Raw genomic sequence first — 115,343 nt, forward strand, 5'->3', positions numbered from 1 at the left:
CAGCAGTTCGCGGTGTACCGCCACGGCGGCTTCGCTGGATTCGAGGTCAAGCAAGTGGCCCGTATGTTCAGCCACGGCAAAGCTGCTGCGGCCTACGTAGTGCTTGAACAGCTGCGCGTCGGCGGCGGGGGTGTACTCGTCCAGGGCGCCGTTGAGGAAGTGCACCGGTGTTTCAATCTGCCGCAGCGCCGGCAGGTAATTGCCATCGCCCAGCGCCAGCACCTGGTGGATATGAAAGCGCGCCTGGCGGTATTCGGTGGTGGCCATATTCGACAAATGCCGATGGTTGTTGCGCTTGAGCCGGGGCGACAAGTATTTGCCAACGGTCTCATTGAGCAAGTGGCCGACGGCGGACTTGTCATCCGCCTCGATCAGCACGCGCACGCGCTCCACATAGTCGAGCATCGCCTGGTTGAGGTTGGGCGCCAGGGCCATCACCACCGAGCTTTCGATGGAGGGCGGGTTGTGGGCCAGGGTCAGCAGCGTGGAGATACCGCCCCACGAAGCCGACACCAGGTGGTTGACCTGGAAGCGCTCCACCAGGGCGCGCAGGATCTGTACCTCGTCGTCCTTGGTCACCAGGTCCAGGTCAGCGTTGTGCTCGCGGGAATAGCCCGAGAACGGCAAGTCGAACAGCAGCACATTGAAGTGCTCGGCCAGGCATTTGCTGGTGCGGGCGAAGGAGCGCGTGGTGGACAGCGCGCCGTTGACCATCAGTACCGTTTTGCGTTGCGGGTCGTGACCGAGTTGTTCGACGTGGACGTTGTAGTGCTTGAACAGCTTGTGCAGGACGAAACTTCCCTGATTCATCGCGATACTTCCTAGCGGCTGGCGGTCTGCCGTTAACCGTTATAGCGAGGTTTTTTATGGGCGACAACAGGCTGTATGCAAGGTGGGAATGGGCGGTAGGACAAGGGGAATCCAGGCGTCTGAAATCAACACCGAACCCCTGTGGGAGCGGCGGTGCGACGATTCGACTTGCCCGCGATGGCAATCTATCAGTCAAGGCATGCGTTAACTGACCCACCGCTATCGCGGGCAAGCCCGCTCCCACAAGAGAGCAGTTGTGTCTATAAAGTCAGGGTCAGGCGTTTTACCAGGGCGCCCGGCAACAGATTCGACGCGGTATTACGCTGCCCGTAAGTACTGGCCGACAGCAGCAATTCCCGATCAGCGGTCAGCGCCTCCAACTGCGAACCGAGCAGGCTGTAGACGCTGTCATCAAAGCGCATGGTGCTGACCGGCGCCTTTATCTCGCCGTCTTCCACCCAGAACGTGGCGAAGCGTGTCATGCCGGTCAGGCGCGCCGCCGGCAGGTCGGAGTAGTTCAGGTACCACAGGTTGCTGATGTATAACCCGGTGCCCAACTGCTTGAGGATATCGGCCTGGGCCAGAGTACCTGCGGCCATTTGCAGCGCGCTGGGGGACTCGTCGCTGCTCGCGCCGTTGGTGCTCAATCCGTATTCGGCGGCGCTGCGCGAGTTGATCAACCGGCCTTCAGCCTTGCCTGCATTGATCAGCGTGACGTCACCGCGCGGGTAACCTTCGCTGGAGAACGCCTGGCTCAGGGAGCCGCTGACCTGTTCGTCGACCTTCACCAGCGGGCTCAGGGACTGTTCACCGGCGTACAGTTTTTGCAGCGAACTGCCTTTGCTGGCGATGGCCTGGGCGGAAAACCCGCCCCAGGTGATGATGCTGATAATTTCTTCCAGCGCCGCCGGGGCCAGGTAGGCGCGGTACTGACCGGGCGCAAGGGCGTGCAGCGGGCGGCCCAGGAATTCAAGTTGCTCGCGGGCCTGCTGGAAGCGCCGGGCGAACTCGGCGCTGTTCCAGGTGTGCCCGGCGTAGCTGGCCTTGACCGCTTCGCCATTGGCATGGAACAGGCTGAAATCGAAGTTGAAGCTGTTGGCCTGGTGCCAGCCGAAGGCGCCGTTTGAACTGGCAAAGCCACGGCTGATGGGGCCGGCGGCGTAAATGCCCACAAGGTCGACGCCGTCCGCGGCCTGGCTGATGTCATCCAGCACCTGGGCCAGTTCCGGCAGCGGCCGGGCCTGTTCATTGTGGCTTTGCCAGGCGTTGTGGTTCAGCAGCAGGTAGGGATCCGGGGGCAGCAACGGCAAGGTTTCGCGCAGCTGTTGCAGGCCATTGGCGAGGCGCTGACGGTCCAGCTCCGGCTCACCTGCCAGGGTGATGGCGAGGTCGGCATGGCGGCCGTCGTTGATCAGCTTGAAGTTCAGGCTGGCTTGCTGCACTTGCCCGGCCTGGCGCACCTTGGCGTGGTTGAAACGCACGAACTCGGACGCTTCCGCCGCGTAGCCCAAGTGAAACTGCTCCTTGTCGGTGATGGCCTGCTTGAGCCACTGCACCAGTGCCTTGAAATCATCCATCAGGCATCTCCCCCGAATACGTCGACATCACTGAACACACAGGCCGGCGACGCATGGCCGACACGGATCACCTGGTTGGGCTCGCCCTTGCCGCAGTTAGGCGTGCCCAACACCTGGAAGGTGCTGGCGTCGCCGACGGCGCTGAGCTTGCGCCAGAATTGTGCGGAAATCGCCCGGTAGTTGGGGTTTTTCACCACGCCCTTGAGTTCGCCGTTTTCGATCAACTGGCCCCATTCGCAGCCGAACTGGAACTTGTTGCGCGCATCGTCGATGGACCACGAACGGTTGGTCGACATCAGCACGCCGTGTTCGATGCCACCGATCAGCTCGGCCAGGGATTTGTCGCCGGCCTCGATATTCAGGTTGGCCATGCGGTCGATGGGCGCGCGGTTCCAACTGCTGGCGCGGCTGTTGGCCACGCCTTGCATGCCCGCGCGAAATTGCGACAGCGCTCCGCCCAGCGGCCTGAGCAGCAACCCTTCACGAATCAGGAACTGTTTGCTGGCGCGGCTGCCGTCGTCGTCATGGCTGTAGCTGGCTAGCTGTTCGGGGATGTCCGGGTCGAAGGTCACGTTGAGCAGCTCGGAGCCGTATTGCAGGTGGCCGAAGTCGCTGGCCTTCACAAAGCTGGTGCCGGCGTAGTTGCGCTCGTCACCGAGGATGCGGTCCAGCTCCAGCGGATGGCCGATGGACTCATGGATTTGCAGGATCATCTGGTCGGGCATCAACAACAGGTCGCGCGGACCCTGGGGCGTGTTCGGCGCCAGCAGCAATTGCAGGGCTTCGTCGGCGATGCGCGGCGCGGCGCCGACCAGGCCGAAGCGGCTGATCACGCCCAGCCCGCCTTGCTGGCCGAAGTTGGTGCCGCCGAAGGTGCGCGTCTGGCTGTCGTTGCCATCGAAGGCCGTGACGTTAACGCCCGGGAACACAAAACGCTGGGCCTGGCGCAGTTCGGCGCCGGCACTGTTGAGGTAGATCTGCTCGACGTGGGTCAGGCCCAGGCTGACTTCCCAGTTCACCAGGCGCTCGTCCCTGGGGACGGCGGCGGATTCGTCGCCGAGCAGCTGGTAGCAGTCACTCAGGGACGGGAAGGGCTGGTCGAGGTCGGGTGACAGGTAGTCGGCCACATCGCTGGAGACGTGCTGGTCGCGCAGGTCGAGCAGGGCGTGGGGCAGGATCTGCCGGGCTTGCCGTTCGGCGCGCTCAAGGGCGGCTTGCAGGCCAGGCAGGGAAATATCGTTGGTCGCGGCGTAAGCCTCCACGCCATTGAGACGCACGGTGAGCATGGCGCCCTCGTCGTGGTTCAGGTGCGGTGGTTCGGCAACGTTCTTGCGTACGGCCAGGTATTGGCCGGATTCGCGGACGTAGCGCAGCGAGAAGAATTCGGCGTGGGTGCGCAGGGCACTGAAGTGCTGTTTGAGTGTGGCGTGGTGATCGAACATGGGGCCTTCCTTGTGGGCGGCTCAGCGCGGGGCAGGCAACAGAGTAGGCCTGGGCTGGGAGCTGATCAAGGAAGGTTTGTGGTGTTTGTTCGGGCCTCATCGCGGGCAAGCCCGGCTCCCACAGGGGAATGCATTCCGATGTGGGAGCTGGCTTGCCTGCGATACAGGCGCCGCGGTGTATCAGTTACTGCGCAGCAGGCCCCACTTCACGCAGCGGCTTGCCCCGCACCGGCGCATCGCCCGCCACGTAGTAGTCGGCGGTGCTGCGCGGCAGTGGCTTGCGGCCACGGATCTTGTCGGCGATTTTCTCGGCGATCATGATCGTCGGCGCGTTCAGGTTGCCGGTGGTGATGATCGGCATGATCGAGGCATCCACCACGCGCAGGCCTTGCATGCCATGCACGCGGCCTTCGCCATCCACCACCGCCATCTCGTCGGTGCCCATCTTGCAGGAGCAGGACGGGTGGAACGCGGTTTCGGCGTGCTCGCGGATGAACTGGTCGAGCTGCTCATCGGTTTGCACTTCGATGCCGGGGCTGATTTCGCGGCCACGGTAAGGGTCCAGCGCAGGCTGCTGCATGATTTCACGGGTCAGGCGGATGCCGTCGCGGAACTCTTGCCAGTCCTGCTCGGTGGCCATGTAATTGAAGAGGATGCTCGGGTAGTCCCGTGGGTTCTTCGATTTCAACTGCACGCGGCCACGGCTCGGCGAACGCATGGAGCCCATGTGCGCCTGGAAACCGTGTTCTTTCACACCGTTGCTGCCGTTGTAGTTAATCGCTACCGGCAGGAAGTGGTACTGGATGTTCGGCCATTCGAATTCCGGGCGCGAACGGATAAAACCGCCCGCTTCGAACTGGTTGCTGGCGCCGATGCCGGTGCCGTTGAACAGCCATTCGGCACCAATCGCAGGCTGGTTGTACCAGAGCAGCGAAGGGTATAGCGACACTGGTTGAGTGCACGCATATTGCAGGTACAGCTCAAGGTGATCCTGCAGGTTTTCACCGACGCCAGGCAGGTCGTGGACCACCGGGATGTCGAGGCTTTCCAGCAGTTTCGCCGGACCGACGCCGGAACGTTGCAGCAATTGCGGCGAGGCAATGGCGCCGCTGCACACCAGCACTTCTTTACGGGCGCGGGCTTCAACACGCTCCTCGGCGGCGCCGATCAGGTAACGCACGCCAACGGCACGCTTGCCTTCGAACAGTACTTTGTCGGTGAGGGCGTGGGTGACGATGGTCAGGGTAGAACGCTTTTTAGCCGTGTCCAGGTAACCGCGTGCGGTGCTGGCGCGACGGCCGTTCGGCGTGACGGTACGGTCCATCGGGCCGAAGCCTTCCTGCTGGTAACCGTTCAAATCTTCCGTGCGCGGGTAACCGGCTTGCACGCCGGCTTCGACCATGGCGTGGAACAGCGGGTTGTTGCCGGCCTTGGGCGTGGTCACGCTGACCGGGCCATCGCCGCCGTGCCAGTCGTTGGGGCCGATATCGCGGGTTTCGGCTTTACGGAAATACGGCAGGCAGTCCAGGTAGGTCCAGTCTTCCAGGCCCGGCAGTTTCGACCAGTTGTCGTAGTCCATGGCGTTGCCGCGGATGTAGCACATGCCGTTGATCAGCGAAGAACCGCCCAGGCCCTTGCCGCGACCACATTCCATGCGGCGGCCGTCCATGTGTGGCTCCGGATCGGTTTCGTAGGCCCAGTTGTAGCGGCGGCCTTGCAGCGGGAAGGCCAGGGCGGCCGGCATCTGGGTACGGAAGTCCAGGCGGTAGTCGGGGCCGCCGGCTTCCAGCAGCAAAACGGTGACGCCTTCGTCTTCGGTCAGACGGGTCGCCAGGGTGTTACCGGCAGAGCCGGCACCCACAATGATGTAATCGTATTCTTGGGACATTGAATGCACCCTCTTTGGATTGGGTCAGGTCGGGCCTCATCGCGGGCAAGCCCGCTCCCACAGGGGAACGCATTCCAAATGTGGGAGCGGGCTTGCCTGCGATGGCGGCCTCGCAGGCACTACAAAACTCGGGGTTAGAACACCGAGGCGTAGTCGCCCAGCTCGACCTGTACCGATTTGATGCGGGTGAAGTTGTTCAGCGAGCTGATGCCGTTCTCACGGCCAACACCGGATTGCTTGTAGCCGCCGACCGGCATCTTGGCGTCGGACTCGCCCCAGGCGTTGATCCAGCAGATACCCGCTTCCAACTGATGAATCACGCGGTGGGCGCGGTTCAGGTCCTTGGTGACCAGGCCGGCCGCCAGGCCGAAGTCGGTGTCGTTGGCGCGGCGGATCACTTCTTCTTCGGTTTCATAGGTGAGGATGCTCATCACCGGGCCGAAGATTTCTTCACGCACGATCACCATGTCATCGATGCAGTCGGTGAACACCGTCGGGGCCACGTAGGCGCCTTTGGCCAGTTCGCCGTCGGTCAGGCGGTCGCCGCCGCACAGCAGGCGCGCGCCTTGCTCTTTGCCTTTGGCGATGTAGCCCAGCACGCTTTCCATGTGGGCGAAGCTCACCAGCGGGCCGAAGTTGGTGGTGTCGTCTTGCGGGTCGCCCACACGGATGCGCGCAACACGTTCAAGGATCTTGGCTTCGAACGCCGCCTGCAGGTGCTTGGGCACGAACACGCGAGTGCCGTTGGTGCAGACCTGGCCGGAGCTGTAGAAGTTGGCCATCATCGCTATGTCGGCCGCACGGTCCAGGTCGGCGTCTTCGAACACGATCAGCGGCGACTTGCCGCCCAGTTCCATGGTCACTTCCTTGAGCGACGAGCTGGACGCGCTGGCCATGACTTTCTTGCCGGTGTCGGTGCCGCCGGTGAACGAGACTTTCTCGATGCGCGGGTGCTCGGTCAGCCAGGTGCCGACTTCACGGCCGCTGCCGGTCAGTACGTTGAACACACCCGCTGGAACGCCGGCTTCGGTGTAGATCTCGGCCAGTTTCAGGGTGGTCAGCGAAGTGACTTCGCTCGGCTTGAAGATCATCGCGTTACCCGCGGCCAGGGCCGGTGCGGACTTCCACAGGGCGATCTGGATCGGGTAGTTCCACGCGCCGATACCGGCGACCACGCCCAGCGGCTCGCGGCGGGTGTAGACGAACGACGTGTCGCGCAGCGGGATCTGCTCGCCCTCAATGGCCGGCACCAGGCCTGCGTAATACTCCAGCACGTCAGCGCCGGTGACGATGTCGACGTACTTGGTTTCGGAGAAGGATTTACCGGTGTCCAGGGTTTCCAGGGCAGCCAGTTCGTCGTTGCGCTCACGCAGGATGTCGACGGCGCGACGCAGGATGCGCGAGCGCTCCATGGCGGTCATGGCGGCCCAGATTTTCTGGCCTTTCTCGGCGCTGGCCACGGCGCGCTCAACGTCTTCCTTCGTTGCGCGTTGCACTTGGGCGAGAACTTCACCGTTAGCCGGGTTGATGGCTTCGAAGGTGGCATCGCTGCCAGCGTCGCTGTAGCCGCCGTCAATGTAGAGTTTTTGCAGTTCGAAACGGGCCATAAAGTCCTCGCAAGTGCATAAGTGGTTGGCGCGGTTCGGGAGTTGAGCGGTTATCGGTGCTCTAACTCACCTGCTTGGCCAATTGGAAATCCATGTATTCGTGCGCAATGCGTTGCGCCTGCTCCGTGTCGAAAGCGTCTCCCGACAGGGCACCGCGCAACCACAAACCGTCGATCAGGGCCGCCAGCCCTCGGGCCGCGCTGCGTGCTTCGGGCAATGGCAGCGCACGGCGGAACTGGCAGCACAGGTTGGAATACAGACGCTGATCGTTGATCCGCTGCAACCTGTGCAAAGACGGGTGGTGCATGCTGGAGGCCCAGAAGGCCAACCAGGTTTTCATTGCCGGGCCGTTGACCTGGCTGGCGTCGAAGTTGCCGGCGACGATCACCTGGAGGTGGGCGCGCGGGCTGTCATCCTTCAACGCTTGCCGACGGGCGTGGATGTTTTCCATCAGCACGCTCATCAAGTACTGCATCGTCGCCGCGATCAGGCCGTTCTTGTCCCGAAAGTAGTGACTGATGATGCCGTTCGAGACGCCGGCCAAACGGGCGATCAGCGCAATGCTGGCATCTCCCATTCCGACTTGATCGATGGCCGTCATCGTGGCTTCGATCAATTGCTGGCGGCGTATGGGTTGCATACCGACCTTGGGCATGTAGCACCTCTCCTTAGGCCTGCCGACGGGCGATCACGTCCATCGGCTTGAAGGCCAGTCTATTTTGTTTTGATTGAACGTTCAATCAACAAAGAATAAGCTCTGCGACAAATGGTCGCTGCCTACAGATATTTCCTACCTGAGAGCCGCGACCGCTGACACCTGCGAAAACCCCTGAAACAGGCCGTATCAGGGCCTGGGCACCGCTTCGGCGAGGCCAGGGATTTTCGGGGTGTCTTTATAACACCCGTCCGTCGACTGCCGAAAAATCGATGTCCTGGGTTAACCGTTGCCTTGTGTTTCTCTCTCGCACTGCCCGGAGCATCTGCGCCATGAGTTCTGCCTCTCTTATAAAGACCCCGCCAGAAAAGGTACGGGTCAACGGTTGGGTGTTCTACACCTCCACCGCATTGATTCTGTTGTTGACCGCCATCCTGATCATCGCCCCGCAGGAGGCCGGGCGCATGCTCGGCGTCGCCCAGGCCTGGCTGTCGAAAAGCTTCGGCTGGTACTACATGGTGGTCATCGCCGCCTACCTCGTCTTCGTGGTCGGCCTGGCGTTTTCGTCCTACGGCAAATTGAAACTGGGCAGCAAGGACGACACCCCGGACTTCAGCTACGGCGCCTGGGCCGGGATGCTGTTCTCGTCGGGCATCGGCATTTCGCTGCTGTACTTCGGCGCCTCCGAGCCCCTGGACCACTACTTCAACCCGCCCGAAGGCGCGGCCGCCAGCAATGGCGCCGCACGCCAGGCGCTGCAGTTGACCTTCCTGCATTGGGGCCTGCATGGCTGGGCGATCTATGCCCTGGTCGGCCTGGCCGTGGCGTACTTTGCGTACCGCCATAACCAGCCGCTGGCCTTGCGTTCGGCGCTGTACCCGCTGGTGGGCGAGCGTTGGGTGAAAGGCGCGGCCGGCCATGCGGTGGATGGCTTCGGTATGTTCGTGACCCTGCTGGGCCTGGTGACCAACCTGGGGATCGGCTCGATGCAGGTCTCGTCCGGGCTGGAAAACCTGTTCGGCATGCAGCACAGCAACACCAACCTGCTGATCGTGATCATCGTGATGAGCACCGTGGCGACCATCGCGGCGGTGTCGGGCGTGGAGAACGGCATCCGCCGCCTGTCCAACCTCAACATTGTGCTGTTCAGCGGCTTGCTGATCTTCGTTCTGCTGTTCGGCCCGACCCTGCATTTGCTCAACGGCCTGGTGCAGAACACCGGTGACTACCTCAATGGCATCATCCTGAAAACCTTCGACCTCTATGTGTACGAAGGCGACGCCGACAAGACCGAGCGCTGGATGGGCCTGTGGACCCTGTTCTACTGGGCCTGGTGGATTTCCTGGGCGCCCTTCGTGGGCATGTTCATCGCGCGTATTTCCCGTGGGCGGACCGTGCGCGAACTGGTGGCGGGCGTGTTGCTGATCCCGCTGGGCTTTACCCTGGCGTGGCTGTCGATTTTCGGTAACTCGGCCCTGGACCTGGTGTTGAACCACGGCGCGGTGGAGCTGGGCAAGACCGCCCTGGAACAGCCGTCCATGGCCATCTACCAACTGCTGGAATATTACCCAGCGTCGAAAATCGTCATTGGCGTGTCGATCTTCGTGGGCTTCGTGCTGTTCCTGACGCCTGCGGATTCCGGCGCAGTGATGATGGCCAACCTTTCCTGCAAAGGCGGCAACGTGGACGAAGATGCCCCGCATTGGCTGCGGATCTTCTGGTCGGCAGTGATTACCCTGGTGACCATCGGCTTGCTGTTCGCCGGTAACTTCGAAGCCATGCAGACCATGGTGGTGCTGGCGGGGCTGCCATTCTCGGTAGTGCTGGTGCTGTTTATGTTCGGTTTGCACAAGGCGATGCGCCAGGACATGGCGATCGAACAGGAGCAGGCGCAATTGGCTGAGCGCGGCCGCCGTGGTTTCAGCGAGCGCTTGACCGCGCTGGACCTGCAACCGAGCCAGGGCACCGTGCAGCGTTTCATGGACAAGCACGTCACGCCGGCGCTGGAAGAAGCCGCGTCTGCGTTGCGTGAGCAGGGGTTGCACGTGCAGACCTTGCTCGGCAAATCCAAGCGCTGCATCGGTGTACGGATCGAGAGGGAGGAGGGTAACCCGTTTGTCTACGAAGTGAGCCTGGATGCCTACTCGTCGGCGCCGAGCGACCTGCCCGAAGAAGAACGTACGCGCTACTACCGTGCCGAGGTCTACCTGCACAACGGTGCTCAGGAATACGACCTGATGGGCTTCACTCAGGAGCAGATCACGCGGGATGTGCTCGATCAGTTTGAAAGCCATCGGCAGCTCCTTGGCCGGGTTTATAGCTAGTCACTTCAGATCGTTCCCACGCTCCGCGTGGGAACGCATCCTGTGACGCTCCGCGTCAGGACTTCACAGCGGACGCGGAGCGTCCAAGGCGGCATTCCCACGCGGAGCGTGGGAACGATCAAGTGTTGTATCAGCCCAGGTTCTTGCCTAGCAAGGCATGGTACAGCTCGCTGTCCCCCAGGATTCCCACCACCTGGTTGTTGTCATGCAACACCAGCTTGTTGCCGGTCTGGTAGCGGATCTGCAACGCATCGCGCATGCCGATATTGGAGTCCACCAGCGTCGGCACCCGGCCCAGACCTTCCACCGCTTGCCCCGGTGCCCAGTTCTGCAGGTTCATCGCCACGCCGTTCTGGCGTGCGCCCTTGATGGTGTTGCCTTCGGCCAGGTCCAGCCACGAATCGCCGCCCGGGTCCAGGCACACCGAGCCGTTCACGCGCGTGCAGTTGTCCAGGGTTCGCATCAGGCTGCGGCCGCACAGTACGTTCAGCGGGTTGGTATGGGCGACGAAGGTGCGCACATAGTCGTCCGCCGGGTTCAGCACGATTTCTTCCGGCACGCTGTACTGGATGATCTTGCCGTCTTTCATGATCGCGATACGGCTGCCGAGTTTCAGCGCCTCATCGAGGTCATGGCTCACGAACACGATGGTCTTGCTCAGCTTGCGCTGCAGCTCCAGCAGTTCATCCTGCAGGCCCTGGCGAATCAGCGGGTCAAGGGCGGAGAAGGGTTCGTCCATCAGCAGGATGTCGGCGTCCATCGCCAGCGCGCGGGCCAGGCCGACGCGCTGCTGCATGCCGCCGGAGAGTTCGTCCGGCTTCTTGTTGCGCCATTGGGTCAGGCCCACCAGCTCGAGCTTTTCATCCACCAGCTTGCGCCGGTCTTTTTCCGGGCGGCCCTGCATTTCCAGGCCAAAGCTGATGTTTTCGCGCACCGTCAGCCAAGGCATCAGGGCAAACTTCTGGAACACCATGGCGATACGCTTGGTGCGCATCATTTTCAGCTCGGCCGGCGTGCAGGACGCGATGTCGATCTGGCGGCCTTCATGCTCCACGAACAACTGGCCACGGCTGACGGTATTGAGGCCGTTGATGCAGCGCAGCAAGCTGGATTTGCCGGAGCCCGAGAGGCCCATCAGCACGCAGATCTCGCCTTTCTCGACGTCCAGGCTGGCTTTTTCCACACCGACGATCTGGCCGGTCTTTTTCAGGATTTCATTGCGGCTCATGCCCTGGTCCAGCAGCTTGAGCGCTTCGCGTGGGTCTTTGGAGAAGATCACGTCGACATTGTCGAATCGGATAATGCTCATGCATCACCCCCTACTTTAGCGTCGGGTTGTTTGCAGATGCGGTCGAGCATGATGGCCAGCAGCACGATCGCCAGGCCGGCTTCAAAGCCCAGGGCGATGTCGGCGGTGTTGAGTGCGTTGACCACCGGTTTGCCGAGGCCGTCCGCGCCCACCAGGGCCGCGATCACCACCATCGACAACGACAGCATGATGCATTGGGTAATGCCGGCGGCAATGCTCGGCATGGCGTGAGGCAGTTCAATGCGCGAGAGCAACTGACGGCGCGAGCAGCCAAAGGCCTTGCCGGCGTCCATCAACTCTTGCGGAACATCGCGGATACCCAGGTAGGTCAGGCGGATCGGCGCGGCAATCGCGAACACCACCGTGGAAATCAGCCCGGGCACCACACCCAGCCCGAAGAGGGTCAGGGTAGGGATGAGGTAGACGAAGGTCGGTACGGTCTGCATCAGGTCGAGCACCGGCCGCATCATGGTGTAGAACATCGGTTTGTGCGCGGCAACAATGCCCAGCGGCACGCCGATGACCACGCAGACCAGGGTGGCGAACAGCACCTGCGCCAGGGTCTCCATGGTTTCCTGCCAGTACCCGAGGTTAAGGATGAGCAGGAAGGAGGCGATGACAAAAACAGTCAGTCCCCATTTACGTTGGATGAAGTGAGCCAGCAGCGCAATCAGACCGATCAATGCCAGCGGATTGAACCAGGTCAGCGCAAACGTCACGCCGTGGATCATCGTTTCCAGTGTCGATGCGATTGCATCGAAGTAGTTGGCACCGTTCTGGGTCAACCATTCGACGAAGGCAGCGATGTACTGGCCTAGTGGGATTTTCTGTTCAGTCAGCATGGTAGTGAATGTCCACATGCGAAGGGGAATACATCCCGGGGCAGCGCACCGCCCCGGGGTCAGCGGGGTTTACTTGGCGAGGTAAGCCTTGACGGCTTCCAGGCCTGGTTTGCCATCGACGGTGGTGACACCGGCGAGCCAGGTGTCGAGCACTTGCGGGTTCTTCTTCAGCCACGCCTTGGCGGCGGCGTCGGGTTTCATCTTGTCGTCCAGCACATTACCCATCAGGGTGCTTTCCATGTTCAGGGTGAACGACAGGTTCTTCAGCAGTTGGCCAACGTTGCTGCATTCCTGGGTATAGCCCTTGCGGGTGTTGGTGTAGATGGTGGCCTGGCCGTAGTTGGGGCCGAACGAATCGTCACCCCCGGTCAGGTATTTCATCTTGAAGCGGGTGTTCATCGGGTGCGGTTCCCAGCCGAGGAACACGATGGCCTGGTCGCGCTTGGTGGCGCGCTCGACCTGGGAAAGCATGCCGGCTTCGCTGGACTCGACCACTTTGAAACCAGCGGTCTTGAGGCCGAAGGCGTCTTTGTCGATCAGCGTCTGGATGGTGCGGTTGCCATCGTTGCCCGGTTCGATGCCGTAGATCTTGCCGCCCAGCTCATCCTTGAATTTGGCGATGTCGGCGAAGTCCTTCAAGCCTTTGTCGTACAGCGCCTGCGGGACCGCCAGGGTGTATTTGGCGTTCTCCAGGTTGGCGCGCACGGTTTCCACGGTGCCGGCATCACGGTACTGCTTGATGTCGTTTTCCATGGTCGGCATCCAGTTGCCGAGGAAGACGTCCATGTTCTTGCCGTCGGCCAGCGACTTGTAGGTCACCGGTACCGAAATCATCGTGGTGCGCGGCTTGTAGCCCAGGCCCTTGAGGACTTCGCTGGTGGTCGCGGTAGTGACGGTGATGTCGGTCCAGCCGACATCGGAGAAGTTGACGGTCTTGCACTGTTCCGGTTCTGCGGCGTGCGCCATGACTGGCAGACTCAGCATGGCGGCCAACAACAACGAGGGTGAACCTTTCATCGGGGTAGACTCCTGTGTTTTTTCTGGCGGCCTTCGCCGCGCTTTATAAGGGTTGCGGTTGGAGCGTGCGAGGAAGCGAATGGCACGGTGCCTTGCAAACGAGTCGAGACTGATCATGTACCAGTGAAAATCTGACGCCTACAGGGGGCGTCGTATCCAGTACAGGGATGGTCGTATCCAGTGTCGGTGACGTCGCTTACAGATTTTTCCTCAGGCAAAACGTAGGAGCGAGCTTGCTCGCGAAGGTCGTCAACGATAACGCAGCGCTGTCAGGAGGTCCGCGTTGCCGATACGCTTTTCGCGAGCAAGCTCGCTCCTACAGTGACCAAGCCGTTCTCGCACGCAAGCGACGCTCGTGAGCATGGTTGCGTCGGTGTGAGACGCCGTGACGGCGGGGAAAAGCCGGATGATGCCGCCATCTGGGCGATCTGAGCGTAGCACCTCGTTCAAGCCTGGCCGTGCTTATCGAGGAGTTCTACCGCAATGGCTATCAGCGTTTTCGACCTGTTCAAGATCGGCATCGGGCCTTCGAGTTCTCACACCGTCGGCCCCATGCGCGCCGCGGCGTTGTTCGTTCAAGCATTGCGTGAACGCGAACTGTTGGAACAGGTTCGGCGCGTCGAAGTTCAGCTGTACGGCTCTTTGTCGGCCACCGGCATCGGCCACGGCAGCGACACCGCCACCGTCATGGGCCTGATGGGCGAGTGGCCGGACGCGATTGACCCGTCGCAGATCGGCGTGCGCATCCACACCCTGCGTGAGACCGATACCTTGCTGCTGGACGGGCGTTTGCCGGTGCCTTTCGTCTGGGCCCGGGACATGCGCCTGCTCGACGAAAACCTGCCGTTCCATCCAAACGCCATGACCCTGGTGGTGTGGGGTGATGAGGGCGAGTTGCACCGCGACACCTACTATTCGGTGGGTGGTGGTTTTGTGGTGGACGAAGCCCAGGCCCGGAGCGGCGTGGCGGATATGGACCGCACCGAGTTGCCTTACGATTTTTCCAGCGCGGTGGAATTGTTACAGCTGTGCAAGACCCACAACCTGCGTGTGGCCGAGTTGATGCTGGCCAACGAAAAGGTCTGGCGCTCCGAGGAAGACATCCGCAGCGGGCTGATGAAGCTCTGGCGCGCCATGCAGGCGTGTGTCGAGCAGGGCCTCAAGCACGAAGGCATCCTGCCAGGCGGCCTGAATGTGCGCCGTCGCGCGGCCAAGTTGCACCGCAGCCTGCAGGAACTGGGCAAGCCGAATGTGATCGGCTCGACCTTGAGCGCCATGGAGTGGGTGAACCTCTTCGCCCTGGCGGTCAACGAAGAGAACGCCGCCGGCGGACGCATGGTCACCGCTCCCACCAATGGCGCGGCGGGGATTATTCCGGCGGTGTTGCACTACTTCATGAAATTCAGCGAGGACGTTACCGAGGCCAACGTGGTCGACTACCTGCTCAGTGCGGCGGCGGTGGGGATTCTGTGCAAGAAGAACGCGTCGATCTCCGGTGCCGAAGTCGGTTGCCAGGGCGAGGTGGGTTCCGCGTGCGCCATGGCGGCGGCCGGACTGGCCGAAATCCTCGGTGCCACGCCAGAGCAACTGTGCAACGCCGCCGAGATCGGCCTGGAGCACAACCTCGGCCTGACCTGCGACCCGGTCGGCGGGCTGGTGCAGGTGCCGTGCATCGAGCGCAATGCGATTGCGGCGGTGAAGGCGATCAATGCCGCCCAGATGGCCTTGCGGGGTGACGGCCAGCACTTTATCTCGCTGGACCGGGTGATCCGCACCATGCGCGATACCGGCGCGGATATGCATGACAAGTACAAAGAGACGTCGCGAGGTGGGTTGGCTGTCAGCGCGGTAGAGTGCTGACCTGATCCCTCTCTGTAGGAGCGAGCTTGCTCGCGAAGAACCCGAGAGCGCCGCGTTCATCCAGAATGCCAGCGTCATCGTTAACGACCTTCGCGAGCAAGCTCGCTCCTACATTGAACATCTCCCGCCCAGCACGCCACCTTTTAGCGCGTCGCAAATAGATAAGTAGGTTGCGAACGATTACCCGCCTGACCTCCCGTCCCCCGCGCCTGCGGTGACAGACTTTTCCCACACCCTCAAAGCCCCTTCCCACAAGTGCTACCGATCTGCTCACACCTCTCGGGCAGGCCCGTTCCTACGGACAATTCCGGCCATATCCCTACCTCCGGCACGGGCTTGTTTAGACGCGTCATGAGGTCGTTTTTAGGATTTATTGGATGGCCATTCAAATTCAGGCACGGCATTTGCTCTATCAATTCAAAGCCTCTCGCCTTGCTGTAGCGAGAGCGCAATAACAAGAGCCTCGCCTGAGGCCATCACCCGCTTTGTGTGAGGAGATACTGCGATGACGTCGTCCAACGCCGGGGCCCAACCCCAGAACCGTGCGCCTCAATCCATCGGCTTTTTGCTGCTGGACAATTTCACGCTGATTTCCCTGGCGTCGGCAGTCGAACCGCTGCGCATGGCCAACCAGCTTTCCGGCCGCGAGCTGTATCGTTGGACGACCCTAAGCGTCGACGGCAACCAGGTGTGGGCCAGCGACGGCCTGCAAATCACCCCCGATGCGGCCATGCAAAAAGCCCCGGCCCTGGACACGGTGATCGTGTGCGGCGGCGTCGGTATTCAGCGTACCGTGACTCGCGAGCATGTGTCGTGGCTGCAAAGCCAGGCGCGCCAGTCCCGTCGCCTGGGTGCGGTGTGCACCGGCAGTTGGGCCCTGGCCTGCGCCGGTCTGCTCGATGGCTTTGATTGCAGCGTGCACTGGGAATGCCTGGCCTCGATGCAGGAAGCCTTCCCCCGCGTGGCCATGAGCACACGCCTGTTCACCCTCGACCGCAACCGCTTCACCAGCTCCGGCGGCACCGCCCCGCTGGACATGATGCTGCACTTGATCAGCCGCGATCACGGCCGTGAACTGTCGGCCGCTATCTCCGAAATGTTTGTGTACGAACGTATCCGCAACGAACAGGACCACCAGCGTGTGCCGCTCAAGCATATGCTGGGCACCAACCAGCCGAAGCTGCAGGAAATCGTCGCGCTGATGGAAGCCAACCTGGAAGAGCCGATCGACCTGGATGAGCTGGCGGTGTATGTCGCCGTGTCCCGCCGCCAGTTGGAGCGCTTGTTCCAGAAATACCTGCACTGCTCGCCGTCGCGCTACTACCTCAAGCTGCGCCTGATCCGCGCACGGCAGTTGCTCAAGCAAACGCCAATGTCGATCATCGAGGTGGCGTCGGTGTGTGGCTTCGTGTCCACCCCGCACTTCTCCAAGTGCTACCGCGAATACTTCGGCATTCCGCCACGGGATGAGCGTGTTGGCTCCAATACCACGCAGCAGGTGGCAATGATGCCGATTCCGCAGGCGCTGGTGTTGTCACCGTTGTCGGGGCCGATGTCGGCGTTGAGCCAGGCGCGCAATGAGTCGACTTTTGCCAGCGTAAGGCTCTAAATCCGACGCAGCTCACTGTAGGAGCGAGCTTGCTCGCGAAAAACTCAAGACCACTGGGGGTGTCAGAGGCCCCGCGTTATCGTTGACGATTTTCGCGAGCAAGCTCGCTCCTACAGGAATGGTGTTTGTCAGGCGCCGGAGTTCTGCTTGAACTGCATCAAAGCCGGCAACAACTGCTTATCGATCGCCTGCCGCACCGCCGGCAAAATAGTCGCGCTGCCGGTGTACATCTGCTCAACCATGCCCTTGAGCGCCTTGGCCCGCGCCGCGCTCAAGCCGCGCACTGCACACTCGCAAGCCTGTTCGGCGGTGGCACCGCTGGACACCTCGAAACCCAGTGAGCGCAACTGGCTAAGCAGGTCGTCCTGGTCAATCAAATCCGCGTGCATCATGACGTTTAATCCTGGTGAGTGGAGCGGGGTTTGACCTTGATTCTGGTAGCCGCTCAAACAGTCGGCAAGGGCAGAATGCGCCCATGCCTCGGATGGCTATGAACGTGTCGTTTTCGAGCCATTTGCCCGCTGCGGTAACCGGCACACTGAACCCAGGCACACAGCTTGACGGTTTGGTCACCCTCGAGATGTACCGCTCACACAAGGCACTTGCGCCCCGATCCAGTCACGGCTGGTCGGGGCTTTTTTGTTGGCCGGGCAAACCGATGACGCGGCCGAGGAGGGCGGGCCTGGGCAGTTCGCCTTGTGCCGCGATGAGGGTCGAGAGCCGCGCCTGCGTAGCCTCGCTGAACGGCGTAGAACGCGGCCCGGCGAGGTCGACGTGCAGCAACATCTGTTCGTTGCCGGCCAACGCCTTTTCATCACCGACTAAATGCAGGCTGTGATAAAGATGCAGGCGCTTGGAATCAAAGGCGATCAGTTGGGTGTGCACCTCGACGTCGGCACCGAGCTTCACTTCGTGCAGGTAGTTCAGGTGCAGTTCCAGGGTGAACAGTGAATGGCCGCTGGCTTCGCGGTTTTCGCTGTCCAGGCCAAGCCTGTCCATCAGCGCATCGGTGGCGTAGCTGAAGATCAACAGGTAGAACGCATCGCGCAGATGGCCGTTGTAGTCGACCCAGTCGGGTTGGATCTTGGTGGTGTAGGTGGTGAGTGCGGGCATGGCCGGGATTCCAGATCAGTGCGCGGTCAACTGTGGGAGCTGGCTTGCCTGCGATGGCGATGCAAGATTCACCACCGCTATCGCAGGCAAGCCAGCTCCCACAGGGTTATTCAGCGAAGCTCATACCGTGTTTGGCTTTAGTCACCTTCACAGCCTCAAGCACCGCCAGCAGGCAATCATCACGATAGCGCTCCAGCGCCGAAATGCTGTGCTTGCCCAACTGCTCGCTGGTGCCCTCCACCACATCATCAATCAACTTGTCGGTCAGCTCCGGCGCCGGCAAATACGTCCACGGCAGCTGTAGCGCCGGGCCGAACTGGGCCATGAAATGTCGCATCCCGGCATCGCCCCCTGCCAGGGTGTAGGTCAGGAAGGTGCCCATGAACGACCAACGCAGGCCTGCGCCAAAGCGGATCGCGTCATCGATCTCCCCGGTGGTCGCCACGCCATCGTTGACCAAGTGCAAGGCCTCGCGCCACAGCGCTTCCAACAAGCGGTCGGCGATAAAACCGGGGACTTCCTTGCGCACATGCAGCGGGCGCATGCCCAGGGATTGATACACCTTGATCGCCGCCTGGATCGCCTCCGGCGCGGTGTGTTGGCCGCCGACGACTTCCACCAGCGGCAAAAGGTAAACCGGGTTGAATGGGTGACCGACCACGCAGCGTTCCGGGTGGGTCGAGCCCTCATAGAACTCGCTCGGCAACAGGCCCGAGGTACTCGAGCCAATCAGCGCATTGGGCTTGGCCGCGGCGCTGATCTTGCCGTGCAGTTGCAGTTTCAGCTCCAGGCGTTCCGGGGCGCTTTCCTGGATGAAGTCGGCGTCTTTCACACACTCCTCAATGGTTGCGACAAAGCGCAAGCGGTCCTGTGAGGCACCCGTTGCAAGGCCTTGTTTCTCCAGGGCGCCCCAGGCATTGGCGACGCGTTTGCGCAATGCGGCTTCGGCCCCGGGCGCCGGGTCCCAGGCGACCACATCCAGGCCATGGGCCAGTGCGCGGGACACCCAGCCGCTGCCGATGACACCGCTGCCGAGGGCGGCGAAGGTTTTGATTTCGGTGATAAAGCTCATTGGCGACGTTCCTGAATAATGTGATGAACCCCTGTGGGAGCGGGCTTGCTCGCGAATGCGGTGTGTCAGTTAGTGCATTCGGTGACTGGCACACCGCATTCGCGAGCAAGCCCGCTCCCACAGTTTTGATCCGGTTTCGGCAGTGGATCAGCCGCGCTTGGTCAATCCCATCTTCACGCGGCCCTCCGCCGGCGTCATGACCCTCGCGCCCAGGCGGCTGAGGATTTCACTGGCGCGCTCCACCAACTGACCATTAGTGGCGAGCACGCCCTTGTCCAGCCACAGGTTGTCTTCCAGGCCAACCCGCACGTTGCCGCCCAGCAGCACGGCTTGCGCCGCCATCGGCATTTGCATGCGGCCGATGCCGAAGCCGGCCCACACAGCGCCGGCGGGCAGGTTGTCGACCATGGCTTTCATGGTGGTGGTGTCGGCCGGCGCCCCCCAGGGGATGCCCAGGCACAGCTGGAACAGCGGGTCGTCCAGCAGGCCTTCCTTGATCATCTGCTTGGCGAACCACAGGTGGCCGGTGTCGAAAATTTCCAGCTCGGCCTTTACGCCCAGTTCCTGGATGCGCTTGGCGCCAGCCCGCAGTTGTGCCGGGGTGGACACGTAAATGGTGTCGCCATCGCCGAAGTTCAGCGTGCCGCAATCCAGGGTGCAGATTTCCGGCAGCAGCGCCTCCACGTGGGCCAGGCGCGTCAGCGGGCCGACCAGATCGGTGTTGGGGCCGAACGCCATCGGGTTCTCGCCGCCACCGATCTCCAGGTCGCCGCCCATGCCGGCGGTCAGGTTGACGATGATGTCGATGTCCGCTTCGCGGATGCGCTCCATCACCTCGCGGTACAGGGCCACGTCGCGGCTGAACTTGCCGGTTTCGGGGTCACGCACATGGCAATGCACCACCGTGGCGCCGGCCTTGGCGGCTTCCACCGCGGCGGCGGCGATTTGTTTGGGCGTGACCGGCACGTGCGGGCTTCGGCTGGTCGTGTCGCCAGCACCGGTGAGTGCGCAGGTGATGATGACGTCGTGGTTCATGGGGCGGTTCCTTACGGGCATGATTCAAGGGCGTGGCGATGCCGTTCGCAGCCGGTCGGGGCTGCGAAGCGGTGATTTAAATAAAGTTATTTGCTGGTCAGTTGGATATTTGCCGCAGCCGGCTTGCCATCGAAGGTGGTCACGCCGTCCAGCCAGCGCGCCTGGTCCTGCGGGTGATCCTTGAGCCACTGCTTGGCCGACTCGATAGGATCCTTGTGATCCAGCAAGGGCTGCATCATTCGGCTCTCGTCGGCGGCGGTGAAGGTGAGATTGGTCAGCAATTTGTGCACGTTGGGGCATTGTGCTGCGTAGGTCGGCGCGGTGACCGTCCACACGCTTGCCTTGCCCTCGTTCGGGCCCAGGGCGTCTTCGCTGCCGGTGAGGTAGGTCATGGCGACGTTGACGTTCATCGGGTGCGGCGCCCAGCCGAAGAACACCACCGGCTCCTTGCGCCGAACCGCACGGTCGACCGCGGAGAGCATGGCGGCTTCACTGGACTCCACCAGCTGGAATTTGCCCAGGCCGAACTGGTTCTTGGCGATCATCGCCTTGATCTGGGTGTTGGCGCCCGAGCCTGGCTCGATGCCGTAGATTTTGCCTCCCAGTTCTTTTTCGAATTTGGCGATATCCGCGAAGGTTTTCAGGCCCTTGTCCGCCAGGTAAGTCGGCACGGCAAGGGTCGCGCGGGCGTCTTCCAGGCTGGGCTTGTCGAGGACTTTGACTTGCTTGGCGTCGACGAACGGCGTGATGGTCTGGGTCATCAGCGGGTTCCAGTAGCCCAGGAACAGGTCCAGGCGCTGATCGCGAATGCCGGCAAAGATGATTTGCTGGGAGGCGCTGGTCTGTTTGGTCTTGTAGCCGAGGCCGTCGAGCAGCACCTGGGCCATGGCACTGGTGGCGATCACGTCGGTCCAGTTCACCACGCCCAGGCGTACGTTCTGGCATGAAGCGGCATCCGCTGCCATGACGTGGGTGCTCAAAATAGCGCTGACGCTGAGTGCAAGCACGCTGCGGCTGATCAGTCGGTTCATGGTGGATCCCTCGGCAGGTCGTTATTGTGGGGGCCGGCGTCTTTGTGCGCCGTGGGATCACGTTACGCAGCTTGGGGAGCGGTAAAGCGCACGGCGGCGACCCGCTCTTGCACTGCAGCGACCTGCCCCCTTGAATCCGCCCATGAACGGGAGTATCACAGTGCCACGCTGGCCGTCCGACGAGAGCGCCACCATGTCCCAGGATTACTATTTCTTGCTGATGCCGGGGTTCTCTGCCATCGGCTTTATCTCCGCGCTGGAGCCGCTGCGGGTGGCCAACCGGTTTCGTGGCGAGCTGTACCGCTGGCATGTCCTGAGCGCCGATGGCGGCGCGGTGCTGGCGAGCAATGGCATGTCGGTCAACGCCGACGCCGCGCTGGAACCGCTGAAAAAGGGCGCGACGCTGATGGTGGTCGCCGGCTTCGAACCGCTGCAGTTCGCCACCCCCGCGTTGGAACACTGGCTGCGCCGCCTCGACCACGACGGCGTGACCCTCGGCGCCATCGACACCGGTGCCTGCGTGCTGGCTGAGGCGGGCCTGCTCGATGGCCACCGACTGACCCTGCACTGGGAAGCCATCGACGCCTTCAAGGAGTCGTATCCACACCTGAGCGTGACCCAGGAACTGTTCGAGATCGACCGCCGCCGTATCACCTGCGCCGGCGGCACCGCCTCCATCGACCTGATGCTCGACCTCATCGCCCAGGCCCACGGCCCGGAGTTGGCGATCCAGGTCTCCGAACAGTTCGTGCTCGGCCGCATCCGCCCGCGCAAAGACCACCAGCGCATGCAGATCGCCACGCGCTACGGCATCAACAACAAGAAGCTGGTGCAGGTGATCGGCGAGATGGAACAGCACACCGAGCCGCCGCTGAGCACATTGGCCCTGGCCGACGCGATCAAGGTGACGCGCCGCCAATTGGAACGCCTGTTTCGCCTGCATCTTAACGACACGCCGAGCAACTTCTACCTCGGCCTGCGCCTGGAAAAAGCCCGGCAGTTATTGCGCCAGAGCGACATGAGCGTGCTGGAGGTGAGTATTGCGTGCGGGTTTGAGTCGCCGTCGTATTTCACCCGAAGTTACCGGGCCAGGTTTGCGAAGTGTCCGAGGGAGGATCGGCGACGGGAGGTGGTTTGATCAGTTTTTAGCCAATTATAGTGCCGACTATAATTTATAGTCGTTTCCATAATTGGGTATAAATCTCAGTTTCACGGATTGGCGATTGCACGGTCACCGCAACGCTTTTGTGGAAATGCAGATCAAATGTGGGAGCTGGCTTGCCTGCGATTCTCCCTGTAGTGAGCGGGCTTGCCCCGCGCCGGGCTGCGAAGCGGCCCCAAACCCGGCACCTGCGTTCTACCTGAAGCTCGGCGATGCCTCTATAGGGGCGGCTTCGCCACCCAGCGCGGGCGGTGCGACGATTCGACAAGCCCGCTCACTACATGTGAGCGGGCTTATTTTTTTACCAGCGCCGAACACGCCGCCTTGAACGCCTCATGCTGATACTTGTTCAGCGTCGCCGGCAGATCAAAGCTGTACTTCTTGTTCTGCGCATTGATGGTTTGCGGCGACAGCAGCGTAACCTCAACACCCTCCAGCAACTGAAACACACCTTCAATCTTGAACGTGGTCGGGCCGCCGGCGAATTCGCCTTTCTTGCTGCGCTTCTTGATCGCGATACGGGTGATGGCGTTTGCCTGCACAAACGCCTTCACCTGAGCCGCGAAGGCTTTGACGTTGGCCGCTTCGTCATCGTCTTCCAGCGCGATTTTCTTGGTGGCCAGGGCGATGTGGGTCAGCACCTGGTTGTCCAGGGAGGCAACGGCGATGATAGCTTCGCTGCCTTTGATTTCAATGCCGCAGATAGTCATAAGGTCGTCTTGGAAAAATAGATGAAGCAGAAGGGTATCAGGGTTGACGCAGGTGTGGGCCGTCGGTCGGGAAAGGCCTGAACCTGTTATTTATGACAGTAGACCGCACTCTCGTGCGCTCTTAGATTTCCTTCAGGAACCAATCGTTGGTTCCCGTTGTTACATGGCTTTTCAATAAGGGAGTTATGCAATGAACGTTCGCAAGGAAATCCGCGCGCTGTCCGCAAGTGAGCAGTTGGTGTTTATCCAAACGTTATTGGCAATGAAGAAAAGCGGCACTTACGATAAGTACGTTCATTGGCACCATGAGGTCATGATACCTACGGTCTATCCAAATGAGCCCCAGGATCCCAACTATCGTAACGGTGCCCACAGAGGGCCCGCGTTCTTGCCGTGGCATCGAGAAATGTTGATGCAGTTCGAGGCAGACCTTCAGGCCATCACGCCAGGTATCACACTGCCTTACTGGAACTGGACGCTGGACGCGGCTGCCCCTGAAAGCTCGCCGGTGTGGGGCCAGGGTTTCCTGGGTGGAGATGGTGACCCGGCCGATCAGTTTCGGGTCCAGGACGGCGTTTTTGCCCACAAATATGGGAATTGGCCGGTGTCTTCCTACCCGGGCGAAGGCTTGCCCGGGCCAGGGTTGAAACGCCAGTTCGGGCAAGAGACCAGCTCGTTGCCGACTGAAAGCGATTTGCAAATGGCTATGAACGAAGCGTTGTATGACGAGCCGAACTACAACTCGGCGCCTTTCACTCGCGGGTTCAGGAATCGGCTGGAAGGCTGGATCACCCAGCGCGGTGACCCGAATGTCAAAACGCCCGGCTCGCAGTTGCATAACCGCGTACATTTGTGGGTGGGGGGCAACATGTTGCCCATGACCTCGCCTGATGATCCGGTTTTTTTCCTGCATCACTGCTTCGTAGACAAGATTTGGGCGGACTGGCAGGCGCAGAAGATGCTGGATGAGCCGGACCTCGCCCCGCATTACTGTCCGATGCAGGATGGTCCGCCGAGCCACAACTTTAACGATGTACTCAAACCCTGGGCCCGGCGTATCAGTGACATGATGGATATCGCGGCGTTAGGCTACAGCTACGCGCCAAGCCAACCCTTGACGAAGAGTTCGTTCAAGTCGCCTTTCGCGGCGTGACATCTGCCTGCCGCTCCTGCCATAGGGCCGCGGGAGCGTTCTTACTCCTGTCCGATCGACTCTAAAAACTCCGACCGCTCATCACTCATCCGCGCCAGACAATCATTCTGCGCAATCGCGTAGGCCTTGGTTCCGGTCACCGCCGGGAAGGTGTCCACCGCGCAATCGGCGTCGCGCAGTTTTTCCCACTTCTGCTGGGCATCCTTCAGACGAGCGGTAATGTCCGCCAGTTTGGTTTTGTCGCTGCCATAGATCGAGGCCATGCGCTCCAGCAGGCCCTGGTAGTTATCTTTGAGCAGTTGTTCTGCGGTGGTCTTGTTGTAGGAGGCGCATTCCAGGGTTTGCTTGTCGTTTTCGATGCCGTCGCACGGCGTGCTGTCGGTGTCTTCGGCTGCGTGGGCGCCGGTTGCGATGAGTGCCAAAACCAGGAAAATCGATTTCATTGCGCCGTCTCATATCAGGTGATGCGGGAATTCTGGCTCAAGCGTACGACAAAGAACAGCCGCCAGTCAGACCTCTCTTAGCAGCCTTTGTCGCGGATTGACGCTTTCGGCAATTCCCCTGTCGTTTTTGCACCCGGCTCTGTCGGCCCCTGGGCATATGCTGGCCCCAAAGCGCCGGCAGACGATTCGGCGCATGAATCGCCAAAATAAGGGGACGCCTGATGAGCCCAGCCGAGTTGCACGCCGACAGCATCGTTATCGACGGGCTGATTATTGCCAAGTGGAACCGCGACCTGTTCGAGGATATGCGCAAAGGTGGCCTCACCGCCGCCAACTGCACGGTGTCGGTGTGGGAAGGGTTCCAGGCCACCATCAACAATATCGTGGCCAGCCAGACCCTGATCCGCGAGAACAGCGACCTGGTGATTCCGGTAAAAACCACCGCGGACATCCGCAAGGCCAAGGAACAAGGCAAGACCGGCATCATCTTCGGCTTTCAGAACGCCCATGCCTTCGAAGACCAGCTCGGCTATGTCGAGATCTTCAAGCAGCTCGGCGTTGGCGTGGTACAGATGTGCTACAACACCCAGAACCTGGTGGGTACCGGCTGCTACGAGCGCGACGGCGGCCTGTCGGGCTTCGGGCGTGAGATCGTCGCCGAGATGAACCGCGTCGGCATCATGTGCGACCTGTCTCACGTGGGCTCTAAAACCAGCGAAGAAGTCATCCTCGAATCGAAAAAGCCGGTGTGCTACTCCCACTGCCTGCCGTCCGGGCTCAAGGAGCACCCGCGCAACAAGTCCGATGAAGAACTCAAGTTCATTGCCGACCACGGCGGTTTTGTCGGCGTGACCATGTTCGCGCCGTTCCTGGCCAAGGGCATCGACTCGACCATCGACGACTACGCCGAAGCCATCGAATACACCATGAACATCGTCGGCGAAGACGCCATTGGCATCGGTACCGATTTCACCCAGGGCCATGGCCAGGATTTCTTTGAAATGCTGACCCATGACAAGGGCTACGCGCGCCGCCTTACCAGCTTCGGCAAGATCATCAACCCGCTGGGCATCCGCACCGTGGGCGAGTTTCCCAACCTCACCGAAACCCTGCTCAAGCGCGGCCACCCCGAGCGTGTGGTGCGCAAGATCATGGGCGAAAACTGGGTCAACGTCTTGAAGGACGTCTGGGGCGAATAAGCCAGACACCCACCGGCACTACCACAACGAATTTTTCTGGAGTTAAGTTTCCATGGCCAAGATCGCCCCGCAATTGCCTATCGAAGTCGACAGCGAAACCGGTGTCTGGACCTCCGACGCCCTGCCGATGCTGTACGTGCCACGCCATTTCTTCGTCAATAACCATATGGGCATCGAAGAAGTCCTGGGCGCCGACGCCTACGCCGAGATCCTCTACAAAGCCGGCTACAAGTCCGCCTGGCACTGGTGTGAAAAAGAAGCCGAATGCCACGGCCTGGAAGGCGTCGCGGTGTTCGAGCATTACATGAAGCGCTTGTCGCAACGCGGCTGGGGCCTGTTCAAGATCCAGGACATCGACCTCGATAAAGGCACCGCCAGCGTCAAGCTCGAACACTCGGCGTTCGTCTATGTGTACGGCAAGGTCGGGCGCAAAGTGGACTACATGTTCACCGGCTGGTTTGCCGGCGCCATGGATCAGATTCTTGAAGCCCGTGGCAGCAAGATCCGCACCGTCGCCGAACAAGTCTACGGAGGCTCCGAAGAGGGCCACGATGACGGCTTGTTCACCGTCAAGCCGTTGTAAGCCGAGGACCGTGCCATGGCTTTCGAAGCAATGTTTGCGCCGATCCAGATCGGCAAGCTGACCATCCGCAACCGCGTGCTCAGTACCGCCCACGCCGAGGTGTATGCCACCGACGGCGGGATGACCACCGACCGCTATGTGAAGTACTACGAAGAGAAAGCCAAGGGCGGTATCGGCCTGGCGATCTGTGGCGGCTCCTCCGTGGTGGCCATCGACAGCCCGCAGGAGTGGTGGAGCTCGGTGAACCTGTCCACCGACCGTATCATCCCGCACTTCCAGAACCTGGCCGACGCCATGCATAAGCATGGCGCCAAGATCATGATCCAGATTACCCACATGGGCCGTCGCTCGCGCTGGGACGGTTTCAACTGGCCAACCCTGATGTCGCCCTCCGGCGTGCGTGAGCCGGTGCACCGCGCCACCTGCAAGACCATCGAGCCGGAAGAGATCTGGCGCGTGATCGGCAACTACGCCCAGGCCGCGCGCCGTGCCAAGGCCGGTGGCCTGGACGGTGTGGAACTGTCCGCCGTGCACCAGCATATGATCGACCAGTTCTGGAGCCCAAGGGTCAACAAGCGTACCGATGAATGGGGCGGCACCTTCGAAGGCCGCATGAAGTTCGGCCTGGAAGTGCTCAAGGCCGTGCGCGCCGAGGTCGGCGACGACTTCTGCGTGGGCATGCGCCTGTGCGGTGACGAGTTCCACCCGGACGGCCTGTCCCACGAGGACATGAAGCAGATCGCCAAGTATTACGACGACACCGGCATGCTCGACTTCATTGGCGTGGTCGGCTCGGGTTGCGATACGCACAACACCTTGGCCAACGTTATCCCGAACATGAGTTACCCGCCGGAGCCGTTCCTGCACCTCGCCGCCGGGATCAAGGAGGTAGTCAAGGTTCCGGTGCTGCACGCGCAGAACATCAAGGACCCGAACCAGGCCACGCGCATCCTGGAAGGCGGCTATGTGGACATGGTCGGCATGACCCGTGCGCACATCGCCGACCCGCACCTGATCGCCAAGATCAAGATGGGCCAGATCGACCAGATCAAGCAGTGCGTCGGCGCCAACTATTGCATCGACCGTCAGTACCAAGGCCTGGATGTACTGTGCATCCAGAACGCCGCGACGTCCCGTGAATACATGGGCGTGCCGCACATCATCGAGAAGTCCACCGGGCCCAAGCGCAAAGTCGTGGTGGTGGGGGCAGGTCCCGCCGGGATGGAGGCTGCGCGTGTGGCCGCCGAACGCGGTCACGAGGTGACGCTGTTCGAGAAGAAAGAATTTATCGGCGGGCAGATCACCACGGCGTCGAAAGCGCCGCAGCGCGACCAGATCGCCGGCATCACCCGCTGGTTCCAGTTGGAACTGGCGCGCTTGAAAGTCGACCTGCGCCTGGGCGTTGCGGCCGACGCCGAAACCATCCTCGACCTGCGCCCGGACGTAGTCGTACTGGCGGTGGGCGGCCATCCGTTCATCGAGCAGAACGAACACTGGGGCGCGGCCGAAGGTTTGGTGGTCAGCAGCTGGGACGTGCTCGACGGCAAAGTCGCACCGGGCAAGAACGTGCTGGTGTACGACACCATCTGTGAATTCACCGGCATGTCGGTGGCGGACTTCCTGGCCGACAAAGGCTGCCAGGTGGAAATCGTCACCGACGACATCAAGCCGGGCGTGGCCATCGGCGGTACGTCGTTCCCGACCTACTACCGCAGCATGTACCCCAAGGAAGTGATCATGACCGGCGACATGATGCTGGAAAAGGTCTACCGCGAGGGCGACAAGCTGGTGGCGGTGCTGGAGAACGAATACACCGGCGCCAAGGAAGAGCGGGTGGTGGACCAGGTGGTGGTGGAGAACGGCGTGCGTCCGGACGAAGAGATCTACTACGCCCTCAAGCCAGGCTCGCGCAACAAGGGCCAGATCGACGTCGAAGCGTTGTTCGCGATCAAGCCACAGCCGTGCCTGAGCGAGTCGGGTGAGGGGTACTTGCTGTTCCGCATCGGCGACTGTGTGGCCCAGCGTAATACCCACGCTGCGATCTATGACGCCCTGCGCCTTTGCAAGGATTTCTGACGCACCTGATCGTTCCCACGCTCCGCGTGGGAATGCCGCCCTGGACGCTCCGCGTCCGCTCTTAAGATCGTGACGCAGAGCGTCACAGGATGCATTCCCACGCAGAGCGTGGGAACGATCATAGTGGGAGCTTCACCATGTTGAATACCGTGCTTCCCATCCTTCTGTTTGCCGCCCTGGGCCTTGCGGTTCTTGGCGCGCTGCGGCGTGTCGCCATGTGGCGCCGTGGCCGCGCGTCGAAAGTCGACCTGCTCGGTGGCCTGCTGGCCATGCCCAAGCGCTACATGGTCGACCTGCACCATGTGGTCGCCCGCGACAAATACATCGCCAACACCCACGTCGCTACCGCGTTGGGCTTCGTGCTGTCGGCGCTGCTGGCGATCCTGGTGCATGGTTTCGGCCTGCAGAACCGTATCCTCGGCTACGCGCTGCTGCTGGCCTCGACATTGATGTTTGTCGGCGCCATCTTCATGTACCTGCGCCGCCGCCACCCGCCTTCGCGTCTGTCCAAAGGCCCGTGGATGCGCCTGCCGAAAAGCCTGATGGCGTTCTCGGTGAGTTTCTTCCTTGTCACACTGCCGGTGGCCGGGATTCTTCCCGCCGAATTCGGCGGCTGGCTGCTCGCCGCGCTGCTCGGCGTGGGCGTGCTGTGGGGCGTGTCCGAAATGTTCTTCGGCATGACCTGGGGCGGCCCGATGAAGCACGCCTTCGCCGGTGCCCTGCACCTGGCCTGGCACCGTCGCGCCGAACGTTTTGGTGGCGGCCGCTCCACCGGTTTGAAACCGCTGGACCTCAGCGACAAGACCGCGCCATTGGGCGTGGAAAAACCCAAGGACTTCACCTGGAACCAGTTGCTCGGCTTCGATGCCTGCGTGCAGTGCGGCAAGTGCGAAGCCGCCTGCCCGGCGTTCGCCGCCGGCCAGCCGCTGAACCCGAAAAAGCTGATCCAGGACATGGTGGTCGGCCTGGCCGGCGGCACCGATGCCAAATTCGCCGGCAGCCCGTATCCCGGCAAACCTATCGGCGAACACGGCGGCAACCCGCACCAGCCGATCGTCAACGGCCTGGTGGACGCCGAGACCCTGTGGTCCTGCACCACCTGCCGCGCCTGCGTGGAAGAGTGCCCGATGATGATTGAGCACGTGGATGCCATCGTCGACATGCGCCGCCACCTCACCCTGGAAAAAGGCGCCACGCCGAACAAGGGCGCCGAAGTCCTCGAAAACCTGATCGCCACCGACAACCCTGGCGGCTTCGCCCCGGGCGGTCGCCTGAACTGGGCGGCGGACCTGAACCTGCCGTTGCTCAGTGAAAAGGGCAACTGCGAGGTGCTGTTCTGGGTCGGCGACGGCGCCTTCGACATGCGCAACCAGCGCACCCTGCGCGCGTTCGTCAAAGTGCTCAAAGCCGCCGGCGTGGACTTCGCCGTGCTCGGCCTGGAAGAGCGCGACAGCGGCGACGTGGCCCGGCGTCTGGGTGATGAAGCGACGTTCCAACTGCTCGCCTCGCGCAATATCCAGACGTTGGCCAAGTACAGCTTCAAGCGCATCGTCACCTGCGACCCGCACAGCTTCCATGTATTGAAAAATGAGTACGGCGCCTTCAACGGCAACTACGTCGTGCAGCACCACAGCACCTTCATGGCCGAGCTGATCGGCGACGGCGCGCTGAACCTGGGCCAGCACAAAGGCACCAGCGTGACCTATCACGACCCGTGCTACCTGGGCCGCTATAACGGTGAATACGAGGCGCCGCGCCAAGTGCTGCGCGCGTTGGGCATCGAGGTCAAGGAGATGCAACGCTCGGGCTTCCGTTCGCGCTGCTGCGGCGGCGGCGGCGGAGCGCCGATCACTGACATTCCCGGCAAGCAACGTATCCCGGACATGCGCATGGACGACATCCGCGAAACCGGCGCCGAGCTGGTGGCCGTGGGCTGCCCGCAGTGCACCGCGATGCTCGAAGGCGTGGTCGAACCGCGTCCGCTGATCAAGGACATCGCCGAGCTGGTGGCCGACGCGTTGCTGGAAGACGCCGCACCCGCCAAAGCTCCCCCTAAACGTGAACTTGCGCAGGTGCACATATGAGCGACATTATCCGCCGCGACCCACGGGCCGAATGGATCGCCCGTAACCGCCTGCACCCGTTGCACGCGGCGATGCAGCCGGTGCAACACAGTTGGATGGGGCCTAACGGCGTCATCCGCAAGAATGTGCATGGCATGGGGTTTATCGGCCCCAATGGAATCAAGCGCATCGACCGCAGCGGCGCCCAGCAGGGCGGCGCCGCCAAACGCACGGCGGCTGTGGAGGTGCAACTGCCGCTGCATCAGGTCCCGACCCCGGCGTTCTACATCAATGTGGTGCCGGACATGGTCGGCGGTCGCTTGAGCAGCCACGACCGCGATTTGCTCGGCCTGGCCCGGCAACTGGCCGGCAACGACGGCGCGGTGCTGGCCGTGGTGTTTGGTGACCACAAGGAAACGGCCTTTGCCACCGCCGGTGTGGATCGCCTGCTGGTGCTGGAAGGCCGTGAATTCGACGGTTATTCACCGGAGCAGCGCGTGCAGGGTTTGCGCGCTGTGGATAACCAGTTCAACCCGCGTCACTGGTTGCTGCCGGACAGCCGCAGCGGGGGCGGCGAACTGGGCCGGCGCTTTGCCGCCAGCCTCAAGGAACGCCCGGCCACACGGGTGTGGCAGATCAAAGGTAATGAGTGCATCGGCCGTGCCGGTGCTGGCCAGGAAGACCTGGCTCGACCCTTGGCGCGCCTGATCCTGGCCGGCGTCGAGTGCGCCGAGCCGGTCAGCGAGTCACGGCATGAAGCGTTGCCGGTGGAGTTACCCACAGCCCTGGCGCGCAGCCTGCCGCGTATCGAAGACCTCGGCGCGGTGGCCGTGGACCCGGCGGCGATTCCGATGGCCGAGGCCGAATTCATTTTCTCCGGCGGCAATGGCGTGAAGGACTGGGCGCTTTTCCACCAGGCCGCCGCCGCCTTGGGCGCCACCGAAGGTGCCTCGCGGGTCGCCGTGGACGATGGCTTCATGGCACGTGATCGCCAAGTCGGCGCCAGCGGCACCTGGGTCACGGCGCGGGTGTACGTGGCGGTGGGCATTTCCGGGGCGATCCAGCACCTGCAGGGCATCGGTGCCTGCGACAAGGTGGTGGCGATCAACCTGGACCCTGGCTGCGACATGATCAAACGTGCCGACCTGTCGGTGATCGGCGAAAGCGCCGCGATACTGCAAGCCTTGATCGACGCGGTCGAGGTCTACCGCAACGGCGCCAAGCGCGATGCGGCTTAAGGAGTTGGTCATGACGACAAATGTAATCAGCCTGGTGTCCATCGGCGCCCACCCCACCTCAGGGCGCCCGCGCCGTGCGGAGCAGGATGCGCGTGCCGTGGAGCTGGGGCTGCAATTGGCTGGGGATAAGTTGCAAGTGTTGCACGCCGGCAACATCGCCGAGCCGACCCTGCGCAGCTACCTGGGCATGGGCTTGCCACAGTTGCACGTGTTGGAACAACCGGCGGGCAGCGATGCGTTGCCGGTGCTCAGCGAGTACCTGCGCGACGCCGGCGCCCAGGTGGTGCTTGCCGGCAGCCAGGCCGAGACCGGTGAAGGTTCGGGCATGTTGCCGTTTCTGCTGGCCGAGCAATTGGGCTGGCCGCTGATTGTCGGGCTGGCGCAGGTGGAGTCCATCGACGCCGGCGTGGCCCATGTGCTGCAAGCGTTGCCGCGCGGTCAACGGCGGCGCTTGAAGGTGCGTTTGCCGTTTCTGGCGACGGTGGATAACGCCGCGCCCAAGCCGCGGCAAAGCGCCTACGGCCCGGCGCAGCGCGGCGAACTGGCGGCCCATGAAGTCGAGGTCGAACAGGACGAGTTATTCACAGGCGCCGTGCTGCAACCGGCCAAACCGCGGCCCAAGCGTCTCAAAGTGATCAAGGCCAAGAGCGGTGCTGATCGAATGAAAGCCGCGACGGCCAAGGCCAGTGGGGGTGGGGGGCAGGTGCTCAAGGGCGTCAGTCCAGAGGCCGGCGCCGAGGCCATCCTCAAGTTGTTAATAGAAGAGGGTGTCGTACGCTAATCCTTTGTGGGAGCTGGCTTGCCTGCGATGGCAGTGTGTCAGGCGCCACATGAGCTGACTGTTCCACTGCTATCGCAGGCAAGCCAGCTCCCACATTGGGATTGCAGTGTTTGTGAGATTACCCACAATCCCTGTTGACCCGTCTGTGGATAACCTGTTCGCGGTTGTCCACAACCCCTGTAAATCAAGCCCTACAGCCTTCTGTACGAAAAACAACCAAGCTAACTGGCGGTTTTTCCTTGGGTTTTTCCCTGCTCCTGTTCATTTCTCCAAGCAGAGTTGCCCCCATACTCTGTTGGCGCTTCTGTGGATAAGGTGTTCGCTACCGGCTGCAGCCCTTATGAATCAAGGCTTTTACGCAATTGATCAAAATTTAACCGATTTGAGCTTTTGGCCGCGTTAAATCCCTGTAAACCACGATTTATGAAGGTTTCAGGTGGTTTTCCACAGCGGTGCGTGAGTTGCCCCCAAAGTCTGTTGGCGGTTCTGTGGATAAGGTGTTCGCGTACCGCTACAGGGCACGTATAACGTGACCTTCACCGCTTTGATCAATAATTAACCAAAGGCCTGTTAAAACCGGGAAACTGAATAAGTCACGGATTTTCTTGATTTAATTTCAGGCGGGGAGCGCACTTGCCCACAATTGCTGTGGGTGGCTCTGTGGATAAGTTGTTGGGTAAAGGCTGGAAGGCAGGCGGGCATTGGGCTGGCAGGCGGTTGGATATTTTTTGTACAGCGCAAGATACTGTAGGAGCGAGCTTGCTCGCGAAGAACTTGAGAGCGCTGCGTTAAACCTGGCACGCTGCGTTATCGTTGACGTTCTTCGCGAGCAAGCTCGCTCCTACAGTGGGTGGTGATTACTCGTGTGCGGCCACGCCCTTGAGGTACGGCGCCGGCGCCGCGCCGAGGTTGTTGAGCATGCGCTCGCTGTACCAGTCCACGAAGTTCACCACGCCGAACTCATAGGTCTGGGAATACGGGCCAGGCTGATAGGCGGTGGAGTTGATGCCGCGCTGGTTCTCTTCGGCCAGGCGACGGTCCTGGTCGTTGGTGGCGTCCCACACCTGGCGCATGCGCTCCACGTCGTAGTCCACGCCTTCCACGGCATCCTTGTGCACGATCCACTTGGTGGTGACCATGGTTTCCTGGGCGCTGATCGGCCACACGGTGAACACGATGATGTGGTCGCCCATGCAGTGGTTCCACGAGTGCGGCAGGTGCAGGATGCGCATCGAGCCCAGGTCCGGGTTCTTGATGCGGCCCATGAGTTTGGCGCAGCCCTGTTTGCCGTCCAGGGTCATCGACACGGTGCCCTTGAGCAGCGGCATACGCACGATGCGGTTACGCAGGCCGAAGCTGGCGTGGGCGTAAGGGATTTTTTCGGCATCCCACGCAGCGGCCGAAGCGGCAACGTGGTCCTTGAACGCCTGGTCGGCGCGTGGGTCGGTGACGTCGTCCCATTCCAGCAGGGTTTTGAGCAGTTCCGGGTGCGAGGCGTTGCAGTGGTAGCACTCGCGGTTGTTTTCCAGTACCAGCTTCCAGTTGGCTTTCTCGAACAAGGTGGTCTGGATCGCCACCTTGGTATTCTCCATGTCGTACGGTTCCATGTAGTGGTTGAGCGTCGACAGGAAGTCATCGATGGCCGGCGGGTTCTCGGCCAGGCTGATGAAGATGTAGCCGCCGGCGGTCTTCACATTCACCGGCTTGAGGCCGTACTGCTTCATGTCGAAGTCGGCGCCCATCTCGGTGCCGGCGAACAGCAGGCGCCCGTCCAGCTCGTAGGTCCACTGGTGATAGTGGCAAACAAGCTTGGCAACCTTGCCCTTGTCGCTGGTGCACAAGCGCGAGCCACGGTGGCGGCACACGTTGTGAAACGCATGCACCACGCCTTCGGCGCCACGGATGACGATGATCGGGTTCTTGCCCACTTGCAGGGTCAGGTAGTTGCCCTTGGTGGGGATCTCGCAGGTCATGCCGGCGATCAACCACTCTTTCTGGAAGATCTCCTGCATGTCGATATCAAACAGCCGCTCATCAGAGTAGAACGGCTGTGGCAGCGAAAAAGTACGCTCGCGCTCGTGCAGCATCTGCGCGGTGGCCTTGCGTGCGGGTTCCAGCGGATCGCCCAAGCTTAAGGTTGCGGTGACGTCCATCGTGTGTGTCCTCATGGCCATTCTGTGTGGCCGGCGAATAGTGGCTGATCAGGTTTGCAGCAAGGCGTAAAGAAAGCGTCGTTGTTGGAAGCGAGTGTGGGCCCGGCGTTGCGTGGAACCTTATCCATGGGCGACATGGCCCAATCTGATCCCGACGCGCAAGCCCCTGTTATTGGGGGCTGGTCGCGGTAAGTATGTGAATGTCGCAGATAGGTAAGTGGACGGTTCTCGCGTTACGCAGAATCGCCACCATAAGGCCGACGTCGGCGGTGGAGAACAACATGTCCAATAGTTTCCTGAATCCGGTAACCACCCAGACCTGGGCCAATGGCCGGCACATCGTCCGTTGCGTCAAAGTCATCCAGGAAACCTGGGACGTGCGCACCTTCTGCTTCATGGCCGACCAGCCGATCCTGTTCTTTTTCAAGCCGGGGCAATTCGTCACCCTGGAGCTGGAAATCGAAGGCCAGCCGATCATGCGTTCCTACACCATTTCCAGCTCGCCGTCGGTGCCGTACAGCTTTTCGGTGACCATCAAGCGCGTGCCGGGCGGCCGCGTTTCCAACTGGCTGCATGACACGCTGCACGAAGGCCAGGAGCTGGCGGTGCACGGGCCGGTCGGGCTGTTCAATGCCATCGACTTCCCAAGCCCCAAGGTGCTGTACCTGAGCGGCGGCGTCGGCATCACGCCGGTGATGTCCATGGCGCGCTGGTTCTACGACACCAACGCCAATGTCGACATGACGTTTGTGCACAGCGCGCGCTCGCCCAAAGACATCATCTACCACCGCGAACTGGAGCACATGGCGTCGCGGATCGACAACTTCAGCCTGCACCTGATCTGCGAGAAACACGGCCTGGGCGAACCTTGGGCGGGTTATCGCGGCTATCTGAACCACAAGATGCTGGAACTGATGGTGCCGGACTTCCTTGAGCGCGAAGTGTTCTGCTGCGGCCCCACGCCCTACATGAGCGCTGTGAAGCGCCTGCTCGAAGCTGCCGGTTTCGACATGGCGCGTTACCACGAGGAGTCCTTTGGCGCCACGCCACCGGAAGCCCGTGCGGATGCGGTGGAGCAAGCCGAACAAGCGGCTGATGCTCCGGAAGTCGACCTGGCTGACCTGCACCAGGTGGAATTCATCGCCTCGGGCAAAAGCATCCGTGTGGCCCCGGGCGAAACCGTGCATGCGGCGGCCGCCAAGCTGGGCTTGCTGATTCCCAAGGCCTGCGGCATGGGCATCTGCGGCACGTGCAAAGTGATGAAACTGGGTGGCGAGGTCGAGATGGAGCACAACGGCGGGATTACCGAGGAAGACGAAGCCGAAGGTTACATCCTGTCGTGCTGCAGCGTGCCGAAGGGGGATGTGCGCATCGAGTTCTAGTTTTTAGATCGTTCCCACGCTCCGCGTGGTAACGCCTCCCGGGACGCTCAGCGTCCCGCTTGAGTGGTGGTGACGCGGAGCGTCCCGGTATGCATTCCCACGCAGAGTGGGAACGATCAGGGCACGATCTTCAGGACCAGCGTTGTATCTCGATTAATCCTTCCATTCCCGCATAGTTGCGAGCACTCGAGTACCGCCAGTGTTCCGCCAGATCCACGTAACCCCGTTTCACTGGGTTGTGGTGAATGTAATCGAGCTTCTGGCGCATCACGCTCTCGCTGTACACCAACTCGGCATGTGAACCCTCCTGCCACAGTTGATAAATCCGATCGGTCTTGTGCGCGCGTTTGCTGAAACGCAGCCGTTGTAATGCCCGCTCGGCGCCTTTGCTCTGCAGGTCATCAATGATGCTGCGGGCGGTGAAGGATTTGAATTGCCTGACGCACTTGGCCAGGTCGGGAGCCTGAGCGACGAAATGCAAGTGGTTTTCAAGGATGACGTAGCCATAAAGGTTCAAGTCTTTATGGCTTTGCTGATAGCGCCAGCAATCCAGCAGATGGCCGACGAGGTAGTCGCGGGTAAACAAAGGCAGCCACTCCATAACGGTGCATGTCAGGAAGTGCGGTTTTTCGGGTTCAGTGATGGTGTAGCGACTTCTGCCCATGCATTCATCCTTGAATTTTTGGGGGGGAGGGCTGGACGCAGAGCGTCCGGGGATGCATTCCCACGCAGAGCGTGGGAACGATCAGCGTAGGAATGATCAAGTGGTTGGGTGATTAAGGAATGGTCAAGTTAACGGTTACTGGGCGTAGATATGGACGACGAAGTGCTGGCCTGATGCTGTTAATTCATAGGCTTTGTCGTAGATCTTTAACGTCCTCGATGGCTCGCGAATGGTATCCCCGACTTTTGCGTACTTGCGGAACTCATCCCAATCAATAACGGTGGTGCTGACAGTGCCGTCGCTTTGCAGGGTGTTGCCGTTGCTTTGGTATTGCATGGGTTTCGCTCTCTCTTCTGGATTTCCGTTTCCAGCCGATTGTTCGGCAGGTGGCTATCCCGAAAGGCGGCCTCTGCAGCGGCCTTTTCCTTCCGGGTTCCAAGAGGCTAGTCAATGAAAGCGTGGGGCGCTGCTGTCAGAAATATCAAATGACAGACTCGGCAATCAGCCAGTATTCGCCAGGTTCAGGCTTCCATCACTTTCCGAATATCCGCCGCCAATTCTCTTACACGCTCTTCCTCGGTATCCCACGCACACATGAAACGCGCGCCGCCTTTGCCAATGAAGGTGTAGAAGCGCCAGCCCTTGGCGGTCAGCGCCGCGATGGCCGGTTCAGAGAGTTGCAGGAACACGCCGTTGGCTTGTACCGGGAACATCAACTCGACGCCGGGAATATCCGCCACCAGGCTGCTCAGCAGTTGCGCGCAGTGGTTGGCGTGGCGCGCGTGTTTGAGCCAGGCGTCGTTTTCCAGCAGGCCCACCCAGGGGGCGGAGAGGAAGCGCATTTTCGACGCCAGTTGGCCGGCCTGTTTGCAGCGGTAATCGAAGTCTTCGGCCAGCTTGTGGTTGAAGAACAGAATCGCTTCGCCCACCGCCATGCCGTTCTTGGTGCCGCCGAAGCACAGCACGTCAACGCCGGCTTTCCAGGTCAGGTCGGCCGGCGAGCAGCCGAGGAACGCACAGGCGTTGGAGAAGCGCGCGCCGTCCATGTGCAGGTTCAGGCCCAGTTCCTTGCAGGTGGCGCTGATGGCGCGGATTTCTTGCGGGGTGTACACGCTGCCGACTTCAGTGGCCTGGGTGAGGGTGACCACGCGCGGCTTGGGGTAGTGGATGTCCTGGCGCTTGAGGGCGATCTCGCGGATCGACTCCGGGGTCAGCTTGCCGTTTTCAGTGCGGGCGGTGAGCAGCTTGGAACCGTTGGAGAAAAACTCCGGCGCGCCGCATTCGTCGGTCTCGACGTGGGCGGTTTCCGAGCAAATCACGCTATGGTAGCTCTGACACAAGGATGACAGGGCGAGGGAGTTGGCGGCGGTGCCGTTGAAGGCGAAGAATACTTCGCAGTCGGTTTCGAACAGATTGCGGAAACCGTCGGCGGCGCGGTGGGTCCATTCATCATCGCCGTAGGCGCGCTGATGGCCCTGGTTGGCTTGTTCCATGGCGGCCCAGGCTTCCGGGCAGATGCCGGAATAGTTGTCACTGGCGAATTGTTGGCTCTTGTCGGTCATGGCCCATTCCTGTGGTCGATGTTGGTGCGCACTGTAACCAAGATTGTCGCGGGTGCGCACGCCCTGTAAATGCAAAGTCACTGGGGAATTATGCACGGTACTGGAACGATGCCTGTCGGACATGTCCGTGATGGCGCTTTGGATCTACTCAAGTGGCTGGCGCTGTTGAGTATGGTGCTGGACCATTTGCGGTATGTCGGCTGGAGCCTGGATGGGCTGTATGTGCCGGGACGTCTGGCGTTCCCGTGGTTTTGCCTGGCGATTGCGGCGAACCTGCATCGGGTCAGAAATGCAGCCGTGACCGGCCACTGGCGGTATCTGGGCTGGCTGTTGCTGTTCAGTGTCATCAGCGAAGTGCCCTATCGGTTGTTTATCGAGGATGCCGATACGTTGAATGTGTTGCCGACACTGGCGCTGGGGTTGCTGGTTGCGCGGGGATGGCAGCAGAAGGCGGTGGTTGATCGAGGATTGGCGCTGATCGCGCTCATTGTTGGCGCGGTTTTTTCGACTCAGCTGATGTTCGGGTTTTTTGGTGTATTGCTGCCATTGGCGATGTTGCTGGCGTTCCGTCTCCCTTGGTATTTCAGCTTATTGCCGGGTTTGGTGTGCGTCGCGGCCAACCAATGGCAGGTTCTGCTCAATAGCGGCAGCCTTGTCGCGATGCTTGGCTTGGCGACATGCCTGATTGCGCCATTGGCAGGATTGGTCCTGTTGCGACATGCCAAGAATGTCTCCCCACCCGCCATGCGACGCTGGGCCTATGCGCTGTATCCGCTGCATTTCCTCCTGTTGCTACTCATCCGCCAGATCACCGCCTAACCCCTGTGGGAGCTGGCTTGCCTGCGATGTTGGCACCTCGGTGTGCCAGCAGGAAAGCGGTGCTGCCATCGCAGGCAAGCCAGCTCCCACACAAGCCTGTTCCCACATTTGTTCTGTGTCGCTCAGCTAATGTCGTAAACGCACCTTTGCGTGGCGTGCGTAGGCATTTGATCCAGCGGCGCCAGCCCTACCATCGCTGCAAAGGGCCTCACTCTGGCCCCAACAATACGAAAGGCTGGGAGAGACGCGATGTTCAGCAAACAAGATCAGATCCAGGGTTACGACGATGCACTGTTGGCGGCCATGAACGCCGAGGAGCAACGTCAGGAAGATCACATCGAACTGATCGCGTCCGAGAACTACACCAGCAAGCGCGTGATGGAAGCGCAAGGCAGCGGCCTCACCAACAAATACGCCGAAGGCTACCCGGGCAAACGCTACTACGGCGGCTGCGAGCACGTGGACAAGGTCGAGGCCCTGGCCATCGAGCGCGCCAAGCAACTGTTCGGCGCCGATTACGCCAACGTGCAGCCGCACTCCGGCTCCTCCGCCAACAGCGCGGTGTACCTGGCGCTGATCAATGCCGGCGACACCATCCTGGGCATGAGCCTGGCCCACGGCGGCCACCTGACCCACGGCGCCAAAGTGTCGTCCTCGGGCAAGCTGTACAACGCCGTGCAGTACGGCATCAACACCGACACCGGCCTGATCGACTACGACGAAGTCGAGCGCCTGGCCGTGGAGCACCAGCCGAAGATGGTCGTGGCCGGCTTCTCCGCTTATTCCAAGACCCTGGACTTCCCGCGTTTTCGCGCGATCGCCGACAAGGTCGGCGCGCTGCTGTTCGTCGACATGGCCCACGTCGCCGGCCTGGTCGCCGCCGGCCTGTACCCGAACCCACTGCCTTACGCCGACGTGGTCACCACTACTACCCACAAGACTCTGCGCGGTCCGCGTGGCGGCCTGATCCTGGCCAAGGCCAACGAAGCCATCGAGAAGAAACTCAACGCCGCCGTGTTCCCCGGTGCCCAGGGCGGCCCGCTGATGCACGTGATCGCCGGCAAGGCCGTGTGCTTCAAGGAAGCCCAGGAACCTGGCTTCAAGGTCTACCAACAGCAAGTGATCGACAACGCCCAGGCCATGGCCGAGGTGTTTATCAAGCGCGGCTACGATGTAGTGTCCGGCGGCACCGACAACCACCTGTTCCTGGTCAGCCTGATCCGTCAGGGCCTCACCGGCAAGGACGCGGACGCCGCCCTGGGCCGTGCCCACATCACCGTCAACAAGAACGCGGTGCCGAATGACCCGCAGTCGCCGTTCGTGACCTCGGGCCTGCGCATCGGCACCCCGGCGGTGACCACGCGTGGTTTCAAAGTGCCGCAATGCGTTGAGTTGGCCGGCTGGATCTGCGACATCCTCGACAACCTCGGCGACGCCGACGTCGAGGCCAACGTGGCCAAGCACGTGTCTGCCCTGTGCGCTGATTTCCCGGTTTATCGCTGAGCGCGGTTTTGGAGTAATGACTATGCAACGCTACTCAGGCTTCGGCCTCTTCAAGCACTCCCTCAGCCACCACGAAAACTGGCAGAAGATGTGGCGCACGCCCACCCCTAAAAAGGTCTACGACGTGGTCATCGTCGGCGGTGGCGGGCATGGTCTGGCAACCGCTTACTACCTGGCCAAGGAGCACGGCATCACCAACGTGGCCGTAGTCGAAAAGGGCTGGTTGGGCGGCGGTAACACCGCGCGCAACACCACCATCGTGCGTTCCAACTACCTCTGGGACGAGTCGGCGCACCTGTACGAACACGCGATGAAACTGTGGGAGGGCCTGTCCCAGGACCTGAACTACAACGTGATGTTCTCCCAGCGTGGCGTGTACAACCTGTGCCACACCCTGCAGGACATCCGGGATTCCGAGCGTCGCGTCAGCGCCAACCGCCTCAACGGCGTGGACGGCGAGCTGCTCAACGCCAAGCAGGTAGCCGACGAGATCCCATACCTCGACTGCTCGAAAAACACCCGCTACCCGGTACTCGGCGCCACCGTGCAACGTCGCGGCGGCGTGGCCCGTCACGATGCCGTGGCCTGGGGCTTTGCCCGCGCCGCTGACGCACTCGGCGTGGACTTGATCCAGCAGACCGAAGTGATCGGTTTCCGCAAGGAAAACGGCGTGTGCATCGGCGTGGAAACCAACAAAGGCTTTATCGGCGCCAAGCGCGTCGGCGTGGTGACCGCCGGTAACTCCGGGCACATGGCCTCACTGGCGGGCTTTCGCCTGCCGATCGAATCCCATCCGCTGCAAGCGTTGGTGTCGGAGCCGATCAAGCCGATTATCGACAGCGTGATCATGTCCAACGCCGTGCACGGCTACATCAGCCAGTCCGACAAGGGCGACCTGGTGATCGGCGCCGGTATCGACGGCTACAACGGCTACGGCCAGCGCGGTTCGTACCCGGTGATCGAACACACTATCCAGGCCATCGTCGAGATGTTCCCGGTGCTCTCGCGGGTGCGCATGAACCGCCAGTGGGGCGGCATCGTCGACACCACGCCGGACGCGTGCCCGATCATCTCCAAGACCCCGGTACCGAACATGTTCTTCAACTGCGGGTGGGGCACCGGTGGCTTCAAGGCCACCCCAGGCTCGGGCAACGTGTTTGCCGCCAGCCTCGCCAAGGGTGAAATGCACCCATTGGCTGCACCTTTCTCCATCGACCGTTTCCACAACGGTGCGTTGATCGACGAACACGGCGCCGCGGCCGTCGCCCACTAACAGGAGAAATTTCCTATGTTGCATATCTTCTGTCCTCACTGCTTTGAGCTGCGCTCCGAAGAGGAATTCCACGCGTCCGGCCAAGCGCACATCCCGCGCCCGCTGGACCCGAATGCTTGCACCGATGCGCAGTGGGGCGACTACATGTTCTTTCGCGACAACCCCCGTGGCCTGCATCATGAACTGTGGATTCACGCCGCCGGTTGCCGCCAGTACTTCAACGCCACCCGCGACACCCTGACCTACGAAATTCTTGAAACCTACAAGATCGGCGAGAAGCCGCAATTCACCGCCAAGGCTTCTGGAGAGAAGGTATGAGCCAGACCAATCGCCTGTCCAATGGTGGCCGCATCGACCGCAATAAAGTCCTGACGTTTACCTTCAACGGCCAGAGCTACAAAGGCTTTGAGGGTGACACCCTGGCCGCAGCCCTGCTGGCCAACGGCGTCGATATCATCGGCCGCAGCTTCAAGTACTCGCGCCCGCGCGGCATCTTTGCCGCCGGTGCCGAAGAACCGAACGCAGTGCTGCAGATCGGCGCCACCGAAGCGACGCAAATCCCTAACGTGCGCGCCACGCAACAAGCGCTGTACCAGGGTTTGGTCGCCACCAGCACCAACGGCTGGCCGAGCGTGAACAACGACATGATGGGCATTCTCGGCAAGGTCGGCGGCAAGCTGATGCCGCCGGGCTTCTACTACAAAACCTTCATGTACCCGCAATCGTTCTGGATGACGTACGAGAAGTACATCCGCAAGGCTGCTGGTTTGGGCCGCTCGCCGACCGAGAACGACCCGGACACCTACGACAACTTCAACCGTCACTGCGACGTGCTGGTGGTCGGCGCAGGCCCAGCCGGCCTGGCGGCTGCACTGGCTGCCGCGCGCAGCGGTGCGCGCGTGATCATCGCTGATGAGCAGGAAGAGTTTGGTGGTTCGCTGCTCGATTCGCGTGAAAGCCTCGACGGCAAACCGGCCGCAGAATGGGTCGCCAGCGTCATTGCAGAATTGAAAGCCCTGCCGGACGTGGTACTGCTGCCCCGCGCCACCGTCAACGGTTACCACGACCATAACTTCCTGACCATTCACGAACGCCTCACCGATCACCTCGGTGACCGTGCGCCCATCGGCGTGGTGCGTCAGCGTATCCACCGTGTGCGCGCCAAGCGTGTGGTGCTGGCGACCGGTGCGTGCGAGCGCCCGCTGGTGTACGGCAACAACGATGTGCCGGGCAACATGCTCGCCGGTGCAGTCTCCACCTACGTGCGCCGCTACGGTGTGGCACCGGGTAAGAAACTGGTGCTGTCGACCAACAACGACCACGCCTATCGCGTTGCGCTGGACTGGCTCGATGCGGGTCTGCAAGTGGTCGCGGTGGCCGATGTGCGCCACAACCCACGCGGCGCCCTGGTTGAAGAAGCCCGCGCCAAAGGCATTCGTATCCTTACCGGCAGCGCCGTGATCGAAGCCCGTGGCACCAAGCGCGTGACCGCTGCGCGTATCGCCGCGATTGACGTCAAGGCGCATAAAGTCACCAGCCCCGGCGAGTGGCTGGACTGCGACCTGGTGGCCAGCTCCGGCGGCTACAGCCCGGTGGTCCACCTGGCTTCGCACCTGGGCGGCAAGCCGACCTGGCGTGAAGACATCCTCGGTTTTGTGCCGGGCGAAGCGCCGCAGAAACGCGTGTGCGTCGGTGGCATCAACGGCGTCTACGGCCTTGGTGATTCCCTGGCCGATGGTTTTGAAGGCGGCGTGCGCGCGGCCAGCGAAGCCGGTTTTGCGCCGGTCGAAGGCACTCTGCCAAAAGCACTCAGCCGTCTGGAAGAACCGACCCTGGGCATTTACCAGGTGCCGCACGACAAACCCACCGCTCGGGCGCCGAAGCAATTCGTCGACCTGCAAAACGATGTGACCGCCGCCGCCATCGAACTCGCCACCCGCGAAGGTTTCGAGTCGGTCGAGCACGTCAAACGCTACACCGCACTGGGCTTCGGCACCGACCAGGGCAAGCTGGGCAACGTCAACGGCCTGGCCATTGCGGCCCGTTCGCTGAACGTGACCATCCCGCAGATGGGCACCACCATGTTCCGCCCGAACTACACGCCGGTCACCTTCGGTGCGATTGCCGGGCGTCACTGCGGGCACATCTTCGAGCCGGTGCGCTACACCGCATTGCAAGCCTGGCACGTAAAGAACGGTGCCGAGTTCGAAGACGTCGGCCAGTGGAAACGCCCTTGGTATTTCCCACGCAACGGTGAAGACCTGCACGCTGCGGTAAAACGCGAATGCCTGGCCGTGCGCGACAGCGTCGGCCTGCTGGATGCGTCCACACTCGGCAAGATCGACATCCAGGGCCCGGACGCGCGTGAGTTCCTCAACCGCATCTACACCAACGCCTGGACCAAGCTCGACGTGGGCAAGGCGCGCTACGGCCTGATGTGCAAGGAAGACGGCATGGTCTTCGACGATGGCGTGACCGCGTGCCTGGCCGACAACCACTTCCTGATGACCACCACCACCGGCGGCGCCGCTCGCGTGCTGCAGTGGCTGGAAATCTACCAGCAGACCGAATGGCCGGACCTCAAGGTGTATTTCACCTCGGTTACCGACCACTGGGCGACCATGACCCTGTCCGGCCCCAACAGCCGCAAGCTGCTGGCGGAAGTCACCGACATCGACCTGGACAAGGACGGCTTCCCGTTCATGACCTGGAAGGAAGGCCTGGTCGGCGGCGTGCCGGCGCGGGTGTTCCGTATTTCGTTCACCGGTGAGCTGTCGTACGAAGTCAACGTGCAGGCCGATTACGCCATGGGCGTGCTGGAACAGATCGTCGAGGCCGGCAAAAAGTACAACCTGACCCCGTACGGCACCGAAACCATGCACGTATTGCGGGCCGAGAAGGGCTTCATCATCGTCGGCCAGGACACCGACGGCTCGATGACCCCGGACGACTTGAACATGGGCTGGTGCGTGGGCCGTACCAAACCGTTCTCGTGGATCGGCTGGCGCGGGATGAACCGTGAAGACTGCGTGCGTGAAGAGCGCAAGCAACTGGTGGGGCTCAAACCGATTGATCCGAACGTGTGGCTGCCGGAAGGCGCGCAGTTGGTGTTCGATCCGAAGCAGACGATTCCGATGAAGATGGTCGGCCATGTCACCTCCAGCTATGCGCACAACTCCCTGGGTTATTCGTTTGCCATGGGTGTGGTGAAGGGCGGCTTGAAGCGCATCGGTGAGCGGGTGTTTTCACCGCAGGCCGATGGCAGCGTGATCGAGGCTGAGATTGTGTCTTCAGTGTTCTTTGACCCGAAAGGTGAGCGGCAGAACATCTGACAGACCGAGGCGCCTGCATCGCAGGCAAGCCAGCTCCCACAAAACATGTGGGAGCCGGGCTTGCCCGCGATGAGGCCAGAACAGTCACCACAGAATTCAGACAGGTGCTTTATGACAGCAGCCAATGTTTACCAACAACGCCCCACCACCGGTGCCAAGGCCGAGTCGTCGCTGCACCATGCCGACCTCGCCAGCCTGGTCGGCAAGGGCCGCAAAAACGCCGGCGTGACCGTGCGCGAAAAGAAACTCCTGGGTCACCTGACCATTCGTGGAAACGGCCATGACGCGGCCTTCGCCGCCGGCGTGCACAAGGCCCTGGGTATCGAGCTTCCCGGCGCCCTGACGGTTATCGTCAACGGCGACACCAGCCTGCAATGGCTCGGTCCGGACGAGTGGTTGTTGATCGTGCCGAGCGGCGAAGAATTCGCCGCCGAGCAAAACCTGCGCGCAGCCCTGGGTGATTTGCATATCCAGATCGTCAACGTCAGCGGCGGCCAGCAGATCCTTGAACTGAGCGGCCCGAACGTGCGCGATGTGCTGATGAAATCCACCAGCTACGACGTGCACCCCAACAACTTCCCGGTGGGCAAGGCGGTGGGCACGGTGTTCGCCAAGTCGCAACTGGTGATCCGCCATACCGCCGAGGACACCTGGGAACTGCTGATTCGTCGCAGTTTCTCGGATTACTGGTGGTTGTGGCTGCAGGATGCCTCGGCCGAGTTTGGCCTGAGCGTCGTCGCACAATGATCGTTCCCACGCTCCGCGTGGGAATGCATCCCGGGACGCTCCGCGTCCCAACAGCGGACGCAGAGCGTCCATGGCGGCATGCCCACGCAGAGCGTGGGAACGATCAGCCTGAGGAGTGACCCATGAGCCGCGCCCCTGATACATGGATTTTGACCGCCGACTGCCCCAGCGTGCTCGGCACGGTGGACGCGGTTACCCGCTACCTGTTCGAGCAGGGTTGCTACGTTACCGAGCACCACTCGTTCGATGATCGCCTTTCGGGCCGGTTTTTCATCCGCGTGGAGTTCCGCCAGCCCGACGGTTTCGACGAGCAGGCTTTCCGCGATGGCCTGGCCACGCGCGGCGAAGCCTTCGGCATGATCTTCGAGCTGACGGCGCCGAACTACCGGCCAAAAGTGGTGATCATGGTCTCCAAGGCCGATCACTGCCTCAACGACCTGCTGTACCGCCAGCGCATCGGGCAACTGTCGATGGACGTGGTTGCGGTGGTGTCCAATCACCCTGATTTGCAGCCGCTGGCCGACTGGCACCAGATTCCCTACTATCATTTTCCATTGGACCCTAACGACAAGCCGTCCCAGGAGCGTCAAGTGTGGCAAGTGGTGGAGGACACCGGCGCGGAACTGGTGATCCTTGCGCGCTACATGCAAGTGCTGTCGCCGGAGCTGTGCCGCAAGCTGGACGGCAAGGCCATCAACATCCACCACTCGTTGCTGCCGGGATTCAAGGGCGCCAAGCCGTATCACCAGGCCTACAACAAGGGTGTGAAACTGGTTGGTGCCACGGCGCATTACATCAATAACGACCTGGATGAAGGGCCGATCATCGCCCAGGGCGTGGAGGTGGTGGATCACAGTCACTATCCCGAGGATTTGATTGCCAAGGGGCGAGATATTGAAGGGCTGACTCTGGCCCGTGCGGTGGGGTATCACATTGAGCGGCGGGTGTTCTTGAATGCCAATAGAACGGTGGTGCTCTGACGGACGCCATCGCAGGCAAGCCAGCTCCCACATTTTGAATGTGTTCACACATCCAAAATGTGGGAGCCGGGCTTGCCCGCGATGAGGCCCCTGCAAACAACACAAGAAACAGCATCTGTACCCGAGCACTTAACGCGCTGCCCACCCAAACGGGCAACGCAGTTCCATAAAAACAACAGCGAGGTGAAAGCATGTCTGGTAATCGTGGTGTCGTGTATCTCGGCAACGGCAAGGTCGAAGTACAGAAAATCGACTATCCCAAAATGCAGGACCCCCGTGGCAGGAAGATCGAGCATGGCGTCATCCTGCGCGTGGTCTCCACCAATATCTGCGGCTCCGACCAACACATGGTGCGCGGCCGTACCACCGCCCAGACCGGCCTGGTGCTCGGTCACGAAATCACCGGTGAAGTGATCGAAATGGGCAGCGGCGTCGAAAACCTGAAAATCGGCGATCTGGTCTCGGTACCGTTCAACGTCGCCTGCGGACTCTGCCGCTCCTGCAAGGAACAACACACCGGTGTGTGCCTGAGCGTCAACCCGGCCCGTCCGGGCGGTGCTTACGGCTACGTCGACATGGGCGATTGGACCGGCGGCCAGGCCGAATATGTGTTGGTGCCTTACGCCGACTTCAACCTGCTCAAACTGCCGGACCGCGATAAGGCCATGGAGAAAATCCGTGACCTGACCTGCCTGTCCGATATCCTGCCCACCGGCTACCACGGCGCCGTCACCGCTGGCGTTGGCCCAGGCAGCACCGTCTATATCGCAGGTGCCGGCCCGGTCGGCCTGGCCGCTGCCGCTTCCGCACGCCTGTTGGGCGCGGCAGTGGTGATCATCGGTGACGTCAACCCGATCCGCCTGGCCCACGCCAAGGCCCAGGGTTTTGAAATCGCCGACCTGTCCACCGACACGCCATTGCACGAACAGATCGCCGCGCTGCTCGGCGAGCCGGAAGTGGACTGCGCCGTCGATGCCGTCGGCTTTGAAGCGCGCGGCCACGGCCACGACGGCGTCAAGGCCGAAGCCCCGGCCACCGTGCTCAACTCGCTGATGGGCGTGGTGCGCGTCGCAGGCAAGATCGGTATTCCTGGCCTCTACGTCACCGAAGATCCAGGTGCCGTCGACGCCGCCGCGAAAATGGGTAGCCTGAGCATCCGCTTTGGTCTGGGCTGGGCCAAATCCCACAGCTTCCACACTGGCCAGACGCCTGTGATGAAGTACAACCGCCAACTAATGCAGGCAATCATGTGGGACCGCATCAACATCGCTGAGATCGTCGGCGTGCAGGTGATCAGCCTGGATGACGCACCACGTGGCTACGGCGAGTTCGATGCGGGTGTGCCGAAGAAGTTTGTGATTGATCCGCATAAGCTGTTCAGCGCGGCGTAAGGCGCAGCGTAAAAAAGGGCGACCCTCGGGTCGCCCTTTTTGCATCTGCCGTTTAAGCCTGCAACCGCCGGCTGATCACGTTCCAGCAAATCGCAACCGTCACGCAGCGCCATCCTCCGGCAATGGCAAGTCTCTCAGCCAACGAACATCAACTGTGGGAGCGGGCTTGCTCGCGAAGGCGGTGTGTCAGACAACAGATCCATAGCTCACTCACCGCTTTCGCGAGCAAGCCCGCTCCCACAGGGATCTTTGCCGTTTGCGGGTTAGCAGGTAGCCAACGCGCCTTGGCAGACGGTTGGGCCTTCCTCGGGCAGCCCGGAACAATGCGCCGGATGCCCAGTCAAACGCCTGCTTTCACCCCTACGTCCAGAGGTTGTTCCAATGAAGATTTCACGCGGTTTCGCCCTTTCCTGCCTGATGACCCTGGCCGCCGGCCCAGTGTTCGCCGCAGGGTTCAGCCTTGGCGACGCGGCCAATGCCATTTCCGGCATGCAAGGGGGTAACAACAAGGCGGCCGCCGCCGCGCCGTCGTCCGAGACGGCCGGCTTGCTCAGCGCACTGACTTCCCAACTCAATATCACCCCCGAACAAGCCGTTGGCGGCACGGGCGCCATGCTGGGCCTGGCCAAGAACAAACTGAGCGGTAACGATTATTCGCAACTGGGCAACAGCGTGCCGGGCCTTGACCAGTTGTCGGGCAATAACGCCTTGGGCAGCCTCGGGGCCTTGAGTGGTTTGCTCGGCCAGACCGGCGGCAGCAAGACCAGCGGCCTGGACGGCCTGCTGGGTAACGTCAAGAACACCAACGACCTGAATACCGCGTTCAGCGCACTGGGCATGGACAGTGGCATGGTCGGCCAGTTTGCCCCGGTGATCCTGCAATACCTGGGCGGCCAGGGCGCCAACAGTTCGTTACTGGGCAAGCTGGCCCAGGCCTGGGGCACCGGCAGCTAAAGAGACTCGGCGCGCAATTGCTCGATGCGCGCGTTCTTCTCCATCCAGAGCTGGTTCACCCAGTTCTGGACTGTTTGGCGAAATACCGGATCGTTCTCGTAATCCCCTTGCCACAGCGCCGGATCCAGCTCGCGGGTGCGGATATCAATGATGACGTTGGGCACCGACCCGCAGATCAAATCCCAGAACCCCGGAATTTTTTGCTGCGGATAGACCACGGTCACGTCAAGCACCGCGTCCAGTTGCTCGCCCAGCGCCGCCAGCACAAACGCCACGCCGCCCGCCTTGGGCTTGAGCAAGCGGCTGAACGGTGAACCCTGCTGGGCCCGCTTGGCTTCGCTGAACCGCGTACCTTCCAGGTAGTTGACCACCGTCACCGGTTGGCGCTTGAACAGCTCGCAGGCTTGCCGGGTGATCTTCAAATCCTGCCCGGCCAGTTCCGGGTGCTTGGCCAGGAAGGCCTTGGTGTAGCGCTTCATGAACGGATAGTCCAGCGCCCACCAGGCCAGGCCCAGGAACGGCACCCAGATCAGCTCTTTTTTCAGGAAGAATTTGAAGAACGGCGTGCGTCGGTTGAACGCCTGGATCAGCGCCGGGATATCCATCCAGGACTGATGGTTACTGATCACCAGGTAGCTGGTGTCACTGCGTAAATCGTCACCGCCGCGAATGTCCCATTGGGTGGGGATGCACAGCGCAAAAATCAGCTTGTCGATCTCGGCCCAGGTTTCGGCGATCCACATCACCGCCCATGACATGTAGTCGCGGTAGCGCCCGGGAGCCACCAGCTTGAGCAGGGCGAACACCGTCAACGGGCCGATGAGGACCAGGGTGTTGAGCAAGAGCAGCAATGAGACAAAACAGCCGGTGAGCAGGCGGCGCATAAGTAACTCTTGGAATTCTGTGGGCGGGTCATGATAAGCAGCTTGAGTCCAGAGGCCAAATCCCGATTCGCCGGACGAATGTGATCGTTCCCACGCTCTGCGTGGAAATGCAGCCCCGGACGCTCTGCGTCTGCTGTTAAAGTCGTGACGCAGAGCGTGGGCACGATCAATGCTGGTGTGAGCTAACTAAGCGCTGTGTTTGCGGTCTAGAATCCGCCTACTTCTTTTCGAGGAAATCACGTCGTGAAACTGCTATTTGCCTCGCTCGCCCTGGTTGCCTTGCCCGTCATGGCCGCCGAACCGACCCTTTACGGTCGCTACGAATACATCCAGTTGCCGGAGATCGGCGAAACCTTCAAGGCCAAGATGGACACCGGCGCGTTGACGGCTTCGCTGTCGGCCCGCGACATCGAAACCTTCACCCGTGACGGCGACGACTGGGTGCGTTTCCGCCTCGGCGGCAAGGGCGCTACCGACAAAGTCTACGAACACAAGGTTTCGCGTATCAGCAAGATCAAGAGTCGCTCCGACGAGGACGACGACAAGGACGAAGCCAGCGTGGCCAAGCGCCCGGTCATCGACCTGGAAATGTGCCTGGGCAAGGTCAAGCGCACCGTCGAGGTCAACCTCACCGACCGCAGCAGCTTCAACTACCCGTTGCTGATCGGCGCCAAGGCCCTGCGTGAATTCGACGCTGCGGTAAACCCGGCCCGTCGCTACACTGCCGACAAACCGGACTGCTGACGGACCCACATGCCGCATATCCTGATTGTCGAAGACGAAGCGGCGATAGCCGACACGCTGATATTCGCCCTGCAAGGCGAGGGCTTTACCACCACCTGGCTGACACTCGGCCAGGCGGCGCTGGAGCATCAGCGCCAGACCCCGGCCGACCTGATCATCCTCGACATCGGCTTGCCGGACATCACGGGCTTTGAAACCTGCAAGCAACTGCGCCGGTTCAGCGAAGTGCCGGTGATGTTCCTCAGCGCGCGCGATGGCGAGATCGACCGCGTGGTGGGGCTGGAGATCGGCGCCGACGATTACGTGGTCAAGCCCTTCAGCCCCCGGGAAGTCACCGCGCGGGTCAGGGCGATCCTCAAACGAATTGGCCCAAGTGCTGCGCCCATCGTGTTCCAGGTCGACCTGGAACGCATGCAGATTACTTATCGCGGCCAGCCGTTGAGCCTCACGCGTCATGAGTTCCGCCTGCTGCAAAGCCTGCTGGAGCAACCCGAGCGCGTGTTCAGCCGCGAGCAACTGCTGGACGCGGTCGGTGTGCCGGCCGATGCCGGCTATGAGCGCAATATCGACAGCCATATCAAAAGCCTGCGCGGCAAATTGCGCAACGTGGCCGCCGACGCCGAGCCGATCCAGACCCATCGCGGCCTCGGCTACAGCTACAGCCCGAGCCACGGCTGATGCGCCTGGGGCTGCGGATTTTCCTGGTGTATGCGCTGTTTATCGGCCTCACCGGCTACTTTGTGCTCAGCACCGTGATGAAGGAAATCCGCCCCGGCGTGCGCCAGTCCACCGAAGAAACCCTGGTGGACACCGCCAACCTGCTGGCCGAGATCCTGCGCGACGATGTCAAAAACGGCACGCTCGGCCAGAGCCACTGGCCGGAGGTGCTCAAGGCTTACGGCAATCGTCAGCCGGGGGCGACTATCTGGGGGCTGCCGAAGAACCAGGTCAACCACCGTATCTATGTCACCGACGCCAAGGGCACCGTATTGCTCGACTCCACGGGCACGGCGGTGGGGCAGGATTATTCCAAGTGGAACGACGTGTACCTGACCCTGCGCGGTGAGTACGGCGCGCGTTCTTCGCGCAACGAACTGGATGATCCCACCTCGTCGGTGATGCACGTCGGCGCGCCGATCCGCGACAACGGGCAGATCATCGGCGTGGTCACCGTGGCCAAGCCGAACAGCTCATTGCAACCCTATGTCGACCGCACCGAGCGCCGCCTGCTGTGGTACGGCGCCGGCCTGGTGATTCTCGGCCTGTTGCTCGGCGCGCTGCTGTCCTGGTGGCTGAGCGTTGCGCTACGCCGGTTGACGGCGTACGCCGAGGCGGTCAGCGAAGGTCGGCGCGCCGAGCTGCCGTATTACCGGGGCGGCGAGCTCAAGCAGTTGTCCACCGCCGTGGAACACATGCGCACGCAGTTGGAAGGCAAAGCCTACGTCGAGCATTACGTGCATACCCTGACCCACGAACTGAAAAGCCCGTTGGCCGCGATACGCGGCGCGGCGGAGCTGTTGCAGGGCGACATGAGCCGCGAACAACAGCAGCGCTTTGTCGGCAACATCGACAGCGAGAGCGCGCGCCTGCAGCAGTTGATCGAACGCCTGCTGAACCTGGCGCAGGTCGAGCAACGCCAGGGGCTGGAGCAGCAGGCCAGTATCCCGTTGGCGGCCATGGTCGACGAAGTGCTCAAGGCCCAATGCGCACGCATCGAGGGCGCCGGCTTGCAGGTCGAGCAGACGATTGCGGCGGGTGTGAAGGTGTATGGCGAACCCTTCCTGCTGCGTCAGGCCCTGGGCAACCTGCTGGACAATGCCCTGGACTTCACCCCACCCGGCGGCCTGTTGAAGTTCAGCGCGCAGGTGCGCCACAACGATGTGCAGGTGAGCCTGTTCAACCAGGCCGCACCGATTCCCGACTACGCGTTGCCGCGCCTGAGCGAACGTTTCTATTCGCTGCCGCGCCCGGCCAGCGGGCGCAAAAGTACCGGGCTGGGCCTCAACTTTGTCGAGGAAGTGATGAAACTGCACGGCGGCGCGTTGCAGATCGGCAACGTGCCCGGTGGCGTGCAAGCGGTGCTGCATCTCCACACAGTCTCCACATTGCCCACATAAATCTCCCACACGGGCTGCCCAGACTCTCCCCATCAAAACAGGGAGAGACCCATGAACCGCAGCCTGCTTTTTAAACTTGGCGCGATTGCGCTGCTGATTCTGCTGTTGCTGATTCCGTTGCTGATGATCAACGGCATCATCGCCGACCGTCAGTTCACGCGCGACAACGTGCTGGAAGACATCGCCCGCAGTTCCAGTCACAGCCAGCGCCTCACCGGCCCGGTGATGGTGGTGCCGTTTCGCAAGACCGTGCGCGAGTGGAAGCTCAACGAAAAACTCAACAAGCGCTACGAAGTCACCCGTGAGGAGCGGGGTCGTCTGTATTTCCTGCCGGACCGTTTCGAGCTCGACGGCAAGGTGCAAACGGAGCTGCGTGCGCGGGGCATCTACCAGGCGCGGCTATTCCATGCCGACAACCGCATCAGCGGGCGTTTCGAACTGCCTGCGCAGTTGGGCATTACCGAGAACTTTGCCGATTACCGCTTCGAACCGGCGTTCCTGGCGGTGGGCATCAGCGATATCCGTGGCATCGAAAACGCATTGAAGCTTGAGTTCGGCGGCCAGCAATTGGAATTCGAACCGGGCTCCCAGGTGGACTGGCTGGGTGAGGGCGTGCATGTGATGCTGCCGGAACAGGACAGTAAAAAACCCAACGCCGTGGCGTTTGCCTTTGACCTGCGCCTGCAAGGCACCGAGCAACTGCAAGTGGTGCCGGTGGGCAAGACCAGCCAGGTGTCGCTCGCCTCCAACTGGCCGCACCCCAGCTTCATCGGCAACTTCCTGCCGGCACAACGCGAGGTTACCGACAAAGGCTTTAGCGCCAACTGGCAGACCTCATTCTTTTCCACCAACCTGGAGCAAGCCCTGCAAACCTGCCTGGACGGCCAGGGCTGTGACGACTTCAACAACCGCAGCTTCGGCGTGAACTTCATCGACCCGGTGGACCAGTACCTCAAGAGCGAGCGTGCGATCAAATACGCGCTGCTGTTCATCGCCCTGACCTTTGCTGGCTTCTTCCTTTTCGAAGTGCTCAAGAGCCTGGCGGTGCACCCGATCCAATACGCTTTGGTGGGTTTTGCGCTGGCGTTCTTCTACCTGCTGTTGTTGTCGTTGTCCGAGCACATTGGCTTCGCCATGGCCTACCTCATCTCTGCCAGTGCCTGCGTGATGTTGATTGGTTTCTACGTGTGCCATGTGCTGCGTAGCGTTGCCCACGGCCTGGGCTTTTCGGCGGGGTTGGCGGCGCTGTATGGCTTGTTGTACGGCCTGTTGAGTGCCGAAGACTACGCGCTGCTGATGGGCTCGTTGTTGCTGTTCGGCCTGTTGGGCACGGTGATGGTACTGACGCGCAAACTGGACTGGTACGGCGTGGGCAAGGGCAAGACGGCCGAGCCGCTGCAGTTTGACCTGGAGGCGGTGCAATGATCGGGTTGCGCGAGGATCAGCAGATGAAGGCGAGGATGATCGACTTCCTCAACCACGCCGCCGAACACTGTGGGAGCTGGCTTGCCTGCGATGGCGGCGTGTCATCCAGCACATCTTTTTCTGACCCACCGCTATCGCAGGCAAGCCAGCTCCCACACTGGACCGTGGTGGAGGTTAGACCGGCGGCTGCGTCTGCTGCATCGAAGGCCGTTGGCTGACCTCGGCGTACCACTGGGCAAGCTTGGGATTTTCCGACCGCCAGTGCATGTCCGGATGGCGGAAATCCAGATAACCCAGGGCACACGCCACGCTGATGGCGGCGATGTCGAAGTGGCTGGCCAATTCGGCGATGGCGTGCGCTTCCAGTTCCGCGAGGGTGCGGCGGATTTTGTTTCGTTGCTCATCGAGCCATTGGTCCCAGTGCTTTTCCAGCGGACGCAGGGCGGTCTCGTAGCGCACCAGCACGGCGGCGTCCATGATGCCGTCGGCCATCGAGGCCAGGGTCAGGCGGCGCCAGCGGGCCGAGCCGTCACGGGGGATCAGCGGGTTGCCGACGTGCTGGTGGTCGAAGTAGTCGAGGATTACGCGGCTATCATGCAGCACAGTGCCGTCGGCCAGGCGCAGGGCCGGGATCTTGCCCACGGGATTGCCTTGTACCAGTTGCGCATCCGGGTTGACCGGGGTCGGCATGCAGCCGTGCAGCGTCACGCGGTCCTGCTGGCCGGTTTCAGCCAGCAGCACGCGAACCTTGCGAACGAAGGGGGAAGCGGGGTTGTGGAACAGGGTCATGCTGGGCGCGGACATGGGCATTCCTCAAGATGGGCAGTGGCTAGCCTAGAGGGTTGCAGGGGGGCTGGCGAGGGGCATTTTTGTTGTTTTTGAGGACGCTATCGCAGGCAAGCCAGCTCCCACATTTGACGGTGTTCACATCACCCTGTGGGAGCTGGCTTGCCTGCGATGAGGCCTTCAGCCGCGCCGCTTGAACAACGCCCAAGTACCAATGGCAGCGGGAATACCCAACCCCACCCAACTGAGCGAATCCCACACCCCATCCCCGAGCAGCGCCGCAAACAACCCCGCAGCGCTGAGCAGGCCAATGCCCAGCGGCACGCCGAATACCTTCCAGAAACTCGACTGGCGCGGCTTCATGCCTTGCCCGCCTTGCGCCGCACGATCCACAAATAAATCCCGCTCACCAGCACGATGATCGTCAGCACATCCAGCACTGCCCAGAGGATTTTCATCGGCATGCCGCCGTAGTCGCCAAAATGCAGCGGCTGGGACATGCCCATGGCGTCCATGTACCACGGCCGTTCGCCGATGGCGGTGACCGCCAGGGTGCTGGCGTCGATCAGCACCGGCGTGAGCAAGTGCGAGGTAAGTTGGGTGCTGCCCTTCATGAATACGGCGTAATGGTGCTCACTGGAAAAGCGCGTGCCGGGGAAGGCGATGAAGTCCGCTTGCATGCCGGGCGCGGCCTTGGCGGCAATCGTCAGCAAATCGCTGGCCGGCGCCCGTTGGGTCAGTGGCGGCGCGTTTTTGTAGGGTTCGATCATGGCGCTGAGGCTGTCCTGGCGCCAGGCGTCGATGATCAGGTCGGCGCACGCACTGATCACGCCGGTGACGCCGACCACCAGCGCCCAGGTCAGCGTGACCACGCCGATCAGGTTATGCAGGTCGAGCCAGCGCAGGCGGGTGGATTTGTCGTGGCGTACGGTGGCGAACGTCAAGCGGCGCATGAACGGCAGGTACAGCACCGTGCCCGAGATGATCGCCACTACAAACAGAACCCCCATGAATGCCAGCAGCCATTTGCCCGGCAGGCCGGCGAACATGTCCACATGCAAGCGCAGCAGGAACAAGGTGAACCCACCGTTGGCCGCCGGGGTTTCCACGGCATCACCTGTGCGCGCGTCGAGCATGAAGGTGTGCGACAAATTGGGTTCGGTGCCGGCGGTGGCGGCCATGATGGCGGTCACACCGTTCGCATCGTCTTCGTCCCAGGCCAGGTACTGCATGGCTTCGCCGGGGCGATGGGCCTGGGCCTTGGCCACCAGTTGCTCCAGGTTGAGCCGCGGCGTATCGGCGGGCATTTGCGCCAGCTCAGGCTCATTGCCCAGCAGGTGATCGATCTCGTGGTGAAACACCAGCGGCAGGCCGGTGAGGGCGAGCAGCAGCAGGAACACCGTACAGATCAGGCTGGTCCAGGTGTGGATAAAGGACCAGCGGCGGATGGTTTTGCTTTTCATTTTCCAGCGCTTACCACTGGTAGGTGGCGCTGGCGACTACGCTGCGTTGGTCGCCGAAGTAGCAGTAGGAGCCGTCACAGGTGGAAATGTAATCCTTGTTGAACAGGTTGGTGGCGTTGAGTTTTACCGATGCGCCTTTGAGGCTATTGTCGATGCGCCCGAGGTCGTAATGCACCGCCCCGTCGAATACGGTGTAGGCGTTGGCTTTACCCAACCAAGTGTTGCCTTGGTCGCCGTAAGTGTTACCGGTGTAGCGGGCGCCGAAGCCGATGCCGAAGCCGTCCAGCGGGCCAGTATGCCAGGTGTAGTCCGTCCACAACGATGCTTGCTGGTTGGGCATCAGTTGCAGGCGGTTGCCTTTAAAGTCGCCTTTCTGCACTTCGGACTTCGCAAGGGTGTACGCCGCAATGACCTTGAGGTTTTCGGTCACATCAGACACGGCTTCCAGCTCCAGACCTTTGACTTTTACTTCTCCGGTCTGATCGGTGACCGGCGTGCCGCTCGTTCCGGTGCTGGTGACCAGTACGTTTTTCTGGGTCAGGCTATAGACCGCCGCACTCAGCAAGGTATTGGAACCGGGTGGTTGATACTTGATCCCCAGTTCCCATTGTTTGCCTTCGGTGGGTTTGTATGACTTCACCGGGTCGGCACTGGCGTTGCTCGCCGGCTGGAAGGATTCGGCGTAGGACAGGTATGGCACGAAGCCCGAGTCGAATACATAGCTGATTGCCGCGTTGCCGCTGAAGTTCTTGTTGCGGTCGGTGTTGGTGGCATCCTGTTTGTTGAAGTACGTGGTGCCCTGATGCACCCAGTCTTCACGGCCACCCAAGGTCAGGCGCCAGTTATCGAGGGCCATCTGGTCTTGTGCATAGAGCCCGGTCTGCACGGTTTTCTGGTTGTAGTCATAGAACGCAGCGGAGCGCGCTGGGCGCACCACCGGCGTGGTATTGACCGGATTGAAAATGTTGACGCGTCCGGCACCGCCGAATATTGACAGGTACGAGGTGTCTGTCCGCTGGTGGTCCAGGCCCAGCAACAGCGTGTGGGTAACGTCGCCAGTGGCAAAGTCAGCCTGGAAATTGTTATCCACCGCGAACTGTCCGATATCCTCGTCAACATTGGTCGAGAGGCGGTCCATGTTGCCCGCGGCATCCACGGGAGCGAAGGCATAGGAGCCCACGGTCAGTTGCTGGAACGACAACTCCGACTTGGTATAACGCAGGTTCTGTTTGAACTGCCAGGTATCGTTGAAGCGGTGCTCGAAGGCATAGCCCAACGCATAGTAAGTGCGATCGTAGAACTCGTAGTCCGGGTCGCCCAGGTTTTTATGATGTGAGACGTCACCCAGCGGTGATTTGATCTTGGTGCCCACAATCGGCAAGAACTGACTGGTAGCCCCCGTATCATCACGCGTGAACTGCGAGAGGACGGTCAGCTTGGTATCCGGGTCAATATTCCAAGTCAGGCTCGGCGCAATGTTGTAGCGCTTGTTGTCAATGTGATCGACCTGGGTGCCGGCATCGCGCACCACACCGCTGAGGCCATATAGGAACTGGCCTTCATCATCGATCTTGCCGGTGCTGGCGAAGTTGATCTGGCGGTAGTTGTCGCTGCCGTATTGCACCTGGATGGCATGGCTGGACTCTTCGCTGGGACGGCGGCTGACCATGTCCAGCAGACCGCCGGGCGGGGTCTGGCCATACACCGACGAAGCCGGGCCACGCAGCAGGGCGAGGCGGTCAAGGTTCCAGGTTTCGGCTTTCGGGTTGGCGTACACGCCGCGTGGCAATGGCAGGCCATCGAGGAACTGGGTCGGTTCGAAGCCGCGCACGCGCATCCAGTCGTAGCGGGTGTCGCTGCCATAGCTCGCGGATACGATGCCGGGCATGTATTTAACCGCGTCATCCAGGTTCTGCACGTTGCGGTCCTGCATCTGCGCGCGGGTGGCGACAGAGATCGAACGCGGCGCTTCGACCAGGGCGGTGTCGGTCTTGGTGCCGGCGGCGGTGCGCGTGGCCAGGTAGCCTTGCACCGGGCCCCAGGCGGTTTCCTGGCTGCCGTCCTGGCCGGTGATGTTGGTCACCGGCAGCGCCATCACGCCCTCCGGGACCGCCACCAACGTATAGGTCCCCGCACTGCTCTGCTCCAACTGCAACCCCGTCCCACGCAGCGCTTCACGCAGTGCACCCGGCGCGTCGAACTGGCCCTGGACCGGCGCCGAGGTCTTGCCTGCGGCAAGCGCCGGGCTGAGGGTCAGCGCGAGGCCGCCCTGGCTGGCGATCTGGTTCAGGGTGGTGGCCAGGGGCGCTGCCGGCAGGTTGTACGCACGCACGCTGGAGGCCTGCTCGGCGGCGATCAGCAATGGGCTGGCGAGCGGTGCGCTGAGGGCAATGGCCACGGCTAACAGGCTGGGGCGCAACAAGGTGTCTAGCGTGCGGGACATAGGGCGGCTCCTGAATGGAAATATTTCTCAATTGCCTAGGTGCCGAACGAGAATCGAAAAGTGATAGGGCTGGGTGAAAATATTTTTTCTGAGGTGGTCTTCAGGGCGCCATCGCAGGCAAGCCAGCTCCCACATTACGATTTGTGAACCCAGTCAAATGTGGGAGCTGGCTTGCCTGCGATAGCAATCGCCCAGGCACCGCCAAATCTAAGGCTTACCCTTCACCGTCACCCACCACGGCGTGCGCTGCTCAATCTGCACCGCCAACGTAGGCAGCAGCGCATTCAACGCCAGGGTGGTGTCGTGCAGCGGGAAGCTGCCGGTGATGCGCAGGTCTGCTACGGCCTTGTCCACACCCAGGTAACCGCTGCGGTAGCGGCTGAGCTCCGCGACCACATCGCCCAGGCGGGCGTTGTCCACCACCAGCATGCCGCGGGTCCAGGCGTCGGTGGCGGGGGTGACGGCAAGCGCAGGGCCGAGGCCGTCGCTGCGCATCAGCACTTGCTGGCCGGCCTTGAAGATCTGTTCCTGGTGCAGCGCCTCGGGCTGGGCGGCGACGGCCGATTGCAGCACGCTCAAGCGCGTGGCGTCGTCTTCGCGCTTGACGATAAACCGCGTGCCTAGCGCGCGCAGGCTGCCGTCGCGGGTCTGCACATAGAACGGGCGCGTATCGTTGTGGCCGGTTTCGACCAGGATTTCGCCTTCCTGCAACACGATCAGTCGACGTTTTTCATCAAAGCGCACATCGATTGCACTGTGGGTGTTGAGGTTGACCAGGGTACCGTCCGCCAGTTTCAGCGTGCGCTGCTCGCCGGTGGCGGTGCGCTGGTCGGCCAGCCAGTAATGGATCGGCACATAGCGCTCGCCGGCAAACAACGCCAGGCCAATGACCAGTGCGATGCTCGCCAGGCCGCTGCCCAGCTTGCGCACCCGCTGGCGAATACCCTGGCGCGACTGCAGCAGCGCCGCCCGCGCCGGGCCTGAAGCGGCGCTGAAACGCTGGTCGAGCATGCCCAGTTGGCGCCAGGCGCGCGCATGCTCCTCATGGCTGGCGAGCCATTTGGCGAATTCTTCGCGCTCAACCAGGCTGCCGTCGCCCGAATCAAGGGACAGTTGCCAGGCAATCGCGGCATCCAGTACGCGGGCCGAGACCGGCTTGGAACTGATCATCGTCACTGCGGCTCGCCATACAGGGCGATGTAGCACTGGCGAATGCCCTGGGCCAGGTATTGACGCACGCGCGGCACGGACACGCCCAGATGCTGGGCGATCTGCGCATGGCCCATGCCATCGAGGCGGTTGTAGAGGAAGGCGGCGCGGGCCTTACTCGACAACTTGCCGAGCAGGCGGTCGATGGCCTTGAGGTCTTCGAGGATCAGCTGTTGCTGTTCAGGAGAAGGGTGTTCACTTTCCGGGATCAGCATCAGTTCGGTGAGGTAGGCCTGTTCCAGGGCGGCGCGACGGAAATAGTCGAACAACAGGCCCTTGGCGATGGCCACCAGAAACGCCCGGGGTTCGCGGGGTTCGCGTAGCTCGTCACGGCCCAGCAGGCGCATGAAGGTGTCCTGGCTCAAGTCTTCGGCGCGACTCGGGCAGGCTACGTTTCGCCGAAGCCAGGCCAATAGCCAGCCACGATGATCGCGATACAACGCGCCAACGAGCTCACTGTGTGGGTTCTGGACCGACGACAAGGCATCACCGAATAAACAAGAGGTTTAAACTAACGAGAATTATTCGCGATTGTGTCAGAGGCGTGCAGTGGGCGCAATTGGCGTCTGTCGGGAGATCGTTCCCACGCTCTGCGTGGGAATGCATCCCGTGACGCTCTGCGTCGGCTAGAGAGAGGGCGCCTGTCTGCGCCGTTTCCATTGGCTCAAACGCTCTTGCAGCGCCTGTGGCGAGTCGATGTGCTGCTGGCGCGCGCGGCTCAACAGGATCAGCATCAGTTCCGCCGTGGCCAGGGCATCGGCGCTGGCGTGATGGCGCTCGCCCACGTGCAGGTTGAAGTGGTTGACCCAATCGTCCAGCCCAGCCTCGCGCAAAGGCACATCGGGACACAGCAGCGGGGCGATCTCGGCAACATCGAGAAACGTATGCGTCAGGCGGTAACCCAGGCTGTCCTTGAGCGCCCGGCACAACATGTGTTGATCGAACGGCGCGTGAAACGCGAGCAACGGGCTGTCGCCGACGAACTCCATGAAGTCCAGCAGCGCCTCCACCGGGTCGCTGCCGGCCGCAATCGCACTGGGGCCGAGGCCGTGGATCAATACGCTGGGGCTGAGTTTGGTTTCGGCGCGTTGCAGGGTGCGCTCGAAGAGTTGGGAGAAATCCACCGCGCCGTCTTCGATCACCACCGCGCCAATGGACAGCACTTGGTCACGGTTGAGGTTCAGCCCGCTGGTTTCCAGGTCCAGCACGACCCAACGCTGGTCGCGCAAGCAGCCGTCACCCAGGGTGATGGGCTTGCGCAGTTGCTCCATGCGCTTGAGTTGTGCGCTGTCGAGCCCAGGCTTTTTCGTACGCAGCCAACTGAACAGGCTCACAGCTGATACCGTAATGTCAGGCTGCTTTGCAGGCGTTGAGCCTGACGCAGGGATTCACGCAGGATGCGCCGGTCCAAATGGTTGAGGCTGTCGGGGTCGACGCGGTTGGAATACGGCTGGTTCTCGCGGGTTTGCCGTTGGTGCTGTTGCATGCGGGTTTGCTGGATAAAGTGGTACGCCTCTTCATACGCGGCGCCGTCCAACGGTTCGATGACTTCCTTGACCACCAGTTGGCGCAGGCGCTCCAGGGTGTTGTTGGCGTGGATGCCATTGGCCAGGGCCAACAGGCGTGCGCCGTCGACAAACGGCGTAAGGCCTTGGACCTTGAGGTCGAGGGTGGCCTTTTCGCCGCCCTTGCGTGTCAGCACAAACTCGCGGAAACGCCCCACGGGCGGGCGCTGGCGCAGCGCGTTTTGCGCCAGCATGCGCTGGAACAGCCGGTTATCCGCCACTTGATCAAGGATGCCCTGGCGCAGTTGTTCGCAGCCACGTTCATCGCCCCACACCACGCGCAAGTCGAAATAAATGCTGGAGCCCAGCAGATTCTCCGGCGTCGCCTCACGAATGAATGCCGCAAACCGCCGCGCCCATTCGGCCCGCGACAAACACAATTGCGGGTTGCCGGCCATGATATCGCCCTTGCACAGGCTGAAACCGCACAGCGCCAGGCTCTGGTTGATCTGCTGCGCCAGCGGCAACAGCAGGCCACGCATGGCCTCTGCTTCGCCCGCGTCCTTGGCGTCAAACAGGATGCCGTTGTCCTGGTCGGTGTACAGCGTCTGCTCGCGGCGGCCTTCGCTGCCAAAGCACAGCCAACTGAACGGCACGCCGGGGTCGCCTTTTTCGGCGAGGGTCAATTCGATCACCCGGCACACGGTGTGATCGTTGAGCAGGGTAATGATGTGGGTGATCTGGGTGGAGGACGCACCGTGGGCCAGCATGCGCTCCACCAGTTGGCCGATCTCGCCGCGTATCGCCACCAGGTTGTCCACCCGCGGCGCGTTACGGATGGTACGCGCCAGGTGCACCAGGTCGACACGCTGCAGGGAAAACAGGTCGCGCTCAGACACCACGCCACACAGGCGCTGGTCCTTGACCAGGCACACATGGGCGATATGCCGTTCGGTCATGGCGATGGCGGCGTCGAAGGCGCTGTGGTCCGGTGTCAGGAAGAACGGAGCCTGGGTCATATGACCTTCAATGCCTTGGCTGAAGTCGTCGGTGCCATCGGCCACCACTTGCCGTAAGTCGCGCAGGGTGAAAATCCCCAGCGGCGCCTTGTGCTCATCGACAATCACAATGCTGCCGACCTGCTGTTCATGCATCAGCGTCACCGCTTCGCGCAGCGGCGTGGCCGGGCTGCACGTCACCGGGTGGCGCATGGCCAATTCGCCCAGACGTGTGTTCAGGGAATACTGGGTACCGAGGGTTTCCACGGCTTTTTGCTGAACTTGCTGATTGACCTGGTCCAGCAAGCTGCTGACACCACGCAGGGCGAAGTCGCGGAACGGGCTGGAAAGCGCGAACAGCTTGATAAAGGCCGGTTTGTTCAGTTGCAGGCAGAAGGTGTCTTCGGCGGCCTTGTGCTCGGTGCGCGTCGCCCGTTCACCCAGCAAGGCCGCGAGGGGAAAGCATTCGCCGGTGGTGATTTCAAAGGTGGTTTCGGCTGCTTCCTGGTGCAACCCGGGCCGCTCACCGACGACCCGGCCTTGCTTGACGATATAAAAGTGTTCAACCGGCCCGCCCGACGGCTTGAGGATGCTGTCACCGGGACCATAGAAGCGCAACTGGCACTGTTCCACCAGAAACGCCAGGTGGGCGTTTTCCATCTGGTTGAAGGGCGGGAAGCGCTGCAGGAACTGCAGGGTGCCGTGGATGTTCTGCAACACAGCAGTTTTCCCCGCCTGGGCGAAGGCATCAGCTTTACTCATAACAGTGGCCGCATTTTTTTGTCGTTATCGTCCCTCATGGTCGGCCCCCGCGCGGCGGGTGCCCATTGGACGTAAGTCTAGGTCGATACAAAAGGCACGCACCTAAGGAAAAACCTTACACGACTATCGTCCGAACCCCGTATAACGCCCACTAGGCAAACTTTCCGACGAAGTGCACATTGATCGCCCTTGCGCAGATGTCTGACGAGTGTGCTGGAAGAGTGAATAGAACTGTTGAGAAGCGTATGTCCGACCACGATATTTTGAGCGATGCCGAGCGCGAGGCGCTGAGCGCCGTGATGCTGGAGCCAGATCTACCGCCACAACGCGTGTTGATTGTTGACGACGACAAGGATGCGCGTGAACTGCTGGCGGAGATCCTGGGGCTGGACGGTATTCGCTGCATGACCGCCGACAGTGGCGAGGCGGCGTGGAATTTGTTGAAATCCAGCAGCTCCATCGGTTTGCTGATCACTGACCTGCGCATGGCCCCCAGCAATGGCCTGGAGCTGATCCGCCAGGTGCGTGAGTCCACCCGCGCAGCGCTGCCGATCATCATCATGTCCGGGGACGCGGAAGCGCCGGATGTGATCGATGCGATGCATTTGAGCGTGGTGGATTTTTTGCTCAAGCCCATTGATAGCGTGAAGTTGGCGAAGTTGGTGAAGCGGGAGTTGGGGATGGATTCCTGAATTTTGGGGTGACTGAACTGACGTCATCGCAGGCAAGCCAGCTCCCACATATGAATGTATTCACACATCAAACTGTGGGAGCTGGCTTGCCTGCGATGAGGCCATCAGGGCATACCTGAATCTTCCCAGATGAAAAAAGCCCCGATCTTGCGATCAGGGCTTTTTCATTTACAGGCCGTTCTTAGCCTTGAACTCCCGCCGCCTGCGGTGCAACACCGGCTCGGTATACCCATTGGGCTGTTTAGTCCCTTCAATCACCAACTCTACCGCCGCCTGGAATGCGATATTGCTGTCGAAATCCGGCGCCAGCGGGCGATACAACGCATCACCGGCATTCTGACGGTCCACCACCGGCGCCATGCGCTTGAGGCTTTCCATCACCTGGGCTTGAGTGACGACACCGTGACGCAGCCAGTTGGCAATGTGCTGGCTGGAGATGCGCAGGGTGGCGCGGTCTTCCATCAGGCCCACATCGTTGATGTCCGGCACTTTCGAACAGCCGACGCCCTGGTCGATCCAGCGCACCACATAACCCAGGATGCCCTGGGCATTGTTGTCCAACTCGTTGCGGATTTCTTCGTCGGACCAAGCGGTGTTGCTGGCCAGGGGGATCGTCAGGATGTCGTCCACCGAGGCGCGTTCGCGCTTGGCCAGTTCGGCCTGGCGGGCGAAGACATCGACCTTGTGATAGTGCAAGGCGTGTAGGGCCGCTGCCGTTGGCGAGGGTACCCAGGCGGTGTTGGCGCCGGCCAAGGGGTGGGCGATTTTTTGCTCGAGCATCAACGCCATCAGGTCGGGCATGGCCCACATGCCTTTACCGATCTGCGCGCGGCCTTGCAGGCCGGTGCTCAGGCCGATATCGACGTTCCAGTTTTCGTAGGCGCCAATCCACTTCTCCGATTTCATCGCCGCCTTGCGCACCATCGCGCCGGCTTCCATGGAGGTATGGATCTCGTCGCCGGTACGGTCGAGGAAGCCGGTGTTGATAAACACCACGCGCTCGCTGGCGGCCTTGATGCACGCCTTGAGGTTGACCGTGGTGCGGCGCTCCTCGTCCATGATCCCGACTTTCAGCGTGTTGCGCGGCAGGTTCAGCACGTCTTCGATGCGGCCGAACAGCTCGTTGGTGAACGCCACTTCTTCCGGGCCGTGCATCTTCGGTTTCACGATGTACACGGAACCGGTGCGGCTGTTCTTGCGCGTGTTGTTGCCGTTGAGGCTGTGGATCGCCGCCAGGCTGGTGAGCAGGCCGTCGAGGATGCCTTCCGGTACTTCGTTGCCGTCTTTGTCGAGGATCGCGTCGATGGTCATCAGGTGACCCACGTTACGCACGAACAGCAGCGAACGGCCGTGCAGCGTCACGTCGTTGCCGTCCACGCCGGTGTAAACGCGGTCGGCGTTCATGGTGCGGGTGAAGGTCTTGCCGCCCTTGGCCACTTCTTCAGCCAGGTCGCCCTTCATCAGGCCGAGCCAGTTGCGGTAGATCACCACTTTGTCGTCGGCATCGACGGCGGCGACGGAGTCTTCGCAGTCCATGATGGTGGTCAGCGCGGCTTCCATCAGCACATCCTTGATGCCGGCGGCGTCGGTCTGGCCGACCGGGGTGCTGGCGTCGATCTGGATTTCGAAGTGCAAGCCGTTGTGTTTGAGCAGGATCGCAATCGGCTCGGCCGCGGGGCCCTGGAAGCCGATGAACTGGGCGTCGTCGCGCAGGCCGCTGTTGCTGCCGCCCTTGAGGCTGACGATCAGCTTGCCATCGACGACCTTGTAGCCGGTCGACTCGACATGGCTGCCGGCGCTGAGCGGCGCGGCTTCGTCAAGAAATGCACGGGCGAAGGCGATGACCTTGTCGCCGCGTACCTTGTTATAGCCCTGGCCCTTCTGGGCGCCGTCGACTTCACTGATGGCGTCGGTACCGTACAGCGCGTCATACAGCGAACCCCAGCGCGCATTCGAGGCGTTGAGGGCGAAACGGGCGTTCATGACCGGTACCACCAACTGGGGGCCGGCCATGCGCGCGATTTCGTCGTCGACGTTTTGGGTCGTGGCCTCAAAGTCCGGGGCTTGCGGCAGCAGGTAGCCGATGTCTTGCAGGAAGGCCTTGTAGGCCACCGGGTCGTGAGCCTTGCCTGCGTGAGTCTGGTGCCAGGTGTCGATCCGCGCTTGGAAGTCGTCGCGTTTGGCGAGCAGGGCTTTGTTCTTCGGGGCCAGGTCGTGGATGACCTTGTCGGCACCGGCCCAGAACTGCTCGGCGGTGATGCCGGTGCCGGGAATGGCTTCGTTGTTCACGAAGTCGAACAGGACTTTGGCGACCTGCAGGCCACCGACTTGAACGTGTTCAGTCATCTCTTGCCTCACTCTGCGGAGCTTATGCGCTGTTTCGGATTTTCATTATGTAGTGCACGGTTTGGCATACTACATCATGACTTGCGGTTGTGAAAATTAGACTAAAATACGTCGTTTAGCGACCCACTTTGGTCGTACGGTCACAGCGGAGAACCGGATGTTCTCAAAAAACTATTGGATTGTTCCAGATAAATATAAAAATGGTACACGATTTGTTTTCGAGGGCGCCTGCGTCCACCTTGTAGATTGAATTCCAGAGGGCAACGCCATGGACCATCTTGTACTCACAATTATCGCCGCCGACAAACCCGGCCTGGTTGAACGTATTGCGCAGGTTATTGCCGCCCACGGTGGCAACTGGCTGGAAAGCCGAATGGCGCATATGGCCGGGCAGTTTGCCGGGATCCTGCGTGTCAGTGTGCCTGCCGAGAACCGTCAGGCGTTGGTGGGTGCGCTGGAGGATTTATCCACACACGGCATTCGCGTGCTGGTGGGTGAGGGCAGCAGCGGCCAGGCCTCCGCGTCCAAGTCGATCGTGATGACGCTGGTAGGCAACGACCGCGCCGGCATCGTGCGAGAGATCACTGCGCTGTTAAGCAAGCAGGGCGTCAACCTGGAGCGTTTGAGTACCGATGTACGTCCGGCACCGATGAGCGGTGATCCGCTGTTCAACGCCGAAGCTTTGCTGCAGGTGCCGTCGACATTATCCCTGGATGACTTGCAGCAATCCCTGGAAACCCTGGCGGACGACTTGATGGTGGAACTGCGCAACGAGGAGTAACCCACCTACCCGGTTATGCATGCAAATCTTGCATGGGCCTGTGGATAACCTTGGGGTGGATGCCTGCAAGCCATGCAGGCTGTGGCTTGCAGAGGTTTGAGCGTTTTTTGATCAGCGTTTGCGCACGCTCAGCCAGATATCCACGCTGTATACCACCAGGCCCGCCCAGATAAAGGCGAAGGCGGTCAGCGTGCTTGGCGCCAGGTGTTCGCCGAACAGCAGCACGGCTTCCAGCAGCACCAGGGTGGGCGCTACGTACTGCAAGAAGCCCAGTGCGGTGTAGGGCAAATGCCGCGCGGCAGCGTTGAAACACACCAGAGGGATCAGCGTCACCGGGCCTGCGGCTACCAACCACCAAGCCTCGGAAGTACTCCAGAATTCCAGCTGTGCGCTATGCGCCGTCGGGTTGAACAGCAACCAGGCCACGGCAATCGGCACCAGCATCCAGGTTTCCACCACCAGCCCCGGCAGGGCCTTCACCGGCGCCTGTTTACGGATCAGCCCATAGAAGCCAAAGGTCAGCGCCAGCACCAGCGACACCCATGGCAAGCTGCCGACTTGCCACACTTGTTGCGCCACGCCCACCGCGGCCAACCCGACGGCTACCCATTGCAGGCGACGCAGGCGCTCGCCGAGCAGCAGCATGCCCAGCAGGACGTTGACCAGTGGATTGATGTAGTAACCCAGGCTCGCTTCCAGCATGCGTCCGGTGTTTACCGACCAGACATAGGTCAACCAGTTAGCCGCGATCAACGAACCGCTCAGGGCCAGGATCGCCAGGCGCTTGGGGTTGTCGCGCAACTCGCGGAACCAGCCGGGGTGTTTCCAGACCATCAGCAGCAAACCGCCGAACAGCGCCGACCAGAGCACCCGGTGCACGATGATTTCGGCGGCGGGTACGCTTGCGATGGCTTTGAAGTAAAGCGGGAACAGGCCCCAGATGACATAGGCGCTCAGGCCCAGGATGTAACCCTTGCGGGGGTTGGCGGCTTGCATGCGGAATCCTTGCTTGGGCAGCTAACAAAGCGCGATTGTAAGGATATTTGGCGACCAATGGGATCTGCTTTCTGTGGGAGCCGGGCTTGCCCGCGATGCAGGCGCCTCGGTTGTGCAGGCATACCGAGGTGATGCTATCGCGGGCAAGCCGGCTCCCACAGAAAAGCAGTCAGAAGAGTTTCAGCGGCTCTTCATTCAGGGCCGACAGCTGTTCGCGCAACGCCAGCACCTGATCGCCCCAATAACGCTCGCTGCCAAACCATGGGAAGCTGTGAGGGAACGCCGGGTCATCCCAGCGTCGGGCCAGCCAGGCGCTGTAGTGCATCAGGCGCAGGGCGCGCAGCGGTTCGATCAGCGCCAATTCACGCGGATCGAAGTCGTGGAATTCCTGGTAGCCATCCATCAATTCCGACAACTGGCCCAGGCATTCCTGGCGGTCTCCGGCGAGCATCATCCACAAGTCCTGCACCGCCGGGCCCATGCGGCAGTCATCCAGGTCGACGATATGAAACATTTCGTCGCGGCACATCATGTTGCCGGGGTGGCAGTCGCCGTGCATGCGGATGTTCTTGTGCGGCGTGGCCTTGTACACCTCTTCCACACGCTTGAGCAGGTCGCGGGCCACGGACTCGTAGGCCGGCAGCAGGCTCTTGGGAATGAAGTTGCCTTCCAGTAGCGTGGTGAGGGAGTCATGACCGAAGTTCTTCACCCCCAAGGCTTCGCGGTGTTCGAACGGGCGGGTCGAACCCACCGCATGCAAACGGCCCAGCAATTGCCCGAGACGGTAAAGCTGATCGAGGTTGCCCGGCTCCGGCGCGCGGCCGCCGCGGCGGGGGAACAAGGTGAAACGGAAACCGGCGTGTTCGAACAGGCTCGCGCCGTTGTGGATGAGCGGCGCCACCACCGGCACTTCGCATTCAGCCAGTTCGAAGGTGAAGCGGTGTTCTTCGAGGATGGCTTCGTTGGTCCAGCGTTGCGGGCGATAGAACTTGGCGATCAGCGGCTCGGCGTCTTCGATGCCCACTTGATAGACGCGGTTTTCGTAGCTGTTGAGCGCCAGGATGCGAGCATCGCTGAGGAAGCCGATACTTTCGACAGCATCGAGCACCAAGTCGGGGGTGAGCGTTTCAAACGGATGGGCCATGCGAACTCCTGCGCGCAGCAGGTCGCCGCGTCCGGCCGGGTATGGTAACAGCATAGGTCGGCGGTGGCTGTTCGGACGCTATCGCAGGCAAGCCAGCTCTCACATTCGACCGTGTTCCTGCCGGATATACACGGTCATCTGTGGGAGCTGGCTTGCCTGCGATGAGGCCCTGTCAGGCGCCGACGACCCCGCCATCATCCCGCCGAATCGCCATCACCGACGAACGCGGCTTGCCATTGGGCAAATGCTCCGGCCAGGTCGAACCGCCGGTTTCGCCCGGATGCTGAATGCCCACGAACAGCGTCTTTTGGTCCGGCGAAAAGCTGATGCCCGTCACTTCACAGGCCACCGGCCCGACCATGAAGCGGCGGATTTCCCCAGTGCTCGGGTCGGCGCAGAGCATCTGGTTATTGCCCATCCCCGCGAAATCGCCCGCGTTGCTGTAGTCACCGTCGGTAAGGATCCACAAGCGCCCCGCCTTGTCGAAACCCAGGCCGTCGGGGCTGTTGAACATGTTCTGCGGGTTGATGTTCGACGAACCGCCCTTGGGCGTTCCGGCGTGCACGCCAGGGTTGCCGGCCACCACGAACAGGTCCCAAGTGAACGACATGGCGCCGTGGTTATCGGCGTCGGCCTTCCAGCGCAGGATCTGGCCGTAGACGTTTTTCTCACGGGGGTTGGGGCCACCGACGGGCTGGCCGTCTTCACCGCGCTTGGCATTGTTGGTGAGGGTGCAATAGACCTGGCCATCGGTGGGGCTGACCACGATCCATTCCGGGCGGTCCATGCGGGTGGCTTTCACCACGCTGGCGGCCAGGCGCGCGTGGATCAGCACTTCGGCCTGGCTGTTGAACCCGTTGCTGGCGTCGATGCCGTTTTCGCCAAAGGTCAACTCGACCCATTGGCCCTTGCCCTTGGGATGGTCGGCATTGCCGTCGCCCGCGTCGAAGATCGCCACGTACAAGGTGCCATGGTCGAGCAGGTCTTTGTTGGCCTTGGGGTTCTTGTGGTTGATCTTGTCGCGGCTGACGAACTTGTAGATGAACTCGCCGCGCTCATCATCGCCCATGTACACCACGGCGCGCCCGTCGCGGGTCTCGGCCAGCGCCGCGTTTTCGTGCTTGAAGCGGCCCAGGGCGGTGCGCTTGGCCGGGGTGGATTGCGGGTCGAACGGATCGATCTCCACTACCCAACCGTGGCGATTGAGTTCGTTGGGGTTCTTGGCCAGGTCGAAACGCGGGTCGTGTTGATGCCAGTTGATGTCTTTGCTGGCGGCAACCGCGCCGTAGCGTTTCTGCCCGGCATCGAAGGTTTGTTGTGGGTTGCTGCTGCCGAAGCAGTCGGTGAAGTTCTCTTCGCACGTCAAATAAGTGCCCCACGGCGTTTTACCGTTGGCGCAGTTCTGGAAGGTGCCCAGGACTTTCTTGCCGGATTTGTCGGCGCTGGTTTTCAGCCATTCATGGCCGGCAGCGGGGCCGCTGAGGCGGATCGGCGAGTTGCCGTGGATGCGGCGGTTGTAGCGCGAGTTCTGGACGAATTGCCAGGTGTCGCCCTGGCGCCGCACTTCGATCACGGACACGCCTTCGCTGGCCAGGGCCTTGCGCACGTCTTCGGCCGATTGCGGCGCGCCGCCGTGGGCGTAGAGGTAGCGGTAGTTGGTGTATTCGTTGTTGATCGCCATCAGCGCGCGGTTATCGTCGCCGGGGAAGGGGAACAGACTCATGCCGTCGTTGTTGTCGCCGAACTGCTGTTCCTGGGCCTGCGCCGTGCCGTTGCCGGACGGGTCGAAGGCTGGCGCGTTCTTGCTCAGCGGTTGGCCCCAACTGATCAGCACCGACGCGCTGTAGCCCGGAGGCAGGCTGATGGTGTCGCTGGTGGCGGCGGCGATGCTGGTAAAGCCCAGCAGCGGGCTGGCAGTGGCGGCATTGATGGCCAGGGCGCTGCGGGTCAACAGGTTGCCGCCCAGGAACATCGCGGCACCGCACAAGGCACCGGCACCGATGAAGCGGCGGCGGGTGAGGCCGACCATCTGTTCGAGGTCGGTGGCTTGGCTTTCTTCTAATAGGCTCATCTCAGGCTCCTTGACGGTTTTTGCAGATACCTTAAGGAGCGGGCGTGACGAAATTGTTGCAGTTAAAAGAAGCTGGCTGCTTACACCGGTGTTCCCAGCAGCACATTGCTCGGCGCGAATTGCACCTGGATCGCCTTGCCGCTGGCGGCACCGATCGTCTTGAGGGCGTCGGGCTGCGCCAGCGCGCAGAGAACCTGGCCATTGGGCAGGGCGATGCGGACTTCGCTGGGGCCGTCGTCGGCGTCGAGAATGGCGTCGACGGTGCCGCTCATGCAATTGTGTCCAGTTGTTACGAAGTCCCCGGCGGCCAGCAGTTCCAGCCAGCCGGCCTTGATCAGCGCGACCACTTCCACGCCGGTTTCCAGCTCCAGCCGCTGCGTGCTGTCGTGGGTAATCTGCGCATCCAGGGTCAGCCCGCCCGCCAGTTGCAGGCGGACCAGATCGTTGCGGCCTTGCTGCTCGATGGCGATGACCTGGCCGTGCAACTGATTGCGCGCGCTGGTACGCAGCATCAAGCGGCCCAGCAGGTTGAAATCGCTGGCCGCTTCGTCGGAACCCAGCACCTGCGCCTGCAGCACTTGCAGGCGCTGGTAAAGACGCAACACCCGCTCACCCTCGGCCGTCAGCTTGGCGCCGCCGCCGCCCTTGCCACCGACGCTGCGTTGCACAAGGGGCTTTTGCGCCAGATTGTTCAGCTCGTCGATGGCGTCCCAGGCCGCCTTGTAGCTCAAGCCTGCGCTTTTCGCGGCGCGGGTGATGGAGCCCTGCTCGGCGATGTGCCCCAGCAAGGCAATGCGCTGGGGGCGGCGAATGATGTGTTGGCTGAGCGGGGTGGGCAGAGACATGTGGATACGCTTGGATGGGATGAGCCGAACGTTGCGGGCAAGCGTGGCTGGCGTCAAGTCAGTGGCCCGGTTTGGGCGTGCGGGCCAGGCAGTACACATCGACCCGTCGCGCGCCGGCATCGGTCAACAATCGCGCCAGGCTGTGGGCGGTGGCGCCCGTGGTGAGTACGTCGTCGACCAGGGCGAAGTGACGCCCCTGCACCTGGGCGTCTGGCGCCAGGGCGAAGGCGCCGAGCAGGTTGCGCTTGCGGGTCTTGGCATCGAGGGCTTGCTGGGCGACGGTTTCCTGGGGGCGTAACAACAGGTGCTCATCGCAGGCAATGTTCAGGTCGCTGCTGAGCCAGCGCGCCAGCATCGCGGCTTGGTTATAGCCGCGTTCGCGCAGGCGTTTGCGGGCCATAGGCACGGGCAGCAGGCAATCGGGCCGCGGGAGCTCGGTGTTGTCGAAGCGGTGTTGCAGGTGGTGCGCCAACAGCCGCGCAAGCATCTGCCCGAGGGGCCAGCGGGCCTGGTGTTTGAAGCGGCTGATCAGGCTGTCGACAGGGAAGCTGTAGGTCCAAGGCGCGACCGCCTGTTTAAAGGCAGGCGGTTGTTTCTGACATTGGCCGCAGATCAAACCCTCCATGGGCAAGGGCAGGGCGCACAGGTCGCAGTGCTCCAGCAACCACGGCAGCTCCGTTTCGCAGACGTTGCACACACAATGAGCGGACTCTGTCGTTTCATCGCAGATTAAACAGGTCTGTATGTTTTTTAACCATATGTAAACCTGGTGTTTGTTGCTGGGTTGACAGCGCATGAATCTTCCTTAAATATGCCGAGCATCCGTGTCGTGCCTGTGGGTATTGCCCTGCCCACAGCGCTTGCCCAAGCATAATCAAGGAATCGCCCATGAGCGCCAGCACCACCGCCACGTTGCGTCACGATTGGTCTCTTGCAGAAGTCAAAGCGCTGTTCGTACAGCCGTTCAACGACCTGTTGTTCCAGGCGCAGACCGTGCACCGCGCGCATTTCGACGCTAATCGTGTGCAAGTGTCGACGCTGCTCTCGATCAAAACCGGCGCCTGCCCGGAAGATTGCAAATATTGTCCGCAGTCGGGCCACTACAACACCGGCCTGGAAAAAGAAAAACTGATGGAGGTGCAGAAGGTCCTCGAAGAGGCGGCTCGCGCCAAGGCCATCGGTTCGACCCGCTTCTGCATGGGCGCCGCCTGGAAACACCCGTCGGCCAAAGACATGCCCTACGTGCTGGAAATGGTCAAAGGCGTGAAGGCCATGGGCCTGGAAACCTGCATGACCCTCGGCCGTCTCGATCAGGACCAGACCGAAGCCCTGGCCCAGGCCGGCCTCGACTACTACAACCACAACCTTGATACCTCGCCGGAGTTCTACGGCTCGATCATCACTACCCGCACCTATGGCGAGCGCCTGCAAACCCTGGCCTATGTGCGTGACTCGGGGATGAAGATCTGCTCGGGCGGCATCCTCGGCATGGGCGAGTCCCTCGACGACCGCGCCAACTTGCTGATCCAGTTGGCCAACCTGCCGGAGCATCCAGAGTCGGTGCCGATCAACATGCTGGTGAAGGTCGCCGGCACGCCGCTGGAAAACGCCGAGGATATCGACCCGTTCGACTTCATTCGCATGCTCGCCGTGGCGCGCATCCTGATGCCCAAATCCCATGTGCGCCTGTCGGCCGGCCGTGAGGCGATGAACGAGCAGATGCAGGCCTTGGCGTTTTTTGCCGGTGCCAACTCGATCTTCTACGGCGACAAGCTGCTGACTACCTCCAACCCGCAGGCCGACAAGGACATGCAACTGTTCGCGCGCCTGGGGATCCTGCCGGAAGCGCGCGAAGAGCACGCCGATGAAGTGCACCAGGCGGCGATCGAACAGGCGTTGGTCGAACAGAAAAGCAGCGAGCAGTTCTACAACGCCGCTGTTTGATTGAAATGCAATCCAAATGTGGGAGCTGGCTTGCCTGCGATAGCGGTCTGTCAGGCACATTGCTGGTGAATGTGCCGTCGTCATCGCAGGCAAGCCAGCTCCCACATTTTTGACCGTAAACCGAGGCCAGCATGTCTTTCGATCTCGCCGCGCGCCTCGCTGCCCGCCGTGCCGAACACCTTTATCGCCAACGCCCACTGCTGCAAAGCCCCCAAGGCCCGCAAGTGGTGGTCGACGGACAGCCGTTGCTGGCGTTCTGCAACAACGATTACCTGGGCCTGGCCAATCACCCGCAGGTGATCGAAGCCTGGCGCGCCGGTGCGTCCCGTTGGGGCGTAGGCGGTGGTGCTTCGCACCTGGTGGTCGGCCATGCCACGCCGCACCATGAACTGGAAGAAGCCCTGGCTGACTTGACCGGTCGCCCGCGCGCGCTGCTGTTTACCACCGGCTACATGGCCAACCTTGGCGCGGTCACGGCGCTGGTGGGGCAGGGCGACACCGTGCTGGAAGACCGTCTTAACCATGCCTCGCTGCTGGATGCGGGCTTGCTGTCCGGTGCGCGCTTCAGTCGCTACCTGCATAACGACGCCGACAGCCTCGTCAAGCGCCTTGAAAAGGCCACCGGCAATACGCTGGTGGTCACCGATGGCGTGTTCAGCATGGACGGCGATCTGGCCGACTTGCCCGCGCTGGCCCGTGAAACCAAGGCCAAAGGCGCCTGGTTGATGGTGGATGACGCCCACGGTTTCGGGCCCCTGGGCGCCAATGGTGGCGGTATCGTCGAGCATTTCGGCCTGAGCCAGGAGGATGTGCCGGTACTGGTCGGCACCCTCGGCAAAGCGTTTGGTACGGCCGGGGCCTTTGTGGCGGGCAGTGAAGAGCTGATCGAAAGCCTGATCCAGTTCGCGCGGCCGTATATCTACACCACCAGCCAACCGCCGGCCCTGGCCTGCGCCACCCTGAAAAGCCTGGAACTGTTGCGCAGCGAGCATTGGCGGCGCGAACACCTGAACATGCTGATCCGTCAATTTCGCCAAGGCGCCGAGCAGTTGGGCCTGGAGTTGATGGACAGCTTCACGCCGATCCAGCCGATCCTGATCGGCGACAGTGCCAGGGCCATGCGCCTGTCCCGGAGGCTGCGCGAGCGCGGCCTGATGGTGACCGCGATCCGCCCGCCCACGGTGCCGGCCGGCAGCGCGCGTCTACGCGTGACATTGACGGCGGCCCACAGCGCGGCGCAGGTGCAGCTATTGTTAAGCGCATTGGAAGACTGTTTCCGCCTGGAGCCTGCCCATGCGTGATCGACTGGTATTGCTGCCCGGCTGGGGCCTGGGTGTATCGCCATTGGAGCCGTTGGCCGCCGCACTGCAGGGTTTGGACGAGCACCTGCAGGTGCAGATCGAACCGTTGCCCGTGCTTGACTCCAGCGACCTTAATGAATGGCTCGACGAGCTCGACGCCACGCTGCCGGACAACGCCTGGCTGGGCGGCTGGTCCCTGGGCGGCATGCTGGCCGCGGAGCTGGCGGCACGGCGCGGCGAACGTTGCTGCGGCCTGCTGACCCTGGCGAGCAACCCGTGTTTTGTCGCCCATGATGGCTGGCCGAATGCGATGCCGGCCGAGACCTTCGATGCGTTTCTCGCCGGATGCCATGCCGACTCCCAGGTCACCCTCAAGCGCTTCGGACTTTTATGTGCCAAGGGTGCCGAAGACCCGCGCGGCCTGGCGCGGCTGTTGGTCAGCGGGGCGCCGAATACGTCTTCCACGCGCCTGATGGCGGGGCTTGAGCTGCTCGCCCAACTCGATACCCGCGACGCTCTGCTGGTGTATCGCGGCCCGCAGTTGCACCTGTTTGCAGGTCTGGACGAGTTGGTACCTGCCGAAGCCGCCGGCGCATTGCTGGCCCTGCTCCCCGATGTTGAAATCGGCCTGATTGAACAGGCCGGCCACGCTTTTCTTCTGGAAGACCCCCACGGTGTAGCGGGGGCCATCCAGGCTTTTTTGCATGAGTGCGTCGATGACTGATTTATCCCACCCCCCGCTTCCGGGTGCCTTGCCGGACAAGCGCCAGGTGGCGGCGTCCTTTTCCCGTGCCGCCGCCAGTTACGACAGCGTCGCCGAGTTGCAGCGGGCGGTGGGCAACCAATTACTGGCGCGCTTGCCAGCAGGTCTCGCGCCGCAACGCTGGCTGGATATGGGCTGCGGCACCGGGTATTTCAGCCGCGTGCTGGCCGAACGCTTTTCCGACAGCCAAGGCGTCGCACTGGATATCGCCGAAGGTATGCTCAACCACGCACGCCCGTTGGGTGGCGCCGAGCACTTCATCGCAGGTGACGCAGAGCGCTTGCCGCTTAAGGCTGAAAGCTTGCAGCTGCTTTTTTCCTCCCTTGCAGTGCAATGGTGCGCGAACTTCGAGGCGGTGCTCAGCGAGGCTCATCGCGTGTTGCAGCCGGGCGGTGTGCTGGCCTTCGCCAGCCTGTGCGTGGGCACCTTGCACGAGCTGCGCGAAAGCTGGCGCGCGGCGGATGGCCTGGTTCACGTCAATCGCTTTCGCACCTTCGAGGCTTACCAGCAACGGTGCGCAGCCAGCGGCCTGCGGGTGGTGAGCCTGGAGCGTCGCCCCCACGTGCTGCATTACCCTGATGTGCGCAGCCTGACCCATGAATTGAAAGCGTTGGGCGCGCATAACCTCAACCCCGGCCGACCGGGCGGGTTGACGGGGCGTGCGCGGATTGCTGCGCTGGTGCAAGCGTATGAGCAGTTCCGCGAGGCCCAGGGCCTGCCGGCGACTTACCAAGTGGTGTATGCCGTACTGGAGAAACCTCTATGAGCGCCGCTTATTTCATCACCGGTACCGACACCGATGTCGGCAAGACCACCATCGCCGCCGGCTTGCTGCACGCGGCGCGGCACGCCGGCCGCAGCACCGCCGCCGGCAAGCCCGTCGCTTCCGGTTGCGAGGTCACGCCCAAAGGCTTGCGCAACGCCGATGCGCTGGCGTTATTGGCCGAATGTACGTTGCCCCTGAATTACGCCGACGTGAACCCGGTGGCGTTCGAACCGGCCATCGCCCCCCATCTGGCGGCGCGGGAGGCGGGGGTCTCGCTTACGGTGCAGTCCTTGTTGAAACCCATGCAGCAGGTCCTGGCCTTGAACGCGGATTTCACCTTGATCGAAGGCGCAGGCGGTTGGCGTGTGCCCCTGGCCGACCAGGCGAATATGTCAGACCTGGCCATGGCGCTGAAACTGCCGGTGATCCTGGTGGTGGGCGTGCGCCTGGGTTGCATCAGTCATGCCCTGCTCACTGCCGAAGCCATTGCGCGGGACGGTTTGCCGTTGGCCGGGTGGGTGGCCAATATCATCGACCCCAAGACCTCCCGTCTGGAAGAAAACCTCGCCACCCTGGCCGAACGGTTGCCTGCGCCCTGTCTGGGGCGTGTACCAAGAATCAAGCACGCCGGGGCTGAGGCCGTGGCGCACTACCTGCAGTTGGATCTGCTTGACTGATTTTGGCTATCGTCGGGCATTGTGCCATTAGTGTTTTTGTCGGGCGTTTTGCCACTATCTCTGTTTCAATCATCGTTCACGATTCTCTGAAAGCAGGTTCAAGCCATGGATATCTCTGGCAGCAGCGCGTTTTACTCAGGCCTGAATACCATTGCGTCCGGGCAGAGCCGTGTCGACCAGGCCGCCGGCAAGATCGCCAGTGCCGCCACCAGCCAACCCTCGGACGCCCAGAGTGATCGCTTGCAGGCGGTCAATCGCGGCCAGCCGACCAATTCCGCGAGCAATATGGTGGAGCTGGCCGAAGGCAAATTTGAGGTGGCGCTGGGCGTCAAAGTGGCCAAGGCTGCGGATGAAATGCTCGGCACTTTCATCGATACCTACGCTTAGTTCCTCGTCTCCGCGCATGCCGGCTCTGCTTTCTGTGGGGGCTGGCTTGCCTGCGATCGAATCACCTCGCTTTGCCTGATACACCGCAGCGCCCGCATCGCAGGCAAGCCAGCTCCCACCTTTGACCTGCTTCGCCTCCCCGCACCTCTACACTTGCCAAAGACGTGGCGTCTTGCCGCAGGCCTTGCCGTGTCTGATGTTGACCCACATCAGGACAAACGGCACCCGAACGACGCTTGACATCCCCAGGACGTAAACGTATGTTTCAAACACCTGTTTGACCGCCTCCACACATCCACGCGGTTGTCCATCCCAGATACATCAGCAGAGGTTTATCGCTATGCCTGACTACAAGGCCCCCTTGCGTGATATTCGCTTCGTTCGTGACGAACTGCTTGGCTATGAAGCGCACTATCAGAGCCTGCCGGCTTGCCAGGACGCTACGCCGGACATGGTTGACGCCATCCTTGAAGAGGGCGCCAAGTTCTGTGAGCAGGTACTGGCACCGCTGAACCGTGTGGGCGACATCGAAGGGTGCACCTGGAGCGAGTCAGGCGTTAAGACCCCTACAGGTTTCAAGGAAGCCTACAAACAGTTCGTCGAAGGCGGCTGGCCAAGCCTGGCCCACGACGTGGAGCACGGTGGCCAAGGCCTGCCGGAATCCCTGGGTCTGGCGGTGAGCGAAATGGTCGGCGAAGCCAACTGGTCGTGGGGCATGTACCCAGGCCTGTCGCACGGCGCGATGAATACCATCTCCGAGCACGGCACGCCCGAGCAGCAAGACGCCTACCTGACCAAACTGGTGTCGGGCGAGTGGACCGGCACCATGTGCCTGACCGAGCCGCACTGCGGCACCGACCTGGGCATGCTGCGCACCAAGGCCGAGCCTCAGGCTGATGGTTCCTACAAAGTCTCCGGCACCAAGATCTTCATCTCGGCCGGTGAGCACGACATGGCCGATAACATCGTCCACATCGTCCTGGCCCGCCTGCCGGATGCACCGGCTGGCACCAAAGGCATTTCGCTGTTTATCGTGCCCAAGTTCCTGCCGAACGCCGATGGCTCGATCGGCGCGCGCAACGCGGTGACCTGCGGCTCGTTGGAACACAAGATGGGCATCCACGGCAACGCTACGTGCGTGATGAACTTCGACGCGGCCACCGGTTTCCTGATCGGCCCGGCGAACAAAGGCCTGAACTGCATGTTCACCTTTATGAACACCGCTCGCCTGGGCACCGCGCTGCAAGGCCTGGCCCACGCCGAGATCGGCTTCCAGGGCGGCCTGAAGTACGCTCGCGACCGCCTGCAGATGCGCTCCCTGACTGGCCCGAAAGCGCCGGAGAAGGCCGCCGACCCGATCATCGTGCACCCTGACGTGCGCCGCATGCTGCTGACCATGAAAGCCTTCGCCGAAGGCAACCGTGCGATGGTGTACTTCACCGCCAAGCAAGTGGACATCGTCAAGTACGGCACCGACGACGAAGCCAAGAAACAGGCCGACGGCCTGCTGGCCTTCATGACCCCGATCGCCAAGGCATTCATGACCGAAGTCGGTTTTGAATCGGCCAACCACGGTGTGCAGATCTACGGCGGTCACGGTTTCATCGCCGAGTGGGGCATGGAGCAGAACGTTCGCGACAGCCGCATTTCGATGCTGTACGAGGGCACCACCGGCATCCAGGCCCTGGACCTGCTGGGCCGTAAAGTGCTGATGACCCAGGGCGAAGCGCTCAAGGGCTTTACCAAGATCGTGCACAAGTTCTGCCAGGCCAACGAAGGCGTCGAGGCGGTCCAGGAGTTCGTCACACCGCTGGCCGTACTGAACAAAGAGTGGGGCGAGTTGACCATGAAGGTCGGCACGGCCGCGATGAAAGACCGTGAAGAAGTCGGTGCCGCTTCGGTGGATTACCTGATGTACTCCGGTTACGCGTGCCTGGCTTACTTCTGGGCCGACATGGCGCGCCTGGCGGCCGAGAAACTGGCGGCTGGCACCAGCGAAGAGGCGTTCTACACCGCCAAGCTGCAAACCGCGCGCTTCTACTTCCAGCGCATCCTGCCGCGTACCCGCACTCACGTCGCGACCATGCTCTCGGGCGCAGGTAACCTGATGGACATGAAAGAAGAAGACTTCGGCCTGGCTTACTAAGCCTTACCGCGTCACGTGAAAACCGCCACGTCCCTTGGGGCGCGGCGGTTTTTTTATGCGCGGTAAAAAACCGCACTACGGCGCTCAGGGATTGCGGGCGGCTGCCGTTACAGTAATGGCAATGTGATACATGCCCGTCAGGTTGTGCTTAACTGTCAGGGTAAAGGCATAGTGCCATCATTTGTTTGCGGGTCGGAGTTTTACCCTTGTCGCGCGTGTCCGCTGTACGGTTCAGTCATTTTCTCCCTTCGTTGCTGCTCTTGCTGGCCGGGCTTTCGGCTGCCTACGTCAAGGACCTCAACGTCTTCTTCACCTCTCTGTTCAATGTGCTGCCGACCCTGGTGCTGTTGCTCGGCGGTTCGTATTGCGCGGTGTACCGTCGTCAGCGTGAGCTGTTCCTGATGATCACGGTGTATATCGCCTACTACCTGCTCGATACCCAGACCGATTTCTACCGCGACCACGGCCGCGTGCGCGAAGACGCGGCGGTGGTGTTCCATTTGTGCTGTCTGCTGCTGCCGTTGCTGTTCAGCATTTACGCGCTGTGGCAGGAGAAAACCCACCTGTTTCGTGACTTCGTCGCCCGTGGCGCGGTGTTGCTGGCAATCGGCAGCGTCGCGCTGGCGCTGGAACAAAGTTATCCCCTGGGCGTGCTGAATTGGCTGGCGGAGATTCGCTGGCCGGTGCTGCATGGCGCCTGGATGAGCCTGATCCAGTTGTCGTACCCGATGTTCCTGATTGGTTTCCTGACCCTGGCCGCGCAGTACTGGTACCAGCCGCGCCCGCTGCACGCGGCGCAACTGGTGGGTTTGCTGGGTATGTTCTGGATGTTGCCGCAGACGTTCATCCTGCCGTTCACCCTGAACATCATGTGCAGCCAGGTCATGCTGATGATTGCCGCCGGTGTGGCCCACGAGGCTTACCAGATGGCGTTCCGCGATGAACTGACCGGCTTGCCGGGACGTCGCGCATTGAATGAGCGCATGCAGCGGCTGGGGCGCAACTATGTGCTGGCGATGAGCGACGTCGACCACTTCAAGCGCTTCAACGACACCCACGGCCACGATGTAGGCGACCAGGTGTTGCGCCTGGTGGCGAGCAAGCTGTCCAAGGTCAACGGCGGTGGGCGAGCATATCGCTACGGCGGTGAAGAGTTCGCCGTGGTGTTCGCCGGCAAGACGGTGGAAGAGTGCATGCCGCACCTGGAGGAGATCCGCGAGATCATCGCCGATTACGACATCAAATTGCGCAACATGGACCGCCCCCAAGACGATCAACAGGGCCGTCAGCGTCGCTCGGGCAGCGGCGCTTCCAGTGTCTCGGTGACCATCAGTATCGGCGTGGCCGAGCGCCAAGCCGAGCAGCGCACGCCCGAGGAAGTGCTCAAATCCGCCGACCAGGCGCTGTATGCCGCCAAGGGCGCCGGGCGCAACTGCGTGGTTGCGGCCGGGCAGACCCGCCGTGGCGCAGTGCGCATGGAGCGCGCTGCCGGTTGAGTGATGGCGGTGTATTCAGGGGTTCTACGATGATTGTCCAAGGCGATGGCTGACGGTAGGTTGGAACCATCTGCTGACGGAGACATTGCCATGCCTGAGTACAAAGCTCCCCTTCGCGACATGCGCTTTCTGATCGACAACGTGTTTGATTTCCACGGCCATTACGCTGCGCTGGGCGCGACCGACGCGAGCCCGGACATGGTCAATGCGATCCTCGACGAAGGCGCGAAATTCTGCGAAAACGTGCTCGCGCCGCTCAACCGCAGCGGTGATGAGGAAGGCTGCCATTTCGACAATGGCGTGGTGACCACACCCAAGGGGTTCAAGCAGGCGTTTGCCCAATACGTCGAGGGTGGTTGGCATGGCGTGGCGGCGGACCCGGCCTACGGTGGCCAGGGTTTACCGCAATCACTGGGCCTGGTGCTCAGCGAAATGATCGGCTCCAGCAACACCTCCTGGGGCATGTACCCAGGGCTGACCCACGGCGCGATGTCGGCGATCCACGCCCATGGCACCGCCGAGCAGAAAGACACCTACCTGGGCAAACTCACCGCCGGCGAATGGACCGGCACCATGTGCCTCACCGAAGCCCATTGCGGCACCGACCTGGGCCTGATCAAGACCCGCGCCGTGCCCCAGGCGGACGGCAGCTATGCCATCACCGGCAGCAAGATCTTCATCTCGGCCGGCGAACACGACATGAGCGCCAATATCATCCACCTGGTGCTGGCCAAGCTGCCGGATGCGCCGGCGGGCACCAAGGGCATCTCGTTATTCATCGTGCCCAAGTTCCATGCGGACTCCGGCGCGCGCAACGCGGTGCACTGCGGTTCCATCGAACACAAAATGGGCATCAAGGGCTCGGCCACCTGCGTGCTGAACTTCGACGGCGCCAGGGGCTTTCTGATTGGCGAGGCGAACAAAGGCCTGAACTGCATGTTCACCATGATGAACCACGCGCGCCTGGGCACTGGCATGCAGGGCCTGTGTAACGGCGAGGCGAGTTTCCAGGGCGCGATCAAATATGCCAACGACCGCCTGCAAATGCGCTCGCTGACCGGCGCCAAGGCCCCGGAGAAAGCCGCCGACCCGATCATCGTGCACGCCGATGTACGTCGCATGTTGCTGACCATGAAAGCCTTTAACGAAGGCAACCGCGCGCTGGCCTACTTCACCGCGCAATTGCTCGACACGGCGCACCTGAGCAACGACGCCGGGCAACGTCAGGACGCCGAAGACCTGTTGGCGTTCCTCACGCCGATCTGCAAAGCCTTCATGACCGACACCGGGCTGGAGGTCACCAACCATGGCATGCAAGTGTTCGGCGGCCACGGTTACATCCGCGAATGGGGTATGGAGCAACTGGCCCGCGATGCGCGGATTGCGCCGATCTATGAGGGCACCAACGGCATCCAGGCCCTCGACCTGCTGGGGCGCAAGGTGCTGGGCAGCCAGGGCAAGCTGCTGCGTGGGTTTACCAAAATCGTACACAAATTCTGTGCCGCGAACGCCGAGCACCCGCAATTCAAGGCCCATGTGGCGCAGCTCGATCAACTGAACCGCGAATGGGGCGAGCTGACCACCCGCGTGGGCATGGCGGCGATGAAAAACCCCGATGAAGTCGGCGCCGCCGCTGTGGATTACTTGATGTACAGCGGCTACGTTGTGCTCGCTTACCTGTGGCTGCGCATGGCGCTGGCGGCCCTTGAGCAGCCCGACGCCGACTTCGCCAAGGCCAAGCTGGCGACCTGCGATTTCTACTTCAAGCGCCTGCTGCCGCGTACCGCCACCCACCGCGCGGCGGTGGAGGCGGGCAGCGAATGCCTGATGAGTCTGCCTGCGGAGTTGTTTGGCCTGTAGGAGCGAGCTTGCTCGCGAAGAACTCCCAGACACCGCGATCATCCAGAATGCAGGCGTTATCGTTGGCGTTTTTCGCGAGCAAGCTCGCTCCTACAGTAATTTCATGTGACTTATAAATACTTGCTGGTCACGAACGGACCCTATGTGTCTGAAAAGTTGTTCGGGTACACTCGGAGCCTGTAAAACCGATCCTACCGAATCATTTTTCACGTTCTCACGAGGTTTGCCATGGCTGATTACAAAGCGCCGCTGCGTGATATGCGCTTCGTCCTCAACGAAGTCTTTGAGGTCGCCAACACCTGGGCCCAATTGCCGGCATTGGCAGACACCGTTGACGCCGAAACCGTAGAGGCGATCCTCGAAGAAGCCGGCAAAGTCACCGCCAAGTCCATCGCCCCGCTCAGCCGCGGCGGCGATGAACAAGGATGCCGCTGGGACAACACCGCGGTGTTTACCCCGGACGGTTTTCCACAGGCCTACAAGACCTACGCTGAAGGCGGCTGGGTTGGAGTAGGCGGCGATCCTGCCTTTGGTGGCATGGGCATGCCCAAGGCGGTGTCGGCCCAGGTCGAAGAGATGATCAACTCGTCGAGCCTGGCGTTCGGCCTGTACCCGATGTTGACCTCCGGCGCCTGTGTGTCGATCGCGACCCACGCCAGCGATGAACTCAAGGCCGCCTACCTGCCGAAGATGTACTCCGGGGAGTGGGCCGGCTCCATGTGCCTGACCGAGGCCCACGCCGGCACGGACCTGGGGATGATCCGCACCAAGGCCGAGCCACAGGCGGACGGTTCCTACAAAGTCAGCGGCACCAAAATCTTTATCACCGGTGGCGAGCACGACCTTACCGACAACATCATCCACCTGGTGCTGGCCAAGCTGCCGGACGCACCGGCAGGCCCCAAGGGCATCTCGCTGTTCCTGGTGCCTAAGTTCATGGTGAACGCCGACGGCAGCCTGGGCGCGCGTAACGCGGTGAGCTGCGGGTCCATCGAACACAAGATGGGGATCCAGGCATCGGCTACCTGTGTAATGAACTTCGACGAAGCCGTGGGTTACCTGGTGGGCGAGCCGAACCGTGGGTTGGCGGCGATGTTCACCATGATGAACTACGAGCGTCTGGGTGTGGGCATCCAGGGCTTGGCGTCCGGTGAGCGCTCCTACCAGAACGCAATTGAATACGCCCGCGACCGCCTGCAAAGCCGTGCGCCGACCGGCGCCCAGGCCAAGGATAAGATGGCCGACCCGATCATCGTGCACCCGGACGTGCGTCGCATGCTGCTGACCATGAAGGCGGCAAATGAAGGCGGGCGTGCGTTTTCCACCTACGTGGCGACGCAACTGGACATCGCCAAGTTCAGCGAAGATGCCGCTGCGCGCGAGCGCGCGGACAACCTGGTGGCGCTGTTGACCCCGGTGGCCAAGGCGTTCCTCAGCGATCTGGGCCTGGAAACCACCGTGTTGGGCCAGCAAGTCTTCGGCGGCCACGGCTACATTCGCGAGTGGGGCCAGGAGCAACTGGTGCGCGACGTGCGCATTACCCAGATCTATGAAGGCACCAATGGCATCCAGGCGCTGGACCTCATGGGGCGCAAGATCGTTGGCAGCGGCGGCGCGTTCTACACCTTGTTCGCCGACGAGATCCGCGCGTTCATCGCCTCGGCGGGTGTCGAGCTGGCTGAATTCACCACACCGCTGGCTGCGGCAGTGGATAACCTGGACGAATTGACCGCCTGGGTACTGGACCGCGCCAAGACCAACCCGAATGAGATCGGCGCGGCGTCGGTGGAGTATTTGCACGCCTTTGGCTACATGGCCTACGCCTACATGTGGGCACGCATGGCCAAGGCAGCATTAGGCAAGGAGGCTGAAGAAGATTTCTATGCCAGCAAACTGGGCACCGCGCGCTTCTACTTTGCGCGCCTGCTGCCACGCATCCAATCGCTGAGTGCGTCGGTAAAAGCCGGTAGTGAATCATTGTTTTTGCTGGATGAAGCCCTGTTCTAAGGGATAGGAGGGCGTGTAAGCATTCTCTTACATGACGTGCTGCTATTCGTCCTCTATCGCAAGATTGGATCCATCGATAATCTACTTCACATGGACGTCGCGCAGGAAGCGCAAAGCAACAACACGGACACGTAGGATTCTGCCAGGAAGGCGGAGTGAAATGGATGTCAGGGAAACAGTCTGCAAAGCCCCGCTTCGGCGGGGTTTTCTTTGGCCTGCGAAAAAGTCAGGCGGGCGCGTGCGGGGCGTTCATCACGTCTTCCAGCAAGGTGCGCAGCAACGCCACCGTCGCCTGCTGGCGTTGCACATCGCGGCACACCAAGCCCACTTTCAGCGGCACCCTCGGTTCACTCAAGGGTTTCCACAGCAGCGACTGGCTGTTGTGTTCGTCCTGGGAACGTCCTGGCAACACGGTCGCCAGCTTCGTGTGAGGCAAGCTGTCGAGAATCCCCACCATGGTGTTGAGCTCCGCCTGCACTTGCGGACGACGACCAAGGTTGGCCAACTGGCCCTGCCAGATCTGCCGGACCTGGAATTCTTCGCCCAACAGCAGCATCGGCAGTTCTGCCGCCTGTTTCAGCGAGACTTTCTTGAATTCGCGCAGAGCATGGTCCTCGGGAATGACGACCTTCAGCTCATCTTCATACAACAAAACGCCGTGCAGTCCCGGCTGGCGTGGCGGCAGGTAGCTGATACCAATGTCCAGCGAACCATTGAGCAAGCGCCGCTCGATCTCAATCCCTGTCAATTCATAGATCTGTACCACCAGATGCGGCTGGGCTTTGCGCACGCGTTCAAGCATTTGCGGTACCAGGCTGGTGTGCACGGTTTGCAGCACGCCGATGGCCAGGGTGCGCATCGCCTGGCCCTTGAAATTACGCAACGCTTCGACGGCCTGCTGCATCCCGTCAATCAATGGCAGCGCGTGGTTGTACAAGGTGTGAGCCGCCAGCGTCGGCAACAGGCGCTTGCTGCTGCGCTCGAACAGGCTCACATCCAGGTTCTGTTCCAGCTGGCGGATCTGCTGGGACAGTGCCGGCTGGGAGATCGACAGACGCTCCGCGGCACGGCCGACGTGGCCTTCCTCGTACACCGCGACGAAATAACGCAGTTGCTTGAAATCCATAAGGCTTACTTATCGAAAATGCTGGAAAAACGAAATGGCTGCCGCCCGCCGAGACGCCTAGTCTAGCGCCTATTCGCAGGGCTTACAGGGCCGGATCGGGCAATGAACAGCGCGCATGTTGAAAGCGTTTACATAGGCAAGGCAAACAATCTTCACCCCGCTTACAGGGCGCATGCCGACCAAGGTCCGGTTGCCAACGGCGGTGACCTGTGAACCTGTTCACTAGGCGTCGCCCGGCACCGAGCCTGGACGACCTGATCCTGGATGCCCCAGGCGGCAGTCTTTGCAGCGAATCCTTGATGCCCACGGTGGTCCGTCCGCCTCAAGTCTTCGTTCGTGGCCAAGGCTCTTGGCTGTGGGACAGTGACGAGCGCGCCTACCTGGACTTCAGCCAGGGCAGCGCCGCCAACAGCCTCGGCCACAGCCCGCAGGTGCTGATCGAAGCGTTGGCCGACCAGGCCCAGGCGCTGATCAACCCAGGCAAAGGCCTGCATAACCGCACCCAGCTCAACCTCGTCGACCGCCTATGCCATCGCACCGGCAGCGACCAGGCGTACCTGCTCAACAGTGGCGCGCAGGCCTGCGAAGCAGCGATCAAGCTGGCGCGCAAATGGGGCCAACTGCACCGTGGCGGCGCCTACCGCATCATCGGCGCGAGCGGCGGTTGCCACGGCCACAGCTTTGCGGCGTTGGCCGCCTCGGCGGGCGCTGTCGCCAACCGGTTTGAACCGCAGTTGGCGGGCTTCAGCCATGTACCGTTCAACGACTTGGCAGCCCTGCATGCCGCCGTTGATGCGCAGACCGTCGCCATCATGCTAGAGCCGATCCAGAGCGAAGCCGGGGTGGTTCCTGCGACGGAGCATTATCTGAAAGGCGTCGAGCGGCTGTGCCGGGAATTGGGGATCTTGCTGATCCTCGACGAGGTACAGACGGGGATCGGCCGCTGCGGCAGCCTGCTTGCCGAACAACAGTACGGCGTACGTGCCGACATCATTACCCTCGGCAAAGGCCTGGGCGGCGGCGTCCCCCTCGCGGCGTTGCTGGCACGCGGCAAAGCCTGTTGCTTTGAAGTGGGCGAGTTGGACGGCACCCATCATGGCAATGCGCTGATGGCGTCGGCCGGGGTGGCCGTGCTTGATACGGTGCTGGAGCATGGCTTTCTGGAGCAGGTGCGTGACGCCGGTTTCTACCTTGGCGAGGGCCTCGCCCGTCTGGCTTATCGCTACGACCACGGCCAATTGCGTGGCCATGGCCTGATGTGGGGGCTGACGCTGTCGGATGATTCTGCGGATGCTGTCGTAAAAGCTGCCTTGCATGAAGGCCTGATCATTAACGCCCCGCAACCGAACTGCCTGCGCTTCACGCCGGCCCTGACGGTAAGCAAAAGCAACATCGATGAAATGCTCCTGCGCCTGGCCCGCGCTTTCTCGCGCGTGCGCACCGCGCAGCTGCACTGCCGCAAGGGCATCGCCGTTTAAACACCGATTTACTGAACCGTCTCGCGGCCTACGCGGCGCCTCCAGCCTGATTTTTTCGGCTGGGGGCGTTTTTTTGTCCGTCATGTTTGGATTGAAAAGGTTGATTGAGTCTCTGCGAAAACAATGGTTTTTTAACGAGCCTCGGCAAGGACTGCCGACGGGGCGCTGCGCGCGTTACTTCTAATCTATACCACTGGGTGGTATGTTTGTGGGAAGGGATATCCATGAGACTCAGGTTGTTCAAAACGCGCAAGTTTGCCGAAGCGGCCAGCAAGGCCTGGATCTGTGACTCGGAGTTAAGGGAGGCGTTTGGCCAATTCAGCGGATGCTGGAAATCAGAGAGTTTGTGGAGATACATCATGACCAAGAAATATAAAAGTGCGGCGTTTGAGTCCATTCACCACTCCGCCAAAGCGCTTTATGCCAACGGCGCCATCAGCAAAACCACGCTTCGTGAATATGACGAGGCATGCTTATCTGCCGTCCCGGAACAAATTCCGGCCGAACAAATCAAGCAGCTTCGTGAAAACAACCATGTGAGCCAACCGGTGTTCGCCCGTTACCTGAACACCAGCGCTTCCACGGTAAAAAAATGGGAATCTGGCGAGAAACAACCTAGCGGCATGGCGCTCAAGTTATTGAGCATCGTACAAAAACACGGGTTGGAAATTCTGGCCTGAAGATGGCCCAACGCCAGATCCCACTGAACCCTCACGAACGCTCAAGGTCGATTAGCTACACGGCTCGCACGAGCCGATTTTTCTGGAGCTGACCCATGGATTTCATTCGTATCATCATCGCCATTCTGCTGCCGCCACTGGGTGTGTTCCTGCAAGTGGGCTTCGGCGGCGCGTTCTGGCTGAACATCCTGCTGACCCTGTGCGGCTACATTCCAGGCATCGTGCACGCGGTGTACATCATCGCCAAGCGCTGAGGTCGTCAGCCTTTTGCGATGAGTCGTGAGTTGCGCTCGTTGCGAAAGGCCAATTGCTCGATGGTCTGGGTGGCGTGTTCGGCGTCTTCGCGCGCTTGCAGGATGATGCCGTGCTGCTCGGACTTGCTGCACACCGGGTCGGCATTGCTCGCATCCCCCGTGAGCATGAAGGCCTGGCACCGGCAGCCGCCGAAGTCCTTTTCCTTTTCGTCACATGACCGGCACGGCTCGGGCATCCAGTCGTAGCCGCGAAAGCGGTTGAAGCCGAACGAGTCATACCAGATGTGCTGCATGCTGTGGTCGCGCACGTTGGGAAATTGCACTGGCATTTGTCGAGCGCCGTGGCAGGGCAGGGCGGTGCCATCGGGCGTCACGGTCAGGAAAATGCTGCCCCAGCCGTTCATGCAGGCTTTCGGGCGCTCTTCGTAGTAATCCGGCGTGACAAAGATCAGCTTGCACGGGTGGCCTTCGGCTTCCAGCTTGGCGCGGTATTCGTTGGTGATGCGTTCTGCGCGCACCAGTTGCTCCCGGGTCGGCAACAGACCCACGCGGTTGAGCTGCGCCCAGCCGTAAAACTGGCAGGTGGCGAGTTCGACAAAGTCCGCCTCCAGCGCGATACACAGCTCGATGATGCGGTCGATCTTGTCGATGTTGTGCCGGTGGGTGACGAAGTTCAGCACCATCGGGTAGCCGTGGGCCTTCACCGCGCGGGCCATTTCGAGCTTTTGCGCGAAGGCCTTTTTCGAGCCGGCCAACAGGTTGTTCACCTGTTCGTCGCTGGCCTGGAAGCTGATCTGGATATGGTCCAGGCCGGCCTTCTTGAAGTCGCTGATCTTCTGCTCGGTCAGGCCGATGCCGGAGGTGATCAGGTTGGTGTAGAAGCCCAGCTTGCGCGCCTCAGCGATCAGCTCGGCGAGGTCTTGGCGCACCAGCGGCTCACCGCCGGAAAATCCCAATTGTGCGGCACCCATCTCGCGGGCTTCACGAAACACCTGGATCCATTGCTCGGTGCTCAACTCCTTGCCCTGCTCGGCAAAGTCGAGCGGGTTGGAGCAATACGGGCACTGCAGCGGGCAGCGGTAGGTCAGCTCGGCCAGCAGCCACAATGGCAGGCCAATCGCTGGCTTCTCAGGCAAGGGTGATCCAGTGCTCAGCACGGGCGACCTCCATGAATTGCTCGATGTCATCACCAAGCTCAGGCACGCCGGGGAATTGTTGATCCAGTTCGGCGATGATCGCCGCCACGTCGCGCTCACCGTCGATCAAGCCACCGATCAGCGCTGCGCTGTCGTTGAGCTTGATCATGCCTTCGGGATAGAGCAACACATGGCCCTTTTGCGCGGGCTCGTACTGGTAGCGATAGCCTGGGCGCCAGGTCGGTTTTCTGCTGCGATCAAAACTCATAGAGGGATCCCTTTATGCCACACCCGTTGCTCGGTCACGCTGTGATACGGCGGGCGTTTGAGTTCGTAGGCCATGCTCATGGCATCGAGCATGCTCCACAGGATGTCCAGTTTGAACTGGAGAATTTCCAGCATGCGTTCCTGGCCTTCGTGGGTGGTGTAGTGCTGCAGGGTGATCGCCAAGCCGTGTTCTACGTCGCGACGGGCCTGGCCCAGGCGGGTGCGGAAGTATTCATAACCGGCCGGGTCGATCCAGGGGTAATGCTGCGGCCAGCTGTCGAGGCGCGACTGGTGGATCTGCGGCGCGAACAGTTCGGTCAGCGAACTGCTGGCCGCTTCCTGCCAACTGGCGCGACGGGCGAAGTTGACGTAGGCATCCACCGCAAATCGCACACCGGGCAATACCAACTCCTGGGAGCGCAGTTGGTCCGGGTCGAGGCCGACAGCCTGGCCCAGGCGCAGCCAGGCTTCAATGCCGCCGTCTTCACCGGGAGCGCCGTCATGGTCGAGCAGGCGCTGGATCCACTCGCGACGGATCTCACGGTCCGGGCAGTTGGCCAGGATTGCGGCGTCTTTCAGCGGAATATTCACCTGATAGTAAAAGCGGTTGGCGACCCAGCCCTGGATCTGCTCGCGGGTCGCACGGCCTTCATACATCGCCACATGGTACGGGTGATGAATATGGTAGAAGGCGCCCTTGGCCCGCAGGGCTGCTTCGAATTCAACGGTGGTCAACGGCGTGTCAGTCATTTCGGTCGCTCCTACAATTCAATGCTCATGCCGTCGTAAGCCACTTCTACATTGCGCCGCGCCAGCTCCGCTCGCTCGGGGGAATCTTCATCGAGGATAGGGTTGGTGTTGTTGATGTGGATAAGTACCTTGCGCTGGCGGGGCAATTGCTCAAGCACTTCAAGCATGCCGCCGGGGCCGTTCTGTGCCAGGTGCCCCATTTCGCGGCCGGTACGGGTGCCGACGCCGCGGCGTTGCATTTCATCGTCATCCCACATCGTGCCGTCCACCAGCAGGCAGTCGCTGCCGGCCATGATGTCCAGCAACGGCGCGTCGACCTTGCCCAGGCCTGGGGCGTAGAACAATGTGCCGCCGGTGCGCAGGTCTTCGACGATCAGGCCGATGTTATCGCCCGGGTGCGGGTCGAAGCGGTGCGGCGAGTAGGGGGGCGCAGCGCTGCGCAATGGCAGAGGCGTGAAACGCAGGTTGGGGCACGCCGGGATGGTAAAGCTGGCGTCCAATTCGATACGGTTCCAGGCCAGGCCGCCATTCCAGTGGGTGAGCATGCTGAACAGCGGGAAGCCGGTGCTCAGGTCTTCATGGACCATGTCGGTGCACCACACTTGGTGCGGGCAACCTTCGCGCAGGCTCAACAGGCCGGTGGTGTGGTCGATCTGGCTGTCCATCAGGATGATCGCGCTGATGCCGGTGTCACGCAAGGCACGGCCAGGTTGCATCGGGGCGAAACCCTGAAGCTGCGCGCGGATATCCGGCGAGGCATTGCACAGCACCCAGTTCACGCCATCGTCGGAGATCGCGATGGACGATTGGGTACGCGCCTGGGCCCGCAGGCTGCCATCTCGGAAACCCGCGCAGTTCACGCAGTTGCAGTTCCACTGCGGGAAACCACCGCCGGCGGCGGAACCTAGAATCTGGACAAACATGGTCGCTCCATCAAGCTCAAAACAAAAACGCCCCGGGCGAACCGAGGCGTTGTATTACCCAGCGGATTAACGGCTGGCGAAGTACATGGTGACTTCGAAACCGATGCGCAGATCAGTGTAAGCAGGTTTGGACCAGGTCATATTCTTACTCCTACGAAGGGATGGGACGTTTACTACCAAGTAATACATATAGTCCACCTCCAGTCGGAGATGTTCAGATGTGTGCGTGGGAATGTTACGCAATTCTTTTCAAGTTAGCGCTGTCTCGGTGGAAAAAGCCTATTGCAGAGGCGGCAATGATCAATCAGCTGCTTGCCAGGCAACCGAGACTCGAGGGCCGTTGGCCACGCAGCGCCAGCCGCCTGCAGCGTCCTTCAATTGCCCGACGGCAACCTGCAGTGCCGCCCGTGAACAGGTTTGGATCACGGATTGAAGATCAGCCAGATAACCCGACGGATGGCCTGCCAGATGGGCGTGCCACAGCAATTCAGCGGCTTGGGCGTTGGGCAGGGTTTGTACTGAGAACTGCTGCGCCAAGGCCAGGTTGCCCAGGTCGTCGCTGTTCTCGATCATCCTCGGCAGTTGTTTCAGGAAATTTTGCAGCTGATCAGCAATTCCTTCCAGGGACACGCTGGGGGATTGCACGCCGAATAGCAGGCCGGTCTGGCCGTTTATCTGTCGGATGCCGCTGAATACTGCGTAGCCGATTTGCAGTTCTACCCGCAGGCGCTGGTAGAACGGTGCCTGAAGCAGATGGCCGAGCAATCGCCATGCCGCTTCATCCGTCAGGGACCGGCTTGGCGTTGGGCAAAACAGCAGCAATGCGGCTTCGTCAGAGTCGGTTTTCACCTCATGCCATACGCGTTCGCCGCTGAGGGCAGGCAATGTGTGATCCAGCTTCGCGGGCTGTCCAGGCAAACGGGTCGCGGCTGTTTTGACCGCAGCTTCATATGCGGGCGGAAAACCCACCCCCAAGCCTTGCCAGTGGGCGGTGGCCCACGAAACGGGTTGGGGGTCGACGGTGCTGCAGCAAGCGGGCAGCACCTTGAGCAATGCTCGGATGGCGATCATGGCGGAATCGGTGGATTGAACCTCTTGCGGTTGGTTCAGGCGTTGCGCCAAGGCGTCCAGCACGGCAGGCATGGGCTCCTGCAGCCCAATCATCTTCACCAGCGAGTCTTTACCCAAGCTTTCGAACGACAACTCTACGCCGGCCTGACGGGCATTTTCGCGCAGCGACTGCACTGCTGTTTCAAGGCCGGAAGGGGCCAAGCGCCATTGCAGGTACAGCGCCGCTTCATCACTGTCGTGCGCCAATGCCTGGCTGAAAGTCAGCGCTGATACCTCTCTGCGCCCCCGCGAGCGATCCTGGGCAAACGTGCGCAAGCCTCGATGGGCGCTGGTCTGGCCACGAATCAGGCCGGCGCGCTCTTCCCTGGTTGGTGGGCGTAGGAACGGGTTGTTCGGCGGCAGTTGCCAGCCGTGCTCGGAGGGCGGCAGGTGCAGCGAGACCAGCAGGGCCTTGAGGGCGACGACATCCTGTTCCGAAAGGTCTTGGCTGTCGTTTCTGGCCAACGCCAGGGCGCCCTGAATCTGTTGTTGGCGAGCGGCCAGCAGCGCGAACTCTTCACGCAGTGACGTCCAATCGCTGTGCGCGAAAAAACTCAACCAGTCGTGCAACAACGCCTCGATCTGTGTGGCCGTCTCATTTTGGGTACTGAGCGTAAAGTCGATATCGACCACCGCTTGCCCGGCGAAGTGGTAAAGCACTGACGCCTGCAAGGCATTCGCCAGATGCCGCGCTTTCAATTCAGCCAGCAACCCGCCGGGTGCCGAGGCGTTAAGCCAGGCGCAGAGGAAATCCAGCGCTTCACGGGGCACATCGCACGTGATGACGTGGTGCAGGTGGTTGTGGGCGATGTGCTGATAGCTGCGCGCGTGCCCCTGCATCAATGCCGCAGGCGCGGATTGTGGGCGTAGAGGCCCCGAGGTCAATTGTTCGCTGAACTGCTGCGCCAGGTTTTGCAGTGCTTGCAGCGACTGCGGACCGGCCAGGCTCAACGTCATCTGCCCGCTCTGGTAGAAATGCGCGTGGAAGTCGCGCAATGCTTGCTGAAATGCCTCACGCTCCACCGGCAGGCTGTCACGGTTGCCGGCATGAAAGCCTCGCAGCGGATGGTCCGCCGCCAGGCCCTGCAGCAACGCGACCTGCTGCTGCGCCTTGGCGTCCTGGGACCAGGCGACAAATTCCGCATGCAACACTTCGCGCTCGCGCAGTTGGTCTTCCAGCGCCAGCCGCGGAAGGGTCAGCATGTCCGCCAGACGCTCCAGCCCACCGGTAAACGTTGCAGCTGGCAGCTCGAAGAAGAACTCCGTGGTGCGCTCACGGGTGCTGGCATTGACCTGGCCTCCATGACGTTGCACGTAGGCCATCAACCCTTCATCAGCGGGAAAACGCTCGGTACCGAGAAACAACAAGTGTTCCAGGAAATGCGCCAGTCCCGGCCATGCCAATGGCACGTCATGGCTGCCGGCATCCACCCGTAGGACGGCGGCGCAACGCTTCAAGCGCGGTGCATGACGCAAGGAAACCCGCAAGCCATTGGCCAGGGTCAGATGGAGAGGATGAAGGTGGGCCGGCGCAGGCATGGGCACTTCCGAAGCGTATGAAATGCCTATGCTAACAAACCCTTCGAGTCAGGGTTTGAGCAGCGCACCATACAGCTCGGGGCGCCGGTCTTGCAGGTAGTGGTTGGCGGCGCGCGCATCGAGGATCGATTGTCGCTCCAGCGTGCCGACGATCAGGGCTTCATCCAGGCCGGCCTGAGCGATGCGCTGGCCATTCGGTGCGGCGATGCTGCTTTGCCCGCAATACTGGATCTCGCCTTCGTGCCCGCAGTAATTGGCATAGGCCACATAGCACTGGTTTTCAAAGGCCCGTGCGCGCACGGTGACATCGGCGACAAAGTCGAACGGCACCATATTGGCGGTGGGCACCAGGATCAGTTCGGCGCCGGCCAGGGCCAGGCGCCGAGTGTTTTCCGGGAACTCCAAGTCGTAGCAGATCAGGAAACCCAGCGTCCAACCGTTGAGTTGCACCAGCGCGAAATCATCTTCGCCGGCACTGAACATCGAGCGGTCCAAATCTCCGAACAGGTGCGTCTTGCGGTAGTTGCGCAGGCGTTGGCCGTGGGCGTCGATCAACTGCACGGCGTTGTAGATCTGGCCGTCTTCGGCCCGTTCCGGGTAACCGTACAGGATCGCCAGCCCGGCGCTTTTGGCCAGTTCGGCGATCGCCTGTGCCGACGCCCCGTCCTGCGCCTCGGCCAGGGCTCCCACGGCCTCGGCGCCGATGTTATAGCCGCTGAGAAACATCTCCGGCAGCACCAGCACATCGGCGTCGGACGCCTCATGCGCCAACTGATGCAGGCGCTTGAGGTTGGCGGCCACATCCAGCGGCAGGGGCGGGCATTGGTAGAGGGCGACACGCATGGCTTGGCTCCTTACTCAGGCAGGGCAATCGGCCCGATTTCATCGAATACATCGCCCGGCCCCGGGTTCTCGGGGTGAGTGCTGCCGCCGAAGTGATTCATGATGCCCCACACCGCATTCAGTGAGGTTTGCACCGCGCCTTCGACCCATGCAGGCGTCCAGGAGACGTCGTCACCGGCGATAAAAATCCCACGCTGTTCGGCGGGCATGTCCTTCTGCATGAAGTGCGCATACATACGCTGGTTGTAGCGATAGTGACCGGGCAGGGCGCCCTTGAAGGCCCCGAGGAAATGCGGGTCGGCTTCCCACGACACCGTGATCGGGTCGCCGATGATGCGCGTCTTGATATCGACTTTCGGGTAGATCTTGTTCAGTGCATCGAGGGCCAGCTTCACGCGTTTATCGATGGGCTGCGGCAGCATTTTCAGCGCGTCGCTCATCCAGGAGTACGACAGGCAGATCACGCCTGGCCTGTCGTCACCGTTGTCGAACTTGCCGTTTTCAAACAGGTACGTGCCACGGGTGAGGCGATCGGTGAGCGTCATGCTCATCAGGTCGCGCCCGGTTTCCGGGTCTTTGTCTTTCCAGAACGGGCGGTCGACCATCACAAAGGTTTTTGACGATTGCATGTAGCGGGTGCGGTCCAGGGCCATCCACATCTTTTGCGAGAACAGGGTTTCGTCGCATTCGATCTGGGTGGTCAGCAGCCAGCTCTGGCAGGTGGTCAGCACGGCGGCGTATTCGCGGGTGTCACCGTAGTTATCGGTGACGGCGAAGCGGCCATCGGCGGCGTGGGCGATGCGTTTCACCCCGGCCCGTGGCGCACCGCAGTGCAGCGAACTGAGGCTGGTGCCGGCCGGCCAGTGGGCGCAACGCTCCGGTACATGGCGCCAGATACCCATCGGTACCTGGGCGACGCCGCCGACGATCAGGTGCTGGTGATCGTCGCAGTTGGTCATCACCACGCGAAAGATTTCCAGCATCGAGTTGGGAAAGTCCGAATCCCAGCCACCGGTGCCGAAACCGACTTGGCCGAACACTTCGCGGTGGTGGAACGACAGCTTCGCAAACGCCTTGGAGGTGGCGACGAAGTCATAGAAGGTGCGGTCGTCCCACAATGGCACCAGCGTGTTCCACAGCGCCTTGAGGCGCGGCACGTCACGGTCGCGGATGGCTTGCTGGATATCGGCGAACTGCGAGCCGGCTTCCAGCGCATCGGCCCAGGCGTCAGCCACTTCCTGGAATAGCGCGGGCAAGTCGGAGAGTTTCTGTGCGTAGTGGGTCTGGCCTTCGAGGTCGATCACCGTGCTGCCCGACGCCGGAGTCAGCGGGTTAGGAAACGGTTTGGTTTCCAGCCCCAGCTTGTCCACGTAGTGATAGAACGCGGTGGACGACACCGGGAAGCGCATGCCGCCCAGTTCGGCGATGATGCCTTCGGCGCCTTCAAACGCCTGGGAGCGCAGGCGGCCGCCCATTTTCGAGGCTTCATACACCACCGGCTTGAGGCCCAGCTTCATCAGCTCGTAAGCGGCCACCAGGCCCGCGATCCCCGCACCGACTATCGCCACTTCCGCGCCATGGTTGGCGGCGGGGATACTGCCCAGGCCGGCCGGGTGCTCGATCCAGTCATCAAAGGCGAACGGGAAATCCGGGCCGAAGATGGTGATGGGCTTCTTACCGTCGACCGGGTGGCGATGGGGCTTGGCGAGGGTGCTGGACGGAATGCTCATGGCTGACCTTACTGGCGACTGGGCGGACGTGACCCGCTGAGTATAGGAAAAGATGGCAGCCAGTTTAGGGAGCGTAGCGTTCGTTATTAAGACGCAATGTGTCGTCGGATTGAGTTGATTTCAGTCGTAACGACGAGATCGCTGGTCAGATTGGTTGTCCGCGATCCAGTTTGTTGCTAAGGATGATCGAAGTGGTGGTTTTTTCCACACCGTCCACGCTGCCGATCTGGTCGAGCAATTGATCGAGCTGTTCCGGCGAATCCGTGCGCAGCCAGGCGACGTAATCGAACTCGCCACTGACCGCGCACAACTGCTGCACTTGCGCCATGGCGCTGAGCCGGCGCAGCACTTCCTTGCCCGAGCGCGCCTGCACAGTGATGCCGACATACGCCTGCAAACCGCCATCTACCACGCGCTTGCCGAGACGCACGCCATAACCGGTAATGACCTGGGTTTTTTCAAGGCGAGCCAGGCGCGAGGTCACCGTGGTGCGTGCGATGCCTAGCTGCCGAGCGAGCATGGCCACGCTTTCGCGGGCGTTGAGCTGCAGGGCGGCGATGAGTTGGCGGTCGATTTCGTCTAGGGCGGACAAGGCGGGCTCCGGTGTTGGCGGTGATAGGGAGCATGTTACAGACTTCCAGACACACAAAAGCCGCGCAATGCGCGGCTTTCTTGTTTGGTGGGCCCAGTAGGACTCGAACCTACGACCAAGGGATTATGAGTCCCCTGCTCTAACCAACTGAGCTATAGGCCCTTAACAGGTCGCGGATTATAACGATGGTTTCCCCACTGTGCCATCCGAAAAATCCTCAATGCTCATACGAAGAAACGTCGCGGCAAAAAGCTCGGGCGGTAGCGGCAGGCTGACGATGTAGCCCTGCATCTGTTCGCAGCCTTCAGCCGCCAGGAAAGCCTGTTGCGCCGTGTTCTCCACGCCTTCGGCAATGATGGTGAATTGCATGCTGTGGCCCAGGGCGATGATGGCGCGCACGATGGCGGCGTCGTGGGGGTCGTCGGGCAGGCCGCGGACGAAGGATTGGTCGATTTTGAGGAAGTCCAGCGGCAGGCGCTTGAGGTAGCTCAAGGACGAATAACCGGTGCCAAAGTCATCAATGGCAAGCTGTACGCCCAGGTCCTTGAGTTGGTGCAGGACCTCCAGTGCTTCTTCGGCCTGGCTCATGATGAAGTTTTCGGTGATCTCCAGTTGCAGGCGGCCTGGGGCGAGCCGGTAGTCGTGCAGCAGTTGTTCGATACGGCCCAGCAAGCCGGGATGGCGCAGTTGGGCGCCCGCCAGGTTGACCGACAGCGGACCGAAGTTGTCGAAGGTGCCCTGCCAGGCATGCAGCTGTCGGCAGGCTTGTTCGAGCACCCAGTCGCCGATCTGCAGGATCATGCCGTTTTCTTCGGCAAGGGCAATAAAGTGTTCGGGCGGCACGTCGCCAAAGGTGGGGTGGCGCCAACGGATCAGTGCTTCGGCACCGATCAGTTCCTGGGTCGCCAGGCTCAGTTTGGGCTGGTAGCACAAGCTCAGTTCGTTGCGCTCGATAGCGCGGCGCAGCTCGTGTTCGAGTGCCACGCGTTCGTTGGCCTGCGCGGTGAGATCGCTGGTGTAGCTTTCGACCCGGTTACGCCCCTTGGCCTTGGAGCGATACATCGCGGCGTCGGCATTCTTGACCAGCGTGGCGACATCCGTGCCGTCCTGGGGGTACAAGCTGGTGCCGATGCTGGCACTGATAAAGAACTCATGTTCACCCGCCTGGAAGGGCGGGGCGAAGCAGGCCAGCAGTTTATTGGCCAGGTACTCGGCGTCGCTCGCGTGCTGCAGGCCAGGGAGCAGGATGATGAATTCGTCACCGCCCAGGCGCGCGACGGTATCGATGTCACGCAGTTGCTCCTTGAGGCGCACGGCGATGCCCTTGAGCAGCAAGTCGCCTATCGGATGGCCGAGGCTGTCGTTGATGTGCTTGAAACGATCCAGGTCCAGAAACAGCACGGCGCCTTGCTTGCCGGTTTCCTGATGCCCGTTGAGGGCGGCCTGCAGCCGGCTTTCGAACAGCGTGCGGTTGGGCAGGCCGGTCAGCGGGTCGTGGTGTGCCTGGTAGTCGAGGCGGGCCTGGGCCAGCTTGAGGCTGGAGATGTCGGCAAACACCGCGACGAAGTGGGTGATCACCTGGTCGCGGTTGCGCACGGCGCTGATGGTCAGCCAACTGGGGTACAGCTCGCCGTCCTTGCGCCGGTTGGATATCTCGCCCTGCCAGTGGCCGTGGGCGGCCAGTTGATGCCACATGGCGGCATAGAAGGCGCTGTCATGCAGGCCGGAGGCAAGCAAACGAGGGGTCTGGCCGAGGGCTTCGGCCTCGCTGTAGCCGGTGATCTCGGTGAAGGCTCGGTTGACTGCGCTGATGTTCTGGTGGATATCGGTGATCAACACGCCTTCGGCTGTGCTTTCGAACACCGTGGCGGCCTGTTGCAGTTTTTCCTGCATCAACTGGCGTTCGGTAATGTCCCGCGCGATGGTGAGCATGCAGTCCTCATTGCCAATGCTCATGGGGCGGCTGGACACTTCACACAGGCGAATCTGGCCATCGCTGCGACGGATATGGCAGACATAGTCACGCACAAAGCCATCGCGCTGCATCATTTCCAGCAGGTGTTTGCGTTCGTTGAGGTCGACCCAGATGCCCAGGTCCAGCGTCGATTGGGCGAGCGATGTTGCGCTGGAAAACCCGGTGATGCGAGTGAAGCCGTCGTTCACTTCAATCAGCAGGCCGTCCCGCTGGCGGCTCAGCAGCAGGCCATCGGGGGAGGCGTGGAAGGCCTTGGCGAATTTCTCTTCGGAGGTCTGCAGCAACTGCTGGGTTTCCTTGAGTTGGGTGATGTCGCGCACCACCACCACGATGGCTTCCGTGGTATCAAGTTGAAACGGCTCGGCGGAAATCAGCCCCGTGAAGGCTTGGCCGTTACTGCGCAGGAAGGGCATTTCCAGGTTGCGGATGCTGGTGGTCTGCATCCGTTGCAGCAAGTCAGGGCCAATCCCTTGAATGTCCCAGATATCCAACTCCGTGACCCTTCTGCCGATCACGTCTTCGGCCCTCAGGCCAATCTGGTCCTCGAATGCCTTGTTCACCTCCAGCAGGCAGCCATCGGACAGCCGTGCGATCAACAGCATGTCCGGGCACTGCTGGAACACCGAGGCAAATTTTTGCTCGGACAGTTGCAGGGCTTCCTCGGTGCGCTTGGCCTCGCTGATATCAATCATCAAGCCGCGCAGTACGGGCTCATGGCCGTGCTCGATCAGGCTGACAATGTCCCGTACCCATAAGCAGCGGCCGTCGGCGGTGATGACCCGGTAATCAACGCTGTGGTCACGGTTGGCACGGGTTTCCCGGTAGCAGTAGGCTTCGGTGCGGATCAGGTCGGCGGGGTGAATGATGTTGCGCCAGAAGCCTGGAATCAGCCAGTGGGCGCGGGGATACCCCAGCAGGTCTTCGGCGTGGGGTGACACGTAGCTGTAGGTGAAGTCGGCAATGCTGGCTTCCCAGGCGATGGCGGACAGACTCTCCACCAGGCCGCGATAGTGATATTCGCTGCTGCGCAGTTCCTGTTCGAGGGCAACGCGGCGGGAAATTTCTGAACTGAGCCGGCGATTGATCCGGATCACGATGGCCAATACGGTGCTCAACAGCAAAACCGCCGGCAGGCCGTACAGCAACAAGTCAGACCAGAAGGTGCGGTGGTCGGTGAAGCTGCCCACCCAACGCTGCTGGATGGCGTTGGTTTCTTCCGGGCTCAGGTCGGCGAGCACCTTGTCCAGAATGCCCACCAGCATGTGGTCGTCGCGGGGTACGCCCATCGCCAGTTGATAGCGGTAGGGCGTTTCGCCACTGACGTACAAGCCGTCAAGCTTGAGCTCGCGCAGGTTCCACACCGTCGAAGCCAAGTCGCTGACCACGGTGTCGACTTCACCGGTGGCCAGTGCCTGCAGGGTCGAGCTGACGTTGGGCAATGCAATCAAGTTGAGATCGGGGTGATGGGTTCGCAGCAGTTCGTGAGGGGAATAGTTCTCGACCACCGCCACCTTCAGCCCGTAGAGGTCTTTGAGATTGCGGGGACGAGCACCGCCTTCATGCGCAAGGATGACCATCGGAAAGTCAATGTAGGGTCGCGTGAATGCCAGGTAGTTTTGTCGCTCCGGTGTCGACATGACGCTGGGTATGAGGTCCAGCTGATTGTCTCGCGCCATCTCCAGAACGGCGCCCCAGGTGGGTGGTTCGATAAGCTTGATCCTCACGCCGAGGCGGTCCTGGATCAGGCGCACGTAATCCGCCGCCAAGCCTTGGTAGCGGCCAACTTCATCACGGTATTCAAAGGGTGGCCATGACGCGTCCACCCCCAGGCGCAGTTCCTGATGGTCCGCCAGCCAGGCACGCTCATCATCAGTGAGCGTCAGCGCGCCAGCCGTTGCGGTCCAGGTCAGCAGCCACAGCAAACACAGAGCCGGCAGTCTGGGCATAACGGTCTCGTTATGGCACGGGGAATGTTTCGAGTGTAGACGGGCTTTTGGGGGAGGGATCTGGCGCGGGGTTTTATCTGTAGAAAACAAAACCCCCGGCCTGGGCCGGGGGTTCTGGTATCACTCGTCGAGGAAGGAGCGCAAATGCTCGCTTCGCGTCGGGTGGCGCAACTTGCGCAGCGCCTTGGCTTCGATCTGACGGATCCGCTCGCGGGTCACGTCAAACTGCTTACCGACTTCCTCAAGGGTGTGGTCGGTATTCATATCGATGCCGAAACGCATGCGCAATACCTTGGCTTCACGGGCAGTGAGGCCGGACAGTACGTCGCGAGTCGCTTCTTTAAGGCTCTCAACGGTGGCGACATCGATGGGCGACTGCATGGTCGAGTCTTCGATGAAGTCACCCAGGTGGGAGTCTTCGTCATCACCAATCGGGGTTTCCATGGAGATCGGCTCTTTAGCGATCTTCAACACCTTGCGGATTTTATCCTCAGGCATTTCCATGCGTTCGCCCAGCTCTTCCGGAGTCGGTTCGCGACCCATTTCCTGCAACATCTGCCGGGAAATACGGTTGAGCTTGTTGATGGTCTCGATCATGTGCACCGGAATACGAATGGTGCGGGCCTGGTCGGCAATCGAGCGAGTGATCGCCTGACGGATCCACCAGGTGGCATAAGTCGAGAACTTGTAGCCGCGACGGTATTCGAACTTGTCCACAGCCTTCATCAAGCCGATGTTGCCTTCCTGGATCAGATCGAGGAATTGCAGGCCACGGTTGGTGTATTTCTTGGCGATGGAGATCACCAGACGCAAGTTGGCTTCGACCATCTCTTTCTTCGCGCGGCGGGCCTTGGCCTCACCGATCGACATGCGACGGTTGATGTCCTTGATCTCGGCAATCGTCAGGCCGGTTTCGGTCTGCAGCGCGATCAGCTTTTGCTGGCAACGAATGATGTCCGGCTGCAGGCGACCGATGGCTTCGGCGTATTTCGCCTTGCCCTTGGCCAGTGCATCGGTCCAGCTTTCGTCGACTTCGTTGCCCGGGAACTGGCGCAGGAAGTCGGCACGCGGCATGCGCGCATCACGGACACAGAGCTGCATGATTGCACGCTCTTGTGCACGCAGGCGCTCAAGGGCGCTGCGGACACGCTCGACCAGGCCTTCGAATTGCTTCGGCACCAGCTTGATCGGCATGAACAGCTCAGCCAGGGCAACCAGCTCGGCGATTGCCTGCTTGTTGGAACGGCCGTGCTTCTTCAGCGCCTTGCGGGTGATTTCCATCTGATCGGAAACCGCACCAAAACGCTGGGCAGCCACGACCGGATCCGGACCGCTTTCAACTTCATCTTCGTCGTCGCTGCTGGCTTCAGCATCGTCGTCTTCGGTTTCGTCGTCAGCTTTAACGGCTTTCGGGTCGACAGGCGGCGGCACTTCGGCGGCAGGCGGCGCGATGCCGTCGTCCGGGTCGATGTAGCCACTCAGCACGTCGGACAGGCGACCGCCTTCGGTGGTGACTCGGGTGTACTCGGAGAGAATGTGGTCAACCGTGCCAGGGAAGTGCGCAATTGCGCCCATCACTTCACGGATGCCCTCTTCGATACGCTTGGCGATTTCGATTTCGCCTTCGCGTGTCAGCAGCTCGACGGTACCCATTTCACGCATATACATGCGCACAGGGTCTGTCGTGCGACCAATATCGGTCTCTACTGCAGCCAGCGCGGCCGCCGCTTCTTCAGCGGCGGCCTCGTCGGTATCGGCGTCGGCCAGCATAAGGGAATCCTTATCTGGCGCGACTTCGAATACGTTGATCCCCATGTCGTTAATCATGCGGATGATGTCTTCCACCTGCTCTGGATCTGAAATATCCTCAGGCAGGTGGTCGTTGACCTCCGCGTAAGTCAGGTAGCCCTGCTCACGACCGAGAACGATCAACTCTTTGATACGAGACTGCTGTTGCGCTTTTCCGGACATAACACCCTATCCACTGAAGGTCTTGGCGGGCAAAAAACAAGCCGAGGATTATACCCGAGCTGTGACCTCACACGCCAGCTGAGGTCGGGTTTGATGCGCAAACGTTCTGTTTTAAGAGGTCGCGCATCTGTTTTGCTATCTGAATTTTCTCTTCAGCCGACAAATCCGGCTGTCTTGCTCGCTTGATGAGCTCATCGAGGGTCTGCGTGTGCTGACCCGCGGATAACCTATTAATGGTGTCTAAAAACTGTTGTTCAAGGTTGTCGCCGTCAATTAGCCACTCCTTTTCCGCGAGCGCTTTCAACAGCCGGCCTTGTTCGGTGCCGTGCCAGCGCGCCATCAGCTGAATTGAGTTTAGCTTGGGATTTTTCTGTACCGCTTCGATCAAGGCGATCAGCACCTGGGCATAAGTATTGCTCGCGTTGGCAAAATGATCGGCGCTCTCAACCTTGCCCGCCAGCTGCGGGTGATGAATGAGCGTACGCAGCGCAATGAGCGTTGGCGCTTCAACGGCCACGGGCGTTCGCGGGGTGTAGGGCTCGTCGCGATCGCCGCGCTTGCCGTTCTTGCTCCAGGGTTTCTTGTCCCATTTCTTGCCGCCGGCGCCGGGTTTTTTCGGCGTCCACTCCTGCTGGGGCGCGTAGGCGTCCTGCGGTTGGTGGAAGTCGGCATAGTCCGGCATGGCGTCGTAATCCATGCCAGGGTCGTACGCCGGTGGTGCATCCTGCGGTGCGTTGTGCACCAGTTGGCTGACGGCCTCGCCGCTCAAACCGGTGATTTCCAGCAGGCGCATGCGCATCAGTGATTTCAGGTTGGCGCCGGGGACTTTGTCGATCAGCGGTGCCGCGAGGGTGGCCATGTGGGCCTTGCCTTCGAGGGAGCGCGGGTCAGCTTCTTCGGTCAGTTGCTGGAAGAAATAGTCCGCCAGCGGCTGTGCGTGTTGATTGATGCGCGCGCGGAAGGCGTCGGTGCCCTCGGAGCGCACCAGGGTGTCCGGGTCTTCGCCTTCTGGCAGGAACAGGAAGCGTGCGCGACGCCCGTCCTGCAGGCTCGACAGTGTCGCCTCAAGCGCGCGCCAAGCGGCGTTGCGGCCGGCCTGGTCGCCGTCGAAGCAGAACAGCACGCTGGGCACCACGCGAAACAGGCGCTTCATGTGTTCTTCGCTGGTAGCGGTGCCAAGCGTGGCCACGGCGTTGCGCAGGCCCTGTTGTGCGAGCGCGATCACGTCCATGTAGCCTTCAACCACGATGATCTCGTCGAGGTTGCGGTTGTTCTTGCGTGCTTCAAACAGGCCGTAGAGTTCCTGGCCCTTGTGGAATACCGGGGTCTCCGGGGAGTTCAGGTACTTGGGTTTGTCATCCCCCAGCACCCGGCCACCAAAGGCGATGATGCGGCCACGGCTGTCGCGGATCGGGAACATCACGCGGTCGCGGAAGCGGTCATAGCGCTTGCCGGTCTCGGCGTTTTCCACCAGCAGGCCGGCATCGATCATGGCTTTTTGCTGGAGCGTGTCGCTGCTCAAGTGCTTGTACAGGTTGTCCCAGCCGGGCGGGGCGAAACCGAGGCCGAAGTCGCGCGCGATTTCACCGGTGAGGCCGCGGCCTTTGAGGTAGTCGACGGCGGCTTTGCGCTGCGGATGGCTTTTAAGTGCCTGACGGTAAAAGTCGGCCGCGGCGGTCAGCAGCGGGTAGAGCGGCGAATCGGTGGGTTGTCGCGGTTTGTGTGGGCGGCCACTTTCTTCGCGGGGGACTTCCATGCCCGCCGCTTTCGCCAGGTCCTCGATAGCCTGGGGGAAGTCCAGGTTGTCGTGGTCCATGAGAAAGCCCAGGGCGTTGCCGCCGGCGCCGCAACCGAAGCAGTAGTAGAACTGCTTGTCGGGGCTGACGCTGAACGAGGGGGTCTTTTCCTTGTGGAACGGGCAGCAGGCGGTGTAATTCTTGCCGGCTTTTTTCAGTTGCACGCGCGAGCTGACAACATCGACGATGTCGGTGCGGTTCAGAAGGTCGTCAATAAAGCTCTGGGGAATCAGCCCGGCCATGGCGTTCTCGTCATCACTGCGTGTAAATGAGGGTCCATCAAGTGTTCAAGCGCACGCATCGTGTGGCTCGATCATCAAATGCCTGCGTGGGCTTTCAGGAAGTGTATCTGCCGCGCATTCACTGACGTTAATTTCAATCAGCTTTTCGGCATGGAAATGTTGCCCCGGCATCCGGTCTTGGCCAATGGCGGGCCTCGGAAGCGCATTGTCGGGCACAGCCGATACAGTTGATCGCCTGCTTGAAGAATGAGTGTGCTCGTCAGTAGCCTTGTTAGGCTCGTCAGAAAAGACGTGCACCGCTGGCAGAAACGCCAGTCCTGACGTGTGAAGCAGGTGTTTCGGTCGCATGTGCGGCGTCAACAGTGAAACATCAAGCGATATCCGCAAATGCCATTAGCCCGGCTGAGGGCCGGGCTTGGCAGAAGCTTGCTACGAACGTCTGTGTATTAGTACAGACGAACGGCGCGGCGCTGTTCGCGCTGAACTTTCTTGGCGTGACGCTTAACAGCGGCTGCTGCTTTACGCTTACGCTCAGAAGTTGGCTTCTCATAAAATTCGCGGCTACGAACTTCAGCCAGTACACCGGCTTTTTCGCAGGAGCGCTTGAAACGACGCAGAGCTACGTCGAAGGGTTCGTTCTCTTTAACTTTGACGGCTGGCATCCAGAGCTACCTTCTTTCATTACCGGGATCAACGTTCTCGTCGCAAAAAATTCGCGGCTGAGGTCGTCGGTTTTTAAGGGTTGCGGATGTTAACCCCTCATTGACCGGAATGCAAAGCCTCTGATCGAAAACCGCTAGTCGGGAGGGGGAGCGGCGACTATTATGCGCGCCTTCGAATCTAGCCTCTACAAGGCGCAAACCCATGCTAGTACTGGGACTTGAAACCTCCTGCGACGAAACCGGTGTCGCACTTTACGACAGTGAACGCGGGCTCTTGGCCGATGCGCTGTTCAGCCAGATCGACCTGCACCGTGCCTATGGCGGCGTGGTGCCGGAGCTGGCCAGCCGTGATCACGTCAAACGCATGCTGCCCCTGATCCGCCAGGTGCTGGATGAGGCCGGCTGTGTGCCGACCGAGATCGACGCCATCGCCTACACCGCGGGCCCTGGATTGGTCGGAGCCCTGCTGGTTGGGGCCTCTTGCGCCCAAGCGCTGGCATTTGCCTGGGGCATTCCGGCCCTGGGCGTGCACCATATGGAAGGCCATTTATTGGCACCGATGCTGGAAAAAACACCCCCTGAGTTCCCGTTCGTCGCTTTGTTGGTTTCAGGCGGCCATACGCAGTTGGTTCAGGTGGATGGTATCGGCCAATACACCCTGTTGGGTGAGTCCCTGGATGACGCCGCCGGCGAGGCATTCGACAAGACCGCGAAGATGATGGGCCTCAATTATCCCGGTGGCCCGGAAATCGCGCGTCTGGCCGAAAAAGGCGTTGCCGGGCGCTACACCTTCCCGCGCCCGATGTGCGATCGCCCTGGCCTGATGTTCAGTTTCAGTGGTTTGAAGACCTCTGCGCTGAATACCTGGCAGCACAGCGTCAGCGCCGGGGACGACAGTGAGCAAGCCCGTTGCGACATCGCACTGGCGTTCCAGCAGGCCGTGGTGGAGACTTTGACCATCAAGTGCAAGCGCGCCCTGAAACAGGCAGGCATGAAGCGCCTGGTGATTGCGGGCGGCGTCAGCGCCAACAAGGCCTTGCGCACTTCACTGGAAAAAATGCTCGGCGACATGAAAGGCGATGTGTTCTACGCCCGGCCCGAGTTCTGCACGGACAACGGTGCGATGATTGCCTATGCCGGTTGCCAACGCTTGCAAGCGGGCCAGCACGAAAGCCTGGCGATCAGTGTGCAGGCACGCTGGCCGATGGAGCAGTTGTCGCCGCTGTAAGGCCGCAACGTGAGTCGGGCTCACCGGACGTATTTAGAAATGCCGTTCGCGCCCGGCAAACAGGTCGCGTAAATTGCCGCGGTGGCGCCATACGATCAGCAGTGTCAGCACGCTCATCGGCAGCAGCGCCGCCGGTTCTTGCCAGGCCAGCAGCGGCAGGGTGAGCGGGGTCGCGATCAAGGCGGCGAGTGAGCTGGTGCGGGTCAGGTAGAACGTCAGTAGCCAGGCGAGCACGGCCAGCAAGGCCGCTGGGGGGTAGATCCCCAGCAACATGCCGGCTGCCGTGGCGACGCCTTTGCCGCCGCGAAAACGGAAGTACAGTGGGAACAGGTGGCCGAGGACGGCGCACACGCCGATCCAGGCCTGTTGTTGCAGGGTAAGACCGGCGAGGCTGGCGATCATGACGGGCAACAAGCCTTTGCATACGTCGCCCAGCAGCGTGAGTACGGCGAGTTTCCTGCCGGCCAGGCGCAACATATTGGTGGCGCCGGCATTGCCTGAGCCACTCATTCGCGGGTCGGGATTTCCCGTCAGGCGGCTGAGCAAAATGGCGAAGGACAGCGAGCCGAGCAGGTAGGCGAAAGTCGCCAGTGACCAAAACATGCTAACTATTCCGGGCGAGGACGCCCTGATTCTAACGGGGCATCGCGCCCTTGTCGTGCTGCGGAGAAGAGTGCTTGGACAGAGTGTTTATCGAAGGCCTGGAAGTCGACACCGTGATCGGGGCCTACGACTGGGAGCGCGGAATCCGCCAATGCCTGCGCCTGGACCTGAGCTTCGCCTGGGACAACCGCCCGGCCGCCGCGGGTGACGACCTGACCCTGGCGCTGGATTACGCCAGCGTGTCCGCCCGCATCCAGGCTTTTGCCGAGCAGGCCCAGTACCAGCTGGTCGAAACGTTTGCCGAGCGCCTGGCCGAAGTACTGATGAGTGAATTCCGGATTCCCTGGCTGCACCTCAAGTTGACCAAGCCAGGTGCCGTGCCGGCTGCCAAGGGCGTGGGCGTGGAGATCGAGCGCGGATGTCGCTAACTCAGGTTTACCTTGGCCTAGGCAGCAATATCGAGCGCGAGTCGCATCTGCGCGCCGGCCTTGATGCGCTGGCAGGTTTCTTGACCGATGTGCGTTGCTCGCCGGTGTTCGAAAGCCAGCCGGTGGGCATCAAGAGCGGGCCGTTCTTCAACCTGGTGGTGTCGGCTTACACCGACCTGTCCTTGATGGAACTGGATCGCCGGTTGAAATTCATCGAGGCCGATAACGGCCGCTATGCGCCAGACCGCAAGGGCCTGCCGCTGGATATCGATGTGTTGTTGTATGGCGATCTGGTGGGCAACTTCGATGGCTTGATCCTGCCGCGTGCAGAAATCCTCAAGAACGCCTTTGTGCTGTGGCCACTGTCGTTGATGGCGCCTGAGCGTGTGCATCCTGAAGCGGGCAAGACCCTGGCTGAGCTGTGGCGCGATGCGCAGATTGACCAGGTGCTGGCGCCTGTCGGTTTCGAATGGCAGGGCCAGCAACTGACGCCGGATGCGCTCCTATAGGGACTGCCGTTCCTTGTAGGCCTTCAACGCCTTATGCCGTTCGCGCTTGAGTGCCTCCCCCAATTCGGGGCCTTTGAAGCCTTTCTCCAGCAGCGGCGCAACGGCGACTTCGCGCGCCGCCTTCGCCGCCCCGCGTAAATAATCCGCCTGTGGATAACTTCTTTGTTCCAGGCCCTTGCGGCCTCGGGCATCCATCTCGCAGGCGACGACAAACTCTTCAAAGCGCTGCGGCCGGCGGTAAACGTCGAAACTCTGCAGCAGCTCCAGCAACGTCGAAGCTTTCAGCTCCAGAGCACGGTGGCCGTGGGTGTGATACTGGCCCACCAGCAGCGCCAATTCCTGGCAGTCCTTGGGTACCTTGAAGCGCTCGCTGACGGCCTTGATCAGCTTCAAGCCCCGATGTTCATGGGCAATGTGCTGCGGCAACTTATCCACAGGTGTCGTGCCTTTGCCCAAGTCGTGAAGCAGGCAGGCCCAGCGCACGGTCAGTGGTTGCTGATGCAAGGCCGCTTGTTCCAGCACGCTCAAGGTGTGTATGCCGGTATCGATTTCAGGGTGGTGGGCTTCGGGTTGTGGCACACCGAACAGCGCATCGACCTCGGGCATCAAGGTTGCCAGCGCAGTACAGTCGCGCAGCACTTGGATAAAGACCTGGGGCTGGTCTTCCATCAGTGCCCGGGAGATTTCTTTCCAACTGCGCTCCGGCGTCAGGGCTTGCAGTTCGCCGGACGCGCTGAGCTGACGCATCAGTGCGAGTGTTTCCGGCGCGACGGTAAAACCCAGGTGAGCGTACCGCGCGGCAAAGCGCGCAACGCGCAGAACTCGCAAGGGATCCTCGGCGAATGCCGGGGAAACATGCCGCAGAATGCGTGACTTAAGATCGCGCTGGCCGTGATAAGGATCGGTCAGGTTGCCGTCATCGTCTTGCGCCATGGCATTGATGGTCAGGTCGCGACGGATCAGGTCTTCTTCCAGCGTGACCTCGGGGCTGGCGTGAAACACAAAGCCGCCATAACCCCGGCCGCTCTTGCGTTCCGTGCGGGCCAGTGCGTATTCATCGCCGTTTTTCGGGTCGAGGAACACCGGGAAGTCAGCGCCAACCGGCTTGTAACCCTTGGCCAGCATCTCTTCGGCAGTTGCGCCCACGACAACGCGGTCGATATCGGTGACCGGGATGCCCAAGAGACGGTCCCGTACCGCACCGCCGACTTTGTAGATTTTCATGAAAAAGCCTCCATTAGCGCCACAGGATACCGTCTGTGCCTGGCTAATGGAGGGTTTGCCGTTTCAGAGATGGACGACGGCGAGGTCCAGGCGGCCGTAGTCGTCGTTATGATCGTTGCGCGGCGGTACGTGGTGGGTCTTCATCACTTGGTCGCCCTGCAGGGTTTCCAGGTGAATGTCGAAGCCCCACAGCCGATGCAGGTGCTTGAGCACTTCCTCGGTGGACTCGCCCAACGGTTTGCGGTCGTGCTGCTGGTGACGCAAGGTTAGCGAGCGATCGCCACGCACATCGATGCTGTAGATCTGCACGTTGGGCTCACGGTTGCCCAGGTTGTACTGCGCCGCCAGCGTTTCGCGGATGGTGCGGTAGCCAGGCTCATCGTGAATGGCCGGTACCACAAGGTCGTCCTTGAGGTCGTCGTCGAGGATGCTGAACAGCTTGAGGTCCCGAATCACCTGCGGTGACAGGTACTGCAGGATAAAGCTCTCATCCTTGAAGCTGCTCATGGCGAACTTGATGGTGGACAGCCAATCGCTGCCGGCGATTTCGGGGAACCAGCGGCGGTCTTCCTCGGTGGGGTGTTCGCACATGCGCCGAATATCGCGGTACATGGCGAAACCCAGCGCATACGGGTTGATGCCGTTGTAATAAGGGCTGTCGAAGCCGGGCTGGAATACCACGCTGGTGTGGGACGTGAGGAACTCCATCATGAAACCGTCGGTGACCAGGCCTTCGTCGTAAAGGTCGTTCATCAGCGTGTAGTGCCAGAACGTCGCCCAGCCTTCGTTCATCACCTGGGTCTGGCGCTGTGGATAAAAGTACTGGGCGATCTTGCGCACGATACGCACGATTTCCCGTTGCCAGGGCTCGAGCAGCGGCGCGTGTTTTTCCAGGAAATATAGGATGTTTTCCTGAGGTTCGCTGGGGAAGCGCGCATTGTCCTTTTCATTGTTTTTGTCGGCGCGCTTGGGAATGGTGCGCCACAGATCGTTGATCTGCTTCTGCAGGTGCTCCTCGCGCTCCTTCTGGCGCAGGCGCTCTTCTTCGGCGGAAATCGGGTACGGGCGTTTGTAGCGGTCCACGCCGTAGTTCATGAGCGCATGGCACGAGTCGAGCAGGTCTTCCACCGCATCGATGCCGTGGCGTTCCTCGCACTGCATGATGTACTGCTTGGCGAACACCAGATAGTCGATGATCGAACTGGCATCGGTCCATGTGCGGAACAGGTAGTTGCCCTTGAAGAAGCTGTTGTGCCCATAGCAGGCGTGAGCCACCACCAGCGCCTGCATGCAGATGGTGTTTTCTTCCATCAGGTAGGCAATGCATGGGTCGGAGTTGATCACGATCTCGTATGCCAGACCCATCTGGCCACGGGTGTAGGACTTCTCCGTGCTGAGGAAGTGTTTGCCATAGGACCAATGGTGATACCCCAGTGGCATGCCGACGGAGGCGTACGCATCCATCATCTGCTCGGCGGTGATCACTTCGATCTGGTTGGGATAGGTGTCCAGGGCATAACCCGCCGCGATGCGGCTTATTTCCCGGTCATAGGCCTGGATCAGTTCAAAGGTCCACTCGGAACCTGTGGAAATCGGTTGGCGCTTATGCTCTTTTTTGGCGGTCATGTCACTAACCTGCGCTGGAAGAGTTCACGGAAGACCGGGTATATATCGCCGGCCGAGACCAGTTGCTGTTGGGCGAACGTATCGGTAAAGGCTTCGCCGATGCGCTCGTATTCGAACCACAGGGCCTGGTGCTCACGGGGGGTGATTTCAACGTACGTGTAGTACTGCACGAATGGCATGATCTGGTTGATCAGGATGTCGCGGCAGATGGGCGAGTCGTCATTCCAGTTGTCACCGTCCGATGCCTGGGCGGCGTAGATGTTCCATTCGTTGGCGGGGTAGCGCTCGGCCATGATCTCCTGCATCAGCTTCAGGGCGCTGGAGACGATGGTGCCACCCGTTTCCCGCGAGTAGAAGAATTCTTCTTCGTCCACTTCCCGGGCGCTGGTGTGATGGCGGATGAACACTACGTCGATCTTGTCGTAGTTCCGCTTCAGGAACAGGTACAGCAGGATAAAGAAGCGCTTGGCGATATCCTTGGTGGCCTGGGTCATGGAGCCGGATACGTCCATCAGGCAGAACATCACCGCCTTGGAGCTGGGGTTGGGTTGCTTGACCAATAAGTTGTACTTCAAGTCGAAGGTATCAAGGAACGGCACGCGGTGAATACGCGCGCTGAGCTTCTCGATTTCAGCCTCGATTTGCTGGATATCGCCGAAATTGTCCGGCTCTTCGCGCTTCAAGCGCGCCAGCTCTTCCTTGGCTTCCTTCAGTTTGGCGCGACTGCTGCCCGACAAGGCAATGCGCCGGGCGTGGGCTGAGCGCAGTGTGCGGATGATATTGATGCGGGACGGGTTGCCTTCGTTGCTGATCCCGGCGCGCACGGTCTTGAATGTGTCGGTGCCTGTCAGGTGGCGCTTGACCAGGTTGGGCAGCTCCAGGTCCTCGAACATGAACTCGAGAAATTCCTCCTGGGTGATCTGGAACACGAACTCGTCCATGCCTTCGCCGGAGTTGCCCGCCTTGCCTGGGCCCTTGCCGCCGCCACCGCCTTGGGGACGCTGGATGTGCTCACCGGTGGTGAATTCCTTGTTACCCGGATGCACGACGGTCTGCTTGCCGCCCCGGCCGTGGTGCAGCACCGGTTCGTCGATGTCCCGTCCGGGAATGCTGATTTGTTCGCCATGCTCCATGTCAGTGATGGAGCGGCGGCTGACGGCCTCTTCGACGGCCTTTTTGATGTGGCCACGGTAACGCCGCAGGAAACGCTGGCGGTTTACCGTGCTTTTGTTCTTGCCATTGAGGCGACGGTCGATCACATAGCTCATGGGGAGCCCTCCGGGCAGCTTCACGTTACAAGCTTCAAGCCGCGAGCTGGAAGCTTAGAGACAAGCGGTCGGCTGCCAGGCCATTGGCCCGGCAGCGTATGCCTGTCGCTGCCTTACTGCGATTTACGAACCCGCAGATACCACTCGGAGAGCAGCCGAACCTGTTTGTCGGTATAGCCGCGCTCGACCATTCGTGTGACGAAGTCGTTGTGCTTTTGCTGGTCCTCCTTGCTGGCCTTGGCATTGAAGCTGATGACCGGCAGCAGATCCTCGGTGTTGGAGAACATTTTCTTCTCGATAACCACCCGCAGCTTCTCGTAGCTGAGCCAGGTCGGGTTCTTGCCGTTGTTGTTCGCTCGTGCGCGCAGCACGAAGTTGACGATTTCGTTGCGGAAATCCTTCGGGTTGCTGATGCCGGCCGGTTTCTCGATTTTTTCCAGTTCCTCGTTGAGGGCCACGCGGTTGAGGATCTCGCCGGTTTCCGGGTCGCGGTATTCCTGGTCCTGGATCCAGAAGTCGGCGTACAGCACGTAGCGGTCGAAGATGTTCTGGCCGTACTCGCTGTAGGATTCCAGGTACGCGGTCTGGATTTCCTTGCCGATGAAATCGATGTAGCGCGGGGCCAGGTACTCCTTGAGGAAGCGCAGGTAGCGTTCGCGGGTTTCCGCCTGGAATTGCTCCTGTTCGATCTGCTGTTCCAGCACATAGAGCAGGTGCACGGGGTTGGCGGCGATCTCGTGAGGGTCGAAGTTGAAGACCTTGGACAGGATCTTGAACGCAAAGCGCGTCGACAGGCCGTTCATACCCTCATCCACGCCGGCGGTGTCGCGGTATTCCTGGATCGACTTGGCCTTGGGGTCGGTGTCCTTGAGGTTTTCGCCGTCGTACACGCGCATCTTCGAATAGATATTCGAGTTCTCCGGCTCCTTGAGGCGCGACAGTACGGTGAACTGAGCAAGCATTTTCAAGGTGTCGGGCGCGCAATGGGCCTTGGCCAGGGAGCTGTTGAACAGCAGCTTGTCGTAGATCTTGATTTCATCGCTGACCCGCAGGCAGTACGGCACCTTGACGATGTAGATGCGGTCGATGAAGGCTTCGTTGTTCTTGTTGTTGCGGAAGGTGTGCCATTCCGATTCGTTGGAGTGCGCCAGCAGGATCCCGGTGAACGGAATCGCGCCCAGGCCTTCGGTACTGTTGTAGTTGCCTTCCTGGGTGGCGGTGAGCAGTGGATGCAGCACCTTGATCGGCGCCTTGAACATCTCCACGAATTCCATCAGGCCCTGGTTGGCCCGGCACAGCGCACCCGAGTAGCTGTAGGCATCGGCGTCGTTCTGCGGGAATTCCTCGAGTTTGCGAATATCGACCTTGCCCACCAGCGCCGAGATGTCCTGGTTGTTCTCGTCGCCCGGTTCGGTCTTGGCCACGCCGATCTGGTTGAGGATGGATGGGTAGAGTTTCACCACGCGGAACTGGCTGATGTCACCGCCGAACTCGGCCAGGCGCTTGGTGGCCCAGGGCGA

General features: G+C 61.4%; 97 protein-coding genes and 1 tRNA gene (2 of these 98 running past the window's edge). 43 read left to right on the top strand and 55 right to left on the bottom strand.

Annotated features, from left to right (window positions below; genetic code table 11):
* The 6 genes from BLL36_RS20910 to betI form a co-directional block, all read right to left on the bottom strand.
* Positions 1-810: the 5' portion of an alpha/beta fold hydrolase gene (locus tag BLL36_RS20910; protein ID WP_076953215.1), read on the bottom strand. Its footprint begins 39 nt before the window's first position; the window shows 810 of its 849 coding nt (coding positions 1-810); its start codon is at positions 808-810; its stop codon lies off the left edge, out of view.
* A 260-nt stretch (positions 811-1,070) separates the two neighbouring features.
* On the bottom strand, positions 1,071-2,387 hold the full coding sequence (locus tag BLL36_RS20915) for a TldD/PmbA family protein (protein WP_076953216.1): 1,317 nt from the start codon (positions 2,385-2,387) through the stop codon (positions 1,071-1,073).
* Positions 2,387-3,829, bottom strand: a complete 1,443-nt coding sequence (locus BLL36_RS20920) for a TldD/PmbA family protein (RefSeq protein ID WP_076953217.1) — start codon at positions 3,827-3,829, stop codon at positions 2,387-2,389. The genes BLL36_RS20915 and BLL36_RS20920 overlap by 1 nt, the downstream gene beginning before the upstream one ends.
* A 184-nt stretch (positions 3,830-4,013) precedes the next feature.
* Positions 4,014-5,717: a choline dehydrogenase gene (gene betA, locus BLL36_RS20925; protein WP_076953218.1), complete on the bottom strand. Its 1,704-nt coding sequence runs from the start codon at positions 5,715-5,717 to the stop codon at positions 4,014-4,016.
* Between the two features lie 134 nt (positions 5,718-5,851).
* A complete protein-coding gene (betB, locus tag BLL36_RS20930; RefSeq protein ID WP_076953219.1) occupies positions 5,852-7,324 on the bottom strand; it encodes a betaine-aldehyde dehydrogenase in 1,473 nt (490 codons plus the stop codon).
* Positions 7,325-7,385: 61 nt separating this feature from the next.
* Complete coding sequence (betI, locus tag BLL36_RS20935; RefSeq protein WP_076953220.1) at positions 7,386-7,979, bottom strand: transcriptional regulator BetI; 594 nt, start codon at positions 7,977-7,979, stop codon at positions 7,386-7,388.
* Positions 7,980-8,368: 389 nt separating this feature from the next.
* On the opposite strand from betI, the gene BLL36_RS20940 reads away from it, so the two are divergent.
* Positions 8,369-10,303, top strand: a complete 1,935-nt coding sequence (locus tag BLL36_RS20940) for a BCCT family transporter (protein WP_231999011.1) — start codon at positions 8,369-8,371, stop codon at positions 10,301-10,303.
* Between the two features lie 130 nt (positions 10,304-10,433).
* On the opposite strand, the gene choV is transcribed toward BLL36_RS20940, so the two are convergent.
* The 3 genes from choV to BLL36_RS20955 form a co-directional block, all read right to left on the bottom strand.
* On the bottom strand, positions 10,434-11,612 hold the full coding sequence (choV, locus tag BLL36_RS20945; protein ID WP_076953222.1) for a choline ABC transporter ATP-binding protein: 1,179 nt from the start codon (positions 11,610-11,612) through the stop codon (positions 10,434-10,436).
* The gene (choW, locus tag BLL36_RS20950; RefSeq protein WP_046069868.1) at positions 11,609-12,454 is read right to left on the bottom strand and encodes a choline ABC transporter permease subunit; all 846 of its coding nucleotides are present in this window, start codon (positions 12,452-12,454) and stop codon (positions 11,609-11,611) included. The genes choV and choW overlap by 4 nt, the downstream gene beginning before the upstream one ends.
* Before the next feature lie 69 nt (positions 12,455-12,523).
* A complete protein-coding gene (locus BLL36_RS20955) occupies positions 12,524-13,471 on the bottom strand; it encodes a choline ABC transporter substrate-binding protein (protein WP_076953223.1) in 948 nt (315 codons plus the stop codon).
* A 483-nt stretch (positions 13,472-13,954) separates the two neighbouring features.
* On the opposite strand from BLL36_RS20955, the gene BLL36_RS20960 reads away from it, so the two are divergent.
* On the top strand, positions 13,955-15,331 hold the full coding sequence (locus tag BLL36_RS20960) for an L-serine ammonia-lyase (protein ID WP_076953224.1): 1,377 nt from the start codon (positions 13,955-13,957) through the stop codon (positions 15,329-15,331).
* Positions 15,332-15,836: 505 nt separating this feature from the next.
* Positions 15,837-16,940 carry a choline metabolism transcriptional regulator GbdR gene (gene gbdR, locus BLL36_RS20965; RefSeq protein ID WP_076953225.1) on the top strand — a complete coding sequence of 368 codons (1,104 nt, stop codon included), beginning with the start codon at positions 15,837-15,839 and terminating at the stop codon, positions 16,938-16,940.
* 128 nt (positions 16,941-17,068) lie between these two features.
* Here the strand turns inward: gbdR and BLL36_RS20970 are convergent, their stop codons facing one another.
* The 5 genes from BLL36_RS20970 to BLL36_RS20990 form a co-directional block, all read right to left on the bottom strand.
* The gene (locus tag BLL36_RS20970; RefSeq protein WP_076953226.1) at positions 17,069-17,332 is read right to left on the bottom strand and encodes a hypothetical protein; all 264 of its coding nucleotides are present in this window, start codon (positions 17,330-17,332) and stop codon (positions 17,069-17,071) included.
* 226 nt (positions 17,333-17,558) lie between these two features.
* Positions 17,559-18,053, bottom strand: a complete 495-nt coding sequence (locus tag BLL36_RS20975) for a thioesterase family protein (protein WP_076953227.1) — start codon at positions 18,051-18,053, stop codon at positions 17,559-17,561.
* Between the two features lie 106 nt (positions 18,054-18,159).
* Positions 18,160-19,125 (bottom strand): L-carnitine dehydrogenase, encoded by a 966-nt coding sequence (locus BLL36_RS20980; RefSeq protein WP_076953228.1) that lies wholly within the window; start codon positions 19,123-19,125, stop codon positions 18,160-18,162.
* Positions 19,126-19,272: 147 nt separating this feature from the next.
* Complete coding sequence (locus BLL36_RS20985; RefSeq protein WP_076953229.1) at positions 19,273-20,160, bottom strand: BKACE family enzyme; 888 nt, start codon at positions 20,158-20,160, stop codon at positions 19,273-19,275.
* An 86-nt stretch (positions 20,161-20,246) separates the two neighbouring features.
* Positions 20,247-21,191 (bottom strand): choline ABC transporter substrate-binding protein, encoded by a 945-nt coding sequence (locus BLL36_RS20990; RefSeq protein ID WP_076953230.1) that lies wholly within the window; start codon positions 21,189-21,191, stop codon positions 20,247-20,249.
* Between the two features lie 193 nt (positions 21,192-21,384).
* On the opposite strand from BLL36_RS20990, the gene BLL36_RS20995 reads away from it, so the two are divergent.
* Positions 21,385-22,329 (top strand): GlxA family transcriptional regulator, encoded by a 945-nt coding sequence (locus BLL36_RS20995; RefSeq protein WP_076953366.1) that lies wholly within the window; start codon positions 21,385-21,387, stop codon positions 22,327-22,329.
* A gap of 317 nt (positions 22,330-22,646) precedes the next feature.
* Here the strand turns inward: BLL36_RS20995 and BLL36_RS21000 are convergent, their stop codons facing one another.
* Positions 22,647-23,063 (bottom strand): DUF3010 family protein, encoded by a 417-nt coding sequence (locus tag BLL36_RS21000; protein ID WP_076953231.1) that lies wholly within the window; start codon positions 23,061-23,063, stop codon positions 22,647-22,649.
* A 190-nt stretch (positions 23,064-23,253) separates the two neighbouring features.
* Between BLL36_RS21000 and BLL36_RS21005 the strand changes: the two genes are divergently transcribed.
* Complete coding sequence (locus BLL36_RS21005) at positions 23,254-24,216, top strand: tyrosinase family protein (protein ID WP_076953232.1); 963 nt, start codon at positions 23,254-23,256, stop codon at positions 24,214-24,216.
* A gap of 41 nt (positions 24,217-24,257) precedes the next feature.
* On the opposite strand, the gene BLL36_RS21010 is transcribed toward BLL36_RS21005, so the two are convergent.
* A complete protein-coding gene (locus tag BLL36_RS21010) occupies positions 24,258-24,659 on the bottom strand; it encodes a lysozyme inhibitor LprI family protein (protein ID WP_076953233.1) in 402 nt (133 codons plus the stop codon).
* Between the two features lie 221 nt (positions 24,660-24,880).
* Between BLL36_RS21010 and BLL36_RS21015 the strand changes: the two genes are divergently transcribed.
* From BLL36_RS21015 to etfB, 6 genes are all read left to right on the top strand, one after another.
* Complete coding sequence (locus BLL36_RS21015) at positions 24,881-25,858, top strand: dipeptidase (RefSeq protein WP_010207105.1); 978 nt, start codon at positions 24,881-24,883, stop codon at positions 25,856-25,858.
* Positions 25,859-25,910: 52 nt separating this feature from the next.
* Positions 25,911-26,441, top strand: a complete 531-nt coding sequence (locus BLL36_RS21020) for a DUF5943 domain-containing protein (protein ID WP_005792152.1) — start codon at positions 25,911-25,913, stop codon at positions 26,439-26,441.
* Between the two features lie 15 nt (positions 26,442-26,456).
* The gene (dgcA, locus tag BLL36_RS21025; protein WP_076953234.1) at positions 26,457-28,517 is read left to right on the top strand and encodes a dimethylglycine demethylation protein DgcA; all 2,061 of its coding nucleotides are present in this window, start codon (positions 26,457-26,459) and stop codon (positions 28,515-28,517) included.
* 137 nt (positions 28,518-28,654) lie between these two features.
* Entirely contained in the window at positions 28,655-30,601 is a 1,947-nt protein-coding gene (gene dgcB, locus BLL36_RS21030; protein ID WP_076953235.1) for a dimethylglycine demethylation protein DgcB, read from the top strand.
* Positions 30,598-31,818 carry an electron transfer flavoprotein subunit alpha gene (gene etfA, locus BLL36_RS21035; RefSeq protein WP_076953236.1) on the top strand — a complete coding sequence of 407 codons (1,221 nt, stop codon included), beginning with the start codon at positions 30,598-30,600 and terminating at the stop codon, positions 31,816-31,818. The genes dgcB and etfA overlap by 4 nt, the downstream gene beginning before the upstream one ends.
* 10 nt (positions 31,819-31,828) lie before the next feature.
* Entirely contained in the window at positions 31,829-32,599 is a 771-nt protein-coding gene (etfB, locus tag BLL36_RS21040; protein WP_076953237.1) for an electron transfer flavoprotein subunit beta, read from the top strand.
* 857 nt (positions 32,600-33,456) lie between these two features.
* On the opposite strand, the gene gbcA is transcribed toward etfB, so the two are convergent.
* Entirely contained in the window at positions 33,457-34,752 is a 1,296-nt protein-coding gene (gene gbcA, locus BLL36_RS21045; protein WP_076953238.1) for a glycine-betaine demethylase subunit GbcA, read from the bottom strand.
* A gap of 281 nt (positions 34,753-35,033) precedes the next feature.
* On the opposite strand from gbcA, the gene gbcB reads away from it, so the two are divergent.
* Positions 35,034-36,134 carry a glycine-betaine demethylase subunit GbcB gene (gene gbcB, locus BLL36_RS21055; protein ID WP_057723602.1) on the top strand — a complete coding sequence of 367 codons (1,101 nt, stop codon included), beginning with the start codon at positions 35,034-35,036 and terminating at the stop codon, positions 36,132-36,134.
* Between the two features lie 130 nt (positions 36,135-36,264).
* Here gbcB and BLL36_RS21060 read toward each other — a convergent pair whose 3' ends face one another.
* From BLL36_RS21060 to BLL36_RS21070, 3 genes are all read right to left on the bottom strand, one after another.
* A complete protein-coding gene (locus BLL36_RS21060) occupies positions 36,265-36,798 on the bottom strand; it encodes an REP-associated tyrosine transposase (RefSeq protein WP_076953239.1) in 534 nt (177 codons plus the stop codon).
* Positions 36,799-36,933: 135 nt separating this feature from the next.
* Positions 36,934-37,134, bottom strand: coding sequence for a hypothetical protein (locus tag BLL36_RS21065; protein ID WP_076953240.1), 201 nt, complete (start codon positions 37,132-37,134; stop codon positions 36,934-36,936).
* A 185-nt stretch (positions 37,135-37,319) separates the two neighbouring features.
* Entirely contained in the window at positions 37,320-38,360 is a 1,041-nt protein-coding gene (locus BLL36_RS21070; RefSeq protein WP_076953241.1) for a threonine aldolase family protein, read from the bottom strand.
* 90 nt (positions 38,361-38,450) lie between these two features.
* Between BLL36_RS21070 and BLL36_RS21075 the strand changes: the two genes are divergently transcribed.
* The 9 genes from BLL36_RS21075 (at position 38,451) to BLL36_RS21115 (ending at position 49,359) form a co-directional block, all read left to right on the top strand.
* A complete protein-coding gene (locus BLL36_RS21075) occupies positions 38,451-39,179 on the top strand; it encodes a TraX family protein (RefSeq protein WP_076953242.1) in 729 nt (242 codons plus the stop codon).
* Between the two features lie 249 nt (positions 39,180-39,428).
* The gene (locus BLL36_RS21080; RefSeq protein ID WP_076953243.1) at positions 39,429-40,682 is read left to right on the top strand and encodes a serine hydroxymethyltransferase; all 1,254 of its coding nucleotides are present in this window, start codon (positions 39,429-39,431) and stop codon (positions 40,680-40,682) included.
* 22 nt (positions 40,683-40,704) lie between these two features.
* Positions 40,705-41,955 carry a sarcosine oxidase subunit beta gene (locus tag BLL36_RS21085; protein ID WP_010207084.1) on the top strand — a complete coding sequence of 417 codons (1,251 nt, stop codon included), beginning with the start codon at positions 40,705-40,707 and terminating at the stop codon, positions 41,953-41,955.
* Between the two features lie 15 nt (positions 41,956-41,970).
* Entirely contained in the window at positions 41,971-42,273 is a 303-nt protein-coding gene (locus tag BLL36_RS21090; protein ID WP_076953244.1) for a sarcosine oxidase subunit delta, read from the top strand.
* Complete coding sequence (locus BLL36_RS21095) at positions 42,270-45,287, top strand: sarcosine oxidase subunit alpha (protein ID WP_076953245.1); 3,018 nt, start codon at positions 42,270-42,272, stop codon at positions 45,285-45,287. Before BLL36_RS21090 ends, BLL36_RS21095 begins: the two co-directional genes overlap by 4 nt.
* Before the next feature lie 111 nt (positions 45,288-45,398).
* Positions 45,399-46,034 (top strand): sarcosine oxidase subunit gamma, encoded by a 636-nt coding sequence (locus tag BLL36_RS21100; RefSeq protein WP_076953246.1) that lies wholly within the window; start codon positions 45,399-45,401, stop codon positions 46,032-46,034.
* Positions 46,035-46,156: 122 nt separating this feature from the next.
* A complete protein-coding gene (gene purU, locus BLL36_RS21105) occupies positions 46,157-47,014 on the top strand; it encodes a formyltetrahydrofolate deformylase (protein WP_076953247.1) in 858 nt (285 codons plus the stop codon).
* A 191-nt stretch (positions 47,015-47,205) separates the two neighbouring features.
* The gene (fdhA, locus tag BLL36_RS21110; protein ID WP_076953248.1) at positions 47,206-48,405 is read left to right on the top strand and encodes a formaldehyde dehydrogenase, glutathione-independent; all 1,200 of its coding nucleotides are present in this window, start codon (positions 47,206-47,208) and stop codon (positions 48,403-48,405) included.
* Positions 48,406-48,786: 381 nt separating this feature from the next.
* A complete protein-coding gene (locus tag BLL36_RS21115) occupies positions 48,787-49,359 on the top strand; it encodes a DUF2780 domain-containing protein (RefSeq protein ID WP_076953249.1) in 573 nt (190 codons plus the stop codon).
* Here BLL36_RS21115 and BLL36_RS21120 read toward each other — a convergent pair.
* Complete coding sequence (locus BLL36_RS21120) at positions 49,356-50,243, bottom strand: acyltransferase (protein ID WP_076953250.1); 888 nt, start codon at positions 50,241-50,243, stop codon at positions 49,356-49,358. The two genes, BLL36_RS21115 and BLL36_RS21120, sit on opposite strands and share 4 nt — an antisense overlap.
* 243 nt (positions 50,244-50,486) lie before the next feature.
* On the opposite strand from BLL36_RS21120, the gene rloA2 reads away from it, so the two are divergent.
* From rloA2 to creD, 4 genes are read left to right on the top strand one after another with little or no spacing between them, the layout of a single operon-like run.
* Positions 50,487-50,987 (top strand): retropepsin-like aspartic peptidase RloA2, encoded by a 501-nt coding sequence (rloA2, locus tag BLL36_RS21125; RefSeq protein ID WP_076953251.1) that lies wholly within the window; start codon positions 50,487-50,489, stop codon positions 50,985-50,987.
* 9 nt (positions 50,988-50,996) lie between these two features.
* Positions 50,997-51,665, top strand: coding sequence for a two-component system response regulator CreB (creB, locus tag BLL36_RS21130; protein ID WP_076953252.1), 669 nt, complete (start codon positions 50,997-50,999; stop codon positions 51,663-51,665).
* Positions 51,665-53,104: a two-component system sensor histidine kinase CreC gene (gene creC, locus BLL36_RS21135; RefSeq protein WP_076953253.1), complete on the top strand. Its 1,440-nt coding sequence runs from the start codon at positions 51,665-51,667 to the stop codon at positions 53,102-53,104. Before creB ends, creC begins: the two co-directional genes overlap by 1 nt.
* A gap of 51 nt (positions 53,105-53,155) precedes the next feature.
* Entirely contained in the window at positions 53,156-54,529 is a 1,374-nt protein-coding gene (gene creD / locus BLL36_RS21140; protein ID WP_076953254.1) for a cell envelope integrity protein CreD, read from the top strand.
* Positions 54,530-54,703: 174 nt separating this feature from the next.
* On the opposite strand, the gene BLL36_RS21145 is transcribed toward creD, so the two are convergent.
* From BLL36_RS21145 to BLL36_RS21180, 8 genes are all read right to left on the bottom strand, one after another.
* Complete coding sequence (locus BLL36_RS21145) at positions 54,704-55,333, bottom strand: glutathione S-transferase (protein WP_076953255.1); 630 nt, start codon at positions 55,331-55,333, stop codon at positions 54,704-54,706.
* Positions 55,334-55,495: 162 nt separating this feature from the next.
* Positions 55,496-55,678: a hypothetical protein gene (locus tag BLL36_RS21150; protein ID WP_076953256.1), complete on the bottom strand. Its 183-nt coding sequence runs from the start codon at positions 55,676-55,678 to the stop codon at positions 55,496-55,498.
* Complete coding sequence (locus tag BLL36_RS21155; protein ID WP_076953257.1) at positions 55,675-56,778, bottom strand: PepSY-associated TM helix domain-containing protein; 1,104 nt, start codon at positions 56,776-56,778, stop codon at positions 55,675-55,677. The genes BLL36_RS21150 and BLL36_RS21155 overlap by 4 nt, the downstream gene beginning before the upstream one ends.
* A 10-nt stretch (positions 56,779-56,788) precedes the next feature.
* Positions 56,789-59,221 (bottom strand): TonB-dependent siderophore receptor, encoded by a 2,433-nt coding sequence (locus BLL36_RS21160; protein ID WP_076953258.1) that lies wholly within the window; start codon positions 59,219-59,221, stop codon positions 56,789-56,791.
* A gap of 207 nt (positions 59,222-59,428) precedes the next feature.
* Positions 59,429-60,397, bottom strand: coding sequence for a FecR domain-containing protein (locus tag BLL36_RS21165; protein WP_076953259.1), 969 nt, complete (start codon positions 60,395-60,397; stop codon positions 59,429-59,431).
* Positions 60,394-60,912, bottom strand: coding sequence for an RNA polymerase sigma factor (locus BLL36_RS21170; RefSeq protein ID WP_076953260.1), 519 nt, complete (start codon positions 60,910-60,912; stop codon positions 60,394-60,396). Before BLL36_RS21170 ends, BLL36_RS21165 begins: the two co-directional genes overlap by 4 nt.
* 144 nt (positions 60,913-61,056) lie before the next feature.
* Positions 61,057-61,764, bottom strand: a complete 708-nt coding sequence (locus BLL36_RS21175) for a 3'-5' exonuclease (protein WP_076953261.1) — start codon at positions 61,762-61,764, stop codon at positions 61,057-61,059.
* Positions 61,761-63,695 (bottom strand): putative nucleotidyltransferase substrate binding domain-containing protein, encoded by a 1,935-nt coding sequence (locus tag BLL36_RS21180; RefSeq protein WP_076953262.1) that lies wholly within the window; start codon positions 63,693-63,695, stop codon positions 61,761-61,763. The genes BLL36_RS21175 and BLL36_RS21180 overlap by 4 nt, the downstream gene beginning before the upstream one ends.
* Positions 63,696-63,940: 245 nt before the next feature.
* On the opposite strand from BLL36_RS21180, the gene BLL36_RS21185 reads away from it, so the two are divergent.
* Positions 63,941-64,387, top strand: coding sequence for a response regulator (locus BLL36_RS21185; RefSeq protein WP_076953263.1), 447 nt, complete (start codon positions 63,941-63,943; stop codon positions 64,385-64,387).
* Between the two features lie 168 nt (positions 64,388-64,555).
* Here the strand turns inward: BLL36_RS21185 and BLL36_RS21190 are convergent, their stop codons facing one another.
* Positions 64,556-66,733 carry a malate synthase G gene (locus tag BLL36_RS21190; protein WP_076953264.1) on the bottom strand — a complete coding sequence of 726 codons (2,178 nt, stop codon included), beginning with the start codon at positions 66,731-66,733 and terminating at the stop codon, positions 64,556-64,558.
* 268 nt (positions 66,734-67,001) lie between these two features.
* Between BLL36_RS21190 and BLL36_RS21195 the strand changes: the two genes are divergently transcribed.
* A complete protein-coding gene (locus BLL36_RS21195) occupies positions 67,002-67,514 on the top strand; it encodes a glycine cleavage system protein R (RefSeq protein ID WP_076953265.1) in 513 nt (170 codons plus the stop codon).
* Positions 67,515-67,625: 111 nt separating this feature from the next.
* On the opposite strand, the gene rarD is transcribed toward BLL36_RS21195, so the two are convergent.
* The 5 genes from rarD to BLL36_RS21220 form a co-directional block, all read right to left on the bottom strand.
* A complete protein-coding gene (rarD, locus tag BLL36_RS21200) occupies positions 67,626-68,510 on the bottom strand; it encodes an EamA family transporter RarD (RefSeq protein ID WP_076953266.1) in 885 nt (294 codons plus the stop codon).
* Positions 68,511-68,679: 169 nt separating this feature from the next.
* Complete coding sequence (locus BLL36_RS21205; protein ID WP_076953267.1) at positions 68,680-69,654, bottom strand: serine/threonine protein kinase; 975 nt, start codon at positions 69,652-69,654, stop codon at positions 68,680-68,682.
* A 172-nt stretch (positions 69,655-69,826) separates the two neighbouring features.
* Entirely contained in the window at positions 69,827-71,725 is a 1,899-nt protein-coding gene (locus tag BLL36_RS21210; RefSeq protein ID WP_076953268.1) for a PhoX family protein, read from the bottom strand.
* A gap of 80 nt (positions 71,726-71,805) precedes the next feature.
* Positions 71,806-72,570, bottom strand: coding sequence for a TOBE domain-containing protein (locus BLL36_RS21215; RefSeq protein ID WP_076953269.1), 765 nt, complete (start codon positions 72,568-72,570; stop codon positions 71,806-71,808).
* A gap of 58 nt (positions 72,571-72,628) precedes the next feature.
* Complete coding sequence (locus BLL36_RS21220; protein WP_076953270.1) at positions 72,629-73,366, bottom strand: ComF family protein; 738 nt, start codon at positions 73,364-73,366, stop codon at positions 72,629-72,631.
* Positions 73,367-73,458: 92 nt separating this feature from the next.
* Between BLL36_RS21220 and bioB the strand changes: the two genes are divergently transcribed.
* From bioB to BLL36_RS21270, 10 genes are all read left to right on the top strand, one after another.
* Entirely contained in the window at positions 73,459-74,514 is a 1,056-nt protein-coding gene (gene bioB, locus BLL36_RS21225; RefSeq protein ID WP_076953271.1) for a biotin synthase BioB, read from the top strand.
* A 131-nt stretch (positions 74,515-74,645) separates the two neighbouring features.
* On the top strand, positions 74,646-75,815 hold the full coding sequence (gene bioF, locus BLL36_RS21230; RefSeq protein WP_076953272.1) for an 8-amino-7-oxononanoate synthase: 1,170 nt from the start codon (positions 74,646-74,648) through the stop codon (positions 75,813-75,815).
* Positions 75,808-76,539 (top strand): alpha/beta fold hydrolase, encoded by a 732-nt coding sequence (locus tag BLL36_RS21235; protein ID WP_076953273.1) that lies wholly within the window; start codon positions 75,808-75,810, stop codon positions 76,537-76,539. Before bioF ends, BLL36_RS21235 begins: the two co-directional genes overlap by 8 nt.
* Entirely contained in the window at positions 76,532-77,344 is an 813-nt protein-coding gene (gene bioC / locus BLL36_RS21240; protein ID WP_076953274.1) for a malonyl-ACP O-methyltransferase BioC, read from the top strand. Before BLL36_RS21235 ends, bioC begins: the two co-directional genes overlap by 8 nt.
* The gene (gene bioD, locus BLL36_RS21245; protein WP_076953275.1) at positions 77,341-78,021 is read left to right on the top strand and encodes a dethiobiotin synthase; all 681 of its coding nucleotides are present in this window, start codon (positions 77,341-77,343) and stop codon (positions 78,019-78,021) included. Before bioC ends, bioD begins: the two co-directional genes overlap by 4 nt.
* Before the next feature lie 105 nt (positions 78,022-78,126).
* Positions 78,127-78,408 (top strand): pyrroloquinoline quinone biosynthesis protein PqqE, encoded by a 282-nt coding sequence (locus BLL36_RS21250; RefSeq protein ID WP_076953276.1) that lies wholly within the window; start codon positions 78,127-78,129, stop codon positions 78,406-78,408.
* Between the two features lie 340 nt (positions 78,409-78,748).
* The gene (locus BLL36_RS21255) at positions 78,749-80,554 is read left to right on the top strand and encodes a phenylacyl-CoA dehydrogenase (RefSeq protein WP_076953277.1); all 1,806 of its coding nucleotides are present in this window, start codon (positions 78,749-78,751) and stop codon (positions 80,552-80,554) included.
* A gap of 206 nt (positions 80,555-80,760) precedes the next feature.
* A complete protein-coding gene (locus BLL36_RS21260; RefSeq protein WP_076953278.1) occupies positions 80,761-82,050 on the top strand; it encodes a GGDEF domain-containing protein in 1,290 nt (429 codons plus the stop codon).
* Positions 82,051-82,140: 90 nt separating this feature from the next.
* On the top strand, positions 82,141-83,910 hold the full coding sequence (locus BLL36_RS21265; protein WP_076953279.1) for an acyl-CoA dehydrogenase C-terminal domain-containing protein: 1,770 nt from the start codon (positions 82,141-82,143) through the stop codon (positions 83,908-83,910).
* Positions 83,911-84,138: 228 nt separating this feature from the next.
* Positions 84,139-85,917 carry an acyl-CoA dehydrogenase C-terminal domain-containing protein gene (locus BLL36_RS21270; protein ID WP_076953280.1) on the top strand — a complete coding sequence of 593 codons (1,779 nt, stop codon included), beginning with the start codon at positions 84,139-84,141 and terminating at the stop codon, positions 85,915-85,917.
* 226 nt (positions 85,918-86,143) lie between these two features.
* Here the strand turns inward: BLL36_RS21270 and BLL36_RS21275 are convergent, their stop codons facing one another.
* Positions 86,144-87,043: a LysR family transcriptional regulator gene (locus BLL36_RS21275; protein ID WP_076953281.1), complete on the bottom strand. Its 900-nt coding sequence runs from the start codon at positions 87,041-87,043 to the stop codon at positions 86,144-86,146.
* A 209-nt stretch (positions 87,044-87,252) separates the two neighbouring features.
* On the opposite strand from BLL36_RS21275, the gene BLL36_RS21280 reads away from it, so the two are divergent.
* From BLL36_RS21280 to BLL36_RS21290, 3 genes are all read left to right on the top strand, one after another.
* A complete protein-coding gene (locus BLL36_RS21280; protein WP_076953282.1) occupies positions 87,253-88,521 on the top strand; it encodes an aspartate aminotransferase family protein in 1,269 nt (422 codons plus the stop codon).
* A gap of 359 nt (positions 88,522-88,880) precedes the next feature.
* Positions 88,881-89,201 carry a helix-turn-helix domain-containing protein gene (locus tag BLL36_RS21285; protein ID WP_076953283.1) on the top strand — a complete coding sequence of 107 codons (321 nt, stop codon included), beginning with the start codon at positions 88,881-88,883 and terminating at the stop codon, positions 89,199-89,201.
* Between the two features lie 95 nt (positions 89,202-89,296).
* Positions 89,297-89,455, top strand: a complete 159-nt coding sequence (locus BLL36_RS21290) for a YqaE/Pmp3 family membrane protein (protein WP_003228885.1) — start codon at positions 89,297-89,299, stop codon at positions 89,453-89,455.
* A gap of 5 nt (positions 89,456-89,460) precedes the next feature.
* Here BLL36_RS21290 and pqqE read toward each other — a convergent pair whose 3' ends face one another.
* The 14 genes from pqqE to rpsU form a co-directional block, all read right to left on the bottom strand.
* Complete coding sequence (gene pqqE, locus BLL36_RS21295) at positions 89,461-90,642, bottom strand: pyrroloquinoline quinone biosynthesis protein PqqE (protein ID WP_076953284.1); 1,182 nt, start codon at positions 90,640-90,642, stop codon at positions 89,461-89,463.
* Complete coding sequence (gene pqqD / locus BLL36_RS21300; protein ID WP_076953285.1) at positions 90,584-90,859, bottom strand: pyrroloquinoline quinone biosynthesis peptide chaperone PqqD; 276 nt, start codon at positions 90,857-90,859, stop codon at positions 90,584-90,586. The genes pqqE and pqqD overlap by 59 nt, the downstream gene beginning before the upstream one ends.
* The gene (gene pqqC, locus BLL36_RS21305) at positions 90,856-91,608 is read right to left on the bottom strand and encodes a pyrroloquinoline-quinone synthase PqqC (RefSeq protein WP_076953286.1); all 753 of its coding nucleotides are present in this window, start codon (positions 91,606-91,608) and stop codon (positions 90,856-90,858) included. Before pqqC ends, pqqD begins: the two co-directional genes overlap by 4 nt.
* Positions 91,609-91,619: 11 nt before the next feature.
* Positions 91,620-92,531: a pyrroloquinoline quinone biosynthesis protein PqqB gene (gene pqqB / locus BLL36_RS21310; protein WP_076953287.1), complete on the bottom strand. Its 912-nt coding sequence runs from the start codon at positions 92,529-92,531 to the stop codon at positions 91,620-91,622.
* Between the two features lie 66 nt (positions 92,532-92,597).
* Positions 92,598-92,672 carry a pyrroloquinoline quinone precursor peptide PqqA gene (gene pqqA, locus BLL36_RS21315; RefSeq protein WP_003194766.1) on the bottom strand — a complete coding sequence of 25 codons (75 nt, stop codon included), beginning with the start codon at positions 92,670-92,672 and terminating at the stop codon, positions 92,598-92,600.
* A 159-nt stretch (positions 92,673-92,831) separates the two neighbouring features.
* Positions 92,832-95,180 (bottom strand): pyrroloquinoline quinone biosynthesis protein PqqF, encoded by a 2,349-nt coding sequence (gene pqqF, locus BLL36_RS21320; protein ID WP_076953288.1) that lies wholly within the window; start codon positions 95,178-95,180, stop codon positions 92,832-92,834.
* Positions 95,181-95,228: 48 nt separating this feature from the next.
* Entirely contained in the window at positions 95,229-96,023 is a 795-nt protein-coding gene (locus BLL36_RS21325; RefSeq protein WP_076953289.1) for a carbon-nitrogen hydrolase family protein, read from the bottom strand.
* Between the two features lie 11 nt (positions 96,024-96,034).
* Positions 96,035-97,753, bottom strand: a complete 1,719-nt coding sequence (locus BLL36_RS21330) for a flavin monoamine oxidase family protein (protein WP_076953290.1) — start codon at positions 97,751-97,753, stop codon at positions 96,035-96,037.
* Between the two features lie 145 nt (positions 97,754-97,898).
* Positions 97,899-98,345 (bottom strand): Lrp/AsnC family transcriptional regulator, encoded by a 447-nt coding sequence (locus BLL36_RS21335; RefSeq protein ID WP_076953291.1) that lies wholly within the window; start codon positions 98,343-98,345, stop codon positions 97,899-97,901.
* Positions 98,346-98,430: 85 nt separating this feature from the next.
* Positions 98,431-98,507: transfer RNA gene (locus tag BLL36_RS21340), tRNA-Ile, on the bottom strand.
* A 15-nt stretch (positions 98,508-98,522) separates the two neighbouring features.
* Entirely contained in the window at positions 98,523-102,266 is a 3,744-nt protein-coding gene (locus BLL36_RS21345) for an EAL domain-containing protein (RefSeq protein WP_076953292.1), read from the bottom strand.
* Positions 102,267-102,386: 120 nt separating this feature from the next.
* The gene (gene rpoD, locus BLL36_RS21350; RefSeq protein WP_076953293.1) at positions 102,387-104,237 is read right to left on the bottom strand and encodes an RNA polymerase sigma factor RpoD; all 1,851 of its coding nucleotides are present in this window, start codon (positions 104,235-104,237) and stop codon (positions 102,387-102,389) included.
* A gap of 67 nt (positions 104,238-104,304) precedes the next feature.
* A complete protein-coding gene (gene dnaG / locus BLL36_RS21355) occupies positions 104,305-106,275 on the bottom strand; it encodes a DNA primase (RefSeq protein WP_076953294.1) in 1,971 nt (656 codons plus the stop codon).
* A 446-nt stretch (positions 106,276-106,721) separates the two neighbouring features.
* Positions 106,722-106,937: a 30S ribosomal protein S21 gene (gene rpsU, locus BLL36_RS21360; RefSeq protein ID WP_002551877.1), complete on the bottom strand. Its 216-nt coding sequence runs from the start codon at positions 106,935-106,937 to the stop codon at positions 106,722-106,724.
* A gap of 202 nt (positions 106,938-107,139) precedes the next feature.
* Between rpsU and tsaD the strand changes: the two genes are divergently transcribed.
* Positions 107,140-108,165: a tRNA (adenosine(37)-N6)-threonylcarbamoyltransferase complex transferase subunit TsaD gene (gene tsaD, locus BLL36_RS21365; RefSeq protein WP_017739515.1), complete on the top strand. Its 1,026-nt coding sequence runs from the start codon at positions 107,140-107,142 to the stop codon at positions 108,163-108,165.
* Positions 108,166-108,198: 33 nt separating this feature from the next.
* Here tsaD and plsY read toward each other — a convergent pair whose 3' ends face one another.
* Positions 108,199-108,768: a glycerol-3-phosphate 1-O-acyltransferase PlsY gene (gene plsY / locus BLL36_RS21370; RefSeq protein WP_076953295.1), complete on the bottom strand. Its 570-nt coding sequence runs from the start codon at positions 108,766-108,768 to the stop codon at positions 108,199-108,201.
* 74 nt (positions 108,769-108,842) lie between these two features.
* On the opposite strand from plsY, the gene folB reads away from it, so the two are divergent.
* Both folB and folK read left to right on the top strand, forming a co-directional pair.
* Positions 108,843-109,196 (top strand): dihydroneopterin aldolase, encoded by a 354-nt coding sequence (gene folB, locus BLL36_RS21375; protein WP_076953296.1) that lies wholly within the window; start codon positions 108,843-108,845, stop codon positions 109,194-109,196.
* Positions 109,187-109,705 carry a 2-amino-4-hydroxy-6-hydroxymethyldihydropteridine diphosphokinase gene (gene folK, locus BLL36_RS21380; protein WP_076953297.1) on the top strand — a complete coding sequence of 173 codons (519 nt, stop codon included), beginning with the start codon at positions 109,187-109,189 and terminating at the stop codon, positions 109,703-109,705. The genes folB and folK overlap by 10 nt, the downstream gene beginning before the upstream one ends.
* On the opposite strand, the gene BLL36_RS21385 is transcribed toward folK, so the two are convergent.
* The 4 genes from BLL36_RS21385 to BLL36_RS21400 form a co-directional block, all read right to left on the bottom strand.
* On the bottom strand, positions 109,700-110,929 hold the full coding sequence (locus BLL36_RS21385; protein WP_076953298.1) for a multifunctional CCA addition/repair protein: 1,230 nt from the start codon (positions 110,927-110,929) through the stop codon (positions 109,700-109,702). The two genes, folK and BLL36_RS21385, sit on opposite strands and share 6 nt — an antisense overlap.
* A gap of 63 nt (positions 110,930-110,992) precedes the next feature.
* Entirely contained in the window at positions 110,993-112,555 is a 1,563-nt protein-coding gene (locus tag BLL36_RS21390; RefSeq protein ID WP_076953299.1) for a SpoVR family protein, read from the bottom strand.
* Complete coding sequence (locus BLL36_RS21395; RefSeq protein WP_076953300.1) at positions 112,552-113,823, bottom strand: YeaH/YhbH family protein; 1,272 nt, start codon at positions 113,821-113,823, stop codon at positions 112,552-112,554. Before BLL36_RS21395 ends, BLL36_RS21390 begins: the two co-directional genes overlap by 4 nt.
* 113 nt (positions 113,824-113,936) lie before the next feature.
* Positions 113,937-115,343 carry the 3' portion of a PrkA family serine protein kinase gene (locus tag BLL36_RS21400; protein ID WP_076953301.1) on the bottom strand. It continues 516 nt past the right edge of the window, so 1,407 of the gene's 1,923 nt are visible here — the last part of the coding sequence; its start codon lies off the right edge, out of view — the gene reads right to left on this strand; the stop codon is at positions 113,937-113,939.

The organism is Pseudomonas cedrina subsp. cedrina (assembly GCF_001983175.1).
Lineage (GTDB): Bacteria > Pseudomonadota > Gammaproteobacteria > Pseudomonadales > Pseudomonadaceae > Aquipseudomonas > Aquipseudomonas cedrina.

Coding starts and splice junctions, on each gene's coding strand:
- BLL36_RS20915 (WP_076953216.1), bottom strand. CDS start 2,387: ATGGATGATTTCAAGGCACTGGTGCAGTGGCTCAAGCAGGCCATCACC.
- BLL36_RS20920 (WP_076953217.1), bottom strand. CDS start 3,829: ATGTTCGATCACCACGCCACACTCAAACAGCACTTCAGTGCCCTGCGC.
- betA (WP_076953218.1), bottom strand. CDS start 5,717: ATGTCCCAAGAATACGATTACATCATTGTGGGTGCCGGCTCTGCCGGT.
- betB (WP_076953219.1), bottom strand. CDS start 7,324: ATGGCCCGTTTCGAACTGCAAAAACTCTACATTGACGGCGGCTACAGC.
- betI (WP_076953220.1), bottom strand. CDS start 7,979: ATGCCCAAGGTCGGTATGCAACCCATACGCCGCCAGCAATTGATCGAA.
- choV (WP_076953222.1), bottom strand. CDS start 11,612: ATGAGCATTATCCGATTCGACAATGTCGACGTGATCTTCTCCAAAGAC.
- choW (WP_046069868.1), bottom strand. CDS start 12,454: ATGCTGACTGAACAGAAAATCCCACTAGGCCAGTACATCGCTGCCTTC.
- BLL36_RS20955 (WP_076953223.1), bottom strand. CDS start 13,471: ATGAAAGGTTCACCCTCGTTGTTGTTGGCCGCCATGCTGAGTCTGCCA.
- BLL36_RS20960 (WP_076953224.1), top strand. CDS start 13,955: ATGGCTATCAGCGTTTTCGACCTGTTCAAGATCGGCATCGGGCCTTCG.
- gbdR (WP_076953225.1), top strand. CDS start 15,837: ATGACGTCGTCCAACGCCGGGGCCCAACCCCAGAACCGTGCGCCTCAA.
- BLL36_RS20970 (WP_076953226.1), bottom strand. CDS start 17,332: ATGATGCACGCGGATTTGATTGACCAGGACGACCTGCTTAGCCAGTTG.
- BLL36_RS20975 (WP_076953227.1), bottom strand. CDS start 18,053: ATGCCCGCACTCACCACCTACACCACCAAGATCCAACCCGACTGGGTC.
- BLL36_RS20980 (WP_076953228.1), bottom strand. CDS start 19,125: ATGAGCTTTATCACCGAAATCAAAACCTTCGCCGCCCTCGGCAGCGGT.
- BLL36_RS20985 (WP_076953229.1), bottom strand. CDS start 20,160: ATGAACCACGACGTCATCATCACCTGCGCACTCACCGGTGCTGGCGAC.
- BLL36_RS20990 (WP_076953230.1), bottom strand. CDS start 21,191: ATGAACCGACTGATCAGCCGCAGCGTGCTTGCACTCAGCGTCAGCGCT.
- BLL36_RS20995 (WP_076953366.1), top strand. CDS start 21,385: ATGTCCCAGGATTACTATTTCTTGCTGATGCCGGGGTTCTCTGCCATC.
- BLL36_RS21000 (WP_076953231.1), bottom strand. CDS start 23,063: ATGACTATCTGCGGCATTGAAATCAAAGGCAGCGAAGCTATCATCGCC.
- BLL36_RS21005 (WP_076953232.1), top strand. CDS start 23,254: ATGAACGTTCGCAAGGAAATCCGCGCGCTGTCCGCAAGTGAGCAGTTG.
- BLL36_RS21010 (WP_076953233.1), bottom strand. CDS start 24,659: ATGAAATCGATTTTCCTGGTTTTGGCACTCATCGCAACCGGCGCCCAC.
- BLL36_RS21015 (WP_010207105.1), top strand. CDS start 24,881: ATGAGCCCAGCCGAGTTGCACGCCGACAGCATCGTTATCGACGGGCTG.
- BLL36_RS21020 (WP_005792152.1), top strand. CDS start 25,911: ATGGCCAAGATCGCCCCGCAATTGCCTATCGAAGTCGACAGCGAAACC.
- dgcA (WP_076953234.1), top strand. CDS start 26,457: ATGGCTTTCGAAGCAATGTTTGCGCCGATCCAGATCGGCAAGCTGACC.
- dgcB (WP_076953235.1), top strand. CDS start 28,655: ATGTTGAATACCGTGCTTCCCATCCTTCTGTTTGCCGCCCTGGGCCTT.
- etfA (WP_076953236.1), top strand. CDS start 30,598: ATGAGCGACATTATCCGCCGCGACCCACGGGCCGAATGGATCGCCCGT.
- etfB (WP_076953237.1), top strand. CDS start 31,829: ATGACGACAAATGTAATCAGCCTGGTGTCCATCGGCGCCCACCCCACC.
- gbcA (WP_076953238.1), bottom strand. CDS start 34,752: ATGGACGTCACCGCAACCTTAAGCTTGGGCGATCCGCTGGAACCCGCA.
- gbcB (WP_057723602.1), top strand. CDS start 35,034: ATGTCCAATAGTTTCCTGAATCCGGTAACCACCCAGACCTGGGCCAAT.
- BLL36_RS21060 (WP_076953239.1), bottom strand. CDS start 36,798: ATGGGCAGAAGTCGCTACACCATCACTGAACCCGAAAAACCGCACTTC.
- BLL36_RS21065 (WP_076953240.1), bottom strand. CDS start 37,134: ATGCAATACCAAAGCAACGGCAACACCCTGCAAAGCGACGGCACTGTC.
- BLL36_RS21070 (WP_076953241.1), bottom strand. CDS start 38,360: ATGACCGACAAGAGCCAACAATTCGCCAGTGACAACTATTCCGGCATC.
- BLL36_RS21075 (WP_076953242.1), top strand. CDS start 38,451: ATGCACGGTACTGGAACGATGCCTGTCGGACATGTCCGTGATGGCGCT.
- BLL36_RS21080 (WP_076953243.1), top strand. CDS start 39,429: ATGTTCAGCAAACAAGATCAGATCCAGGGTTACGACGATGCACTGTTG.
- BLL36_RS21085 (WP_010207084.1), top strand. CDS start 40,705: ATGCAACGCTACTCAGGCTTCGGCCTCTTCAAGCACTCCCTCAGCCAC.
- BLL36_RS21090 (WP_076953244.1), top strand. CDS start 41,971: ATGTTGCATATCTTCTGTCCTCACTGCTTTGAGCTGCGCTCCGAAGAG.
- BLL36_RS21095 (WP_076953245.1), top strand. CDS start 42,270: ATGAGCCAGACCAATCGCCTGTCCAATGGTGGCCGCATCGACCGCAAT.
- BLL36_RS21100 (WP_076953246.1), top strand. CDS start 45,399: ATGACAGCAGCCAATGTTTACCAACAACGCCCCACCACCGGTGCCAAG.
- purU (WP_076953247.1), top strand. CDS start 46,157: ATGAGCCGCGCCCCTGATACATGGATTTTGACCGCCGACTGCCCCAGC.
- fdhA (WP_076953248.1), top strand. CDS start 47,206: ATGTCTGGTAATCGTGGTGTCGTGTATCTCGGCAACGGCAAGGTCGAA.
- BLL36_RS21115 (WP_076953249.1), top strand. CDS start 48,787: ATGAAGATTTCACGCGGTTTCGCCCTTTCCTGCCTGATGACCCTGGCC.
- BLL36_RS21120 (WP_076953250.1), bottom strand. CDS start 50,243: ATGCGCCGCCTGCTCACCGGCTGTTTTGTCTCATTGCTGCTCTTGCTC.
- creB (WP_076953252.1), top strand. CDS start 50,997: ATGCCGCATATCCTGATTGTCGAAGACGAAGCGGCGATAGCCGACACG.
- creC (WP_076953253.1), top strand. CDS start 51,665: ATGCGCCTGGGGCTGCGGATTTTCCTGGTGTATGCGCTGTTTATCGGC.
- creD (WP_076953254.1), top strand. CDS start 53,156: ATGAACCGCAGCCTGCTTTTTAAACTTGGCGCGATTGCGCTGCTGATT.
- BLL36_RS21145 (WP_076953255.1), bottom strand. CDS start 55,333: ATGTCCGCGCCCAGCATGACCCTGTTCCACAACCCCGCTTCCCCCTTC.
- BLL36_RS21150 (WP_076953256.1), bottom strand. CDS start 55,678: ATGAAGCCGCGCCAGTCGAGTTTCTGGAAGGTATTCGGCGTGCCGCTG.
- BLL36_RS21155 (WP_076953257.1), bottom strand. CDS start 56,778: ATGAAAAGCAAAACCATCCGCCGCTGGTCCTTTATCCACACCTGGACC.
- BLL36_RS21160 (WP_076953258.1), bottom strand. CDS start 59,221: ATGTCCCGCACGCTAGACACCTTGTTGCGCCCCAGCCTGTTAGCCGTG.
- BLL36_RS21180 (WP_076953262.1), bottom strand. CDS start 63,695: ATGAGTAAAGCTGATGCCTTCGCCCAGGCGGGGAAAACTGCTGTGTTG.
- BLL36_RS21185 (WP_076953263.1), top strand. CDS start 63,941: ATGTCCGACCACGATATTTTGAGCGATGCCGAGCGCGAGGCGCTGAGC.
- BLL36_RS21190 (WP_076953264.1), bottom strand. CDS start 66,733: ATGACTGAACACGTTCAAGTCGGTGGCCTGCAGGTCGCCAAAGTCCTG.
- BLL36_RS21195 (WP_076953265.1), top strand. CDS start 67,002: ATGGACCATCTTGTACTCACAATTATCGCCGCCGACAAACCCGGCCTG.
- rarD (WP_076953266.1), bottom strand. CDS start 68,510: ATGCAAGCCGCCAACCCCCGCAAGGGTTACATCCTGGGCCTGAGCGCC.
- BLL36_RS21205 (WP_076953267.1), bottom strand. CDS start 69,654: ATGGCCCATCCGTTTGAAACGCTCACCCCCGACTTGGTGCTCGATGCT.
- BLL36_RS21210 (WP_076953268.1), bottom strand. CDS start 71,725: ATGAGCCTATTAGAAGAAAGCCAAGCCACCGACCTCGAACAGATGGTC.
- BLL36_RS21215 (WP_076953269.1), bottom strand. CDS start 72,570: ATGTCTCTGCCCACCCCGCTCAGCCAACACATCATTCGCCGCCCCCAG.
- BLL36_RS21220 (WP_076953270.1), bottom strand. CDS start 73,366: ATGCGCTGTCAACCCAGCAACAAACACCAGGTTTACATATGGTTAAAA.
- bioB (WP_076953271.1), top strand. CDS start 73,459: ATGAGCGCCAGCACCACCGCCACGTTGCGTCACGATTGGTCTCTTGCA.
- bioF (WP_076953272.1), top strand. CDS start 74,646: ATGTCTTTCGATCTCGCCGCGCGCCTCGCTGCCCGCCGTGCCGAACAC.
- BLL36_RS21235 (WP_076953273.1), top strand. CDS start 75,808: ATGCGTGATCGACTGGTATTGCTGCCCGGCTGGGGCCTGGGTGTATCG.
- bioC (WP_076953274.1), top strand. CDS start 76,532: ATGACTGATTTATCCCACCCCCCGCTTCCGGGTGCCTTGCCGGACAAG.
- bioD (WP_076953275.1), top strand. CDS start 77,341: ATGAGCGCCGCTTATTTCATCACCGGTACCGACACCGATGTCGGCAAG.
- BLL36_RS21250 (WP_076953276.1), top strand. CDS start 78,127: ATGGATATCTCTGGCAGCAGCGCGTTTTACTCAGGCCTGAATACCATT.
- BLL36_RS21255 (WP_076953277.1), top strand. CDS start 78,749: ATGCCTGACTACAAGGCCCCCTTGCGTGATATTCGCTTCGTTCGTGAC.
- BLL36_RS21265 (WP_076953279.1), top strand. CDS start 82,141: ATGCCTGAGTACAAAGCTCCCCTTCGCGACATGCGCTTTCTGATCGAC.
- BLL36_RS21270 (WP_076953280.1), top strand. CDS start 84,139: ATGGCTGATTACAAAGCGCCGCTGCGTGATATGCGCTTCGTCCTCAAC.
- BLL36_RS21275 (WP_076953281.1), bottom strand. CDS start 87,043: ATGGATTTCAAGCAACTGCGTTATTTCGTCGCGGTGTACGAGGAAGGC.
- BLL36_RS21285 (WP_076953283.1), top strand. CDS start 88,881: ATGACCAAGAAATATAAAAGTGCGGCGTTTGAGTCCATTCACCACTCC.
- BLL36_RS21290 (WP_003228885.1), top strand. CDS start 89,297: ATGGATTTCATTCGTATCATCATCGCCATTCTGCTGCCGCCACTGGGT.
- pqqE (WP_076953284.1), bottom strand. CDS start 90,642: ATGACATCGAGCAATTCATGGAGGTCGCCCGTGCTGAGCACTGGATCA.
- pqqD (WP_076953285.1), bottom strand. CDS start 90,859: ATGAGTTTTGATCGCAGCAGAAAACCGACCTGGCGCCCAGGCTATCGC.
- pqqC (WP_076953286.1), bottom strand. CDS start 91,608: ATGACTGACACGCCGTTGACCACCGTTGAATTCGAAGCAGCCCTGCGG.
- pqqB (WP_076953287.1), bottom strand. CDS start 92,531: ATGTTTGTCCAGATTCTAGGTTCCGCCGCCGGCGGTGGTTTCCCGCAG.
- pqqF (WP_076953288.1), bottom strand. CDS start 95,180: ATGCCTGCGCCGGCCCACCTTCATCCTCTCCATCTGACCCTGGCCAAT.
- BLL36_RS21325 (WP_076953289.1), bottom strand. CDS start 96,023: ATGCGTGTCGCCCTCTACCAATGCCCGCCCCTGCCGCTGGATGTGGCC.
- BLL36_RS21330 (WP_076953290.1), bottom strand. CDS start 97,753: ATGAGCATTCCGTCCAGCACCCTCGCCAAGCCCCATCGCCACCCGGTC.
- BLL36_RS21345 (WP_076953292.1), bottom strand. CDS start 102,266: ATGCCCAGACTGCCGGCTCTGTGTTTGCTGTGGCTGCTGACCTGGACC.
- rpoD (WP_076953293.1), bottom strand. CDS start 104,237: ATGTCCGGAAAAGCGCAACAGCAGTCTCGTATCAAAGAGTTGATCGTT.
- dnaG (WP_076953294.1), bottom strand. CDS start 106,275: ATGGCCGGGCTGATTCCCCAGAGCTTTATTGACGACCTTCTGAACCGC.
- rpsU (WP_002551877.1), bottom strand. CDS start 106,937: ATGCCAGCCGTCAAAGTTAAAGAGAACGAACCCTTCGACGTAGCTCTG.
- tsaD (WP_017739515.1), top strand. CDS start 107,140: ATGCTAGTACTGGGACTTGAAACCTCCTGCGACGAAACCGGTGTCGCA.
- plsY (WP_076953295.1), bottom strand. CDS start 108,768: ATGTTTTGGTCACTGGCGACTTTCGCCTACCTGCTCGGCTCGCTGTCC.
- folK (WP_076953297.1), top strand. CDS start 109,187: ATGTCGCTAACTCAGGTTTACCTTGGCCTAGGCAGCAATATCGAGCGC.
- BLL36_RS21385 (WP_076953298.1), bottom strand. CDS start 110,929: ATGAAAATCTACAAAGTCGGCGGTGCGGTACGGGACCGTCTCTTGGGC.
- BLL36_RS21390 (WP_076953299.1), bottom strand. CDS start 112,555: ATGACCGCCAAAAAAGAGCATAAGCGCCAACCGATTTCCACAGGTTCC.
- BLL36_RS21395 (WP_076953300.1), bottom strand. CDS start 113,823: ATGAGCTATGTGATCGACCGTCGCCTCAATGGCAAGAACAAAAGCACG.